The sequence below is a fragment of the Salinisphaera sp. PC39 genome, from assembly GCF_040361335.1.
GTDB lineage: Bacteria > Pseudomonadota > Gammaproteobacteria > Nevskiales > Salinisphaeraceae > APNM01.
Genome location: NZ_APNM01000010.1, coordinates 1 through 112268, shown reverse-complemented (window position 1 = coordinate 112268; position 112268 = coordinate 1). Strand labels below are relative to the sequence as shown.

Below are 112268 nucleotides of genomic sequence, written 5' to 3'. Positions count from 1 at the left end.
CTGGTCGAGAACGATCTGATGCTGATCGTGCGTACCGGCGACGCCGCCGGGCTGGTCGACGGGGACCGCGGCCACGGCAACCCCTGGCACCTGCGGCGGGCGCTGGCGCAGGGCGTGCGCGTGGTGCTGTCGGGCGCGGGCGGCGCCGCCCGCTACCCCGACCCGGAGGCGGATACCGACGGCGACGGCGGTACGCCGCGCATCTCCGGCATCGCCATGTTCCTGCGCCTGCTGCGCGCCAGCGGCGACAACGGCCGGCTGTACGCGGACCTGGGCGGCATCGTCCATCACGAGCGCGTGCCCGGGGGGCTGGCGGAACTGTTGCAGCATCCGGACGCCTTCGACCGGCTGGTCTACGCCAGCGGTTATCCGCTGCCCGCGGTCAACGCGGCCGCGGACCCGGCGACCCTGGCAGAGCACGGCTTCGTGACCGGCGACCAGGCGGCGGCACTGGCCGAGATCCGGGACGTCAATCCGCTGCTGTTCGACTTCGTCGCCAAGCGGTTGGCGCGGCTGCCGCACACCGACCTGGGCCTGCCCCCGTCCGCGTTCACGCGCGACATCGTCACGGAACCGTAACCCCGCCGCGCTAAAACGTGCCCTCGCGGGCGGCCACCGCGCCGCCCCGTCGTGACAACGCGAGGACACTCCCATGACCCGGAACACGAACCGCCGGCCGGTCGCCATCGACCCGGCGCGGCGTCGGCTTCTATTGCAGGGCCTCGGCGGCGCCGGGGTGCTGGCCACCAGCCTGATCGCGGGCTGCAACGGCAGCGGCGGCGGCATGCGCCAGTCCGGCGAGCCCGCCAGCCGCATCGCCGAGCTCGGCCCCCTGGGCGACCCGGACGACAACGGCCTGCGCCTGCCCGAGGGCTTCACCTCGCGGGTGGTGGCCCGCTCGGGTGAACGCCCCTACGGGGGTTCGCCCTATCCCTGGCATACCTTCCCGGACGGCGGCGCCGTGTACGCGCAACCGGACGGCGGCTGGATCTATGCCTGCAACAGCGAGTTCCTGCCGGGCGGCGTCGGCGCCCTGCGTTTCGATTCGAACGGGGAGATCGTCGACGCCTACTCGATCCTGTACGGCTCCCTGCTGAACTGCGCCGGCGGCCCCACGCCCTGGGGCACCTGGCTTTCCTGCGAGGAATACGAGGCCGGCAACGTGTTCGAGTGCGACCCGACGGGCGCCAACGCCCCGGTACGGCTGCGCGCGCTGGGCACCTTCAAGCACGAGGCCGCCGCCGTGGACCCGGTCCGCGAGCAGGTCTATCTGACCGAGGACACCGGCGACGGCGGCTTCTACCGGTTCCTCCCGGACGCCTACCCGTCGCTGGCGGCGGGCCGGCTGCAGATCGCCCAGGTGGTCGGCGACGATCCCGCCACCCGGCGGCCGGTCGTCTGGCACGACGTGCCCGAGCCCAATCCGCTGCTGGCGGTGACCAACGAATTCGACGCGATCCTGGAGGAGATTCCCGGCGTCGGCGACCTGCTGCAGCCGGTCTACTCGGTGATCGGCCGGGCGACCCGGCACCAGGTGGCGGAGAGCACGCCGTTCGACGGCGGCGAGGGCATCTGGTTCCACGAGGGCATCATCTACTTCACCACCAAGGGCGACAACCGCGTCTGGGCCTACGACACCGCGGCCGAGACCGTCGAGATCATCTACGACGACGACCTGTTCGACGAGCCGGTGCTCACGGGCGTCGACAACGTGGTGGTCAGCGCCGGCGGCGACGTGCTCGTGGCCGAGGACGGCGGCGACATGCAGATCGTGGCCATCACCCCGGACCGCCGGGTCGTGCCGGTGGTCCAGGTCGCGGGCCAGGACGGCTCCGAGATCACCGGCCCCGCCTTCTCGCCCGACGGCAGCCGGCTCTACTTCAACAGCCAGCGCGGGCCCGAGCCCGTCGATTCCGGGCTGCCGCTGCCGGGCCCGAACGGCGCCGGTATCACCTACGAGGTGCGCGGGCCCTTCGTGCGCGAGGGCTGACACCGCCCGGAACGCGGACGCGAGTGGATGCGTGGCCGCTGCGGCGGATGCAGCGGCGATCGCCGGCCGACGGGAAAGCCCGGCCGGGCGGGACCCCGGGGCCGTCGGCGCGGCCCCGGTCGCGGCGGCGTCCGACGCCGCCGGGAGAATGACCGGGGCGGCATGGCCGCCCCGACCGGGTCAGGGCCGGGTCGCGGGGACCCGGCGAGGCCCGCTCAGAAGCGGGCGCGGGGCCCGCGCGGCCGCTGCTCGCGCGGACGGGCCTCGTTGACCCGCAGGTTGCGGCCTTCGAAGTCCTTGTCGTTCAGGGCGTCGATGGCCGACTGCGCGGCGCCGTCGTCCGGCATCTCCACGAAGCCGAAGCCGCGGGAGCGGCCCGTTTCACGATCCGTGATCACCTTGGCGGAACTCACCTCGCCGTAGCTCTCGAAAAGCTCGCGCAGGGAATCCTCGGTCGTGCTCCAGGGCAGGTTGCCCACATAGATATTCATCACATCCAATCCCAGAAAAGCCGTGTCATTGCACTCGAACACCGCCGGGACTCATCAATGACACGAACTAAGGCCCACGGGCGGCGGCTCTCGACCGCCGTCCCGGCGAGTGTACCCGAGTTTTTCGATTTGCAATACGTCCGGCCGCGATCGGACGGGAACCGGCGCCGCATTGCAGATTACCGGCACGCCGGAGGCCGCCGCGGGCCCGGCCCCAGGCGCTTTGACCCACCCCGGACCGCGTGCTAAAAGAACCCGCTTTCACACCGCGACGGTTGCCCGCACGTGCAGATCATCGGCCTGGACATCGGCTTCGGCTTCACCAAGGTCACGGACGGCTCCCGGCGGACGCTGTTCAAGTCCCTGGTGGGCGAGGCCCCGGACATCGCCTTCCGCGAGCCGCTGGTGGCCGCCGACGGCGACGCCCCGAGCCTGCACCTGGCCCTGGAGGACGAGCCCTATTTCGTGGGCGACCTGGCCGAGCGCCAGTCCAGCGTCCGCCAGTACACCCTCGACCAGGACCAGTTGATCGCGGAATTCTCGCGGCGGCTGGGCGTGGCCGCCCTGGCCCAGCTCGCACGCGACAACGAGCCGCTGCACGTGGTGACCGGCCTGCCGGTGCGCTACTACCGGCGCCACCGCGACTCCCTGGCCCGCCAGCTCACCGGCAGCCACCGGGTGAGCCTGTACGGCCCCGACGGCAAGGAGACCGCGCTGACGGTCAAGGTCGAAAAGGTGCGGGTGGTGCCGCAGCCCTTCGGCTCCCTGTTCGGGGCCATGCTCAACGACATCGGCAAGGTCTCCGACACGGCCCTCGCCCGCGAGAAGGTGGGCGTCATCGACATCGGCTTCCGCACCGCCGACTACGCGGTCGCCGAGCGCACCCGCTACTCGGAGCGCGCCAGCGGCACGTCGGAACACGGCATCGCCCAGGCCTTCGAATTGGTCGCCGCCGCCCTCCAGGAAAAGAGCGGTGTCGCGGTCGAGCTCTACCGCCTCTACCAGGGTGTCCAGGACGGCGCGATCAAGGTACGCGGGCGCAACTACGACCTGTCCGGCATCCGCGAGCGCACCTTCGAGCGGCTGGCGCGGGCCGTGGCCGGCGAAGTGAACCGGCTCTGGGACCAGGATTGGGACATCGACACCATCCTGCTGACCGGCGGCGGCGGCTCGGTGCTGGCACCGCACCTGGCACCGCTGGTGGCCGGCGAGGTCCGGGCCGTGGAGAACGAGGACGCCCGCTTCAACAACGTCGACGGCTACTGGCGCTACGGCGTCCACCTCTGGGAACGCTGACGTCGCGTTCAGGGCCGATTCAGCGTCGCCGTCCTAGGCTGCATCCCAAGGTCCCCGGACCGTCATTCGCGAAGAGGAGCGTAGCCATGTTCAAGCGATTCCTGCCCCTGGCGCTCGGCGCCGCCCTGGTCGTGCCGGCCGCCACCGCCGCCGAGCGCGAGTTGGACCCGATCTTCGAGGTCACGCCCGTGGACGGCCCCCCGGCCCAGGACTGCTTCCGGCAGGCCGACAACCGCAACGTCTTCGTGCGCGGCGCGACCAGCACCGCCGGCCAGACCATCATCGGCGGCCTGCTCGGCGCCGCCATCGGCAACCAGATCGGCAGCGGCAGCGGCCGCGACATCGCCACCGGCGTGGGCGCCGCGGCGGGCGCGGCGATCGGTGCCGAGCGGGCCCGCCGCCAGCAGCAGGCCGAGGTCCGGTCCTGCCAGCAGTACCGGGGTTACGCCGGTTAGTACAATGGTCTCCATGAGGCACCTCCGGGGAGTCATGCTGGCGGCCGTCCTGGCGGGCGGCACCGCCGCGGCCGCGCCGCCGCTGAATCCGGGCGGCGGCAACGGCGGCGGTCTCGGCGACCGGCTGCCCCAGGGGCCGTTGATCGAGCAACCGGACCGCGAACGGCCCGAACTGCGCCGCGAGCCGCGCATCAGTCCCGCGCAGGCCGCCGCCGAGGCCCGCCGCGAGCACGGCGGCAAGGTGCTCGACGTGCACCTGGAACGCGGCGCGCGGCCGCATTACCGCGTGAAGCTGCTCAAGGACGGCAACGTCCGCAGCGTGCGGGTACCCGCGGACTGACAGAGGGCGGACCGATGCGTGCGCTGATCATCGAGGACGACGCCGACCTGCGCGAGCAGTTGCGCACGCAGTTGCGCGACGAGGGCTACGCGGTGGACGCCACCGGCGACGGCGAGGAGGGTTTGTTCTTCGCCGGCGAGTACCCGGCGGACGTGGCCATCATCGACCTCGGCCTGCCCGGCCGCACCGGCATGGAGATCATCCGCGAGGCGCGGGCCGCGGGCCGCTCCTTCCCGATCCTGATCCTGACCGCCCGCGGCCGCTGGCAGGACAAGGTCGAGGGCCTGGAAGCCGGCGCCGACGACTACGTGGTCAAGCCCTTCCATCCCGAGGAACTGCTGGCGCGGCTGCAGGCGCTGCTGCGACGCTCGCGCGGCTGGGCCCGCTCGCTGCTGGAATGCGGCGATATCGCCCTCGACACCGCGCGCCAGGAGGTCCGGGTCGCCGGCGAGCCGATCACGCTGACCGCCTACGAATACCGGGTGCTGGAGCACCTGATGCTGCATGCCGGCGAGGTGGTCTCCAAGACCGATCTCACCGAGCATATCTACGAGGAAGACGCCGACCGCGACAGCAACGTCCTGGAAGTGTTCGTGCGCCGGCTGCGCAAGAAGCTCGACCCGGACGGCACGCGCGCCCCGATCGAGACCCTGCGCGGCCGCGGCTACCGCCTGCGCGCCGAACCCGCCGGCGAATGAACTCGCTGACCGCGCGCCTGCTCGCGGTCACCGGCGTGGTCCTGGTGGCGTTCGTGGCGTTCACCGGCTTCGCCCTGGAACAGGCGGTGCGCGAGCGCGCCGAGCAGGCCGCGCGCGACAAGATGCAGGGCCTGGTCTACGCCCTGCTCGGCAACGCCGAGATCGCCGCCGACGGCGGCTTTGCCCTCGACGCCGGCGATCTCCCCCAGAACGCCCTCACCCGGCCCGGCGGCGGCCTCTACGCCATGGTCCTGGACGGCGACGGCGGCGTCGCCTGGCGCTCGCCCTCGCTGGTGGACCGGATTCCCCTGCCCGAGATACCGGCGGTGGGCGAATGGCGCTTCGACACCGAGGTCCGCGGCCGCGGCGCCGATGACCGCTGGCTGACCCTGGCCTTCGGCATCCGCTGGGTCGTGGACGGCGGCGAGAGCTATCGCTACACCCTGGTGGTGGCCGAGGACGCGGCGCCGTTCGCGGCGCAGATGCAGCGTTTCCGCGGCGCGCTGTGGATGTGGCTGGGCGCGGCGGCGGCGGTGCTGCTGGCCCTGCAGCTCGCGATCCTGCGTTGGGGGCTGGCGCCACTGCGGCGGCTGGCGCGGGGCGTGCGCGATATCGAGGCCGGCCGCGCCAGCCGCATCGAGGGCGGCTATCCCGCCGAGATCGCGCCCCTGGCGGACAACCTGAACCTGATGCTGGCCAACGACCAGGCGCGCCTGGAGCGCTACCGCAACGCCCTGGGCGACCTGGCCCACAGCCTCAAGACGCCGATCGCCGTCCTGCGCGGGCTGGCCTCGGACCGCGATCTGCCGGCCAGGCACCGGCGCCAGCTCGAAAGCCAGCTCGGCCGGGTCAACGAGATCGTCGACTACCAGCTCCAGCGGGCGGCCGCCGCCGGCGGGCGCAGCATGGCGCCGCCGGTGTCGCTGCGGGACGGCGCGGCCAAGGTGATCGGGGCGCTGCGCAAGGTCTACGCCGACCGCGAGATCGAGTTCGAGTTGGCGGTGCCGGCGGAGCTCAAGCTGGCGGTGGACGCCGGCGACCTGACCGAGATCCTGGGCAATCTCCTCGACAACGCCGCCAAGTACGGCCGTCGCCACGTGCGCCTGGGCGCGCGCGCCGCCGACGGCCGGGCCGAGATCACGGTGGACGACGACGGCGACGGATTCCCCGCCGATGCCGGCGAACGCCTGCTGGAACGCGGGGTACGCGCCGATACCCGGCGCGAGGGCCAGGGCATCGGACTGGCCGTCACCGCCGAGATCGTCCGGGCCTACGACGGCGCGATCGAGCTGGCCGCGGGCCCGGACGGCGGCGGCCGGGTCCGTCTGTGGCTGCCGCGCCCGGCCGCGTGAGGCCGCGGCGCGCGCTTGCCAGCCGCCGGAGCTTCCCGTCATGCTGGCTTTCCACCTCCCGCCCGTTGCGCCGATGAGCGAAAACCTGCGTCACGTCGAGGTCGAGGGCCACCGCATCGCCGTCCTGTCCCGGCACGAAGACCGCGACACGACCCCGCTGATCCTGTTGCACGGCGTCGCCCTGTCGCCGCGCATCTGGACCCATATCCTGCCGCCGGCCCTGGCGGGCCGTCGCTGGCACGCCGTCGGCCTGCCGGCGCATCACCCCAGCGAGGCGCCGCCGGACTTCGCCGACCGGCCGATGCCGCCCGAACTCTTCGGACAGGGCCTCGCCGGGGTGCTCGCCGAGATCGCGGGCGACCGGCCCTGCGACCTGCTGGGCCATTCCACCGGCGGCTACGCCGCCCTGGCGATCGCCGCGGCGGCGCCGGAGCGGGTACGCTCGATCTGCGCGGTCTCGGCCTTCGCCCAGGGCGAGTGGAACGGCGGCATCGGCCTGTTGCAGGCGGTGGCCCGGCTCGACCGCCTGGGCGGCCCGCTGTTCGGCGCCGGTCTCGGCCTGATGCGGTCGCATCCGGCGATCGCCCGTCTGGCGGCGCTGGCCGCCACCAACCGGCCGCGTGCCTGCAATGCCTGGCCGCCGCTGGCGCCGATGCTCGAAACCGTGGTGGCCGACCTCAAGCGCACGGACCGCACGGCGCTGCGCCATTTCATGGCCGCCATGCACGAGCACGACATCCGCGACCGGCTGGGCGCGGTCCGCGCGCCGACCCTGCTGGTGCACGGCACGGCCGACCCGGTGGTGCCGTTCGCCCAGGCACGGCTGATCAAGTACCGCGTGCCGCATGCGCAACTGGAACGCATGGCGGGCATCGGCCACCTGCCGTTCGGGGAGGCGGCGGACCGTTTCGAGGCGATTCTGCGACAATGGTACGAACGCTTCCCGGACGACCGTCATGAGCCATAGCACCAGCCTGGATCCCGAGTCCCTGGCCGAGGACAACCTCGACGCCCTGGACCCCGCGACCTATCACGCCGTCGTCGGCCCGCCCCTCAAGGTCTGCGCCGACGTCGCCGCCAAGCGCGGCGATCCCACCCTGCACGCCGACATGGCGGCGATGCTCGCCCTGATCGACCTGGTGGCCCGGCTCGCGGACCTCCATGCCGAGACCCACGGCAGCGGCGACGAGGAGCGCGACCTGCTGAACGCCGCCCCCGCCGCCGCCTGCGTGATGGTCCTGCAGGAGGCCAAGCTCGACGCCGACGCGGTGGGCCAGTGCCTGGCCGCGCTCGAGGCCGCCTACGCCCAGCTCGCCGAGCACGACGTCACCGAGGGCGCGCGCCCGTACGTGGCCATGGCCTGGGAACTGCTGCAGGACGGCGACCGCGAAGGCGCCCTGGACTCCCTGGAACAGGCCGCGCGGCATATCGTGACCGCCATCGAGGCCTGGCAGGCCAAGGTGCACTGAGCATGCGTGCGACGGGTCGTTTGTCGCGGTTGCTGGCCGTCGCCGCGCTGCTGCCGATCCTGGCCGGCTGCGTGGTGGTGGTGGCGCCGCCGCTGAGTTGGTTCGAGCGCGACCCCGGGCTGCGCGAGACCGTGCTGGAGGGCGAGGGCGACGCCAAGATCCTGGTGATCGCCGTCGACGGCTTCATCAGCGACCAGCCCACCGAACGCGCCTTCGGCCTGGTGCGCGAACAGAGCACCCTGGCGCGCGTGGCCGCCGAGCTCGACAAGGCCGAACAAGACCCCGCGATCGCGGCCGTGGTCCTGCGCATCGACAGTCCGGGGGGCGGGGTCACCGCCAGCGACGAGATCTACCATCGCCTGCGGGGCTTCGCGGCGGAACGCGACCTGCCCATGGTCGCCTCCCTGGGCGGCGTGGCCGCCTCGGGCGGCTACTACGTGGCCCTGGCCGCCGACGACATCCTGGCCCACCCGACCACGGTCACCGGCTCGATCGGCGTGATCCTGGTGGGGGTCAACGTCGCCGGCCTGATGGACAAGCTCGGCGTCGAGGACGAGACCTATACCTCCGGTCCGCACAAGGACCTGCTGTCGCCGCTGCGCGGCGCCACCGAGGAGGAGCGCGACATCGTCCAGGGGGTGCTGGACGACCTGTTCGCCCGCTTCGTCGAGGTGGTCGAGACCCGGCGCCCGGCGTTGTCCGAGTCGCAACGCGAGCGCATCGTGGACGGCCGTATCTTCGCCGCCCGGCCGGCCCGCGAGCTGGGCCTGGTCGACGGCCTCGGCCGGCTCGAGGACGCCATCGACCTGGCCCGCCGGCGGGCCGGCGTGAGCGAGGCCCGCGTGATCATGTACCACCGCGAGGGCGAATCCGCCGAGACCGTCTATTCCCGCTTCGCCGGCCGGCCGGAGAGCGGCGGCGGCCCGGCCGCGACCCTGTCGGGCCCGACCCTCTCGCTGGAGAGCCTGACCTCGCCGCAATTCCTCTATCTCTGGCGGCCGGGGCTCGGCGGCCGGCACTGACCCGCACCATGACGGTGCAACCCGCTCGGCACACCAAGGTCATATAACCGCACTAAGCTGAGGCCCATCGGCGCTTCCCGCCTCCGGCACGGCTGGTACACCCCTTGCAACACCAGGGACACCGTCCCCACCTAGTGCGGCATGACAACGGCGAGAGAACGACTCAACGCGGAGATGCAGAGCGCGCTGGAGCAGGCCGAGGACGCGGCCCAGAATCTGCTCGGCGCGAACCTGGTGCTGGGCGTGTCCCCGCGCGATTTCCTGGACGCCTTCCGGCGGTTCGCGCGGGTGCTCGCGGTCAATCCGCGGGTGGTGATGCGCAAGGAGCTCCAGCTCGCGGGCGAGCTCGGGCGCATCCTGCTCGGGCGCTCGCACATCAAGCCGCCGCCGCGGGATCTGCGCTTCCGGCACCGGATCTGGGAGCGGAGCCCGTACTACCGGCGGGTGCTGCAGGCCTGGCTGGTGTGGCGCAAGGCGATGTTCGACATCCTCGCCTCGGCCGATGCCGATCCGCGGGACAAGGAACGCGCCCGCTTCGTGCTGATGCAGATCACCGAGGCCGCCGCGCCCACCAACCACCCCCTGGGCAATCCCGGCTTCCTGGACCGGCTGGTCAAGACCCGCGGGCGTTCGGTGATCAAGGGCCTGCGCAACCTCGCGCACGACCTGCGCCACAACCACGGCATGCCGCGTCAGGTGGATAGGGACGCCTTCCGCGTGGGCAAGGACCTGGCCGCGAGTCCGGGCGCGGTAGTGTTCCGCAACGAGGTCTGCGAGGTGATCCAGTACCGGCCGGCCACCGGGCGCGTGCACGCCCGGCCGGTGCTGTTCGTGCCGCCGCAGATCAACAAGTACTACATCGTCGATTTGGCGCCGGACAAGAGTTTCGTGAAATACGCCGTGGACCACGGCGTACAGATGTTCACCATAAGCTGGCGCAATCCCGACCGGCGGCACGCGGACTGGAACATCGACACCTACGTCGGCGCCGTGCTGGAAGCGATCGAGGTGGTCCGCGAGGTCAGCGGCCAGTCCTCGATCGACCTGATCGGCGCCTGCGCCGGCGGCCTGACCACCATCGCCGCGCTCGGCTATCTCCAGGCCACCAAGCGCCTGGACCGGATCAACAGCCAGACCCTGCTGGTGACCGCGGTCGACATGAGCCAGCCGATGCTGCTGGGGTTGTTCGCCACCGACGCCACCATGCGCGCCGCGCGGCGCTACGTGCAGCGCCGCGGCGTGATCGACGGCGCCGAGATGGCGCGGGTGTTCGCCTGGATGCGGCCCGCCGACCTGGTCTGGCTGTTCGTGGCCAACAACTACCTGATGGGCAACGACCCGCCCGCCTTCGACTTCCTGTACTGGAACAACGACTCGACGCGGCTGCCGGCCGGTTTCCACGGCGACGCCATCGACGTGTTCGAGCGCAACCCCTTCATGACGCCGCGCGGGGTCAAGGTGAAGGGCCGCCGCATCGATCCGGGCGCCGTGGACGTGGACGAGTTCATCGTCGCCGGCATCAAGGACCACATCGTGCCGTGGCGGGCCTGCTACCCGGCCACCCGGATACTGGGCGGCCGCAAGCGCTTCGTGCTGGGCTCCTCCGGGCACATCCAGGCGGTGGTCACGCCGCCGGGCAAGCGCCACGCCCGCTACTACGTGAACGAGGACTACCCGCCGGACCCGGACGAGTGGCTGCACAACGCCGGCCTGCGTGAGGGCTCCTGGTGGCCGGAATGGCTGGAGTGGAAGACCGGCGGCAGCGAGCCGGACACCCCCGCCCCCGAGCGTCTGGGCAGCGACCGCCACCCGGCCGGCGATCTGGCGCCCGGCTACTACGTGTTCACCTGAGGGAAGCAGGCTATCCGCCGATGAACGCGGATTGACGCGGATTTTTCGATTGGTAACCGCATCCCGGCTCCATTGGCGGATTCGGGATAGGGCGGTTGGCGCCTTTCGTCCTGCTGTCGCTGACACGCCGAGCAGATAGATTCCCCGGACGCCGGGCATGCACTCTGCGCACCCAATCAGCGTTCATCTGCGTTTATCTGCGGATTACTTTTCTTCCGCCGGCGTCTGGCCGGTCGCGGCCAGGCGGCGGCTGGTCAGGTGCAGGATGGACTGGCGCAGGTCGGGACCGAGGAGTTGGAGGGCGTGCTCGGAGAGCCGGCGCAGGGCCGGGTCGATGTGCAGCTCGCCGCCGCTGATGCGGACCAGGCCGATGCGGCCGAGGGTGCGCAGGTGATTACCGAACAGGCGCAGGTCGAAGAACTCGGGGCTGTTGCGTCCGCTGAGGATGGCCATGCGCTCGGCCATGAGCTGGCACTGGCGCTCGAAGCCCTCGCGCCGGGCGCGGCCGGAGGGCAGGTTGTTGGCCAGCAGCACCAGGGTCATGGCGTAACGCTCCAGCGACTCGCGCATGATCCGGGCCAGGCTCATCAGGGCCGCGAACTCGTGGCTGCCGGCGGCCGGCCGGCGCAGGCGGCCGTTGCCGGCCCGCTGCAGCAATCCCACCTCGACCATGCCGGCCAGGGCGTCGGCGAAGGCAGCGCGACAGTCGTCCTCCGGCCAGCGCAGGTACAGCTCCGAGGCGAGCAGCGGATAAAGGTCGGCACACTCGTCGAGCAGCGTGTCCTCGGCCCGCTGCTGGGCGTGGCTGAAGAAGTTCGCGATCAGCGACGGCAGCGCGAACAGGTGCATCACGCTGTTGCGCGTGTAGGTCAGCAGCACCGCCTGGCGGGACTCCACCGTGAGCACGTCGCCCCAGGCATGCGGCACACGCACCAGGCGGGTCAGGGGCTCGGCCTCGGCCAGCATGGCCCGGCCCGGGATGTCGGGGACGGTGACGTCGTCGCCGTAGGGGCGGGTCCGCGCGAGCGCCGCGAGCAGGTCGAGACTGTGGATCATCTCGTCCTCGGCCACCGCCTTCTGCGGGCTGCCGAGCAGGATCAACGCCACCAGGCCCGCCGGATTCAGGGTCGCGGTGGCGTTGATCCGGACCATGACCGTCTCGGCCAGGCGCGAGACGAGGCCGCCCAGCCATTCCGGGCGGCCGCCGTCGGCACCCGGCAGGGTCGTGTGCCGCCAGTCCGGCTGCACCGAATCGGCGAACTCGTGCAACGGGATGGCCTCGCCGAAGGCGACGTAGGCGCGCCCGTACTTGCGCTTGAGCACCTTGCGGCCGCCGCGGAACAGATCGCCCATGGACTCGCCCTTCTTGGCGCGGGTACCGCGCAGCTCGTCGAAGTAGCTGTTGACCTCCATGACCCGGTCGTAGCCGATGTAGACCGGCACGATGGCCGCCGGGCGCTCGCTGTGCCGCAGGCAGCTCTGGACCACCATCGCCAGCATCCCGGTCTTGGGCGGCAGCAGGCGCCCGGTGCGGCTGCGGCCGCCCTCGGGGTAGAACTTCATCGGCTGGCCGCGGCCGATCAGGGCGTCGACATAGGCCCGGAAAACGGCGGTGTAGAGCTTGTCGCCGCGGAAGCTGCGGCGGATGTAGAAGGCGCCGCAGCGCCGCAGCAGCCCGCCCACCGGCCAGAAGTCCAGGTTCACGCCGGCCGCGATCTGCGGCAGGGCCAGACCCTCCTGGTAGAGGATGTAGGACACCAGCAGGTAATCCATGTGGCTGCGGTGCGAGGGCAGGTAGATCAGCGAGCGGTCGTGCGCGGTGCTGCGCAGGCGCTGCAGGTGGCGCACGTCGACGCCGTCGTAGATCCGGTTCCACAGCCAGGTCAGCACCCGCAGCATGAAGCCGATGGCGATGTTGGAGTAGTCGGCGGCGATCTCGTCGGCGCAGGACCGGGCCCGGGCGCGGGCCGCCTCGATGCTGATGTCCTCGGCGCGCGCGGTGCGCTCGATCGCCTTGCGTACCTCGGCATCCGCGAGCAGCGAGTTGATCACCTGGCTGCGGTGCGACAGCGGCGGCCCCAGGGTCGCCGCGCGCTGGCGGCGGAAATGCACGCGCAACACCCGCACCAGCTTGCGCACGACGGTGTTGGGCTGCAGGTCCTCGGCCAGGAAGCCGCGGTAATCCAGCGGCTGCCCGAAATGCACCAGCACGTTGCGGCCCTGGGCCAGGATGATCAGCAGCTTGCGCAGCCGTCCCGAACGCTCGCTGTCGGCGAACAGGATGCGCAACAGCGAGGTCTCCTTGACCGGGTCGCGGCCCCAGAAGATGGAAACCGGCACGAGCTGGACGTCGAAGCTGCGGTCGTGCAGGCCGCGCACCACGATCCGCTGGAGCTCGGAACGCGGCTTACCGCGGCCCACGGGCAGGGCCAGCACCACCGCGCGCCGGGCGTTGGGCAGGCGGTTGGTGGCGAGGTGCGGGCGCGGCAGGCCGTGCGCCGCGCACACCGCCTCCAGGGTCAGCCAGTCGGCGAGGCCGCCGCTCGGCAGCACGTAGCAGATGGGCGCGTCCGGATCGAGATTGAGTTCGGTCAGGTCCGAGGGTGTCACCCGCGCGCGCACCCAGGCGCGCAACGGCCAGCGCACCAGGCCCGTGAACAGCAGCAGTAGACGGGTCAGCCAGGCCATGCCGTCACCTCAGCGCGACGCGCGGCGCACGAACAGCCGGGTGAGGGCACGGATGCCGGCCCCCAGCCGCCGCGCCGCGCGGTCGAACGGACCGTGGCGGGCCTGGGCCCGCTCCGCCTCGGAGGCCAGCTCCGGCGCGTAGCGGACCTTGAGCTTGGCCAGGGCGTTGCGGTCGGCGCGGCAGAAGCCGGCGAACAGCGCGTTCCAGGGCAGGTTCCAGGCGGCTCCGCGCCGTATCCGGGCGACAAAGTCCACGAGATAGGGCCGGCCCGCGTCGTCCGCCAGGATGTTGCTGGGCGAGCGCAGGTCGCAATGCGCCACGCCGCGGTCGTGCATCGCGGCGACCAGCGCCTCCAGACGCTCGAAGGCATCCGCGCCGGGCCGCATCTTCGACCAGGGCCGGGCCGGCACGTATTCCATCAGCAGCGCGCGGGCGTCGACCCGGCGATAGAGAACGGGTATGCCGGACAGGCCGGCGAGACACTCCAGGGCCTGGACCTCCCGGCGGATCAGCAGCGGCCCGAGCCAGCGCCCGAACCAACCGGGCGCGGCGCCGTAATCCTTGAGCACCGCGCGCACACCTTCGTGCTCGATCACGGCGACGTTCGGCTCGGTGCCGCCGGCATGCCGGAAATAGGTCTCGGCGTGCGCGTAAAGCGCCTCGCGGGACAGACCGGCGAGGGCCGTTATGGCGTCGGGATCACTCGAGGTCAAGACGCTCTCGCGGCGGATCGCCGTCGTGGACCTTCTTGAGCCGATCCTCCAAGTAGGCGGTGCGCACGAACGTGTAGGGGTCGAAGGCATTGCGCACGGACCGGTCGAAACCGAGGAAGCTGGCCCGCAGATCGACCAGATAGACGGCCTGCACGGCCATGCGGGTGGCGAAGTCGTCGATCAGGTTCAGCGGATTGGCGAACTGGTCGACGCCGTCGCCGATCACGTCGCGGCCGGTCGAGGGGCCGAGGAAAGGCAGCATCAGATAGGCGCCCTGGCCCAGACCGTAGGCGCCCAGGGTCTGGCCGAAGTCCTCGTCGTTGGCCTCCAGCCCCAGCGAGGTGGCGACATCGAACACGCCCAGAAAACCGGCGGTGGTGTTGATCAGGAAGCGGCCGATGTCGGAGGTGCCGTCCCCGAACTTGCCCTGCGCGAAACTGTTGACCGCGGTGATCGGATAGCGCGCGTTATCGAAGAAGTTGCCCACGCCGCGCCGTACCGGCGACGGCGTGTAGTCGCGATACGCCTTGGCGACCGGGCGCGCCGCGTAGCGGTCGAACACGTCGTTGAACTGGTACACCTTGCGGTTGACCGGCTCCAGCGGATCCCAGGGGTCCGCGGGCGGCGAGTGGGCACAGCCCGAGCCCAGCACGACCAGGGTTCCGATGGCGAGAAAACGCTTGTACATGCAGATCCGCTCCTTCCGCGTCGTTCGGTACGGGCCGTGGCGGCGCCGGATTATAGACGCACTGTCCCCTTGTGCGAACGGTAGTAGGCGAAGATGTCGCCGTAGCTATAGCCGGGGTTGAAACCGAAGGTACGCGCGAACTTGCCGCCGTCCAGCACCACCGGATACTTGAAGAAGTCCACCAGATACGTCGGGAACGCGTAGCGACCGAGGGCGCCGGCCAGCAGCCGCGGGATCGCCGGCGGGATGGACGGCAGGAACAGGCGCCGGCAGCCGGCCTGCTCGAGGGCGTCCTGGAACGCGATCCAGTCGTCCGGGGCGACGTTGTAGACCCCGGGCACATTGCCCTTGTAGGCCGCGAGGATGGCCTCCGCCATGTCCTCGACGTGGATGAACTGCATCAGCGGCGAGAACCCGCCGAGGCAGGGCGCCACGGGCTGGGCCAGGACCTTGCCGATGGCGTTGCTGATGCCGGGACCCACGATGTTGCAGGGCCGCAGCACGGTGATGTGCAGCTCGGGATGCTTGTAGAGATAGATGTTGGCGAGGTTCTCCAGCTCCACCGCGTCCACCAGCTCCTCGTGCTGGCTGGCCGCCATCAGGGGATAGTCCTCGTCGATCAGCGACGGGTTGCTCGGGTGCGCGCCGTAGACGTGGAAGGTGGACAGCACCACCACCTGCTCGACGCCGTACTTGAGCGCCAAGCGGAGCATGCGCTCGGTGCCCACCACGTTGGACGAGTAGCGCCGGCCGCGGTCGAGCTGGGTGGCGCGGATGCGGCCCAGGTGGAGGATGGCCGCGAAATCGTTCTCGCGGAACACATCCTCGAAGGTGCGCTTGTTGAAGTCCACCTCGTAGTCGACGGTGTCGGGATGCGTGGCCTGGGTGCCGCGAAAATCGACCCCGACCACGTCGTAGTCCCCCTTGAGCAGGGCGATTACGTGCTGCGCCAGGGCGCCGGCGGCCCCCGTCACCAGCACCTTCTCGCGCTTGCGCCGCGGGGTCGGCGCCGCGGGTGCCGCGGTCTTGGTCCGGGACTCGGACGATGCCGCGGGCTTGCGCCGCGCGGGCGCCTTGCGCCGGGCCGGCACCTTGCGCTTGCCGCTCTTGTCCTCGCTGTTGTCCGCCATCAGAACTTGCCCCTGCGTTTGGCCAGACCCTGGTCGATGAGATCACGGATCGCGTCCTTGACCCGTTCCACGCGCCGCTCGACCTCGCCCTCGTCCCGCGCGTCGTCGGGGAAATGCATGGGTTCGCCGAAGCAGATGTGGACCTTGGCGGGCAACGGCACCAGCGGCGCCAGCGGGAAGTAGGGCACCCCCAGCATGCGCGCCAGGGGCTTGATGTTGGTGACCGAGGGCATGGTCTCCTCGCAGCCCACGATCCCCATGGGCACGATCGGCGTGCGGTGTTCCATGGCCAGATGCATGAAGCCGTGGCCGAAACGCTGGAGCTGGTAACGCAGCCGGTAGGGCTTGCCGGAGCCGCGGATGCCCTCCGGGAAGACGATGATCGCCTCCTCGCGCTCCAGCATCTTGCCGCAGTTCTTGGGATCGCCGACCACGCCGCCGACTTGGTTGATGAAATTGCCCAGGAACGGGACGGTCGGGAACCAACGCTCGACCATGGTGCGCGGCAGACGCGGCCCGTGCGGGTTGGTGGCGATGGCATAGGCCGCCATCACGCCGTCCATGGGCAATTGCCCGCTGTGGTTGCCGATGAGCAGCAACCGGCCGTCCGCGGGCACATTCTCCAGGCCGTGGGCCTCCACCCGGAAATAGTGCTCGTATAGCCAGCGCACCGCCGTGAAGCTGATCTTGGCGGTGTCCAGGTTCAGACCCCACGGGTCGTAGCCCTGGCTGCCCACGTTGTGGTGCGGCAGAGCGTCCACGATCTGCTCCACCTCCTGCGGCACCACACGCGGTTTCAGGTATCTTCGGAACGCCATGTCGGATTCCCCTTGGCCGCCGCGTCGCGGCGGATAGCTGCCTGTTATGATGCGGCTCTGCGGGAAATTAGCTTATCACGGGGGCCGATGACCACGGCGCAATCCAGGACCGGGCACCCCGGCGACCGCGATGTCCGCGACCTGCCGGTCGACCTGATCCGCCCGGGGCGGTTCCAGGCGCGGCGCCAGTTCCGCCAGGCGGCGCTGGAGGACCTCGCGCAGTCGGTGGCGGAATCGGGCGTGGTCCAGCCGGTGGTCGTGCGCACCCTCGCCGACGGCGGTTACGAATTGCTGGCCGGGGAACGGCGTTGGCGCGCGGCCCAGCTCGCCGGCGTGCACACCCTGCCGGCGGTGGTGCGCGACGATCTCTCGGACGCCGAGGCCGCGATCCTGGGCCTGATCGAGAACCTCCAGCGCGAGTCGCTGGGGCCGATGGAGACCGCGCGCGGCCTGGAGAGCCTGTGCCGGGAGCACGGTTTGACCCACGACGCCGCCGCCGACCGTATCGGCAAATCGCGCGCCTACGTCACCAACCACCTGCGCCTGCTGCGGCTCGCGCCGCCGGTGCAACAAGCGATCGACGACGGCGATCTGTCGCTGGGCCACGCCAAGATCCTCGCCGGCATCCCCGAGGCAGACCAGCCCGGTTTCGCCCGCCACGCCATGCGCCGCGGCCTGTCCGTGCGCGCCCTCGAGAACGCCTGGCGCCGGGCCCAGGCCCGCGAGACCCAGCAGGTCGCCGGCGACGCCGGCGCCAGCCGCGAGATGGCGGAGCTGGAACGGGCCCTGGCCGAGCACCTGGGCAACACCGTGCATATCCACTACGACCCGGACCGCCGCCGCGGCGAGGTGCGCGTGAGCTTCCACGATCTCGACGAATTCGAGGGGCTGCTCGCGAAGTGGGGCTTCCGCCAGCGGGACTGAGAGGGTGTCTACGAAACCAACCGGCATGAGTGGGCCGTCCGGCCAGTGGCCGAGCTTCCGCCGGCCGGGCCCGGGCTTTGAAATGCAACCACAGAGGCGCACGGAGGCGCGCGGAGGTTCTTGCTGGCCGCTTGCCGGAAGAAGGAATCCACAGATTACGCCGATGGACGCAGATTAAAGAGCAGTCCAACCGATCTGCGTTAATCGGCGTCCATCCGCGGATAAACAAATGCCTTGGCTTGGCACGGCACCGACCGCGCAGCGCCCCGGCGACTGAACTGCCGGGTTGGTAACGGACCTTGGCGGGTGGTTCCCGGAAGAAAGAATCCACAGATGACGCTGATGGACGCAGATTAAAGAACAGCCCTGACCAATCTGCGTTAATCGGTGTCAATCTGCGGATAAAACAAGCGCCTTGACTCGGCACGGCGCCGACCGCGTAGTGCCCCGGCGACCGAAACGCCGAGCTAGAACCGGACCTTGGCGTGTGGTTCCTGAAAGAAATAATCCGCAGATTACGCAGATATACGCAGATTAAAGAGTAGCCCAATCAATCTGCGTTAATCGGCGTCCATCCGCGGATAAACAAATGCCTTGGCTTGGCACGGCGCCGACCGCGCAGCGCCTAGGCGACCGAATTGCCGGGGCGGCAACGGAGCTTGGCGGGCGGTTCCCGGAAGAAACGATCCGCAGATGACGCCGATGGACGCAGATTAAAGAACAGCCCCAATTAATCTGCGTTAATCGGTGTCAATCTGTGGATAAACAAATACCCTGGCCCGGCACGGCACCGACCGCGAAGCGCCCCGGCGCTCGAGCTGCCGGGTTGGCAACGAACCTTAACGGGCTATCCGTCTCTTTCGCTTGAAAACCGTGATCGTGTCCGGGGCAGGCTTCTTTGCGGCTTCCGGGACAACAGTCAGTTTCCTCTGTGTCCCTCTGTGCGCCTCCGTGCGCCTCTGTGGTCCATGTTCTTGCCGGCCGCTTGCCGAGGCGCTTTCCGCCGTCGTGATCTTCGGCAGGCGTGGGCTGGAACAAGGGCCGTCTGGCCCGTTTTCGGCAGCTAGAAGATCAACCACAGAGACACAGAGAGCACAGGAGCAAAAGGGGCCAAGAAGACTCACCCCATTAAATCTCTGTGTCCTCTGTGCCTCTGTGGTTCAAGATCATTTCTTCCGCAATCGAGAATCATCGGCGGCATGCCGGGAACGCGTCGCTTATCCCGGCCTACGGTCCGAGAGGGTCGTTACGAGACTACGGCGTTCGGCATCCCGGCCGCCGGCGCCACGCCTTCATTCACAGCGGCCCTGGACAACGCTGTGGATAACCTTGTGATAAGCGGGACAAGTGGCGCTCGCGGCTGGCCGCCCGGCGGATTGGCGACGTTGTAACCAACCGGTCACGCCGGCGCGTCGGGCGGGCGGGTACCCAGTATGACGTCGCGGGCCGTCAGATCGGCGAGGATGTCACGTCCGCCCGCGATCACCGTGGCCGGGTCGGGGTGCCGCAACTCGGCGGCGATGGTCTCCAGGTGCTCGCGTCCCGGCGCCTCGGGCCTTTCCCGGATCAACGCCAGCAGGCGGGCCGTGACCGGATTGATCTTGAGAAAGCGCACGCGGTCGCCCCGGTCGCGGAAGACCACCAGGTGGGTGGGCTCGTCCGGAGGCGTGTCCGGATGGTTGTCCGGCCCCAGGGTGTGCACCGGATAGCGGTAGACCAGCGGCCAGGCCGTCGGCGAAAGCACCGGCGCCTGGGCGAGAAGGTCGCCGTCCGGGTCGGCCGCCACCGCGTCGGGATCGGCGTCCAGGATGGCGAGCCGCAGCTCCACCCACTCGTAGTGCGCCAGCTCGCGCAGGAACGGCGGGTCCTCGGGGCGCTCGCCGCGCTCGTCGTCGAGATAGGCCAGGAATTCCCCGGCGACCTGATAGAACTGCGGCCCGTGCGATTCGTGCCGGGCGAAAAAGTCCCGGACCATGGCATCCCAGTCGTCGTCGGCGTAGATGCGGCGCAGGACCGGGAAGGCTTTCGCGAGATAGTTGCCGACGTTGTTGAAGAACAGGTCGCGGTAGACCGCCAGCCGCCGGTCTTCGACGCCGGCGGGCGGCGGATGGCGCTCGGGATCGCGCAGGTGGGCGGCGAACTCGTACTGGAGCTGCTGGAAGCGCGGCCGCCCGCCGCCCTCAGACATGGGCGGCCTCGGCCCCTGCGCGGGCCTCGAAGTAGTCGCCCGGATGACCGGCCCAGCGGCGCTGGCGGGCGACGATCTCGTCGACCTCGGCCAGCAGTTCCGGCAGGGGCGGGAAATTGAAGTCCCGCTCCAGCAGGGTGGGGAAGGTGCCGAAGCGGCGGTAGGCGCTTTCCAGCAGATTCCAGACCGGGTCGCAGACATCGGCGCCGTGCGTGTCCACCTTCAGGTCCGGCGCCTCGTCATGGTGTCCCGCGATATGGCAATAGGCGATCCGTTCGCCCGGAATCGCGTCCAGGAACGCCTCGGGGTCGTAGCCGAAATTCACGCTGTTGACGTAGATGTTGTTGACGTCGAGCAACAGCTCGCAATCGGCGCGCTCCAGCACCGCGCGGACGAACTCGATCTCGCTCATCTCGGCGCCGGGCGTCGCGTAGCAGGAGACGTTCTCGACGGCGATGCGCCGCCCCAGGATGTCCTGGGCGCGGGCGATGCGTGCGGCGACGTAGTCCACGGCCTCCTCGGTGAAGGGGATCGGCATCAGGTCGTAGAGATGACCGTCGTCGCCGCAGTAGGACAGGTGCTCGGAGTAGTAGCGGATGCCGTGTTCGTCGAGGAAACGGCGCACCTCGCGCAGGAAGTCCTCGTCCAGCGGGGCGGGGCCGCCCAGCGACAGCGACAGACCGTGGGTGACGAAGGGGTAGCGCTCGGTGAACTCGCGGAAGGCACGCTTGCGCGCCCCGCCGATGCCGATCCAGTTCTCCGGCGCCACCTCCAGGAAATCCACCTGCGGCGGCGGGGCGTCCGCGAGCGGGCCCATGAGGGCCCGCCGCAGACCCAGACCGGCACCATGCACGGGATAACGGTTCACGGCTTCGGTCGTCATGGCGTCACGCAAGCTCGGCGCGGACTATTTGTCCCCGCCGCACTTGGCCTCGCCGCACTTGCCTTCGGCATCCTTGTCGGCGGGCTTGTCGCCCCCGCACTTGCCCTCGGCGTCCTTCTTGTCGGCCGCCTTGTCGCCGCCGCACTTGGCTTCGCCGCACTTGCCCTCGGCATCCTTGTCGGCGCCGTGGCTGCTGGCGACCTGGAGATAGCCGCCGTCCAGCTCGCTGGCCTGGAACGGATTGGCGTCCGCCGACGCGGCGCCGGCGAAGGTCATGGAGGCCGCGAAAGCGGTGCCGATGGCCGCGGCCAAGTGCTTGCGCTCGTCTTTCTTGCTCATCACGTCTTCCCTCTGGTTGCGGGGTTACCCCCTTGGAATCGTGCGCCGCCGCGGCGGCGCGCCCCCGACGGGGCTGTCACAGTGGACCCGGCCGGCGCCGGATCGCTTTCAGGGGCGACCGCGGCTATTCCTTGCCGTTGCCCTGGTCGCCGCCGTCGTCGCCGTTGACGCTGATGGAATCCCCCTCCTCGTTCTCGTAGCTGAAGGAGCCGTTCTCGGTATCGACCTTGAGTTCGGTGTCGTTGTCGCCGGCGCCGCCCTGCTGGCCGGACTGGTCGTCGGAGCAGGCGGCCAGGGCGAGACCCGAGCCGAGGATCGCGAGAAACAAAAGAATGCGATGCATGACGGTTTCCTCCCTTTGGTGGCACGTCATGCCTCGACCATATCAAAGGCCCGTCATCAGCGCGCCATGTCCCGGGCCTGCCCGCCGATGATGGCCGCCAGCCGGGACTCGAAGGCCTCGGCGTCGTACACCGGACGCGAACGGCCCAGCCGCAGGTCCTCGGCGAACTCGGCCGCCGGACGTTCCAGGGCCACCCGGCCGCGGCGGTCCCCGAACGACACCACGCCACGTTCGGTGTCGTGGTCGATCAGCCGCAGCCAGCGCGTGCCGGACTCGGCGCCGGTATGGAGCTGGAACCAGCGGCCCGGCCGGCAGGCCTCGGCGAGCACCGACCCGGCGGTGTCGGCCGGCAACGGCTCGGCGGCGGGTTCGGCACGGCGCTCGGGCAGGGCGTCGGCCGCCGCGTAGTCGCCGCTGTCGTCGAATACCGTGGCGTCGGCGTCCCAGGCCACCGGCTCGTCATACGATTCGACCTCGGGCACGGCCGCCGTGGCGTGAGCCCGGTTGGCCTCGGCGAACGCCGTCTCCAGGGCATTCAGGTAGTCGGTGATCCGGCGCCGACCGACGCCCCGGTCCAGCAACTGCCCGCGGATCTCGCGGGCGAGACCGCGCTGCGCCCGCACGCGGGCCTCCGGATCGGCGCCGTACTCGGGTGGCTGGACCAGGGCCAGCAGCCGAGACAGCCGGCTCACGGCGGTGCACCAGAGAGGGCCGTCGATCCCGCTCTCCAGGTAGGCCCGCACCAGCACCGGCGCCCAGCCCTTGAGCAGGAACGGCCTTATGCCGGGCGGCGGCGCGCGCCCCAGGGCCTGCTGGCGCAATTCCAGCACGGCCATCCGGCGCGCCTTGTCGACGACGGCGTCGCGGCTCGGTGCGCGCCGTCGGCCCAGGGCCCGCGCCGCGGCGGTGACCACGGCCGGACGTTGACGGAAATCCCGCCGGACGCGATCGACCACGGTCGCCGTCCGCCGCCAGACCTCGGTCTCGCCGGGCTCGGCCAGCGTCGCCAGCTCATTGACCATGCGTCGGGCGGGATTGTCGGGGTCGCGGAACAGGCCGTCGTCGAGCAACGCGATCTCGAGCAGGGTCGACCGCAGCCGCGCCAGCAGGGGCAGCGCGGGCGCCGGCACCGAACGGTCGGCGCACAGATCGCTCCACCAGGCCGCGACCAGACCGATCTGGCGGCGGGCGGGCGCCGGCAGGGAGCGGGGCGCGGTGTCCCGCTGGTGTCCGCGCAGTGTCTCCAACAAGGTCTCGACCAGGGCACGCGGGGAGCGCCACGCCTCCTCGCGGCCGGTGATCTCCGCCAGCGCCGACAGGATCTCGCCGGGACCGAACTCGTTCTCGGGCGCGACCGCCCGGCGCGATGCCTTGAGCTGGCGGGCCCAGTGGGCACTGCGCGGCGGGCGCTCGGCGACATCCCGCTCCGTGCCGCGGCGCTGCGGCGCCGGCTCGATACCGCGCCCGGCCAATGCCCGGTCGAGCTTCCGGTAGAGCCGTCCCAGGCGCGCCTCCAAGGTGCGCTCGAACAGCCGGTACAGCAGTTGCCGCGCGTCGGGGCCGCCGCCGATGGTCTGCATCGCCTGGCGGAAGGCTTGGCACAGCACGGTGGGCGAGATCGCGGTGGGCGGCGGTCCGCCCGACCCGGCCAGGCTGGCCAGCCGTGCCTCCAACGGCTCCAAGTCGGCGGCGCATTGCTCGATCAGGCGGCCCGCCATCTCGCCGGCCCGGACCGCCTCCCCGGCCTCGGCCGAGGGCAGCAGCGCCTCGTCGCCCGGCTCGCTGGCGCCGCCCTGCCCGGACAGGCCCTCGCCCAGCACCTGGATGAACACCATGGTCAGGCGGGCGCGCTCGTCCCTCGCCAGCAGGCGGGCCTCGGCGCAGGCGTCGACGACGTCGGGATCGTAATCGGCCTCCGCCTCGATGCGGAACAAGCCTTCCTCCGCGCCGTCCAGGGCGGCGTCCAGCAGGCGCCCGGCGGCGTTCAGGGCCGAGGACCGGAAGACCGCCGCCAGTCGGGCGGGGTCGACGGATTGTTCGCGGGCCGCGGGCCCGGGATCGGCGGCGCTCACGCTCTGCGTACCCCCTGCGGATGCCTGCGGTTCAGCATACGCCAAAGGCCGCCCCGAATCCGGCCCTCAGAGAGTGTCGTCGGGACCGCGCTCCGGTGCGAGGCCGGCGAAATCGAACAGCTCGGGATCGGCAAGCTGCGAGGGTGCGACGTTGGTCAGGGCCCGGAAGATGGTCTCGCCCCGGCCGGGGTGGATGCGCTCCCAGTCGGCGAGCATGGCCTTGACCGCCTGTCGCTGCAGGTTCTCCTGGGAGCCGCACAGGTTGCAGGGAATGATGGGGTAGTCCTGGAGGCCAGCCCAACGCTCGATGTCGCTTTCGCGGCAGTAGGCCAGCGGCCGGATCACGACATTGGTACCGTCGTCGCTCTTGAGCTTGGGCGGCATCGCCGCCAGCCGCCCGCCGTGGAACAGGTTGAGGAACAGGGTCTCGACGATGTCGTCGCGGTGATGTCCCAGGGCGATCTTGGTGAACCCGTTCTCGCGCGCGTAGCGATAGAGGATGCCGCGGCGCAGGCGCGAGCACAGGCCGCACATGGTGGCGCCCTCGGGGATCTTCTCGCGGACCACGCTGTAGGTGTCGCGCTCCAGGATGGTGAAGTCCACCCCGAGATCCCGCAGGTAATCGGGTAGCACGTGCTCGGGAAAGCCCGGCTGTTTCTGGTCGAGGTTGACCGCGGTCAGGGAGAACGACACCGGCGCCTTGGCCTGCAGGTAACGCAGCATGTCCAGCAGGGTGTAGCTGTCCTTGCCGCCGGACAGGCAGACCATGACGCGATCGCCGTCCTCGATCATGCGGTAGTCGGCGATGGCCTGGCCGGTGAGCCGGCGCAGGCGTTTGGCCAGCTTGTTGGCGTTGACCGAGCCGGGCTGCAATGTCTGGGCGACGGCGGACATGGTGCGCAAGGTTACAGGTTGCGCGGGATAGGTTACAGGGCCGCGCGCAGGCGTTCGATGCAGCGCCGGGCATCGTGGCCGTAGTGGCCGCCGAACAGGTTGAAGTGGTTGAGCAGGTGGTAGAGCTGATAGAGGTCGCGGCGGACCTCGCGGTAGCCGGTCTCCAGGGGCCAGGCGCCCTGGTAGGCCTCGAAGAACAGCGGCGAGAAGCCGCCGAACAGTTCGCTCATGGCGAGATCCGTCTCGCGGTCCCCGAAATACACCGCCGGGTCGAACAGCACCGGCCGACCGTCGGCGTCCACGGCGACGTTGCCGGCCCAGAGATCGCCGTGCAGCAGTGAAGCCTCGGGCCGGTGGCCGGCGAGCAGGCCGGCCAGCCCGGTCACCAGCGGCTCGCCCAGACGCGCCAGTGCCGGCTCGCGCCGGGCGGCCAGTTCGAGCTGATAGCCCAGGCGGTTCTCGCGCCAGAACTCGGTCCAGTCCCCGTGCGGGGCGTTGCGCTGCGGCGTGGCGCCGATGGCGTTGTCGCGGTCCCAGCCGTAGGTGTCGCGCACGATGCCGTGGAGATCGGCCAGGGCCTCGCCGAGCACGGCCATGGCCTCGCCGGTGAGCGGATACAGGTCGACGAACTCCAGTACCAGAAAGGCCTGCTCCCCCACCGTGCCGTGGGTGACCGGCGCGGGGATGCGCAGGGCCGGCCCGGTGCGCAGCTCGTCCAGGCCGGCGGCCTCGGCGGCGAAGAGATCGGCATGGTCGGCACGGTTGCGCTTGACGAAAAAGCGTTCGCCGCCGCCGGCGACGCTGGCCGCGTCGTGGATACAACCACCGGCCACCGGCCGCACGTCCCGGATTCGGAAATCACTGCCGGCGGCCGCGCGGATGGCGGCCTCGATCTGCGGCCAGGGCGCATCCGTCGGGTTCATGCCGCCTCCGCCAGCCGCAGGAGCTGGCCGCGCAACCGGCCGCCGAGTCCGAGATCGTCGCACCAGGTCTCGATCGCCGCGGTCGCGGGCGGCCGCCAACGCAGGTCCGCGACTTCCGGCGGCAACGGCGCGTCGCACACGATGGTGGCCAACTCGCGGGAGAGGAAGGCCCGCTCGCGCTCGTCCGCCAACCGCCGCGCGACACCGGCCGCGCCGCGCAGGCCCGGCAGGGCGGCGACACCGTCGAGGTCGGCGTACAGCGCATCCAGGTCGCCGTAGGCCGCCAGCAGCGCGACCGCGGTCTTGGGGCCGATGCCGGCGACCCCGGGGATGTTGTCGACGGCGTCCCCGACCAGACCCAGATAGTCGCGCATCCGCTCGCTGTCGACACCGAACTTGGCGCGGATGGCCTCGCGGTCGTACCGCAGGTCGCGGGCATAATCCCAGAGGATGTCGCCGGGCCGTAGGAGCTGCGCCAGATCCTTGTCCGAGGAAACGATGGTCACCGGCTCGGGCGCGCGCGCCGCGAGGCTGCCGATCAGGTCGTCCGCCTCGTAGCGCGGGCTGACCAGTACCGTCGCGCCCAGGGCGCCGGCCAGCGACTGGCAATGGGCGATCTGGGCCTTGAGCTCGGGTGGCGCGCTCTCGCGGTTGCCCTTGTAGTCGGCGTAGAGCTCGTTGCGGAACGAAGTCTCCAGGGATTCGTCGAATGCCACCGCCACGGCACGGGGCCGGGCGGTGGCGATCATGCGGGAGAGGCAGTCGCCGAAGCCGTAGACGGCGTTGACCGGCGCGCCGTCGGCGGCGGTCAGGCTATCCGGCAGCGAATGCCAGGCGCGGAAGATGTAGACGCTGGCATCGACCAGCAACAGCGACTGGGGTAGAGTCGGCTTCACGTTTCTGTCGCGTCCCATTCGGCCTCACGCATGCGAACCTTAACCCAGGCGGCGGCGGTCGCGCTCGCCTGTGCCGCGGTCACCGCCGGCGCCGACACCACGCTCGTGTACGGCGGCGGCGACGGCGATTTCACGGTCCGGTTGCGGCCGGGCGAACTGCGCATCGACGATCCCGGCCCCACCTGGCAGCTCTACCGCGCGGCCGAGGACAGCATCTACACCGTGGACCCCGAGGCCAAGCGCTATCGGCGCCTGGATGCCGATGCCGCGCGGGCGATCCGCCGGCGACTCGACAAGCTGCGCGCCCGGATAGAAGCGCGGCTGGCCGAGCTGCCCGAGGACAAGCGCGCGGCGGCCCGCGCGGCGCTGGCCGACCAGGTGCCGGGCTTCGACGCCACCGCCGGCGACACCCGCGCCGAAGCCACCGGCGCCGTATCCAAGGTGGCCGGCCACAAGTGCCGCGAGATCGAGATCCGGCGCGACGGCAAGCCGCAGGAGACCCTGTGCGTGGCCGATCCCGGGGCCCTGGGCATCCCGCCGGCGGAGTTCGCCACCGTGCGCGGTATGTTCGAACTCATGGAGACGCTGCTGGCCGGCACCGGCTTCGAGAATGTCGGCCTGCCCTACCTGGCGCTCGAGGGCATGCCGGTGCGCTATCGGCAGGACGGCACGGGCGCCCGGCGCACCCTGAGACGGGTCGGTCACGACCGCCTGTCGGACCTGGTGTTCGAGATTCCGCCCGGCTACGAGGCGGCGGCCCGCGAGTGACCCCGTCGGACGGGTTGTCCAAGCGCCGATTACGAAAAATCCCGCGCATCGGTTAGACTACTCGGCCCGTTAACGCTAATAGAATGACTCGATTGACGGCCGGGCCCGGGGAGACACGCGGCGTGACAACCACGCCGGTGCGGGCCTTGACCCATTCATCGGAACAGGAACTATGACGGTAACAATCGCAGTCCCGAAAGAGGCCGCGAGCGGCGAGAATCGCGTCGCCATGGTCCCCAAGGTCGCCGAGAAGCTCGCCAAGCTGGGCGTCGAGGTGCGGATCCAGAAGGGTGCCGGCGAAGGCTCGCGCATCCCGGACGAAGGCTACGCCGACCCGATCAAGGTGGTCGGACGCGCCGGCGATGTCTACAACGCCGACGTCGTGCTCGCCGTGAACGCGCCGGACCCCAAGAACCTGGCGAAGATGAAGAAGGGCTCGATCCTGGTCAGCTTCGTTCAGGCCCACCAGAATCCGGAGGCGGTCAAGGCCCTGAACGAGGCCGGCGTCACCTGCTTCGCCATGGAGCTGGTGCCGCGGATCACCCGCGCCCAGAGCATGGACGCGCTGTCCTCGCAGGCCTCGGCCGCCGGCTACAAGGCCGCGCTGATGGCCGCGAACTCGCTGGAGCGCTTCCTGCCGATGCTGACCACCGCGGCCGGCACCATCCGCCCGGCCAAGGTCCTGGTGATCGGCGCCGGCGTGGCGGGCCTGCAGGCGATCGCCACGGCCAAGCGCCTGGGCGCCAAGGTCGAGGCCTACGACGTGCGCACCGACACCAAGGAGCAGGTCGAGTCCCTGGGCGCCGACTTCCTGGTCGCCGAGGGCGTCAAGGCCGAGGCCGAGGGCGGCTACGCGCGCGAGCTCACCGACGAGGAGAAGGCCAAGCAGCAGGAAATGCTGGCGAAGCACGTCGGTCAGGCGGACGCGGTGATCACCACGGCCGCGGTCCCCGGCCGGCCCGCGCCCAAGATCATCAGCAAGGACATGGTCGCCAAGATGAAGTCCGGCTCGGTGATCGTGGACCTGGGCGCCGCCGGCGGCGGCAACTGCGAGCTGACCAAGCCCGGCGAGACCGTCAAGGAAGGCTCGGTCACCATCCTCGGCCCGACCAACGTCCCGGCCGAGCTCGCCGAGCACGCCAGCGAGATGTACGCCCAGAACCTGTTCAACTTCCTGAGCCTGATCCTGGTCGAGGAGGAGGCCCCCGAGGGCGAGGACAAGCCCAAGGGACCCCAGCCGCGCAAGCTCGCTATCGACTGGGACGACGAGGTCCTCGCCAAGTCGGTGCTGACGCACGACGGCGAGATCAAGAACGAGGCCGCCAAGGAAGCGCTTCAGGGCTAAACGTGACTGGTGATTCGTGATCGGTGATTGGCAAGAGCGAATCACGAATCACCAATCACGGATCACGAGACACAGGAGATCGAGATGATTACCGGATTCGTTGCGCTCTACATATTCATGCTCGCCGCCTTCACCGGCTACGAGATCATCGGCCGGGTGCCGGTGATCCTGCACACGCCGCTGATGTCCGGCTCCAACTTCGTGCACGGGATCGTGCTGGTCGGCGCGATGGTGGCCCTGGGCCACGCGCACGGATTCTGGGAGACCCTGATCGGCTTTGTCGGCGTCGTCCTGGCGGCCGGCAACGCGGTCGGCGGCTACGTGGTCACCGAACGCATGCTGGAGATGTTCAAGTCCTCCAAGGACTGACGGCGAACCGCAAGGTCCCGATCCGAGCGCTCCCGAGCAACGAATAAAGGTCAACCGATATGAGTTTCTGGCATTTCACCGTCGAGGCGAGCTACTTCATCGCCGCCGTCCTGTTCATCGTCGGCCTCAAGCGCATGGGGTCGCCCAAGACCGCGCGCGGCGGCATCATCTGGGCCGGCGCCGGCATGGTGCTGGCCACCGTGGTAACCCTCTGGCATCCGGCGATGGAGGCCGGGGTCGGCCGCTACTTCCTGATGCTGCTGGCGATCGCCATCGGCGGCATCGGCGCCTGGATCTCCGGCAAGCGCGTACAGATGACCGCGATGCCGCAGATGGTGGCGCTGTACAACGGCATGGGCGGCGGCGCGGCCGCGGCCATCGCCCTGGTCGAGATGTACTCCGGCGCCGCCTGGGCCCACGGCACGACCGTGCTGGGCCTGGCGGTCCTGGGCGCGATCATCGGCGGCGTGTCCTTCTCGGGCAGCCTGATCGCCTGGGCCAAGCTGGAGGGCGTGCAGAAGAAGACCATCCGCCTGCCGCAGCAGCACCTGATCAACGGCGGCCTGGCGCTGGCCACGATCGTGCTCGGCCTGTTCATCGTCACCGCCGACAGCAGCACGCCGGTGCTGGTCACCGTGCTGCTGCTGGCCACCCTGGTGTTGGGCGTGCTGATCACCAACCCGATCGGCGGCGCCGACATGCCGGTGGTGATCTCCCTGTACAACGCCCTGACCGGTCTGGCGGTGGCCTTCGAGGGCTTCGTGCTCTCGAACCCGGCCATGATCATCGCCGGCACCGTGGTCGGCGCGGCCGGCTCCCTGCTGACCATCCTCATGGCGAACGCCATGAACCGGTCGCTGGCCAACGTGCTGTTCGCCGGCTTCGGCGTGGACGACGGCGCCGAGGCCGAGGGCCCCGAGGGCGAGATGAAGTCGGTGGAGGCCTTCGACGCCGCGGCGTCCTTCGCCTACTCCGACACCCTGATCATCGTGCCCGGCTACGGCCTCGCCGTGGCCCAGGCCCAGCACAAGCTCTGGGAGTTCGTGCAGATGCTCCAGAAGGAGCACGACGTGGACGTGAAGTTCGCCATCCACCCGGTGGCGGGCCGCATGCCCGGGCACATGAACGTGCTGCTGGCCGAGGCCGGCGTGCCCTACGACATGATCTACGACCTCGAGGACATCAACGCCGAGTTCCCGACCGCGGACGCGGCGCTGGTGATCGGCGCGAACGACGTGGTCAACCCGGCCGCGCGCACCGACGAGTCGAGCCCGATCTACGGCATGCCGATCCTGGACGTGGACAAGGCACGCGAGTGCTACGTCATCAAGCGCGGCAAGGGCACCGGGTTCTCGGGCGTGCAGAACGCGCTGTTCTTCGGCGACAACACCCGCATGATCTTCGGCGACGCCAAGCAGGTCTGCACCGACCTGGCGGCGGGACTGAAGCAACTCTGACCATGCCCTTGCCATGGCACGGAAAAGGCCGCCCCCGGGCGGCCTTTTTCTTTCGGGGACTCGCGTGAGCGGCGCCGAGCCCGCGCTGGCGGACCTCGCCGACCGCCTGTCGCGGCACCGTCCCTGGCGACTGCCCGGCCGGCGCCGGATCGACCGCGCGGCGGTGGCCGTGGTTCTCGCGGAACGGCCCGAGGGCCTGAGCGTACTGCTGGTACGGCGCGCGGAGCGCGAGGGCGATCCCTGGTCGGGGGACATGGGCTTCCCCGGCGGCCGCCTGCAGTCGGACGACGACCGCACGGTGGCGGCGGCCTGCCGCGAATGCCGCGAGGAGACGGGGCTGGTGATATCCCCGGCGGACCGCATCGGCCGCCTGTCCGACCGGCTCACGCGCAGCCATGCCCGGCCCCGACCGATGGTGGTCACGCCCTACGTGTTCGCGGCACGCGACGCCGAGCCCGAGTGGGACCTGAACCACGAGGTCCGCGAGACCCTGTGGCTGCCGCTGGCCTTCCTCGCCGACCGGCGCAACCGCGGCCGCATGCTCTGGCGGATCGGACCGGTGCCCCTGCCGATGCCCCGCTACGACTACCGCGGCCGCCGCGTCTGGGGCCTCACGCTCCTGATGCTCGACGAACTCGTGCGCCTCTACCGGCGCGTTCCAAGCTAACCACAGGGACACAGGGGCACAGAGGAAGCCAAGAAATCCGGGCAGGCTCGGCTGGCACCGCTAAACCAACCGACCCTCTGTGGCTCTGTGCCTCTGTGGTTACATCAAGAATCAGAAATGCCGTTCCAGCAGGGAGCGGATCTTCTGGGTGGGCTGACGCGCCCAGTTCTTGTCCAGTTCCTGGACCACGCAATGTGCGGTCGCCGGATCCAGCTTGTCCCGGAGGCGGCCCAGGAAGGCCGGCGCGGCCACCAACACGAGCTTCTCGAACTCGCCGCCGCTGCGGCCCTTGTGCAGGGCATCCGCCACCTCGCGCGCGAAACGGGCCGCCTCGGTTTCCGCCGGGGTGTTCTCCCAGTCGGAGGCATGACTGCTCTGGCGCGTGCTCTCCTGCTGCTCGCCGCGGCCGCCGGTGCGAAGGTCGCCGTTGTGCAGCCGCGATTCGGGATGGGCCAGCCCGCGGAACTCGTCCAGTTCCTGCCAGCGGCCGTCGCGCTTGAATATCCGGGCACGGGCGGAATCCGCCACCACGATCCAGGTCTTGTGCATACCGCCTCCCAGTCAGGTTGGGTCGATCAGTCGGCCGGTGGCCGGCACCTCCAAGATACGCCTGACGTCCCCCCTTTAGCGAGATGCCCCCACCACCTTTTCCCGTAGACCGCGGCAAGCGCGATTCGTGCCCCGGCCAGAGAACCCGATCAGAGGACCTGCCGCACCAGCCCCATGCGCGCGGCGGCCAGTGCCGCCTCCGCCCGCGACGAGATCTGCAGCTTGCGATACACCCCCTTGATGTAGCCGGCGGCGGTGTTCCGGGTCACGCCCAGGCAATCCGCCACTTCGTTGAGGCGGTATCCCTTGGCGATCAGAACCAGGGTCTCGCGCTCACGCGGCGAGAGGCTCTCCGGCCGCTCGTGGACCGGCTCGGGCTCGAACACCTTGAGCAGTCGGCGCGCGATCACCGGCGACAGCGGCGGCTCGCCGGCCGCGATGCCGCACAGTTGCGTGACCAGCCGATCCTTCGGCTGATCCTTGAGCAGGTAGCCGGCGGCGCCGGCGCGCAGGGCCGGGAACAGGTGCGAGTCATCGTCGTAAATGGTGGTTACCACGCATTGGCAGCGCGGATGCAAGCGGCGCATCGCCAGGATCAGATCCACGCCGTCGCCGTCCGGCAGACCCAGATCGACCAGGGCCAGGTCGGGCGCCAGCGATTCCAGACAGTCGCGTGCCGCCGCCAGGTTGCCGGCGGTGCTGACGGCAATACCCGGAAACGCCGCCGCGAGGACCCGGCACAGCCAGTCCCGCGAGGCCGGCAAGTCCTCCACCACCAGGGCGGACCGGGGCGTATTCATGTTCCAAGCTCCAGTCGAAGGCGACACTCCAGCCGTATCCGGCCCGGTTCGGGCTGACTCCAGCGCAATTCGCCGCCGAGCTGCCGGGCGCGGGCCTGCATGTTGAGCAGACCGCGGCCGACTTCCCAGCGTGACGGAGCTTCCGCGTCGCTGTCGTATTCCATGGTCAGGCCAATATCGTCGCCGCCGGTCGCCACGGCCACCTCTATATGGGTGGGGCGCGAGTGCGCGAGCGCGTTCGCGAGTGCCTCCCTGAGAATCCGCAGCGGATTGGCCCGCGCCTGCGGCCCGAGATCGCGCGCGGGCATCTCGCCATACTGCCGCCAGGCAAGCGCGACCCCCCCCTGCTCGCAGAGATCGGCGATCTGGGCGCGCCAGTCGTCGATCGCTTCGGCCGCCGGCCGGCGGCCGGCGTCGAGCTGATCGATCAGCAACCGCACCTCGGCCAGGGCACCGCGGGCCGCGTCCGCGATCTCGTCGCTGCCGGCCCGCAGGATCTGCTCGTATAGCCGCGCGGCCAGATCGTCCTCGAGATCGGTCTTGATCCGGGCGCGCTCGGCGGCGGCGCCCGCCTCCCAGGCCCCCCGCAGGTCGCTGGCATAGGCGGTCAACGGCAACAGGGTCTCGACCAGACGCAGGTCGGCATCGTCGAACAGGCGGGCGCCGCGGTCCGGCCAGCGCAGGCTGTAGCCCGGCAAGCCATCCTCCGCCGGCGTCCACAGGGTGGAGCCGTCCGCGCTCACCCGGATGCGCGCGGACGAGTCCCGCTCGCGACGTATCTCCATGGGCGAAAACGCCCGTTCCAGCAGGCCCCGCCATAGGGCGTCGCGCCCGCTCTCGTGGCGGGGATTGAACAACACGTCGAGGGCGTCGCCCAGCAACGGCAGGTCGCGCGCGCGGCGACGCCGGGCGCGCCTGCGCCCGAGCCAAACCCGCAACGGGAAATAGATCCAACCGGCCGCGGCGATCACGGCGAGGAGCGCCCAGGACTGCGGCCAGCGGGTCACCTGCGCCACCAGCGGCGTCGCCAGCAACACCGCAAGCAGCGCCGCGAAACCCGCCAGTGTCGGGTACCACCAGCGCTCGAGCTGGAACAGGCGATAGCGGGCCACCCCGGCGGCCACGCCGGCATAGATCGGCAGCAGCAGACCGAAGGAGTAGCTCTGCGGGAAGATCGGCGAGCCGCCGAACAGCACCGGCAGGAACATCAGACTCACGAACAGGCTGCTGCCGGCGAACCAGGCGAAGGCGAACCAGCGCATGGCCGCCCGGTCGACCGGCGAATCGAGGCGTCGCCACTGCTCCACCGCCAGGACCATGGTGAACACGAGGCCGATCAGGAGCGGATAGCGGAAACCGGCATCCACGTTCGGCAGCCACCACACGCTGTCCAGGACCCAGACGATGCCGAAGACGACGAAGCTGAGACGGGCGGCGGGCAGGGCCGTCAACCGATTCGGGTAATGCCAGAGTGTCGCCACGAAAGCGCCGGAAAACAGCATGCCGCCGCCGTGATTGGCGACGGCCAGGGCACGGAACAAGTCGGCCGACAGGGCCAGTTCGCGGGTACTGTAGACGGCCGCGGAAAGGCCCACGACGAAGAGCCCCAGCCCGGTGATGCCGAACAGCGTGCCGGCGCGGTCGCGGCGGAACGCCCAGACGGCGGTGGCGATGCCGAGGCAGATCACCGCGAACGCGAGCTGGAACCAGAATGCGGCCGGCAGACTCGCCAGCGGCCGGTTGCGCGAGGGACGAACCTCGCGCGGCGGCCCGGTGGCGGGGTAGAGGACCAGCCGATCGCCGGACAGGATGGCATGCAGACGATCCTGGCGGGCGAGGAAGTCCGCATACTCGGCGTACGTGCGCAGGAAATCGGGCTCCTCCAGGAGATCCCGCGCCGCCAGGTCCATACGCTCGCCGCCGGGCGCCGCCAGGGCCAGCAGGCGCCAGTCGCCGGTGTCCTCCGCCACGATGAGTCCCGGGCCGTTGTCCGGCACATAGGGCGTCAGACCCAGCCAGGGCTGGCGCAACGACAGCCACAGGCAAACGGCGATGCCCGCGACCGCGAGGCCGAGGCCGGCCACCAGCAACGCCGCCGGCGACACGCGCGGCAAAACCGCCGATGGTTCAGCGTGTGGCATCGGCCGCTCCCCCCGGCTCGTCCGGCGTCAGCGCCACGGACCAGACCGTTTCCAAGTGCGGCGCCGTATACCGCCAACGGATATATCCGCCCTGTCGGGCCATGCGTTCCCGGAGGTTGTGAAGGCCCAGGGATTCGCGCCATGCCTGCGGCGGCGGTCCGTCGTAACGATGCCGCAGGACGCAGTCCATGCGATCGTCGTCGAAACGGATATCGAGGGTCAGGCGCTCGGGACGGGCATGGCGGATGGCATTGGTGACCGACTCCCGCAGCACGCGGGTCAGCGCCAGCAGAACCGTCCCCGAGAGGGTGATCTCGGGCGGCTCGTCATGGAGCCGCCATTGCAGTTGCACGGCGGCGGCCTCGCAGCGTTCGGCCACCTCGGCACGCCAGTCGCCCATGGCATCGGCCAGGACCACCCGCTCCGGACCCATGCTGTAGATCACCGACCGCAATTCCGACAGGGCCGTGCGAACCTGCTCGGCCTGGGGCGCGTCCAGACGGTTTACCAGGGTCAGGAGACGCGCGCCGACATCGTCGTGGAGATCGCGCGCCACGCGGTCGCGCTCGGCGACCACGGCCGCCCGGAGCCGCCCGCGGTAGCCGAGAATCTCGCCGAACAGGCCTCGCAGGTCGATCAGCAGCGCCAAATCCTCCCGCCGGAACAAGCGCGCACCGCGCTGACAATATCGCAGCCGCCGCGGGCGCCGGTCATCGTCGCCCGCCACGTCCAAGGCCAACCCCCCTTCGTGGACACGGTCCGCGGACACCCCCTCGCAAACCGACATGTCGCCCGGACGATAAACCTGACTGAGCAGATCCGCCCAGGCCCGGTCCGGCTCGCGGTCGAGCCGCGACAGCGCGTCCGTGACCATGCGTACCAGAACGGGACGACCCGAGCGGCCGAATCCGGACAGCCACTGGGCGAACCATTGCCGAACCGGAAAGTAGAGCCAACCGACCACGGCCAGCGAGAGCGGCAACGCGATCGATCCGGACAAACCGATGGCATGGATCAGAAGGAAATCCAGGCCGTAGACCATCAAGCCCGAGACCGCCAGCAACCAGGCGCGCCCCCACCAGCGGTCGAGCTCGAACAGACGATAGCGCAGGATACCCACGGCCAACGCCAGGTGGATCACCAGCAACAGCAGAAACGCCGGTGCCTGGGCCGACGACGCGTCGATCCCGAAAAGCGGCGGCACGAACACCAGCGCCAGGAACAGGGTGCTGCCGAAGAACCACGAAAACAGGAACCAGCGGAGTCCGGCGCGCGCCAGAGGCTCGCCGCGGCTGACCCGCCACTGCCGGACGCCCAGCAGGATCGCCCCCAGGAACCCCGCGAGTACCGGCATGCGCAGGGAAAGATTGAAGTCGGGAAGCCAATAGAATGCCGCGGCCAGCGCGACAACCGCATAGATCGCAAACAGTATCGGGCCGAGCGGCAGACTTCCCAGGCGCCTCGGGTAATGCCACAACACGGCCACGAAGGCGGCGGTATAGAGTAGCGTGCCGGTCTGGTTGACGATGTGTAGCGCCTCGAATGTCGCCAGGGGCAGCGCGAGTTCCCGACTGGAGTACACCGCCGCCGACAGGGCGGCGGCGGCCAATCCGAGACCGGTGATCGCGTAGTAGCGCGCCGCGGGATCCGACTGCCGGTACGCCCAGACGGTGGCGCCGGCGAGCAGCCCGCCCGCCCCGCACAGGAGCTGAACCCAGAAGGTCCATGGGAGTTCCCCCGGCGGGCGTCCGGCGCGCACCGGCACGGACACGACCGTGTCGTCCGCCAGGACCAGGGCGGCATGGTCCGCCGACAGGGCGTGCCACAGGGCGTCCTGTCGCGCCAGGAAGGCACGGTAGTCGGCGGCCCGGACATGGGTGGCATCCGGTTCGGGCGTGATATCCGCCGCGGTCAGCGGCAGATACCGGTCATCCGCTATCAGCGCCGCCACGATCATGCCCGGTTGCAGCGCCGGGACCGACACGGTCCCGGCGATCCCGGCAATGGCCACGTCATCGCCGGCGGCACGCCATTGCAGGCCCAGGCTCGGACCGCGCGTGGCGAGCCACAGGACGGCGGCAATCGCCGTCAACGTCGCCAGGCCGGCGACGGCGATAACCTGCTCGGGAGCGATGCGGAATACCGGACGCATGCGGACCTCTTGTTGTTCGTGTCGTACCGGGTCGCCATGCATGCCACGACTATGCGCCCGGTCACGGACCCGCTCGAACCCCCATATAGGGGTCGTCGCGCCCGGCTCGTCGGTCGTTCACAGCCGTATCTAAGCGCGTATCCCCAAGGACCGCAACGAACCCGTGGCTTCGCCGGCCGCAGCGCATGTCGTATGCTGGAGGCACCACACACGCGGTTGGTGCCATGATCGATCTCTATACCGCCGCCACGCCGAACGGCTGGAAGGCATCGATCCTCCTGGAGGAGTTGGGCGTCGACTACGCGGTGCACGCCCTCGACCTCGGAGCCGGGGAACAGAAGACGCCCGAATACCTGGCGCTGAACCCCAACGGGCGCATCCCCACCATCGTCGATCGCGAGGCCGACGACTTCGCGGTATTCGAGTCGGGCGCCATCCTGATCTATCTGGCCGAGAAGCACGGGCGTTTCCTGCCCATCGACGTGAAGGGCCGCTCCCGCGTGATCCAGTGGGTGATGTTCCAGATGGGGGGCATCGGCCCGATGCAGGGCCAGGCCAACGTTTTCCATCGCTATTTCGAGACACGGATCCCAGAGGCCATCGACCGCTACCAGCACGAGACGCGGCGGCTGTACGAGGTCCTGGACCGGCAACTCCGGGGTCGAAGCTACATCTGCGACGAGTACTCCATCGCCGACATCGCCGCCTGGCCCTGGATCAAATTGCACGACTGGGCCGGGGTCGACACCTCGGGCCTGGACGCCCTGGAGGCCTGGATCGAACGGGTCGGCAACCGCGACGCGGTACAGCAGGGCATGACGATACCGGCCCCCATCGACCCGGAGGCGACCCGGGAGACCGCCAGGAACATCCTGACGCGCTGACGCCGGCCTACAGGTTCTGGCGCACCAGCCCCATGCGCGCCGCGGCCAGCGCGGCCTCCGCGCGCGACGAGACCTGCAGCTTTCGGTACACGCTCTTGATGTAGCCCGCGGCGGTGTTGCGGGTCACGCCCAGGCAATCCGCCACTTCGTTGAGGCGGTACCCCTTGGCGATCAATACCAGCGTCTCGCGCTCGCGCGGCGACAGGGAATCGGCCTGCTCGTGCTCCGGCTCCGGCTCGAACACCTTCAGCAGCCGGCGGGCGATGATCGGCGAGAGCGGCGGCTCGCCGGCGGCGATACCGCGGAGCTGCATCGCCAGGCGCTCCTGCGGCTGGTCCTTGAGCAGATAACCCACGGCGCCGGCGCGCAGCGCCGGGAACAGGTGCGCATCGTCGGCGTAGATCGTGGTCACCACGCTCCGGCAGCCCGGATGCTCCCGGCGCAGCGCCAGTATCAGGTCCACGCCGCTGCCGTCCGGCAGGCCCAGATCGACCAGAGCCAGATCGGGCACGAATTCCGCCAACGCGGCCCGCGCACCCGCGAGATCGGGCGCGGTATCGATCAGGATGCCCGGGAAAGCGACACGCAGGACATCGCCAAGCCAATCGCAGGATGTCGGCAAGTCCTCGACGATCAAGGCCGATTCCGGCGCCATCGCGGTATTGCCCGTCCCTTCCGGCTTCATGCTGTTGTCGTTTCCCCGCATCGCGCCCCGTTCCGGCCGTATCCCGTCAGCCCGTAATCTGCGCGATACGTTCGACGAGCGCCACCCGCATCCGGGGGGTGCGCGCCCGGCGCAAACGCGTCAGGCTTGTGCCAGGACAATAACCGGAGTAAATGGGTTTCGAGGATGCGTGCCACGGCGGCCTTGCTGCTCTGGGCGGTCGTCATGGCGGCGGTCGCGGAAACCCCGTCGTCCGTGCCGGTGCTGCACCACGATGCGACGGTCACGATCGACTCGGCGGTGCGCGCCACACCGGGCGGCGACACCCGGCGGGTCAGCCTCCCGGACGACTGGCGCCGGACCCTGGCGCGCTATGGCGGCGCCGCCTGGTACCGCTTTGCGGTGGACGTGCCCGAGCCGGGCGAACGGCTCGGCATCTACATCCCCCGCGCCTGCAACTCACCCTGGGTCTACGTGAACGGCGACCTGGTCGGCAGCGGCGGCAGCCCCTGGTCGGGGCCGCGCGTCCACCGGCAATGCTATCTGCCCTTCCTGTTCTCGGTGCCGGCCGGCGTCCAGCGCGCGGGCCGCAACGATATCGCGGTGCGGGTGTTCGCGTACCCCTCGCACGAGGTCGCCAGCGAACAGCGCGGCGGCCGACTGAGCACCATCCGCGTCGGCGACTACGCACGGCTGCGCGAGGCCTACCTCGCCGAACGCACCTGGCACGTGTCGTCGGCGCGCTTCATCAGCGCGGTGCTGGCGTTCTTCGGTCTGGTCATGGCGGTGTTGTGGTCCAACATGCGCCGCGACCTATATGCCTACTTCGCCGCCGCGCTACTGATCGGCGCAATCCTGGTGGCCCGCATCTACGTCGTCGATCTGCCCCTCGACAACGTCACCCTGGAGCGGCTCACCCTGGTGCTGACCTACGGCATCGGCCTGACCCTGTGGTTGAGCCTGTTCCGCTTCGCCGACATGCGGTTGCCCCGCTTCGAGCGGCTCCTGTGGGGCGGATCGGCGCTCGGCGCGGTCGCGGCACTGACGATCCCGGCCGGTTATCTCCGGCTGCTGGGACTGGTCAGTTTCACGCTGGTCATGCTGTCCGGCCTCGTGGTGCTGTTCCTGCTCGGCCGCCACCTGCATCGCAAGCGCGGCCGGCACCTGCGGTTCTATTACGCCGGACTGGCGGTGATCCTGGCGACCACGGTGGTGGAGTACCTGTCGCAGGTCCACGCCATCCCGTCACTGCAGCGGCCGGTGCTGCACGTGACCGTGCCGCTGCTGTTCGTGCTGTTCAGCTTCCGCCTGATCGACAACTACGCCAAGGCGCTGCGCCGCGCCGAGCGTGTCAGCGAGGAACTCCGGGAACAGGTGGCGCTGATCAAGCGCGAGGTGGAGGTCGCCTACCAGAAGCAGGCACGCGCGGAGCAGGCAAGGGCGGCCCAGGAAGAGCGCGAACGCATCGCCCGCGACCTGCACGACGACCTGGGCGCGCGACTGCTCACCCTGGTGCACACGGCCCGGGAATCGGAGATCGCCTCCCAGGCCCGCGCGGCACTGGGCGATCTGCGTTCACTGATCGTCGGCATGGAGAGTGATGAACGTCTGCCGCTGGTGGAATGCCTGGTCGACTGGCGGGCCGAGGCCCGTCAACGCTGCGAAGCCGCGGAGGTGGCGCTGACCTGGGAGATGTCAGGACCGATGCACCGACATGACCTGAATCCCCGCCAACGCATCACCGTGGAACGGCTGATCCGCGAGGGCATCACCAATGCACTCAAACATGCCGCCCCCGCGAGGATCCGGATCGCCGCCGAGGTCGGCGACAAGGACCTGACCGTGCGCATCGCCGACGACGGCGCCGGGGCGCCGGTCACGGCATGGCGTCCGGGCGTGGGCATGCGCAGCCTGCAGATGCGCGCGCGCCAGCTCGGCGGCACCATCGCCTGGCGCGACATCGAGCACGACGGCCGGCGGACCGGCACCGAGCTCATCCTCACGCTACCACTGACCTGAAGCCTCCGAAGCCGACGTTTCCCCCTACCTGGGGGCAGCGGCGGACCGGTCGTCATCCCTAGTCTCGGCATGACGACTTCAGGAGGAACCCGGTCATGCGCTATATCATTCAACTCGCCGCCGCCCTGATCGCGGCTCTTGCGCTCGCCGCCTGCAACGACAGCAGCAGCGGCGACGACTCGTCCGGCAGCGCCGGCGCCAGCCCCTCCCTCGGGCTGATCACCAACGCCGCCGTCAACTTCTACGAGGCCGACGGCACCACGCTCATCGGCTCCGCCGAAACCGGCGACGACGGCAGCGTCGATATCCAGACCGGCTCCTACGACGGTCCCGTCGTGGTCGAGGTCCTCGGCGACGACACCGACGCCATGTACTACGACGAGGCCAGCGCCACCCTCGTGCCCTTCCCCGACGGCAGCGCCATCCACGCCATCGTCTCCGGACCCGGCACCGTCGGCGTCACCCCGCTGACCGAAATCGCCTATCTCGCCGCCCAGCGGCAGGGCCTGTTCCCCATCTCCGCCCAGGCCGTCGACGAGCTCAACGAGATCGTGCGCGCCGCCCTGGCGCCGGGACTGTCCAGCATCCTCTCGGTGCCCACCCTGGTCGGCGACCCCGGCGTCACCTCCCTGGGCGATGATGAGGCCGGCAACTACGCCCTGCTGCTCGCCGCCCTGGCCGAACTCGGCAGCGGCCAGGCCGCCCCGGCCCTGGCCGTGCTCGACGCCCTGGCCGCCGATCTCGCCGACGGCGATATCGACGGCGAGGACAACGGCACGGATATCGGCGCCCCCTACGCCGACTTCCTCGCCGAGATGCAGACCGCGCTCAACGACATCGCCGGCGATTACAGCTATCCCGGCACTCCCGACGACCAACGTCCCGTCAGCAGCGTGGTCGACACCTCCGGCGTCTCCAATCCCGACGACGGCGACGGGGACGGCAACAGCGGGAACCTGGTCTGCAACTCGACGTCCGCCACCCTCAACACCGACCTCGTGGGGACCTACGACCTGGTCTACACGGAAAGCGAAACCGGCGGTCCCTTCAACGACGGCGAGGGCGTCCAGGCCACGGTCAGCTCCAGCGGCCAACTGCATATCGGCGGCACGATCCTCGCCGATCCCCAGCACTGCATCTACGACGGCTCGACCCACACGCCGGAGATCATCTGGGCCGATCCCGACGAACAGATCGAGTACGCCCTGACCGACAACGACACCGGCACCTTCAACGAGATCAATGTCGGCGACGCCTCCCGGCCGCGCGACTTCGGCGACACCCAGTTGCCGACCTTCCTGGGGCAGCTCAAGCCGGGGACGAACGGCGGTCCGCCCCAGCAACTCCTCGACATCGCCGGAAACTACAACCCCTACGTGGTGATCAAGGGCGGCGATTTCCGCAGCGCCTACGCCCTGGAACAGCAGGTGCCGGTGTCCATCGACCCGCAGACGGGTGTGATCACGGTGGACAGCCAGTACACGCTGGACCCGGCCGACGAGGATTTCTACTTCGAGGACCGCTCCGGCGACGCCACACCCCGCTACAGCGTCCGTACCAAGGACGACCAGGACCGCACACTGGAACTCTGGCTCTACATCGAGGACGGCAGCGTCATCGCGCACCGTTTCATCCTGCGCGACGACAGCCCCGGCAGCGACGTGATCGAGGCCGAGGAGCGCCCGCTGCCGACCGAGATCACCGATCTGTTCGCGGCGTTCCACGCGGGCGACCAGCCCTTCGAGCTGGTCACGGTGCTCGACGACGAAAGCTACAACAGCGGCTTCGACAGCGAGTGCACGACCTTCGACGTGACCACCAGCGACGGCACCCAGAAGAGCACGGCCGACACGCTGACACCGTTCGTCGCCGAGATCAGCTCGGACACTTTCATCTACGAGCATGACTTCTATCGGGCGGACACCCGGTATTCGTCGGACAGCGGCGACCAGAGCCTGACCTTCACCGAACTGGGCAAGCGTTTCACCCTGCGGGCCGACGGCTACGTCGACGTGACGGCCTTCTTCACCGGCGATCTCAAGGACCGCGCCACCAACGACCCGAGCGAAATCTCCGCGGCGGGATGCGACACCCCGGCATCCGGCATCGACGGCAGCGGTGACGGCGACCCCACGGCCACCGCCGTGGGCTCGGGCGAAGGCGCGACCGGCGACGTCAACGGCGACACCCGGACCTTCACCAATACCTTGGCCAAGCCCGGCGCCGGCAACAACTACCTCGTGGGGGCTGAGGGCGACCTCAACGGGCAGACCTGGGAGGTCACGGTGCCGCCGCAGTCCGGCACCTATCGCTGTAACGAGACGGCGGACACCTATCTCGTTCATCGCTACAACGATCCGGAGAGGGGCATCAGCCAGCAGTGGTACGTCGCCCACGATCCGGGCGGCGCCTGCGAGATCGTCGCCGTGCGCGACGGCGACCTCTTCGAGGGCACCTTCAGCGCCACGCTGATCGACCGCAACGGCAGCGGCGACGGGACGGTGACCAACGGCGGCTTCCGCGTCACCCTGCCCGAGTCCGCGCCCCCGCCGGTCGACGGCGGCGGTTCGGGCGGCGTCCTGGGTGACGCTAACGGCGCCTCGGGCACCATCGACGGCACCACCGAGACGGTCACCGACGATGTCTTTACCACCGAAGGCAGCGGCCTGATCCAGATCACGGCCCGGGACAGCGACAGGGCCCGCATCTGGGACCTGCAACTGCCGGCCAGCCTGGGCCAGCACAATTGCCAGCCGGGCGCGGGCGGCACGTTCGTCAAGTACACTCGCGACACGGGCTTCAACGCCGCGGCGACCGGTTCGAACGCCACCAACACCTGCACGATCGAGGTGACCGCCATCGACGCCGACTCGATCCAGGGCACCTTCACCGGCACGCTGGTCGACCAGAACGACAATCCCTTCCCGGTCAACGACGGCGAGTTCGCGGCGGACCGTTAAGCGGACTCGGACCGGTATTCAGCGGGGGCCGCAAGGCCCCCGCTTTTTATTGCCTGCAACACACGGACCAGTCCCCCCACTTGGGGGGAGCGACCGGCGTGGGCCCTATCTAATCTCGGCATCACGCAACCCTGAGGATTCCGGTCATGCACTCATCCCTTCGCCTGCTCACCGCCCTGATCGCGGCTCTTGCGCTCGCCGCCTGCAACGACAGCAGCAGCGGCGACGACTCGTCCGGCAGCGCCGGCGCCAGCCCCTCCCTCGGGCTGATCACCAACGCCGCCGTCAACTTCTACGAGGCCGACGGCACCACGCTCATCGGCTCCGCCGAAACCGGCGACGACGGCAGCGTCGATATCCAGACCGGCTCCTACGACGGTCCCGTCGTGGTCGAGGTCCTCGGCGACGACACCGACGCCATGTACTACGACGAGGCCAGCGCCACCCTCGTGCCCTTCCCCGACGGCAGCGCCATCCACGCCATCGTCCCCGGGCCCGGCACCGTCGGCGTCACCCCGCTGACCGAAATCGCCTGGCTCGCCGCCCAGCGGCAGGGCCTGTTCCCCATCTCCGCCCAGGCCGTCGACGAGCTCAACGAGATCGTGCGCGCCGCCCTGGCGCCGGGACTGTCCAGCATCCTCTCGGTGCCCACCCTGGTCGGCGACCCCGGCGTCACCTCCCTGGGCGACGACGAGGCCGGCAACTACGCCCTGCTGCTCGCCGCCCTGGCCGAACTCGGCAGCGGTCAGGCCGCCCCGGCCCTGGCCGTGCTCGAGGCCCTGGCCGCCGATCTCGCCGACGGCGATATCGACGGCGAGGACAACGGCACGGATATCGGCGCGCCCTACGCCGACTTCCTCGCCGAGATGCAGACCGCACTCAACGACATCGCCGGCGATTACAGCTATCCCGGCACCCCCGACAACCAACGTCCCGTCAGCAGCGTGGTCGACACCTCCGGCGTCTCCAATCCCGGCGGCGGCGACGGCGGGGGTGACGGCAGCGACGTGCTGTGCGAATCCGAGCCCGCCACCCTGAATCCCGACCTGGCGGGCACCTACAACCTGAGCTACAACGAGGTCGAGGCCGGCGCACCCTTCACCGACGGCCAGGCGGTCACCGCCACGATCGGCGGCGACGGCAGCCTCCAGATCGACGGCAAGACCCTGACCGGCCCACGGTTCTGCGTCTTCAGCGGCTCGGCACACACGCCGGAGGTCATCTGGGCCGATCCCGACTCGTCGATCGAATACGCCCTGACCGACAACGACAGCGGCAACTTCAACGAGATCAACGTCGGCGACGCTTCGCGGCCGCGGGACTTCGGCGATACCCAGTTGCCGACTTTCCTGGGGCAGCTCCTGGAAGACGAGGGCGACGGCAACGATCCGGCGCTGGAGGCCTTCAAGGCCCTGGGCGGCGACTTCAATCCGTACGTCGTGTTCAAGGGCGGCACGGCGTTCAGTGATGCCTACGCGCTGGATCAGCAGGTGCCGTTCTCCATCGATCCCGACACCGGGGTGGTCACGGTGGACAGCCAGTACACGCTGGACCCGGAGGAGACCGGCTACAGCCTGGCGGACCGCATCGACAACGCCACGCCGCGCTACCAGATCGACCTGACCAAGCCGGACGGCCTGGAGATGAAGTTCGAACTGTTCGTGGAGGACGGCGCGGTGATCGCGCACAAGCTGACGCTGAGCGGGACCCAGAGCGGCACGCTGGAGGCCGAGGAGCGGCCGCTGCCGGCAGCGATCACCGACCTGTTCGCCGCCTTCAACGGGGATAGCCAGCCCTACACGCTGACCCTCGTGGAGGACGACACGACCTACAACAGCGGCTTCGACAACGGCGAGCTGTGCGCCACGTTCGAGATGACCACCACGGACGGCAGCGACCGCAGCGCCCCCAGCCGGACGATCCCCTTCGCCGTGTGGCTCCGGTCCGAGTCGCCGTTCTTCAATTATCCGTACGACTTCTTCCGCAGCTCGGCACGCTACGCGGCGGACGGCGACGACGAGAGTCTGACCTTCACCGCCCAGGGCATCCGCGTCATCCGCCGGGCGGACGGATACATCGATGTGGAGTCGGTGTTCATCGGCGAGGTCAAGGATCGCGCCACCACCGATCCCGCCGCAATCTCAGCGGCTGGTTGCGCCGATAGCGTTGCGTCCGACCCGGAAGAGGGCAACAACGGCAAGGCACGGGTTTCCGGCAACGGTTTCACGGGCGTGATCGACGGCACCGAATACACCTACAACGGCAACGTGGTGCAGTTCCCCAACAGCTCGGGCGACGGCACCGTCCGGTTCGATGCCGACGACCCGAACGATGTGACCACTCGTTGGCGCCTTTTCGTGCCCGACGAGATCGGCACCTATGCCTGCAACGAGACCGCCGAGGGCACGGTACTGCAACACATTCACGTGGGCGGCGCCGGACCGGCCAGCGGCAGCGGCACGGGAGACGGCAACTGTACGGTGAAGCTGGTCCAGGCCGGGCCGGTCTACGAGGGTTATTTCACCGGTTCGCTGGAACAGGGCGCGGGCGATCCGCTGCTGAGCGTCACCGACGGCTATTTCTTCTTCGATCCGAACCCCTCGGACGGTAGCGACACGCTGGGGCCGAACGAGAGCGGCATGCGTTATACCGTCGATGGCGAACAATTCGTGGTCAAGGATGCCTTCGTGCTCAGCAACACACCCAACCTCGACTATATGACGCTGGTTTCGCCGAGCAGCAACAAGACGGGATTCTGGGTGCTACCCAACGAGACCGGCACTTATACCTGCGGCCAACCCGCGGGGACGTTCCGGCAGTTCCACGTCGATTTCCGCCACAAGGGATGGCCCTACGAGGCCGGCGATCAGAGCGGTGCCGGCCCGGCGGGGGCCAGTTGCACCATGACCCTGACGCAGGTCGGGGACATGCCGGCCAGCGACACTGACTATACCGGCACCGTGGAAGGCACGTTCAGCGGCACGTTCGTGGACAGGGAGGGCAGCAGCATTACCGTCACCGACGGCTTCATCCGCGCCTTCGGCAACAATCTGGAATAACGGCGACCAAGGCTCGTCACGCATCGGGCGGCTCTCCGGAGCCGCCCTTTTTCGTCGCCGATGCGGCGCCGCTTCCCCCGAAACGGCCGGCGAACGCCATCCCCCCATTTGGGGCGAGAGGCCGCGCGCCATCCCCGCCTATGCTGACCGCAATCCGAGCGATCACTGCACGAGGGAACACCGCCATGGACAAGAGACTCGCCGTCGTCGCCCTGCTCACCGCCGGGCTGGCCCTGGCCGGCTGCTCGGCCACGGGCGGCCAGGGCGGCTCCGCCCCGGGCGCCAGCACGGGTTTCCTGGGCAAGAAACGCAGCGACATCGAGGTCGACAAGGGCAAGGCCTTCGCCGGCACGCAAAAGGTCGTCATCGGCGGCTTCAAGGTCGGCTTCGTCGAGTACAAAAAGATGAAGGCCAAGGCCGGCGGCGGCTTCCTCGGCAGCGGCTTCGGCGGCAAATCGCTGGCCAAGGTCACCCTGGCGGGCGTGGACGAAACCACCCGGCAGGTGATCGTCGACGCCGCCTACGCGGACTTCGTGTCCGGGCTGAGCGCGGCCGGCTACGAGGTGGTCGACCGCGGGGTGCTGCTGTCCAGCGACGCCTTCTCCGGCGCCAAGACCCACGCGGCCCCGTACGAGACCGACGACTCCACCCTCGCCGTGGGCGCCGACGTGACCTATTACGTGCCCACCGAGTTCGACGGCAAGATCCGCATCTTCATGTCGGACGCCATGGGCCTCGGCGGCGCCCTGGGCTGGAGCCATCCCTCGTCGGCGGCCACCAAGTTCGCGGACGAGCACGACGGGGCCCTCCGGGTACTGGTCGTCAACTATCTGATCGACTTCGCCAACTCCGAGAACTACGGCGGCATGCACACCTCGACGTCCTCGGTCAGCGTCTACCAGGGCCTGTCGATCAAGCCGGACAGCGGCGTGGAGATCATCGGCGGCCACGGCGGCACCTTCAGTTCCGCCGTCGGCAGCCTGCGCCTGGGACAGGCCAAGTACTCGACCGAGACCTTCGGCGAGGTCGTGGACGTGACCTCCAGCGCGAGCAAGACCACCGAGACCGTGGTGAACGTGGCCTCGGCCCTGCTCGGCGGCGGCACCAACGTGTCCCGCCGCTACGAGGTGCAGGCGGACCCCGGTCGCTTCGCCGCCCTCAGCGGCTCGCTGCTGGCCGAGGCCAACGCCGCGCTGCTTGAGCAGATGACGGCGTTGCGCTAGACACGACGCCGTCGATCCGGCCGCGGACACTCAGCGCAGCACGGCGACCAGCAGGCAGACCCAGCCGACGATCAGCAGCAGCCCCCCGAACGGCGTCACCGCCCCGAGCACGCGCACGCCACTGAAGGCCAGCAGGTAGAGGCTGCCCGAGAACAGCAGGATGCCGACGGCGAAGGCGGCGCCGGCGACGGTCAGCCAGGCGCCCGCCAGACGCGAAGCCAGCAGGCCCAGGGCGAGCAGGGCGAGAGCGTGCCAGAACTGGTAGTTCACCGCCGTTTCCCAGACCCGGAGCATGTCCTCGGACAGCCGCTCGCGCAGCGCATGGGCACCGAAGGCGCCGAGCACGACGCCGAGCAGGCCGTAGCCGGCCCCCATTGCCAACCAGAGCTTGGTCACGTTCGTCTCCTCGTGCTTGCGTTCGTGGTCAGCCGGACCAGGCCTTGCCGATGCGCGACGCGACATCGATCTCGCGCACCTTGCGGATGTGCGGTTTCTCGATCTCGCGTCCGATGTAGCGGGCCACGAAGCGGCGCAGCTCGCCGTCGACGTCGGCCGCCGCCCGCAGCACCGAGGCCCGCAGGCCGTGCGCCTTGACCGCGACCTCGATGTCCTCGGCGGTGGGCGGCGCCACGTCGATGATCACCTTGAGCGGCTCGGCCGCGCGCGCGGTCAGGCTCAACGCGGCCCGCAGGTCGGCGCGGAAGCGGTGGTTCTGGGCCGCCACCCGCACGCTGAGGTGCAAGTCCACCGGCACCAGGACCCGGAACGCCACGGCATTGCCGGGCCGCCGGGTCACGGTCGGGTCGCCGATGCGTCCCTGGGCGGCGATCCGCACCATGCGCCCCGGGCCCGCCGCCTTGGGGCCGAAGTCAATCTCACCGCCGACCATGCCGGACATGGCCTCGCGGATGCGCTCCGGCGTCACGGCGTGCTCGAAGAAGCGCACGCCGAAGGTCTCGTAGGTGCAGTACGGGCCGTCGCCTATCGTGTCGTCCATCACTAGGGCGTGACGATGGCGAACTCGCGTTCCGGGTCCTCCAGTAGCGAGAAGAACTTCAAAAGCTTCAGCCGGCTGCCGTCCACGTCCAGCTCGTCCGAAAAGATCATCTCCTTGAGGCCGGCCTGTTTGGTTACCAGCTTGAGCAGGAACCCGCGGGTCAGGTTCAGGGTGACATCCGCGTCCGGCGCGGGCGGTCGTTCCTTGTGGTGGAGAACGGCGTTCTCGATGGTCAGGACGTGGTTGGTGCCCAGATCGGTGAAGTTGAAGTTCACCGTCAGTTCGGTGCCGGCCGCGTCCGGGCCGTTCAAGCGCGCGGCCATGGCGTCGAAGAAACGGGCTACCGGGACGTGCCGAAGCAGACCCAGGGAGCGCTTCATGTCCAGGGCCGAACCGCGCGCGCCGTGCCGTAGTTCCTGCGCGCCGCTCAGGTAGATATCGCGCCAGGGGCCGGACTCCGCCCGGTAACCGAGCTGGTCGTAGGTACGCGCCAGCAGCTTGCGCGCCTCGCGATGGTCCGGCTGCGCGAACACGACATGATTGAGCACCTGGGCGGTCCAGCGGTATTCGCCGGCCTCGAACGACGCCCGCGCCTTTTCGACCACGGCGTCGGCGCCGCCCATGAACTCGACGTAGCGCGTGGCGGCCTCGGTCTCCGGCAGCGGTTCGAGGTGGGCCGGGTTGCCGTCGAACCAGCCGAAGTACCACTGGTACACGGCCTTGGCGTTGTGGCTGACGGTGCCGTAGTAGTCGCGGTTGTGGAAGGCCTCGCGCAGCGAAGGCGGCAATTCCAGCCGTTCGGCGATCTCTTTGGGCGTCAGGCCCGAGTTGGCCAGGCGCAGGGTCTGGTCGTGGATGTACTTGTAGGTGTCGCGCTGCACCTTCATGTACTCGACGATCTTCCCGTTGCCCCAGGTCGGCCAGTGGTGGGACGGCGCCAGCACCTCCACCTCGTCGCCGAACAGATCGATCGCCTCGTCGATGTAGTTGCTCCACTTGAGGGCGTCGCGGACCTTGGCGCCGCGCGGGGTATAGACGTTGTGCAGGTTGCGGCTGACGATCTCGGCCGCGCCGAAGGTCTTGTGCGCCGGCAGGTAGAAGGTGAACTCCGCCGGCGCCTCGGACTCGGGCACGTTCTGGAACACGAACTCGACGCCGTCCAGGGTGAGTGTCTGGCCGGTGGTGTCGACGATATCCGTGGGGGCCAGGATGCCGTAATGGCCGCCGGAGGGCGACTTGCCGAGCCCGGTACCGACGTGCCCGCGCGGGCTCCGGGCCAGGTTCCCGCCATACATATACATGGCACGCCGGCCCATGGCGGGTCCCGCCAGGATGTTCTCGCTGGTGGCCTCGTGCATGAAGCCCTCGGGCGCGACGATGCGCACCCCGTCCCGTCGGGCGGCCTCGGGATCGAGGATGCCGGCCACGCCGCCGAAGTGGTCGATGTGGCTGTGGGTGAACAGCACCGCGGTGATCGGCTCGTCGCCCACGACATGCTCGCGCGCCAGTGCCATCGCCGCCTCGGCGTTCTCGGCCGAGGTCAGCGGATCGACCACGATCCAGCCCTCGTCGCCCTCGATCAGGGTCATGTTGGCCAGGTCGTAGCCGCGCAACTGGTAGACGCCGTCCGTGACCTTGAACAAGCCGTGGATATTGTTGAGCTTGGCCTGTCGCCAGAGACTGGGGTTCACGCTCGCCGGGGCCTCGCCCTCCATGAAGTCGTAGGCCGGCATGTCCCAGACGACATTGCCCTGGGCGTCCTCGATGACCAGGTCGGGATCGCTGGCGATCAGGCCGCGCCGGGCGGCCTCGAAGTCGGACTCGTCATCCAGTGGCAGCGAGTCGCGCACCGCGGCGTTGGCCGCGGCCGTGGCCCGGGTCGCCGGCACGTGGCCGCGCTCGTCGGCACCCTCCTCCGGCGTGTAATCGATCCCGCCGTCGCCGCAGGCGGCCAGCAGGAAAAGGGCGCTGCACGCCGTCACTCGCCATGTATTCATTCGCTCGCTCCCCCGGCATGGATACCGAGGATTTAACCACAGAGGCGCACGGAGGCGCACAGAGGTAAATGCATGTTCGTCGAGGAAAGCGTGCGCGGCACCGATCCCTGGAGTGACAACGACATGCCTCTAATCAGCCGCCCTTTAATATTTCTTCACTCTGTGCGCCTCTGTGCGCCTCTGTGGTTAGCGGCCGAGGGTAGATGAATCTCGCCGGTCAGATAGAGCATCGCATGCCCGCCGACGCGCACGCGCTCGCCGTCCGGCTCGCACCAGAGCTCGCCGCCGCGTGCCGATATCTGCCGCGCCCGCAGGGCGGTCTTGCCCAGCTCGGCGGCCCAGTACGGGGCGAGCATGCAATGGGCGGAACCGGTCACCGGATCCTCGTCGACGCCGAAGTTGGGCGCGAAATAGCGCGAGACGAAATCGATGCCGTCGTCGTCGCCCGGCGCGGTGGCGATCACGCCGCGCTCGGGCAAGGCCGCCAACAGGCGCATCTCGGGCCGAAGGGCCCGGACGTCGGCCTCGCGCTCGAAGCGCAACAGCCAGTTGGGCCCGGCGCGCACGTCCGCCGGCCCGGCGCCCATGGCCTCCAGGAGCGACGCCGGCGCCGCCGCCGGCTCACAATCGTGGCGCGGCAGGTCCAGCCAGTAACGGCCGTCGCCGTCGCGGGTCACCGTCAGACGGCCGCTGAACCGGGTATCGAAACGCACGGCCCCGGCCTCGTGGCCCAGGCATGCCACGAGCACGTAGGCGGCGGCGAGAGTGGCGTGCCCGCACAGGCGGACCTCGACGGTGGGCGTGAACCAGCGCAGCTCGTGGGCGTCGCCGGCGGGCACGAGAAAGGCAGTCTCCGCCAGATTGTTCTCGGCGGCGATCGACTGCAGGAGGGGATCCGACGGCCAGGCCTCCAGCGGCACCACCGCGGCGGGGTTGCCGACGAACGGCCGGTCGGCGAAGCTGTCCACCTGGAACAGGGGCAGGGAATTGATCTCTGTCATCCGTTTGTCACAAACCGTCGCTTAGACTTGCCGCCACACTCTTCGCCCGACCATCATGCCGGAAGCCGCCGCCAACGAGGATCGTCCCGACACGCCGCCACTCGAGTCGCCGGAACTCTACATCAACCGCGAACTGTCGCTGCTGGAGTTTAACGCGCGTGTTCTGGAGCAGGCCAAGGACCCGGACGTGCCCCTGCTGGAGCGGCTCAAGTTCCTGTGCATCTCTTCCACCAACCTCGACGAGTTCTTCGAGGTACGCGTGGCCGGCGTGGTGCAGAAGGCGGAGATGGGCTCGGCGACGACCGAGGCCGACAACATCGCGCCGGGCGACCTGCTCCAATCGATCAGCCGGCGCGCGCACGCCCTGGTGGACGACCAGTACCGCACCCTCAACGAGGAATTGATACCGGAGCTGGAGCAGGCCGGCATCCGCTTCCTGCGGCGCTCCGAGTGGAACGAGAGCCAGCGGCGCTGGCTCGCGGAGTATTTCGAGGAGGAACTGCTGCCGGTGATCAGTCCCCTGGGCCTGGACCCGGCGCATCCCTTCCCGCGCATCCTCAACAAGTCACTCAACTTCATCGTTTCGCTGGAAGGCAAGGACGCGTTCGGCCGCAACAGCGGCTACGCCATCGTGCAGGCGCCGCGGGCCCTGCCGCGCCTGATCCGGCTGCCGCCCGACAAGACCGACAGCGGGCCGCACGACTTCGTGTTCCTGTCGTCCGTGATCCACGCCCACGTGGAGGACCTGTTCCCCAACATGCGCGCCACCGGCTGCTACCAGTTCCGGGTCACGCGCAATTCCGACCTGTTCGTGGACGAGGAGGAGGTGGACGATCTCCTGCGGGCGGTGGCCGGCGAGCTGCCGTCACGCCGCTACGGCGACGCCGTGCGCCTGGAGGTGGCCCACAACTGTCCGGCGCACATGACCGAGTACCTGCTGGAACGGTTCATGCTCGACGCCGACGCCCTCTACCAGGTGGACGGCCCGGTCAACGTCAACCGCCTGATGGCGATCCTGGACCTGGTGGACCGCCCCGATCTCAAGTACCCGCCGTTCACGCCGCGGCTGCCGGCGGCGCTGGGGCCGGGCGCCGACCTGTTCGGCGAGATCCGCCGCGGGGACGTGCTGCTGCACCACCCGTTCGACGCCTTCCTGCCGGTGATCGAGTTCGTGCGCCGGGCGGCGGCCGACCCCAAGGTCCTGGCGATCAAGCAGACCCTGTACCGCACGGGCCCCGACTCGGCGGTGGTCGACGCCCTGGTGGCGGCGGCCGAGGCCGGCAAGGAAGTCACCGTGGTGGTGGAGCTGCGGGCCCGCTTCGACGAGGCCGACAACATCGCCCTGGCCAACCGGCTGCAGGAGGCCGGCGCCCACGTGGTCTACGGCGTGGTCGGCTACAAGACCCACGCCAAGATGACCCTGATCGTGCGCCGCGAAAACGAGGGCCTGCGCCACTACGTGCATCTCGGCACCGGCAACTACCATCCGAAGACGGCGCGCCTGTACACCGATTACGGATTGTTCACGTGCGACGACGTCGTCGGCAACGACGTCCACGAGCTGTTCCTGCAACTCACCAGCCTTGGCAAGATCTCCGGGCTGGAGAAACTCATCGACGCGCCGTTCCAGCTCCACAAGACCATGCTGGCCAAGATCGGGCGCGAAGCCGAGCACGCCCGCGCCGGCCGGCCGGCGCGCCTGATCGCCAAGATGAACGCCCTGGTGGAGCCGCAGACCATCCGCGCGCTGTACGCCGCCTCGCAGGCGGGGGTGGAAATCGACCTGATCGTGCGCGGCATCTGCTGCCTGCGGCCGGGCGTGCCGGGCGTGTCCGACAACATCCGCGTGCGCTCCATCGTCGGCCGTTTCCTGGAGCACACCCGGGTGTTCTACTTCGCCAACGACGGCGACGCCGAGCTTTACCTGTCCAGCGCCGACTGGATGGACCGCAACTTCTTCCGCCGCGTCGAGACCTGCTTCCCGGTCGAGGACGAGAGCCTGCGCGCGCGTGTGCTGCGCGACCTCGACACCTACCTGGCGGACAACTGCCAGGCCTGGGAACTGCAATCCGACGGCACCTACCGCCACTGCCGGCCCGGCCCGGACGAGGCCCCGACAGCCGCCCAGGCGGCATTGCTGCGCGCCGCCGCCGAGTGACCCCCGGACGGCATGAGGGCCCGCCCCGCGGGCGCGGGACGGGCCCCCGACGGCCTGACTCGCGCGGTCAGCGCTTGCCGGCGTAGTAGTAGCGCACGCCCAGACCGTAGCTATCGGCCTCGATGGACGTGCCCCCGCCGGCACCTTCGACATCCAGCTCGGCACGTTCGATGTCGGCGACCAGGGCGACCGAGGGCGACAGGCTGTACAGCACCTCCAGTCGGTAGCGCTGGCCGTCGAGGTCGAGCCCGGCCGGGCCGTCGGTATCCAGGGTCATGACCCGCGGCGCGACCTCGAAGTCGCCCGCCAGCCAGCGCGCGCCGATGCTGGCACCGCCGCCCGTGAACACGCCCGCGAAGGGCAGGGACACGCGCTCGTAGGACACGCCCGCGTAGAGATCCAGCCAGGTCCCGCCGGCGATGGTGTCGCCGAAACGGATGGCCGGCCCCAGCGACTGGAAGTCGACCGCGCTCTCGCCGCCGCCCTCGGCATTCATCGCGGTGATCTCGCCGAGCATCACGAAGCGCTCGCTCAGGCGTGCCGCGCCGGAAAGCACCGTGCCGTCGTAGATATCGATCTCGCCGCCCAGGGCTTCGAGCTCGTCGCCGTCGCGGTAGACCGCCTGCATGTAGTTGTAGTTGGCGCGACCCGAGTGGGCGGGCTCGCCCTCGGCGGCAAAGGCACCGCCGGGGGTGGCGTCGAAATACCAGCGGGCACCGGCGTAGACCCGCTCGGTCTCGATGTCACCGAAGCCGAGCCCCGGATCGAAGTCGCCGCTCTCGAAACCGCCGAGCAGGCTCCAGCGCGGGGTCACGGCATAAAGCAGATCGGCCCGGACGACCTCGCGGTCCAAGTCCGGGCGCGGGCCGCCGCCAAGACGCGCCGGCTCGTAATCGCCCACCTCGCCGGTCAGGGCCAGCTCGACGCGATCGCCGAAGCCCAGGCGCAAGCCGGCGGCGCCGTGCCAACCCTCGACGACGCCGCTGGTGAACACGCTCATCCGCTCGTAGGCGATCCGGGCCCAGGGCCCGACACGCACGCCGCCCAGTTCGAAATCGGCGTACAGGCCCGGACCGATCCAGGTACGGTCCAGCGGAATCTGACCGAACCCCGGCAGGTCCACGTCGCCGTTGGCGTTGCCCATCTGCAGCAGCACGTTCGGCGCCACCGCCATGGAACCGGTGAGGCCGACGCCGTCGCCGTCCAGCTCGCCCCCGCCGGTCGTGCCCGGAATGTCCAACTCGATATCGTGGTAGTAGACACCCTCCAGATAGTTCCAGTTCAGGGGCTCGGCCTGAACCGCGGACGCGGCCAGCACGGCACTCGCCGCGACAACCCCCCAGCAAGATACGTTTCTGCTCATGGCTCTCTCCCGCTATTGCTTGTTATCGCAGAAACAACCGGTCGCCCCGCGGCAACCGACCCTGGTCGCCCGCCTCCGGCGGGCGCTTCCACGCACCGGCACCGTCCGCCCGGAAACCGGCAATCAGTCGGGTCCGGTGAACGGACTGTGGAAGTACAGGCGGATACCGGCGGAGAGCTGCTCGTACTCCTGGATGTCCTCGTAGGCGATCGACAGGGCGAAACGCTCGCTCAGGTCGATCTGGCCCTCCACCTGGTAACCGAAATCATTGTTGCCGAGGTCGTTGACATCGTAATACTTGGCGCTGGCGTCGAGCTGGAACCAGCGACCGTAGGCACGGCGGAAGCCGACCTCCGCGCCCCAGCCGGTCTCGTTCTCGTCGCTGCCGCCGTCCGGCTCCAGGGCCAGGTGCTCCACCGTGAACAGCGCGAACGGCGTGAACACATCGTTGCCGCCGGCAGCGCGATGGAATCCGATGCCGGCGCTGTAGGCGTTCAGGTCGGCGTCGCCGTTGCCGTCGCCACCGAGCGAGACGGTACGGCCCCGCAGGTAACCGTACATCGTGGGCGTGATATCCGCGGACAGCACCAGACCGCCGCCGTCGAAGTCGTCCCCGGCGTTCGGGAACTCGGCCTCGACGTAGTCGGCCTGGGCATAGTTGAAACTCAGACGATCGGCGGATGCCGTCGGCGAAAGGATGACCGCGAGTGCCCCCAGCACTACCGCGGCCGGCAAGGATCGGACCCTGGCCATGCTCTTCTCCCCTGTTTGTCCCGGTCTTGTCGACGGCGCCGGGTTTCGCCCGCCGGGATCCCGTTGCGCCGCTGGCGCGCTGCGCGCCGAAATCCCGGACGCTCTCAGTCTACCGCTGGAGCGAAGGCGTGTGCAGGGGCGATTCCTGGCGGGAGAAGTAGTCCGCCAGCGCCTGGATCTGGGCATCGCTCAGGCCCTGGGCCTGGCCGGCCATGATCGCGTTGTTGCGCTTGCCGTCGCGATAGCCCTCGAGGCTGTACACCAGGTAGCTCTTGTGCTGGCCCGCGATGATCGGATAGTTCGGCGCGATCGGCTGGGCGCCGTTGGGTCCGTGACAGCTCGCGCAGGTCTTGAGCTTCTGTTCCAGCCAGGCGCGGTCGGGCTTGGCCTCGGCGGCGTCGCCGCCGTGACCGCGGCCGCTATCGGCGGCCTGGGCGGCACCGGCCCCCAGGACGGCCGTCAGGAAAAGCGTGGTGGTGAGTCGGAGAATCGGCATGTCGGCGGCCCCTCGGCTAGTTGTCTTCCGGCGCCTGCGCCAGGAACGCGGCGATGTCGCGGATATCCTGATCGCTCAGGCTCGTGGCCTGACCCTGCATCGTCGGATGCGAGCGTTCGCCGGATTTGTATGCCTTGAGGGCGGACACGATATACCCGGCCGACTGCCCGCCCAGCTTGGGCACGTGGTACGTCGGGTACACATTGCTGTAGTTCGGCACGCCATGGCACCCCATGCAGGTGCTGGCCTTGACCCGGCCGGCCGCCGGATCGCCGTCGACCCCGCTCTGCGCCGCCGCGCCCGTCGCGTAGCAGCCCACCGCGGCGAAGGCGAGCAGCCCCGTTCGCCAGAAATGCTTCATCCAATCTCTCCGGTGCTGACCGACGCCGGGAATGCGGCGCGGAAATGCAAAATCTCGGCGCGCATATGCTCTTGGAAATCCCCCCGCGAGTCAATTCCGCGGCCCGCCGGCGGGCCGCTCCAGACCGTCCTCGACCACGGTGGCCACGCTCGCGTGCAAGGCATAGGGACGCGCGGCATCCCCGCCCGGCAAGGCATCGCCGTCGACCTGCAAGAGCGTCAGGCTCGCCACGCCGCGACGCGGCCCGTCCAGGGCCGCGGACCAGGTCCCGACCCGGGGCAGCCCGGCCGGCGCGCGCGCCAACTCCGCGCCGTAGAGTTCGCGCAGGCGCTCGGGCATGAGCGCACGCGCGCCCGCCGCCAGCGGCCGTTCCGAGGTACGCACATCCACCCAGGTGCGCACTCGCCGATCGAGCAACGGTGCCAGGGCGCGGCGCGGCAGCCCGTCGAAGCCGCGGCGCGCGAGACCCGAGGCCGCGGCGCGCGAGCGCGCCACCAGGCCGCCACCGCCGCCGGCGCGCGGCAGGGCCGGCGCATCGGCGGCGGGCACCCGCAGGCAGCCGTCGACGAACCCCTGCAGATGCAGGCTTTCGCCGTCGCCGCTTTCGGTGAGCGCCACTTCCATCCGGGCCCAGGGATCGCCGCCGAAGGGATTGGGCAGGGTCAAGCGCAGCGCCGCGCGCCGCGGCTCGCCGCCGGGGGCGGGGGAACGCCGGCCGGGAGCAAGGCGCCGGACACCGTTTTGGACACGCCGCAGAATGGACATAGGATTGGGCCGGAGGCATCTCGGAAAACCCGCATCGGATTATAACCGCCATGAGCGAATGCCGGCATTTCCTGGTCAGCGGCCGCGTGCAGGGTGTGTTCTTCCGCGCCAGCGCCCGGGCGCGCGCCGTCGAATTGGGGCTCACGGGCTGGGTCGCCAACCGTCCGGACGGCCGCGTCGAGGGTCTGGCCTGCGGCCCGCCGGCGGCCCTGGACGACTTCCAGGCCTGGCTCTGGGAAGGCCCGGAGGCCGCGCGCGTGACCGGTGTCGAGTGCGGGCCCGCCCCGGACGCCACGGCGCCACCCGAGTTCACGATCCGGTAACACGCGCCGTAGAATGGCGCGTTCGTCCCACGACAACGAGACGCCCATGAACGACGCCGTCCGCCGCGAGCCGACCGCCTGGCTCTGGCTCGCCCTGCCGCTGCTGCTGTACCTGATGCACTATCCGGCGGCGATGCTGCTGGACTACGCCGTGTACAACCGCTGGTTCGTCAGCGAGCTGGGCGTGACCGAGGAAGGCACCGTGGTCTTCGTGGCCATCGCCCTGGTGCTGGCGGCCCTGACCGCGCGCGGCTTCCTGCGGCTGGGCGACAAGCGGCTGGCGCTCTGGTTCGGGCTGCTGGCCCTGGGCTGCCTGTACTTCGGCGGCGAGGAGGCGAGCTGGGGCCAGCACTGGTTCGGCTGGGTCACGCCCGAGACCTGGCAGGGCTTCAACGAGCAGAGCGAGACCAACCTGCACAACACCAACAGCGGCATCGGCGGCCTGCTCGACCAGCTCCCGCGCAACCTGCTGACCCTGGGCGCGCTGATCGCCGGCGGCATCCTGCCGCTGTGGCGGCGTGCCCGCGGCCGCGCGCTGGATCCGGCGGGCCGCTGGTACTGGTTGCTGCCCACCCACGTGTGCGTGCCGGCCGGCCTGCTCGCCGGCTTGGCGACCGTTCCCGAGAAACTCCAGGAAGCGCTCTGGGGCGAGCCGATTCCGCTGGATCCGCAGCTCGGCGAGGTCAAGGAGCTGATGCTCGGGGTGTTCCTGTTCCTGTACGCCCTCTCGGCCTGGCGCCGCCTGCGCGCGACCGCACAGAAAACGGCCGGATAGGCGGGGGAGATCTATCCGGCCGAGGATCGGGGGCAAGAGGGAGTGAGGGGCAACGTCGGGCCGCCCCCGCGGGCCCGGGGGTCGCTGTCGTTCAGTCGCCGAGCATGCTGCGCAGCATCCAGGCGTTCTTCTCGTGGGTACGCATGCGCTCGGTGAGCAGGTCCACGGTCGGCTCGTCGGCGGCGTCGCTCGCCGGGCCGAGCACCTCGCGCGCGGTGCGCACGACGGTTTCCTGGCCGGTGACGAGCTGACGGATCATGTCGTCCGCCTCGGGGTGACCGGTCTCCTCCTCGATCGAAGTCAGGTCCGCGAACTGTCGGTAGGAGCCCGGCGCGTAGAAGCCCAGGGCGCGGATACGCTCGGCGATGTCGTCAACCGCCGTGGCGAGATCCCGGTACTGGGTCTCGAACAGGTCGTGCAGGGCCTTGAACTGCGGCCCCTTCACGTTCCAGTGGAAGTTGTGGGTCTTGAGGTACAGGGTGTACTCGTCCGCCAGCAGGCGGCTCAGGCCGCCGGCGATCTCGCGGCGGGTGTCCTCGGGGATACCGATGTCCACGAACACCTGCTGGTCGGTGGCGGCATGCATCTCGGCGGCCATGGCGGAACCTCCTGCGTCGTTTGAACCATTGCCCGGAAGATCAAGATGGGGCCGCCCGGGCGAATTCAAAATTGATTGTTTAAAACCATTCCATAGACCAAAGCTATGACGGCGCTATACAGAATCCGCCACAGGCCGTAAGATTGCGCGGCCCACGCGCGGGGCCCGGACGCTCGCGCCGCCGCCTCGCCGCACCACATCCGACCGAAACGCAGACCGATGTCCTCGCCAGCCCAGCAGGCCGCCAAGCGCCGCACCTTCGCCATCATCTCGCACCCCGACGCGGGCAAGACCACGCTCACCGAGAAGCTGTTGCTGTTCGGCGGCGCGATCCAGCTCGCGGGCACGGTCAAGGGCCGCAAGGCCGCGCGCCACGCCACCTCGGACTGGATGAAGATGGAGCAGAGCCGGGGCATCTCGGTGACCACTTCGGTGATGCAGTTCCCGTACCGGGATCGCATCGTCAACCTGCTGGACACGCCGGGCCACGAGGACTTCTCGGAAGACACCTACCGCACCCTCACCGCGGTGGACTCGGCGCTGATGGTGATCGATGCCGCCAAGGGCGTGGAGCCGCGCACCATCAAGCTGATGGAGGTCTGCCGCCTGCGCGACACGCCCATCTTCACCTTCGTGAACAAGCTGGATCGCGAGGGCCGGCCGCCGCTGGAGCTGCTGGACGAGGTGGAGGACGTGCTCGGCATCGCCTGCGCGCCGATCACCTGGCCGATCGGCATGGGCCAGCACTTCAAGGGCGTCTATCACCTGCCCGAGGACAAGGTCCATCTCTACGAGGGCGAGGACAACGAGGGCGGCGGCAAGACCGTCACCCTGGAAGGCCTGGACGATCCCAAGCTCGCCGAGATCGCCGGCCAGGACCTGCCGGCGCTGCGCGAGGAGATCGAACTGATCCGCGCGGCCGGCCACGGCTTCGATCCCGACGAATATCTCGCCGGACGCCAGACGCCGGTGTTCTTCGGCTCCGCGATCAATAACTTCGGCGTGCAGGCCCTGCTCGACGATTTCGTGGAATGGGCGCCGCCGCCGCTGCCGCGTGAGACCGAGTCGCGGACCGTGGAACCCGGCGAGGAGGCCACCACCGGCTTCGTGTTCAAGATCCAGGCGAACATGGACCCGCAGCACCGCGACCGGGTGGCCTTCATGCGCCTGTGCTCGGGCCGCTACACCAAGGGCATGAAGCTGCGTCACCTGCGCAGCGGCAAGGACATGCGCATCGGCGACGCCATCACCTTCATGGCCAACCGCCGCGAGGCCGCCGAGGATGCCTGGCCCGGCGACATCATCGGCATCCACAACCACGGCACCATCGCCATCGGCGACTGCTTCTCCGAGGGCGAGGAGCTACGCTTCACCGGCATCCCCAACTTCGCGCCGGAGCTGTTCCGGCGGGTGGTGCTGCGCGACCCGCTCAAGGCCAAGGCCCTGAACAAGGGCCTGAACCAACTGTGCGAGGAGGGCGCCACCCAGGTATTCCGGCCGGTTGCCAACAACGACGTGATCCTGGGCGCGGTGGGCGTGCTCCAGTTCGACGTGGTCGCCGAACGGCTGAAGAACGAGTACGGGGTGGACGCCGGCTTCGAGGCGGTGCAGGTGTACACGGCCCGCTGGGTCTACGCCGACGACCCGCGCGAGCTCAAGCGTTTCAGCGAACGCAACGAACCGGGCGTGGCCCGCGACCACGGCGATGCCCTGGTCTATCTGGCGCCCTCGCGCGCCAAGCTGGACCTGACCCAGGAGCGCTGGCCGGACATCGTATTCCGCAACGTGCGGGAGCAAATCTAGCGCCCGCCCGCGAATCACCAATCACGGATCACGGATCACCAACTCGTAGCCCGCCTGTCCCAGCGCCTCCGCCTCGCGCAACAGGTCGGCGTAGGTCAGCGGGTGCGCCGCCAGCCACCCCGGATCGAAGGACAGGCGCAGGCGGTCGCCGTCGGTCTCCAGGTGCACGGGGGGCGCCCCCTCGGGATCGCGTCCCCGGTGCAGCAGCACCGCCAGCCGCAGCAGGATCGCCAGCCGCAGCACCGGCACCCGCTGCGGCTTGGGCAGATCGCCGGCGATGTCGGTGCGGAACTTGCCCCGATGCAGCCGCAGCAGGATCGCCAGCACCAATTGCTCGGTCTGCGAGAACCCCTGCAGGTCGGCCTGGCGCACGATATATTCGCCGTGCTTGTGATAACCCTTGTGCGCGATCGCCAGGCCGATCTCGTGCAGCCGCGCCGCCCAGTCCAGCATCCGCGGCGCCGCCGTCGGCGCCCCGGCCCAACCCGGCACCTGCGCGAACAGGCGGCCCGCTGTGGCCGCGACCCGCTCTGCGTGGGCACGGTCGACACCGTAGCGGGCGGCCGCGGCCGCCACGCTGTCGGCGCGCACGTCGTGATCCTCCAGCCGGCCCAGCAGGTCCAGCAGCAAGCCTTCGCGCAGGGCCTTGTCCGAGACCTCCATGGCCTCGACGCCCAGGCTCTCGAAGATCGCGGCCAACACCGCCGTGCCGCCGGGAAAGATCGGCCGTCGATCGTCGGACAGGCCGGACAGCTTCACGCGATCGATATGCCCCGCCTTGACCAGGGCCTTGCCGATGCGTTCCAAGGCATCGCGCGTAACCGCCTGGGCCGCCCAGCCGGCCTCCTGGGCGACCTTCTGCACGGCCTTGATGCTGCCCGAGGCCCCGACCGCCACATCCCAGCCGGCGCGCCGGTACTCGCGCGCCAGCGGCTCCAGCCGCACGCGCGCGTCCAGGATCGCCGCCCGCCAGGATGACTTGTCGATATAGCCGCCGGCGAAATAGCGCTGGCTGTGGGTGACCGCCCCGAGCGAGACGCTCTCCATCAGCTCGGGGGTGGCCAGCTCGCCGACGATCAGCTCGGTGGAGCCGCCGCCGATGTCCGCCACCAGCCGCCGCGGCCGCTCCACGCCCAGATCCTGGGCCACGCCGCCGTAGATCAGCCGCGCCTCCTCGGCGCCGTAGATGATCTCGATCGGGTGCCCTAGCGCGGCCTCGGCGTCGCCCAGGAAATCGCCGACGCCGCGCGCCCGCCGCAGGGTATTGGTGCCCACCGCCCGCACCCGGCCCGGCGGCAGGTGGCGCAGGCGCTGGCCGAACCGGGCGAGGGTGTCGAGGGCGCGGTCGCGCGCTTCCGGCGTCAGCCGCCGGCGCTCGTCCAGGCCCGCGGCCAGGCGCACCGACTCCTTGAGGCGATCGACGATGTGCAGCTCGCGGCCGGCGCTGCGGGCGACGATCATGTGGAAGCTGTTGGAGCCGAGATCGACCGCCGCGACCATATGGGCGGTGTCGGCGGCGGCCCTGGGGTTGGCGCTCATCGCGGCGTGACCGGCGGCTCGTTCCATCGCATGGCCCCGAGTCTAACCAAAAGCGCGGCGGGGCACAGGCCCGGCGGCGGCTGCTATAGTCCGCCGATGCTGCTGCCGGAACGCGCGCGCACCCGACGGATCCTGGGCCTGTCGCTGCCGATCATCGGCGGCATGACCTCGCAGAACCTGCTCAACCTGATCGATACCGCCATGGTCGGCGCCCTAGGCGCACCGGCGCTGGCGGGCGTGGGTCTGGGCAGTTTCCTCAGCTTCATGTCGGTGGCGGTGGTGATCGGGCTGGCCACCGCGGTCCAGGCCACCGCCGCCCGGCGCCACGGCGAGGGCCGCCACGAGGAGACCGCCGCGCCCCTGAACGGCGGCCTCCTGCTGGCCCTGGTCCTGGGACTGCCGATCACGCTGCTGCTGTGGACGGCCGCGCCGGCGCTGTTCGCCCACCTGAGCCCCGATCCGGCCGTGGTCGCGGCGGGCACGCCCTACTTCCAGGCGCGGCTGGCGGCGGTCGCCGCCGTGGGCATGAACTTCGCCTTCCGCGGCTTCTGGAACGCCGTGGACAAGCCGCGCCTGTACCTCTACACCCTGCTGCTGATGCACACCGCCAACGTCGCCATCAGCTACGTCCTGATCTTCGGCGCCCTGGGCGCGCCCGCGCTGGGCACCCTCGGCGCCGGCATCGGCACCGCGGCCAGCACCGTGCTGGGCACCGCCATCTATATCGCCCTGGCGCGCCGCGAGGCGGCGGACGCCGGCTTCCTGCGGCGCTGGCCTGGACCCCGGCAGCTCCTGCGCCAGCTCCGCCTGGGCCTGCCCTCGTCGGCGCAGCAACTGCTGTTCGCCGCCGGGCTGACGGCCCTGTTCTGGATTCTGGCGCGCGTGGGCACCGACGAGACCGCGGCGGCCAACGTCCTGATCAACCTCACCCTGGTGGCGGTGCTGCCGGCCATCGGCCTGGGCCTGGCCGCGACCACGCTGGTGGGTCAGGCCCTCGGCCGCGGCGAGGCCGACGACGCCCACCGCTGGGGCTGGGACGTGGCGCGCGTGGGCGCGGCGATGCTGGTAATGCTGGGCCTGCCCATGCTGCTGCTGCCGGACCTGATCCTGGCCGGCTTCCTGCACGACCCGGCCCTGAGCGATCTCGCCCGCCTGCCGCTGCGGATCGTGGGCGCCGGCATCGCCCTCGACGGCGTCGGCCTGATCCTGATGCATGCCCTCCTGGGCGCGGGCGCCACCGGCGCGGTCATGGTCGTGGCCCTGGGGATGCAATGGGTCTTGTTCCTGCCCCTGGCCTGGCTCATGGGCACGCAGTGGGGGTTGGGCCTCCTGCCGATCTGGGTGGCCTTCATGGGCTATCGCCTGCTCCAGACCGTGGTCTTCGCGCTCCTGTGGGAACGGCGGGGCTGGCGCGCGATCAGCGTCTGAGCGGCTCCACGGCGGCCCGGAAAAACGGCATCATGGTGACCCGAACAACCGGGACGGAACGGCACCGGATGAAACACGGCAAGGAACCGGCACTGGGGCTGGCGCTGGGCAGCGGCTCGGCGCGGGGCTGGACCCACATCGGCGTGATCCAGGCACTGGAGGACATGGGCGTGCGTCCGAAGGTGATCGCCGGCACCTCGATCGGCGCCCTGGTCGGCGCGGTATACGTCTCCGGCCAGCTCGACGCGTTCGCGGACTGGGTCCGGCGCCTGACGGTGCGCGACGTGTTCAACCTGATGGACCTGGGCTTCTCCGGCGGCATGGTCAAGGGCGAGAAGCTGTTCGGCTTCTTCCAGGACGGCTACCGCAACCCCGACATCGAGTCGCTGGACCAACGCTACGTGAGCGTCGCCACCGATATGCACACCGGCCGCGAATCCTGGCTGACCCGGGGCCCGATACTGCCGGCGGCGCGCGCCTCCTGTGCGCTGCCGGGCCTGTTTTCCCCGGTGAAGTTCGGCGAACGCTGGATGCTGGACGGCGGTCTGGTGAACCCGGTGCCGGTCTCGGCCGCCCGCGCCCTGGGCGCGGACGTGGTGATCGCGGTGAATTTGAACGCCAAGCTGGTGGGCACGCGCATGTCGTCCTCCGGCCGGCGCCAGATCGCGCACGAGGCCAACGCCGAGGGGGAGGCCGGCTTCTGGCGGAAGATGCTGACCCACCTGTCCTCGAACGACGACGAGCCGGGCCTGTTCGACGTGATCACCGCCAGCGTCAACATCATGCAGGACCGCATCACCCGCAGCCGCATGGCCGGCGATCCGCCGGAGATCACCCTGGCGCCGCTACTGCCCGATTTGGCGTTCCTGGACTTCCACCGCGCGGACGAGGCCATCGCCGAGGGCCGCCGGCTGGTCGAGGAGCACGCGGATATCATCCACGCCTGGCTTGGCGATAGACCGGCGGATCAGCCCGCGGACTGACAGGCCGACCGCAATTGCCCGGCCAACTCGGCCAGGGCGGCGTCGGCCTCGGGCAGCAGGCCCGCGTGCAGGTGAAAGTCGTGCCAGAGATCCTCGAAGACGTGGAGTTCGGCCTCGCCGCCGGCCAGCCGCACCCGCTCGGCCAACCGCTCGGCATCGCTGTACAGGATCTCGTCGCTGCCGACCTGGATGAACAGCGGCGGCAGCCAGCCGAGATCCGCGAACAGGGGCGAGCAGAAACTGTCCTCGGTGCCGCGGGGCCCGGCGTACAGCCGCGCGGCCTGGGCCAGCCAGGCCCGCTGCAGCATGGGATCGGCATCGGCCCGCTCGCGCATGCTCTCGCCCGCCAAGGTCAGGTCGACCCAGGGCGAGATCAGGCCGAGCGCCGCCGGCATCGCCGCGCCCTCGTCGCGCAGGGCCACCATCGCCGCCAGGGCCAGGCCGCCGCCGGCGGAGTCGCCCGCCACCGCGATCCGCGCCGGCGGCCAACCCGTGTCCAGCAGCCAGCGATAGGCGGCCATGGCGTCCTCCACCGCGGCCGGGCAGGAATACTCGGGGGCCAGACGGTAGTCCGGGGCGAACACGGTGGCACCGGCCTCCCGTGCGAGGGTGCCGCTGATGCTGCGGTGGGTGCGCGGCGAGCCGAAGACATAGCCGCCGCCGTGCAGGAACAACAACGCCATGTCGCCACCGTCGCGGTAGTCGAGGCGCTCGGCCGGCACGCCGCCCATGCGCACGCTGTAACGCTGGATGCCGCGCGGCGGCGGCACGGTGCCGGTCAGCGCCGCGATCCAGCGCCGCTGGGCGGCGACCGAGAATCGCGGGTGCAGCGCGGGCCGGATCAGCCCGCGGGCCATCGAACGAAACAGTTGCCGGCGAACCGGCGAGCGGACTGCGCCTTCCGCCATGCTTGCTCCCCCTGCCGGCCGCCGCCCGCGGCGGCGCCGGTCAGTCGATCAAGTGATATTCCACGGTGGTCACCACGCGCACGCGCTTGATGTGCGGCGACAGCCGGTCCCGGTCCTCGATCGAGAAATAACCCTGGCGGGCCCGGCGGATGCCGCCGACCTCGCTGCCCGAGTCCTCGGCGAACTGCTGCGCCGCCTCGCGCGCGGAGCGCGTGGCTTCCGCGATCATTTCCGGCTTGATCTCGTTGAGCCGGGTGAACAGGTATTCGGTCGGGTATTCGTAGTTGCGGTTGAGAGTCACGCCCTCGGCGACCAGCGACTGGGTCTCCTGCTGGGCCGCCTTCACGCGGTCCACCTTGTCCGTGCGCACCAGGATCACGGCCTGCGCCTGGTAACGCTCGCCGCGGGGCTCGCCGTAGCCGGCGTGCCGGTCCGTGATATTGGGCTCGCCGCGGCTGATCTCGGCGTCCTCGAAGCCGCGCTCGCGGAGAAAGTCGCGCACCGATTCGGTATCCGCGGCGAGACGCTGGTTGAGCACCGAGAGGTCGTCGGCGGTCGCGCCGTAGCTCAACGACCACAGCACCAGGTCGGCCGGCACCTCGCGCTCGGCCAGTCCCTTGACCTCGACCACGCGCTCGCTGGCCCGGATCGCCTGCGCGGCGTCGGCCACGAAATAGCCCGCCGCCGCCAGGCCCACGGCGATCAGTCCGCCCAGGAGCGTCGCGGATAGATTGCTGTTCGGCATGTGCGTCGTCCCGTGACCCGCAATGCGCACAGCATAACCGACCGACGCGGCGCGGGGGACACCGCGGACATTCACATGTGATCGCGGGGCAGCGAACGCTCGATGTTGTGCGAGTGGACCCGCCGGTCGCCCTCGTAACCGTCCATCTCCGCGCGTAAATGGAAGTGGGTGGCGTCGGATGTCAGCACGGTGCGTGTGCGCACGGTCACCGACCAGTCATCCCGCGACAGGCCGCGCACGGACTCGGTCTCGCCGCGCACGCTGTCGTAGTCGTTGCCGGTATGGCTGTACCACTCGCTGGTGGCGATCCGCATCGCCAGGTCGATGTCGTCGATGGTGAAGGCGCCCTCGTCCTTCTTGACCTCCAGGGTGGCGCGGTCTGCGGCCAGGTCCCGGTGGACGTTCCAGGCGTAGTCGCGTGGTTGCAGCAGCGTGGTCTCGGAGACCGGCGCCGCCCGCGGCGGGCCGGGCTGGCGCAGGGCCTCATCCGCCTCGCGGCCGCGGCGCACGGGCAGCACCAGATCGCTGCCGGCGGCGTCCACGGTCAGCCGCGGCGGCGCCGGCGCCGGCCACACCACCGGCCAGTAGGAGGTCGACACCGAGACCCGGATGCGATGCCCGGCCGGAAACTGCTGGGCGATGTCGTTGAGTTGCACACGCACATCGTGGAAACGACCGGGCGCCAGCGACTCGGGCTCGGCGTGACCGTCGCGGTGGGTCAGGTTGAGCAGGCCGTAGGTGACTCGCGTCGCCTCCTCGTTCTCGGCGATGTCCGACAGACGAACCGCCACCATGGCCACCGGGCGGTCCGATGCGATCCGCAGCCGCACCTCCGGCGCGCCCAGGATCTCGACCGGCCCGGTCAGCGGCTCGCTGTCGAACACCAGCGAGCCGCCGTCCTCCTCGCGCTGGTCGTGCGGCAGGTCCGGGGTCGCCGTGAACGAGCACCAGCGTCCCGCGAACAGCCCCACCGACAACGGCGACTGGATCGGCAGTTCGCCGCTGCCCTCCGGGCTGCCGGGACCGCCGACCCGGCCCCGGCGCAGGGGATGGACGCGGTGCTCGACATTGGCGGACGGCCAGCCGGGCTCGCCGACCCAACGTCCGGCGCGCACCCGCAGGTTGGTGTCCGGGGGCGCCGACTCCTGCATCCAGGCGCGCAGCATGGGCTCGGCCTCGACGCCGGTCTCGATGTCCTTCAGCCAGCGGTCCCACCAGCGCAGGGCCTCGCCCAGGAAATCGATGGCCGGGCCGGGGCGACCCTCGTGCGGGTACTTGTGACCCCAGGGCCCGATCAGGCCCATACGCGGCACCCGCAGGTTCTCCAGCAGGCGGAACACGGCGTTGGAATAGCCGTCGGCCCAGCCCGAGACGGCCATGACCGGCACCTGGACGGCATCGTAATCCTCGTTGACGGACCCGTGCCGCCAGTAGTCGTCGCGGCGCTGATGGCCCAGCCATTGCTCCAGCCAGAAGCCGCTGCGCGCCATCCGCTCGTGCCAATCGCGGCGCCAGCGCTGGCCGGCGAGCGCCGGGTCCGGCGGCAGGGCAGTGTGGCTGTACATGGTCGAGGCCCAGGACAGGTTGTCGGCCAGCAGGCAACCGCCCATGTAATGGACATCGTCGGTGTAGCGGTCGTCCGTGGAGCAGGCCGTGATCACGGCCTTGAGCGGCGCCGGGCGCCGGGCTGCGAGCTGCAGACCGTTGAAACCGCCCCAGGAGATGCCGATCATGCCCACGCGGCCGTCGCACCAATCCTGGGCCGCGATCCAATCCAGCACCGCCTCGCCGTCGTCCAGCTCCTGCGGCAGGTACTCGTCGGTAAGCAGGCCCTCGGAATCCCCGCTGCCGCGCAGGTCCACCCGCAGGCAGGCGTAGCCATGCCCGGCGAAATAGGCGTGCATGGCATCGTCGCGCAGCCGCGTGAAATCCCGCTTGCGGTAGGGGATGTACTCGAGGATCGCGGGCACCGGGGCGTCCCCGGCCCCCTCCGGCAGCCAAGCGCGCGCCGCCAGCCGCGTCCCGTCCGGCATCGGGATCCAGAGGTTCTCGACCCGACGCACGCGGTACGGGAACTCCCGCACGATCTCGGTACCTGTCCGCCGGTCCGCGCTCATGCCGCCTCCCGGACCGTGTCCAGACCGAACGACAGCATCTCCGAGGCGCGGCGGTACTTCGCCAGGATGTCGCGCTGGCTGTCGCCGCCGATGAACACCTGGGCCAGGCAGAAGGTGTAGCTGTCCTGGTCCATCATGTCGGACAGGTCGGCGTCCTCGCGCGCCAGGATCTGGATCTTGGTGCCCGGGATGGCGCGTTCGACGCGGCGCACCTCCTCGGCCGACGGCACGCGGGTCACGCGGGCGTCGCCGTAGGTGCGGAGGAAAAACTTGCCGGCCACCCGGAACTCGCCCGCGTCGTGCCGGAACCGCGGCTCGCGGCCGAGCGCGAGATCCACCGCGACCTCTTGGTTGGAGGTACCGTCCACCTTCTCGAACAGGTCGCAGTGGGACTCCGAGATGCGCGTGTTGATCTCCAGCAGCCAGACCTTGTCGCGCCGCCGGTCCCAGAAGAACTCCATGTTGAACGGCGCGTTGTCGTAGCCGACATGTCGCATGAAGCGGGTCGCGACCGCCTTCATCTCGTCGGTCACCCGCCGCGGCAGGCTGGACGGGTACTGGTAGCGACCGAACGACGAGCGGTTGGCGTGCCGGATGGAATCGATCACGCCGTAGACGTGGACCGCGCCGTCGTGGACGTAACCCTCCAGCGTGCACTGCCGGCCGCCGATGATGCCCTCGGCGATGCAGTGGCCGCCGCCGATATCCGCGACCTCCGGCGGCCGGTCGATCCGCTCCAGGAGGTTGTCGAAGGGCGCCGCGAAGCGCGAGATCTCGGCGCGCATCCGGGTCATGGCCTCGTGGAAATCCGCCGGCGACCCGATACGGAAGCCGAGATAGGAAGAGAACGACTTGATCGGCTTGACCCAGAAGGGGTAGCCGACCTCGTCCTCCAGGCGCCGCAGGGCATCGTCGTCGAACGGATCGAAAGCCGCGAACGGCGGCGCGTACTCGGGGACCACCTTGGCCTGCTCGACCCGCGCCCAGTACTTGTGCTCACAGCGCAGCACCGCGGACAACGGGGCCGAGGGCAACCCGAACTCGCGGGCCAGGATCGGCACCATGGTGCTCACCGGGAAGTCGATGTAATGGATGATGCCGTCGACACTCCCCGGGAAGGCGCGCAACCGCTCGCGCGCGTGCTCCAGGATCTGCTCGATCGGGTACTGCTTGCGCTCGACCAGCTCGGACTCGTCGAGCAACCGATGGAACTCGATATCCTCGGCCCCACGCACCTGCTCCAACATCCGCAGGTTGAAGTCGTTGAGGCCGAAGACGAAGACGTTCCTCTTCGCCATTTGGCTTCTCCGCTTCGTCGAAACTTCGATAGCCATCATTGATCGTGACGAACAAGAGATTATTCAAGAGCTATCGATGAAGCGGGACGCGAACCATAAAAAAGGCCCTCCGGAGAGGGCCTTCGCGACAGCGGGGGTTGGGCGCCCGTCAGACGCCGGCGGTCTGCTGCTGTCGCTGCATGTCCTCCAGCAGACGCCGCGAGACGGCCCGCGAGAGCATCTCGTGCGCCCGCTCGATGGCATGATCCAGCGCCTCGTGGCGGACCTTGAAGTTGCGGTGGGCCCGCTGTTTGAGCTCGTCCAGGGTCGGCAGCTCGGGCATCGCGATCTCGGCCAGGTAGGCCTCGGCCTCGTCCCACTTGTGCCGGGCCATGCCGCGCAGGTCCTCCATCACATGGCTGCCTTCCCAGCGCTGCCGGATGTTGGCGGCGATCTTGTCCACCGGGAAGCCGTCGGCGATGTACACCGCGCACTTGTCGATGATCTTCTGGGTGGGCGCCTTCTCGTTGGCCAGGATGCTCTTGGGCGGCTGCCGCAGGTCCCGCACCAGGCCGACCGCGGACAGGGCCTTGAGCAGGTAGTAGGTCACGTCGACCTCCCACCAGAAGAAGCCGTTGCGCGCGGTCGAGGGGTAGTAGTGATGGTTGTTGTGCCAACCCTCGCCCAGAGTGATGATCGCCAGCAACCAATTGTTCCGGGAATCGTCGCCAGTCAGGTAACGCTGACGCCCGACCATGTGGTTGAGCGAGTTGACGGTGAAGGTGGCGTGATACACCAGCACCGTGGACAGGAAAAAGCCCACGAACAGGCCCGACCAGCCGGCCACCAGCCAGCAGATCACGGCCAGGATCAGGCCCGGCGCGTACTGGTTCCGCTCCAGCCAGCGCAGTTCCGGGTACTTGCTGAAGTCCTGGATCAGGTCCATGTCGGGATGGGTGCGCGCCTCGCGGTAGACCCAGCCGACGTGGGCGTCGAAGGTGCCGTATTGGCGCGGCGAATGCGCGTCCTCGGGCATGTCCGAGTCGCGATGGTGCTCGCGGTGCTTGGCGGCCCACCACAGCGGCCCCTTCTGCATCGCGGTGGCGCCGAGCAGCGCCATGACGAACTGGAACGCGCGGCTGGTCTTGTAGCCGCGGTGGGAAAAGTAGCGATGATATCCCCCGGTGATGCCGAACACGCGGGCCACGTACAGACCCACGCACAGCGCCACCGACTCGACCGTGAACCCGGTCCACCAGATGCCGATCAGCGCGACGTGCATCAGCGCGAACGGGATGAACTGCGGCCAGTTGAAGTCGTCCGACAGATCCGGGTTGAGGGGGAATTTCCTAGCGTCGCTCATGGCGGCAACAAACCTCGATTTCATGCACCTTGCCCGCTTCCGCCCGGGCCTCTGCCCCGGCGGTCGCAAACTGGATCAGTATCGCATATTACGCGGGCCGACGACACGAGGGATGCGCCCCTGTTGTATGCTTCGCGCGCGATACGCGAGCACACTGAGACCATGCACGAGATCATCGGGTTCCCCATCGACCGCGATCAAGCCGCGCGGCTGCGCGACGTGGCCCAGCGCCTGCGGACCGTCGACGCCGCCGACCTGCCGCGGCGCGAGACCGCCGAGCTGGTGATCCAGATCATGACCACGGGCCTGGATTTCCATTTCCGGCGGCCGGTGCGCGCCCTCGGCGCCGGTTCCACCCTGCGCCGGGTCGTGGACATGGCGGTAAACGCCGGCAGCCGGGCCGCGGGCGGCGCGATCCGCCGGGTGATGCGCGGTCTCTCGCCCGAGCAGATGCGCCACGTGGCGGACTACCTGGAGGAGGCCGCCCATCGGGTTCCCGCGGGAGCGTCGCGATGACCGCCGATGCCTTCTTCCGGCCGGCCGGCGACACCTTCGCCGCCACCGAGCTCACGCGCGGTCCCTGGAGCCCCGACCACCAGCACGCCGGCCCGCCGGCCGCGCTGATCGCGCGCGCCGTGGAGCGGGCACTGCCGGCGGACATCCCCATGCAGGTGGCACGGATGACCCTGGAGATCCTGCGGCCGGTACCGATCGCCGAGCTGACCGTGGCCACCGAAGAGTCGCATGGCGGACGCCGGATGCGGCTCATAGAGGCCGAGCTGCGGGCCGGCGACACAGCCCTGATCCGGGCCCGGGCGCTGGCCCTGCGCACCGCCGATCTTCCGGTGCCGCCGGCGACGGACCCGGCGGAACCGCCGCGACCGCCGGCCGAGTCGGAGGCCTTCGAGTTCCCCTTCTTCACCGCCGATGTCGGCTATCACACGGCCATGGAGATCCGCGTGGCCCGCGGCGAATTCGGGCGCGGCGCGATGGCCGGTTGGATGCGCATGCGGGTGCCGCTGGTGGCGGGCGAGGAACCGACGCCGCTGCAGCGGGTGATGACCGCGGCCGACTCCGGCAACGGGCTCAGCCTGGTGCTCGACCTGCGCCGCTTCACCTTCGTGAACCCGGACCTGACCGTGCACCTGCACCGGCTGCCCGCGGGCGAATGGGTCTGTCTGGACGCCGTGACGACGCCGCAGTCCAACGGCGTCGCCCTGGCCGATTCGCGGCTCTACGATGAACGCGGCCCCATCGGACGCGCCGCCCAGTCGTTGATCGTGCAGTCGCGCTGAGCCGGCGCTCCTTGGAGGTTTTTTACGAAACGCGGCGAGCAAAGGCAGACGGTGGGCCGGGACAAGCAAAGCGTTCCCGACATTCGCCGGAAACGGGCCAGACGGCCCTTGTGCCAGCCTACCCCTGCTGAAGTGAACCACAGAGACACAGAGGCACGGAGATAAAAGGGCATGAAGCCTTTTGAAGCTCTCCTGTCCCTGAATCTCTTGTCTCTTTTCGTTGTTGTTGTTCTTTAACTCTGCGCCTCTGAGTCTCTGTGGTTAAAAACTCTTCGCCTCCGTGCGCCTCTGTGGTTTCATGTCCCGTCAACCAAGGCCTGGGTCCGATCGGCGGGAGCCTGGCTACTGGCCGGACGGCTCACTCATACCGGTTGATTTTGTAGACACCCTCTTAGCAACCCATCGACGCGGCCTTACAATTGGCAGCATGACACGCCTCGCGACCGTCCTGCTCACATTCGCCGCCCTGATCGCGGGCGGCTACGGCGTGCTGCGTCTCGGCGACGGACCGGACACGGGCGCCGGGGAGGCCACGCCGCCGGCATCCGAGTCCGGCGGGGAACCGGCGCCAGTCATCCTCTGGCCCGAGACGGACGACGAAACCGCGGCCGAGCCGAAGCGGCCGCTGACCACGGAACTGGCGCCGGACTCGCTGCCGGCGACCGGCGGCGACGCCCGCGCGGCACTGGCCGAACGCCCCTACCTCGAGCTCGACCTCACGCCCCGCGAGATCGCCCGGCCGGAGCTGGAGACGCTCAACCTGTTCGATCCGCGTTACAACACGCGCGGCGTGATCCAGCGCCGCTGGCTGACCGAGAACTTCGGGCTCCAGGGCGGCTTCGGCTACAGCGAGAACGAGGAGAGCAAGGAGCGTGACGTGGCGGTGGGCGTCGGCTTCGTCTTCACCTACTGACCGCCGCCGGCCGGCGATACCAGTCAGCGACGCTGACCAGCGCGAGGCCGGCGACGATGCAGCCCAGTCCGAGACCGTTGGTCGCGGTGATCGGCTCGCCCAATGACACCGCCGCGGCGATGCTGCCCACGACCGGCACCGCCAGGGTCGCCAGGGACGTGGTGATGGCGGGCAGGCTCTGGGTCACCGTGATCATCCCCCAGAAGCAGAAGGCGGTCGCCGCCGGACCGTTGTAGAACAGGATCACCGCCAGGGTCGTGCCCGGCACGATATCGGCGCTGTCCTCCAGCAACAGGGCCAACGGCAGCAGCACCGCCGTCGCCAGCGTAAATTGCCAGAAGCCCAGGGTCAGCGGCGAACTGTCGCCGTGGTATCCCCGCACGAGCACGATCAGGGCCGCCCACAGAAAGGCGGCGCACAGCAGCAGGCCGTTGCCCAGCAGCACCTGCGGGTCGCTCCAGTCGAAGCCCAGCGGATTGAACAGCACCGCCACGCCGGTCATGCCCAGGAGCATGCCCAGCGCCTTGAGCGGCGCCAGCCGCTCGCGCAGGAACAGCGCCGCCATGGGCAGCACCCAAAGCGACGTGGTGTAGGCCAGGATCGCGGAACGCCCGGCGGGCACGTACTGCAGCGCCGTGTTGACCAGGGCCAGGAAGCCGGCCATCTGCAGCAGCCCGACGCCCAGCACCAGCGGCATGTCGGCCCGGGTGGGCAGACGGAAGGAACCGACGGCGGCGGCCACGATCCCCAGGGTGACGGCGCCCAGGCACATGCGCGCGGCGGCGAAATGCAGCGGCGGGATGAAATCGAGCCCGACCTTCATCACCGGCCAGTTGCATCCCCAGAGCACCACCACCAGGAAAAGCAGGGGCCAGGCCTTGCGCTGAGCTACCGCCATGATCGGCGCATCCTATTACCATTCGGCCGAGACCGGAAATCCAACCGGACATACGCTGCGTAACCAAGGCACGGGCAAAGCGCCTGTTACACTCTTACCCATACGACTTCAACCCGCCGACCGACCATGAGTCAGACGTTCAAAGGCATCCCGGTGATCTCGGGCAGCAAGATCGAGAAACCCAATGGCGTGCGCGCGATCAAGAACGGCATCAAGTCGCGGCGCGATTCCGCCGCCGTCCCGATAGGCCGCAAGCCCGACTGGCTGCGGGCGCGCCTGCCCTCCGGCCCCGGCTACGAGGCGGTCAAGCGCAATGTGCGCGAGCACAAGCTCGCCACCGTCTGCGAGGAATCCATGTGCCCCAACATCGGCGAGTGCTGGAGCCACGGCACCGCCACGCTGATGCTGATGGGCGATGTCTGTACCCGCGCCTGCAAGTTCTGCGCGGTGGACACCGGCAACCCGCGCGGCTGGCTCGACGAGAACGAGCCCGCGGCCTGCGCCGACTCGGTGCAGATCATGGGGCTGAAGTACGTGGTCCTGACCTCGGTCGACCGCGATGACCTGCCCGACGGCGGCGCCGCCCACTACGCCGCCTGCGTGCGCGAGGTGAAGCGGCTCAACCCCGAGACCCGGGTCGAGGCCCTGACCCCGGACTTCGGCGGGCATTTCGAGCACGTGGAGACGGTGGTCGACTCCGGCCTCGACGTGTTCGCCCAGAACGTCGAGACCGTGCGCCGTCTCACGCACAAGGTGCGCGACCCGCGCGCGGGCTACGACAAGACCCTGTCGGTGCTCGAGCATTCCAAGCGCCACCGGCCCGACGTGCTCACCAAGACCAGCCTGATGCTGGGCCTGGGCGAGACCGAGGACGAGATCGTCGAGACCCTGGACGACCTCAAGGCCATCGGCGTGGACATCGTCACCTTCGGCCAGTACCTGCGCCCGACCGTGAACCATCTCCCGGTGGAGCGCTACGTGCCGCCCAAGGACTTCGAGAAGTACCGTCAGTGGGGCCTCGCCCGCGGTTTCCTGGAGGTCGTCTCCGGGCCGCTGGTGCGCTCGTCCTACCGCGCCGACCGCGTCTTCGACAAGAACAACTGCGGCCTCGCCGAGTCGGCCTGATCCGGCGGCGCCGGATGCGCCGGGCGACGGGCGATCCGGAAACGACCATCACGCACGGGGGAGAACCATGACGCGGAACGTCATCGTGACCGGCGGCAGCGGCGGTATCGGCCTGGAGACGGCGAAGGCCCTGGCCGCGGCCGGGGATGCCGTGATCCTTACCGGCCGCGACCCAAACAAGCTGCAAGACGCCGTGGCGACGGTGAATGCCGGCGCCACCGGACCCCGGTCCGAGGGCCTGCCCCTGGACATGGGCGATTTCGAGGCCGTGCGCGCCTTCGCCGACGACATCGGCAACCGCCTGCCGGCGATCGACGTGCTGGTGCTCAACGCCGGGCTCTACACCCGCAAGCTGCATACCCTGCCCAACGGCTACGAGGCCATGATCGGGGTGATGCACCTGGGCCACTTCCTGCTCGCCAATCGCCTGCTGGAGCGGCTGCTGGCGGCGCCGGCACCGCGCGTGATTCTCACCAGCTCGGTCGCGCACAAGACCGGCCGCATCGACTTCGAGAGCTTCACCGATCCGCGCCGCCATCGCATTGGCTTCTCGGGCTACGCCCAGGCCAAGCTCGCGAACCTGATCTTCGCCCGCGAGCTGGCCCGCCGTTACGGCGATCGCGGCCTGACCGCCAACGCCTTCCACCCCGGTGCGGTGGCCACCGGCATCTGGCGCGAGCTGCCGCAGCCGATCCCCTGGCTCGCCGACAAGCTCATGATCACCCCGGCCCAGGGCGCCGACACCGCGATCTGGCTGGCCACAGCCGACGAGGCGCGCGGCATCAACGGCGAATACCTGGTCAACCGCCGCATCGCCAAGAGCTCGGCCCGCAGCCGCGATCCCGAGCTGGCGCGGCGGCTGTGGACGGAGAGCGAGCACATGTCCGGACTGACCTGAGGGCCCGGATACGAACAACCGACGGTTGTCGATTGACAACCAAAAATTCCGACTTACACTAGGGCCTGTTAACCCTTCCCCCGCGGGCCGCGTTGCAGTCCAAAATCGTGTCAGCCAAGGCGCGTGGCGCCGCGCCTTGGCCGGGTGCCAAGACCAAGCCACGCAACGCCGGATGGCACGATTTTGGGCGCAACCCTGCGGGACGGCGGCCATTTTCCCGCAATCCTGCGTTGCCGCTCGCTCGCGTAAGCCCGCTACGCCACGCTCCCGGCGTCTTGTCTTGCGACAAAATGGCCACCGGCGCGGCCCGCGCGGGAAGGGTTAACAGGCCCAAAGGCATGGAACGCCGCAAGCGCCACAAAGACAAGGACGTACAGGCCGCGACCGACTACGCCCTGGCCGCGGGCCGGCGGCTGGTTCCGGTGGACAAGAGCGCGCACGCCTTCGGCAAGTTGCGCTGCCCCCCACAACGACGCCGCCTGCCGGAACGGCCAGTTCTGCTCAAACGCCATCTGGGGCACGCCGCGGGATCCGGCAGGCCATGCCAGGGCGATCCGCCGCTGGGTCGACAACTGTTCGCACCGGGACACACCACCGAAGCACCGATGAGCGCCGAGTACGAATTCACATTGAAATTCGCGTTGCCGGCCCCGGCCGGCGACCCGGAAACCCATCTCGACGCGCTGTTCGAGGCGGGGTGCGACGACGCCATGGTGGGTCTGGGTCAGCATGGCTCGATCGGTCTCGACTTCTGCCGGCACGCCGACAGCGCCCCGGCGGCACTTGCTTCGGCAATCCGGGATGTGCGGCGCGCGATCCCGCGGGCCAGACTGATCGAGGCCGCCCCGGACCTGATCGGCCTGTCCGAGATCGCCGAGCTTCTCGGCTGTTCGCGTCAAAATACCCGCAAGATCGTGACCGGCCGGCGCGGCGGCTTCCCGCCGCCAGCGCATACCGGCGGACATGCGTCACTGTGGCATCTGGTCGATGTGCTCGACTGGGCGGAAGGCGAGGGTGCCCGCCCCGTCACCGCGGAGAACCCGCGCCGGCTGTACGAACTCGCCACGGCGTCGGCATCGGCCAACGCTTCGATCCAGTACGCCCGTTATGGCAGACGCCGGGGTAACGCGGAGATTCCGCCCGAAGCCTCCTGATCCTGACGGCAGCCGCGGGTCAGACCCGCCTGAGCGCCTCCTCCACCAGCCACAGCCGGTCCTGGCCCCAGGTCGCCAGATTGCCCGCGCGGAAGCTGGGCACGCCCCACAATCCCAGTTCCGTCAGGGCCTCGCGGTTGGCCTCGGCGTAGCGGGGAGCGGCATCGGGCGGGTAGCGGTCGACCACGTCCGCGTCGAGCCCGGCCGCGGCCAGGACACGGCGCATGACCCGCGCTTTGCGCACCGGCCGGCCCTCGGCCCAGACGGCCCGGCCGACCGCCCGCAGGAAGGGCACTTCCTCGCCCCGCTCCGCGAAATGCGGGAACAGGGCCAGGCAACGCTCCACGCCCCCGCCCAGCGGATCGGCCAGCCGGCCGAAGGGCACGCCCAGACGATCGGCCTCGCGCTTGGTGTCGCGCACGATGTACAGCCGCTTGGCGCGCGGCACCTTGAGGCCACGCATCACCATGGGCAGCACCGGCCGCACGTTCAGGCGCACGCCGTGGCGTTCCGCGACCGCGGCGACGGCGTCCACGGCGATGTAGGAATACGGGCTGCGGAAGCTGAAGAAGAAATCGAGCTCGTCGGCACGGCCGGTCGCCGCCGGCAGGGCGGCGCGGGACGGATCGAGCCGCGTCAGCGGCTGGTCACCGTGTACCCGCCCGAGGCCACGCAGGCGTGCCTCCAGGTAGGGCAACCGGTCCAGGGCCCAATACCACTCGCCGCGGAAATGCCACATGCCGCCCTGGTAATGGCCCCGCGCCTGCAGTTCGGCCAAGTTCTTCGCCAAGACGGCGTCGGGGTCCGGCGCGGGGGTGAGTTCCGCGAGGGCGTCGCGGTGGCCGGCCCACAGGGCGGCCGTGACCACCCGCTCCCACGCCAGGAACTGGTCGAGATCGGCGGCCCCCAGCAGGGCGCGCTCGCCGGCCTCGCGCAAGTCCGGCTCGGGCAGACGCGCGGCCGGCGGTATCGCCAGCCCCCAGGCCGGCGCCACCCGTTGCGCATCGAGTAGAGCGTAGGGCGGCCCCAACTCGGGCGCGGCGTTGCTGCCGTCCGCGGCCGGAGGCACCACCACGACCCGGAAGTCGGCATCCACGCGCTCGCGCAGCCCCGGCAGCAACTGCGCGCACAGATGCGACCAGGCGTCGCCCGCCTGGTAGTAGAGCGTGATCTCCGGCCGGGCGAGGCGCAGGGCGGCGCCGGCGTCGGCCGCGAGCCGGCGTGCCGCCGCCAGCCGCGGCGATACGATCAGGCCCGCGACACGGGCGCCGGTCGTGGCCATCAGGCGCCCATCGCCTCGACCGCGAGGGCGGTGGCCTCGCCCCCGCCGATGCATAGCGAGGCGACGCCGCGCCGGCCGCCGCGCGCGGCCATGGCGGCCAGCAGGGTCACGACGATGCGGGCGCCGGAGGCACCGATCGGGTGGCCCAGGGCGCAGGCACCGCCGTTGACGTTGACGATGTCGTGCGGCAGGTCCAGTTCGCGCATCGCCGCCATGGCGACCACGGCGAAGGCCTCGTTGATCTCGTACAGGTCGACGTCGCCGGCGGACCAGCCCAGCGTCTCGTTGAGACGCCGCATGGCCGCCACCGGCGCGGTGGTGAACCAGCCGGGCTCCTGCGCGTGCGAGGCGTGGCCGAGGATTCGCGCGATGGGCGTCACGCCGCGGCGCTCGGCCTCGCTCTCGGGCATCAGCACCACGGCCGCGGCGCCGTCCGAGATCGAGCTGGCGTTGGCGGCGGTGATGGTGCCGTCCGGCTTGAACGCCGGCTTCAGGCCCGGAATCTTGTCCTTGTTGGTGGCGAAGGGCTGTTCGTCGCGGTCCACGGTCACGCGGCCCTTGCGCCCCGCGATCTCCACCGGCGTCATCTCGGCGGCGAAGGCGCCGTTCTCGCTGGCCGCCCGCGCCCGTTCCAGGGAGGCGACGGCGAAGGCGTCCTGGTCCTCGCGCGAGAATGCGTACTTGGCCGCGCAATCCTCGGCGAAGCTGCCCATCAGCCGGCCCTTGTCGTAGGCATCCTCCAGGCCGTCCAGGAACAGATGGTCCTTGAATTCGCCGTGCCCCAGGCGTAGGCCGCCGCGGGCACGCGGCACCAGGTAGGGCGCGTTGCTCATGCTCTCCATGCCGCCGGCCACCACGATCCGCGCGCTGCCGGCGCGGATCAGGTCGTGACCCAGCATGATCGCCTTCATGCCGGAACCGCACATCTTGTTGACGGTGGTGCAGCCGGCCGCCAGCGGCAGCCCGGCGCCCAGCGACGCCTGGCGGGCGGGGGCCTGGCCCTGACCGGCGCCGAGGACATTGCCCATGATCACTTCCTGGACATCCTCGGGCGCGACACCGGCCCGGGACACGGCCTCGCGCACGGCCACCGCGCCCAGGCCGGCGGCGGTCTCGGCACCCAGGCTGCCCAGCAGGCCGCCCATGGGGGTGCGGGCCATGCCCGCGATCACGATCGGTTCGTTGCTCATCGCTGGAATACTCGGTCTGCTCGGTCCTCGGGCCCGCCCCTTCCCCCGGCCGGGGAAAGGGGCGGCGTCAGGTCACTTGGGCTGCATGCGGATGGCGCCGTCCAGGCGGATGGTGGTGCCGTTGAGCATGGGGTTCTCGACGATGTCGCGCGCCATGCGCGCGTACTCCTCCGGCAGACCCAGGCGCGAGGGGAACGGCACCATCTGGCCCAGCGACTCGCGGACGTTCTCCGGCAGTTCGGCCATCATCGGGGTGTCGAACAGCCCCGGCGCGATGGTGACCACGCGGATGCCGTGACGCGCCAGTTCGCGCGCGATCGGCAGGGTCATGCCCACGACCCCGCCCTTGGACGCGGAGTAGGAAGCCTGGCCGATCTGGCCCTCGAACGCCGCCACCGAGGCGGTGTTGACGATCACGCCGCGCTCGCCGCCGGCGTCCGGCTCGTTCTCGGCCATGGCGGCCGCCGCCAGCCGGATCATGTTGAAGGTGCCGATGAGGTTGATCTGGACCACCTTGCTGAAGCCGGCCAGGGGCTGCGGCCCCTCCTTGCCCAAAACCTTGGCCGGGATGCCGATGCCCGCGCAGTTGATCAGGCCGTGGACGCCGCCGAAGGATTCGCGGCAGGCGTCGATCGCCGCCTGGGCCTGATCCTCGTCGGTCACGTCGCAGCGCACGAAGCGGCCGGCATCGCCCAGTTCCTTCGCCATCGCCTCGCCGGCGTCGGCGTTGACGTCGGCGATCAGCACGCGGGCGCCCTGCGCCGCGAGCGTGCGGGCCGTGGCCGCGCCCAGGCCGGAGCCGCCGCCGGTGATCACGAAAGCGCGTTTGTCGATATCCATGCTCTCCTCCTGTTCACTCTCTGGAATCGGCTCGCCGGTTCACGACGAACCCGCGTTTGTACCCTAACCGGCCGCCACCGCCAACGCTTGACAGGACGCCCGGCTTGCCATGCTATGGGCCGATCGTTTCCGCAACACCGCCCGACGGGCCAGCGCCCCGGCATGTCCAACGTCACAGCCAAACTCAAGAACGTCGTCGCCACCCCACTCCAATGGGCTGGTCTGGTCTGGGATTTCGCGATCATGGCGCTGGTCGCGGCGAACCTGACGCTGATCGTGTTCGACTCGTTGTTCGCCGTGGGCCCGATCGCGGACGCCATCGGCTCGCTGTCACCCGGCTTCCGCGACTGGTACGCGGGCACGGTGCACGAGAACTTCCGCATGATCGATCTGTACTTCGTGGCGATCTTCGCCACGGACGTGCTGATCGGCTGGGCCGTGGCCGCCTGGGAGCGCTACTACCACCGCTGGTTCTTCTACCCGTTCGTGCACTGGTACGACGTGCTCGGCTGCATCCCGCTGGCCGGCTTCCGCTGGCTGCGCGTATTGCGCGTGTTCGCCCTGATCGTGCGCCTGCAGCGCATGGGCCTGATCGATGTCCGCCGCTGGCGCGTCTACGCCTTCTTCAAGAAGTACTACGACATCCTCATGGAGGAATTGTCGGACCGCGTGGTCGTCAACATCCTCGACGGTCTGCAGATCGAGGTGCGCCGCGGCGGCGACCTGCCGCAACGAATCGTGCGCGACGTATTCCAGCCACGCAAGCGCCACCTGGCCGCCGCCGCGGGCGAGCGCATCGACCGCGCCGTGTCCCGCACCTACGACGCCAACCGCGACGAGATCCAGGCCTACGTGGGCGGGCTCGTGCGTCAAGCCGTCGAGGACAACGCCGCCATCCGGCGGTTGGAGCGGGTACCGATGCTGGGCGGCTACGTCGGCCGCACCTTGGAGGAGGCGATCCGCGACGCGGTCAACAGCGTCCTGGACGGGGCCGTCGCCAGCCTCGGCGAACCCGAGTTCCAGGACATGCTGGAACACATCGCCGACAGCGTGCTGGACATGCTGGCGGACGAGGAGGCGGAGGCCGATCCGCAACTGCGCGAGGCGGTGATCGAGGTGATCGATCTGCTCAAGGAACAGGCGCGCGTGCAGCACTGGAAGGATATCTACGCCTAGGGCCGTTGACCCCTGCCGCGTGGGCCGCGTTGCAGGCCCGCTAGTTCTCCTCGCCCTGCACCGCCTCGATCCGCACCAGCGGCTGGATGCGGCGCAGGCGCTCGACCGGGTCGCGGGTCGCCAGCAGGTCGTGCTTGGTGGCCGGATCGAAGGGCAGCAGCTCGGTGAGCCGCGCCGACAGCCAGCCGGCGGACTCGAAATCCTGACCGCGGCTGGCATAGGGCTCGCCGATGCGGGCGTACAGGGCGGCCGCCACCTGCTTTAGCGGCGCGAATTCCTCCGGGCAGGGCACGTCGCGATCCTCGGTCAGGAAGCGCACGGTGCCCCACCACAGGCCGTTGTCCGCCTGTCGCCGGTCCTGGAGCTCGAAGCGGCGCCGGCCTTCGACCGTGATCCCGAGCATGCCGTCGTCGAGCTGGTCGAAATCCACGATCTCGACCAGGGTGCCCACCGTACGCGGCGCGGCGGTGTGGGCGGTCTCGGAGCCACCCTCCAGCGGACACACGCCGAACCCGGTGTTGCCGCGCATGCAGATCCGTACCAGGTCGACATAGCGCGGCTCGAAGATGCGCAACGGCATGACGCCGCCCGGAAAGACCACGCTCGACAGCGGGAACAGCGGGTAGTCCGGCAGGTCCATCAGGCTCTCCGCGCGCGCCCGGCTCAACCCGCCCCCGATTCGGGATCCCGGAAGTTGCCCGGCCGCTTGGCCAGGGCCGCCTGCACGGCCTCCATCTGATTGGGCGAGCCGATCAGGGCCTGCTGCATGCGCGCCTCCTCGGCCAGGGCGGCGTCTTCGTCGATGGCCCAGGCGGTCTGGAACAAGCGCTTGGCACCGCGCACCGAATCCGGCGACTTGGTGGCGATCTCCGCGGCCAGGGCGCGGGCGGCGCCCAGCGGATCGTCCTCGGTCCGGGTCACCAGCCGCAGATCGGCGGCGGTCGCGCCGTCGACCACGCGGCCGGTGAAGGTCAGCTCCTTGGCCACGTCCAGGCCGACCACGTCCTTCAGGGTCACGGTCGCGGCCATGTCCGGGATCAGGCCCCACTTGACCTCCATGATCGACAGCCGCGCGTCCGGCGCCGCCAGGCGGATATCGCCGCCCAGGGCGAGCTGCAGCCCGCCGCCGAAGGCCGCGCCGTGGATCGCCACGATCACCGGCATCGGCAGCCGACGCCACACCATGGCGGTGTACTGGGCGGCGTTGGCGGGCTCGTCGGGCAGCTTCTGGAAAGCCGATTCCAGCCCCTGACCGGACTGCATGAAGCTGGGATAGTCGAGCCCCGAGCAGAAGCTGGGGCCGTCGCCGTGCAGCACCACGGCCCGCACGTCGCCCCGGTCGAGCAGGGCACGCCCGGCCTCCACGATGCCGTCGAACATCGCCTGGTCGAGGGCGTTGTGCTTGTCGGGCCGGTTGAGCCGCACCTCGGCGACCCCGTCGGCGATATCGGTGATCACGCGATCGGTCATGCTTCCTCCTGGACGGACGACACGGCATGCGCGGAGCATGCCCGGCACCCGCCAGCCTAGCCCCGCGACGCCGCAGTCACAACGGACAGCCCCCATTACCCGGGTGGACTTCGCGTCCCGCCACGGCTAAGTTGGCGCGCGGAAACCGCCGCAGGCACAGCAACGGGAGCCCCCGTGACCACGACCGTCACCGACGAAGACCGGGCCAGGATGCGCGAGCGCATCGCGTCGGTCTTCGCGCGCGCGATTCCGCACAACCAGGCCCTCGGCGCCGAGATCGCCGACTACGGCGAGGGCTGGGCCGAGGCGCGCCTGCCGTTCCGCGAAGACTTCGTCGGCGACCCCGACGCGGGTCTGCTCCAGACCAGCGTCGGCATCTCCCTGATCGACGCCACCTGCGGCCTGGCCGTGTTTCTGCGGCTGCCGGAGTACGCCTCCATCGCCACCCTCGACCTGCGCATGGAATACCTGCGGCCGGCGGTCGCCGGCGAAGCACTGCACGCCCGCGCCGAGTGCCACCGCCTCACCCGCAGCGTCGCCTTCGTGCGCGGGCAACTCCACCAGGGCGATCCCGAGCGCCCCACGGCCTTGTGCACCGCCACCTTCATCCGCACCGACGAACGCCGCGGCAAGAACCGATCGTGAGCACCTACGAACGCATCGCCGACGCCCTCGCGCGCCAGGACTACGCCGGCATGATCGACGCCGTGCCCTATGCCCGCTACCTGGACATGCGGGTCGAGCCGGCGGCGGACGGCCGCCACTACCGCATGCCCTACCGCGACGACCTGATCGGCAACATGCGCATCCCCGCCCTGCACGGCGGCGCCGTCGGCGGCTTCATGGAACAGGCCGCCCTGTTCGAGGCCCTGATCTCGCAATCCCAGCGCCGCATCCCGCGCGTGATCGACTTCGGCATCGACTACCTGCGCTCCGCCCGCGCCGAGGACCTGCTCGCCGCCTGCATCGTGGTCCGCCAGGGCCGCCGCGTCGCCCAGGTCCGCGCCGAGGCCTGGCAAAGCGACCCCGACAAGCCCGTCGCCGCCGTGCGGGCGGTGTTCCTGCTTCAGGATATCGACTGAGCGATACCATCCGGCCGCGCGATGCGCCCGGCCGCCCGCCCCGATCCCGGCGGCGACTTGCCCGTCCGGCGCCGAGCCCCGAAGATAGCGGGCATACGGAATCAACCGGATACATCGATGACCCGCGTGCGCAACGCCATTCTCGACGACCTGATCAATCTCCTGGACCTGGAGCCGCTGGAGGTGAACCTGTTCCGCGGCGGCTCCCGCGATCTCGGCGGCAAGAGCGTGTTCGGCGGGCAGGTGCTGGGGCAGGCCATGGTCGCGGCGGCGCGTACCGTGGAGGAAGAGACGCCGCATTCGCTGCACGCCTATTTCCTGCGCCCTGGCGACATGGAGGCCCCGATCGTCTACGAGGTGGACCGCATCCGCGACGGGCGCAGCTTCGTCGCGCGCCGGGTGCAGGCGATCCAGCACGGCCGTCCGATCTTTTCCATGCTGGCCTCCTTCCACAAGGACGAGGAGGGCCTGTCGCACCAGGCGCCGATGCCGGACGTGCCGCCGCCCGAGGAGCTGACGCCGGAGCACGAGCTGCGCCGCCGCTGGCTGGAGGAAGCCGGCGACCTGCCGGACCGGGCGCGCAAGGCGCTGACCCGCGAGCTGGCGATCGAATTCCGGCCGGTGGAGCCCTGGAACCCGCTGGCGCCGGACAAACGCGCGCCGTTCCAGAACATCTGGTTCCGCGCCGGCGGACCGCTGCCGGACAAGCCGATGCTGCACCGCTGCGTGCTGGCCTACGCCTCCGACTTCAACCTGCTGATGACGGCCATGCTCCCGCACGGCGTCTCATTCATGCAAAAGAACATGATCGTGGCCAGCCTGGACCACGCCCTCTGGTTCCACCGCCCGGTGGTCGCCGACGAGTGGCTGCTGTACGCCATGGACAGCCCCTGGTCGCAGTCCTCGCGCGGCCTGTCGCGGGGCCTGATCTACAACCGCGACGGCGAGCTGGTCGCCTCGGTGGCCCAGGAAGGGCTGATGCGGCAGATCCAGGGTGAGCGTCGAAGCGACGACTGACGGGGCCTACCGGCGCTGGCGCCGGATCCTGGCCGACCACCGCCTGCCCGCCGCGGTGGTCGACCTGGAGGTCTTCGACGCCAACGCCCGCGCCATCCTGGAGCGGGCCGGCGGCCTGCCGGTGCGCATCGCCTCCAAGTCGGTGCGCTGCACGGCGCTGCTGCGGCGGCTGTTGGACAGCGACTCCCGCTTCCGCGGACTTATGTGCTTCACCGCCGGCGAGGCGGCCTGGCTGGCGGATCGCGGCTTCGACGACCTGCTGGTGGCGTACCCGAGTACCACCCACCACGACATCGCCGCCGCCTGCCGCGCCACCGCCGCCGGCGCGCGGATCGTTTTGACCGCGGACAGCGAGGCGCATTTGCGCCTATTGTCGGCCATCGCCGCCGATCATGGCGTCAAATTGCCGGTTTCCGTCGAGATCGACCTGTCACTGCGCCTGCCCGGCCTGACCTTCGGCGCCCTGCGCTCGCCGCTGCGCGAGCCGGCCACGGTCGCGGCCGTGGCGCGGGCGGCGGCCGCGGATCCGCACCTGGAACCGGCCGCGATCATGGGTTACGAGGCCCAGCTCGCGGGCGTACCCGACGCCGCGCCCGGGCAATGGCTGCAGAACCGGCTGGTGCGTCTGCTCAAGCGCATCTCTCGACACCGCATTCGCCAGCGCCGCGAAGCGATCCTGGGGGCGCTGGACGCCGCCAACCTGCGGCCGGCCATCGTCAACGCCGGCGGCACCGGCAGCCTTGAGTTCTCGCGCGGACTCGCGGGGGTCACCGAGGTCACCGCCGGCTCCGGCTTCTACAATCCGCTGCTGTTCGACGCCTACACGGGCTTCCGGCACCGGCCGGCGGCCGGCTTCGCCCTGCCGGTGTCGCGGCGCCCGGGTCCGGGCATGGTCACCTGCCTGGGCGGCGGCTATCCGGCCTCGGGCGCGGCCGGCGAGGACCGGCTGCCCCGGCCCTGGCTGCCGGCGGGGGCGCGGCTGTCGCCGCTGGAGGGGGCGGGGGAAGTGCAGACGCCGGTGTTCTACGACGGACCGGAGACGCTCGAACTGGGCGATCCGGTGCTGTTCCGGCACGCCAAGGCGGGGGAATTGTGCGAGCGCTTCGACCAGCTGCTGCTGGTGGAAGGCGAAGAGATCGTGGACGAGGTGCCGACCTACCGCGGGGAGGGGCAGTGCTTTCTCTGAGCCACGCCTCGCCGGCGCCCGAGGAGGGAGAAACGCATGAGCACGTGGCGTAACTGGTCCGGCGCCGTCACCTGCCGCCCGCACGGCATCGAGCGGCCGGCCGACGAGGACGGCGTGCGCGCGGCGATCGCGGCCGCGCACGAGCGGGGCGGCGTGGTGCGGCCGGTGGGGGCCGGCCATTCGTTCACGCCGTTGTGCGCCACCGGCGACACCCTGTTGTCGCTGGATCGCCTGGCCGGGGTGCACGACATCGACGGCACCCGCGTGCGCGTCGGTGCCGGCACCCGCCTCGGGACACTCAACGAGGCGCTGGCGGAACGGGGCCTGGCCATGGCCAACCTCGGCGATATCGACGTGCAGGCGATCGCCGGGGCCGTCGCCACCGGCACCCACGGCACCGGGGCCGGCTTCGGCAACCTCGCCACGCAGGTCGCCGGCATGCGGCTGGTCACGGCCGACGGCGAATCGCTGTGGTGCGATCGCGACGAGAACCCCGAGATATTCCACACCGGGCGCATCCACCTCGGCGCCCTGGGCGTGGTCACCGAGCTGGCCCTGGACTGCGTGCCCGCCTACCGGCTGCGCTACCGCGGGGAGCGCGCGAGACTGGACGAGACCCTGGCACGCCTGGACGAATTCAACGCCAACCACCGCAACTTCGAGTTCTACTGGTTCCCGCACACGGCCACCGTGCAGCGCAAGTTCCTGGACGCCACCGACGAGCCGGCCACGGGCGGCCAGTGGCGCCGGCGGCTGCAGGACCTGGTGGTGGAGAACGGTGCCTTCTGGCTGCTATCCGAGGCCGTGCGGCGCCTGCCCGGGGCCGATCGGCCGGTGGCACGGCTGGCGGCGGCGACGGTACCCACCCACCGCCAGATCCGGCCGGCCCACGAGATCTATGCCACCAAACGCCTGGTGCGCTTCAACGAGTGCGAGTACAACCTGCCGGCGGCGGCCCTGCCGGAGGCCCTGAAGGCGCTGGCGGCCATGATCGAGCGCAAGCGCATCCGGGTGCACTTTCCCGTGGAGTGCCGCTTCGCGGCGGCGGACGACATCCCCCTGTCGCCGGCCCACGGCCGGGCCTCGGCCTACATCGCCGTGCACATGTACAAGGGCATGGATCATGCCGCCTATTTCCGCGAAGCGGAAGCGATCTTCGACGATTTCGACGGCCGGCCGCACTGGGGGAAGATGCATGCCAAGACCGCCCACGACTTCGCCCGCCTATACCCCGAGTGGCCGCGCTTCCTGGACCTGCGGCAGCGGCTGGATCCGGACGGCCTGTTCCTGAACGAACATCTGCGGACCCTGTTCTGAGACCGGCCGCGGATTGACCGCGAAAACGACAAAGGTTACTTTTCGGATACAGAATCGAGCGGCCCCGAGGCCGCCTCATGCCGCCGCCCGGGTGGCGGCACCATCCTCATGGGAGGAGGGGGAAGTCTCCGATGCGTTACCCATTCCCGCGGCGCGCGGGTATCGCGCTGTGCACGACGGCGGCCGTCCTGCTGGCCGGCTGCAATTCCGGCGGCAGTGGCGGCGGCCTGTCCGGCGATGCCGCCGATCTCGGCGTCGAACCGGTCAATCTCGAATGGACGGATTACGGACGCGAGGCGTCCCATCCCGGCACCGCCGCGCTGGACGAGCAGTTCGTGACCATGAGCGACGGCGAGCGCATCGCCGTCAACGTCACCCTGCCGGCCGACGCGCAAGGCGAGCCGGTCGCCGGCCCGGTGCCCACCATCCTCACGCTCACCGGCTACAACAAGAACATCCCGGCAATCCCGGCCAGCAACGAGTTCCTGATCCGCCGCGGTTACGCCCATGTCTCGGTGGACGTGCGCGGCACCGGCAACTCCACCGGCAACTGGGAGGCGTTCAGCGAGCGCGAGCAGCAGGACTACCTGGAGATCATGGAGTGGGTGGCGGCACAGCCCTGGTGCGACGGCAACGTCGGCACCTGGGGCGCCTCCTTCATGGGCATCACCCAGCTCTTCACCGCGGCCCACCAGCATCCGGCGCACAAGGCAGTGTTCGCGATCGTGCCCATGGGCGACGCCTACCGCGACATCGTGTTCACCGGCGGCCAGACCAACGTCGGCTTCATCCCGCTGTGGATGGGCCTGGTCACGGCCCTCGGCGCGATCCCGCCACAGGCGCTGGCCACCGACCCGGCCCTGGGCACCGAGATTCTCCTGGACCACGTGCTCAACGCCCTGACCAACTTCACCGTGCCCACCATCGCCAACGCCGTGATCGGCGGCGGCCGCAACTACGACAGCGAGTTCTGGCGCACCCGCAGCCCCCTGGAGGTGACCGACCGCATCGACATCCCCACCTTCATCGTCGGCGGGTTGAACGACATCTTCCAGCGCGGCGAGCCCCTGCTCTACGAGGCGCTCCGCGACCGGGTCGACAGCAAGCTGCTGATCGGCCCCTGGCAGCACCTGGGCGGCTCCTCCGGCGAGGGCCTGCCGGCCGACGGCGTCCCCGATCTGGATCACCTGGCCCTGCGCTGGTTCGACCGCTACCTGCGCGGCATGGACACCGGCGCCGAGACGGCGCCGCCGGTCACCCAGTACTACTATGGCGCGGAGCGCTACGTCACCGCCGCCGACTGGCCGCATCCCGAGGCCCGCGCCACGCGCCTGTACCTGCAGCCCGACGGCGGCCTGGACTCCGCGGCGCCCACGATCGACGAGGGCAGCCGGCTGGTGCTGCAGCAACCCGTCAACGGCCTGTGCTCGGCCAGCACCAGCCAGTGGACCGCCGGCATCCTGGGCCTGACGATGCTGCCCTGCTTCGAGGACAACCGGCTGACCGAGACCCTGGAGCTGACCTACACCACGGCGCCGATGACCGAGGACTTCGCGATCAACGGACCGATCCAGGCCGACATCTGGCTATCGACCACGGCCCTGGACGCCGGCGTCGTGGTACGCGTGACCGACGTCGCCCCGGACGGCGGCTCGCGCGAGCTGACCAACGGCATCCTCACCGCCTCGCTGCGGGCCGTGGACGAGGACGAGTCGCGCTACCTGGACGGCGAGATGATCCAGCCGTGGCATCCGTACACCGCCGAATCCCGGCAGACGATGACACCGGGCGAGGTGGTGCACCTGCCGATCGAGGTCTTCCCCACCAGCGCGGTAATCCGGGAAGGCCACCGTCTGCGGGTGACGGTGGGGGCGAGCGACTTCCCGCACGGCCTGCCGCCGCTCACCGACCTGGTGGACCAGCTCGCCGGCGTGATGACCGTCTACAGCGACGCCGAACGACCCTCCAGCGTGGTGTTCCCGACGGTGCCGTTGTCGGCGCTGGGGAGTGAATAATCCACTGATTTCACGGATTGCGCGGATTTCGAAGCGGCAAACAATCCGCCGATGACGCCGATGAACGCAGAGGGTCATGTCGTGAAAACGCAGGGCATTTTATCCGGCATTCAGGGGCATAGGTTGGGCTAGAGAATGCTTCGCTGGATCCCGGATGAGATGCGTCGCGTCTCTCCGGGATGACGGGTAACGAGCAGGCTCTCTTGCTCTGCGTCCATCGGCGTCCTCTGCGGATTACTCTCGATCCTGCCTCGGGCAAAGAAATAATCCACCGATTTCACGGATTGCGCGGATTTCCAATCGGTTTGTTCTTCTAATCGGTGTCCATCTGCGTAATCTGTGGATTGCCTTCGACCCCGCCTCAAGCAAGGAATAATCCACGGATGTCACGGATTACGCCGATCTCGAATGGGCCTATTCTTTAAATCAGTGCCATCTGTGTCATCTGTGGATCGCTTTCAATTCCGAAGCAGCCACTCCAGCCGGCTGGCGAAGCGCTGACGCCAGACCGGGGCGAGTTCGGGCAGGGCGGCCAACTCGGCCAGGGTCTCGCGGGCCTCGGCGTCCGGCCGGTGGCGGCCCTGGACCGCCCACAGCCGGGCCAGGGTGATGCCGTGCGGCGCCGGGGTCTCCAGCGTCAGCGCGTCGCCCGGGGCGATGTCGCCCGGCGCCAGCACCCGGTAGAGCCAGCCGGAGCGACCCGTCTCCACGACCGCTCGCGGCAGCTCGCGCAGTCCCAGGCGGCGGCCGATCTTCCAGCAGGGATTACGCGGCTGGCTGACCTGGATCACGGCGCCGCCCAGGCGGAAGACATCGCCCACGCGCACGTCCGTCTCGGTGAGCCCGTGCGTGCTCAGGTTCTCGCCCAGAACGCCGGGCCCGAAGGCGCCGGCCCGGTCGGGGAAACGCTCGCGCCAGCCGGGATAATGATCCGCGGGGTAGTGGTTGAGGGCGCGTTCCGGGCCGCCGTGGTGGCGGCGGTCGGCCTGGACGTCGCCCGCCAGGCCCTCCCGGCCGAGGTGCACCGGGCCCGCCACCGGCGTCTTGTAGATGCCGGTGGGCGCGCCGTCGTCCTCCAGCTCGCGCAGGGCGCCGGCGTACACGGCGTCCGCCGTCCAACTCGCCGTCATCGCGACTCTCCGTGGGCGACCGGGGTGCCGAGGATAGCCCAGCGCGCCGGACACTGCATGCGGCGGCTCAGCGCCGGCGCCGCCGGGCCCGTGGCACGAAACCCGGCGGCTTGTCCGCGATCCAGGCCACGAAGCGGGCCATCTCCGGGTCCGCCAGCAGGGCCTCGCGGCTGCGGTAGTCGCGGGCCAGGCTCTTCTCGTCGAACAGCACGTGGATCTGCTTGTGACAAGGCCGGCAGACAAGCAGGATCGCGCCCTCGCGCTCGGCCCGGTCGAAGGCCCGGCGGATGCGCTTGAGGCGGTGCGTGCGGCGCGGGATCAGGTGGTGGCGGGTCAGGACCACACCCTCGCGCCCGCACAACTCGCAGACGGACCCGTTCGTTTCCGGCATCGTCCCCACAGTATCCTGACGCGCATGAGTACCGCCAAGCCCGACACTGGGATCGATATCGCCCGGCGCATCTTCACCACCAATCCCGGCCTGGAGACGGTGGTGCGCGCGGAGTTCCGCAAGCGCTGCTTCGACGCCGGCGCCGACCCCGACCACTGCGACGCCGAGCCGGACACGATCCGCGGCCGCGTGACGGCCTCGGCCCCGGCGCCGGTGATGGACGCGGTGGCCCCGGCCATGCGCAGTATCCACCACATCCGCCGGCCCGTGACCCGGTTCCGGCTGGACGCGGCCGACCCGCTCGGCGGCATCGAACGTGTCCTGACAGAGGCCGAGATCCCGGAGATGGCGGACGCCGCCAGCTTCCGCGTGAGCTGCAACCGCCGCGGCGAACATCCCTTCTCCAGCCAGGACGTGATGCGGGTCGCCGGCGCGGCCCTGAACGCGCGCCACGGCACGCCGGTGGACCTGACCGGCTACGCGGTGGACGTGAACGTGGACGTGGTCGAGGACCTGTGCACCGTGGACGTGGCGGTGACCCACGCGGCGCTTTCCAACCGTCACCCGCGCGCCCAGGTCCACCCGGCGGCGCTGCGGGCGAACATCGCCTTCGCCGCCGTGCGCTTCGCCAACCTGGACGTGGATGCCGAAGGCGTCCTGCTCGACCCCTACTGCGGCTCCGGCACCATCCTGCTGGAAGCCGGGGCCGCGCACCCGCGGCTGCGCCTGGAAGGCTGGGACTGGGACGAACGCGCCGCGGCCGGCGCCCGCGCCAACCTGGCGGAGGCGGGCCTGGCCGGACGCGCCGCGATCCACGGCGAGGACAGCAGCGACTTCGCCGACCGTTACCGGCCGGGGGAGGTCACCGCGCTGGTCACCAATCCCCCGTTCGGCCGCAAGCTGGGGCGCTCCATCAACTTCCCGGCCTTCTACCGGCGGCTGTTCGAGAACGCCGCGGCGGTACTGCCCCCGCGCGGCCGCATGGTGGTGCTGGCCGACCGCACCGGCGCCCTGCGCCGCGGCCTGGCCAAGGCCGGCGGCTTCCGCACCCGGCGGGCCAAGCTTATCCAGATGAGCGGGGTGTGGCCGACGATCTACGTGCTGGAACGAAAACCCTGATGGCGATTCATGAGGGAAACCCACGGATTGCACAGATGGCACTGATTTAAAGAATAGGCCCATCCCAAATCGGCGTAATCCGTGAAATCGGTGGATTATTTCTTTGCCCGAGGCGGGGTCAGGAGTGATCCGCAGAGGACGCCGATGGACGCAGAGCAAGAGAGCCTGCTCGTTACCCGTCATCCCGGAGAGACGCGACGCATCTCATCCGGGATCCAACGAAGCATTCTCTAGCCCAACCTATGCCCCTGAATGCCGGATAAAACGTCCTGCGTTTCCCGGCATGACCCTCTGCGTTCATCGGCGTCATCGGCGGATTGTTTGCCGCTTCGAAATCCGCGCAATCCGTGAAATCCGTGGATTATTCCTTGCACGAATCACATGACGCGACCGCCGCCGGTCGTCGGCAGGTGGCCCATCCCCATGCCCATGCCGAAGCCCAGGCCCATCGCTAGCAGGGTGACCACCAGGCCGATCAGGGTAAGCACGCCCATGATCACGAAATAGGTGCGCAGCTTGCCCATGGCCCGCGCCAGGGCGTCCTCGTCGCCGGCGTGTACCGCCGCCTCCAGGGCCCCGGCGGTCTGGTAGAGCAGCACGCCCATCCAGATCGGCAGCCAGGCGATCAGCAGGCCCACGATCGAGAGCGCGGTCATCACGCCGTAGACGATGAACAGGATGCCCAGGAACTTGAGCCAGCCCTTGGCGCCGTATAGCGGCAGGGCGATGCGTTCGATGTGCGGCGCGCTCTCGGTCATGGGGGACTCCCTTTCCGTCGTGTCCGTGCCCGTATCCATGGCCGGAGCATAACGTCCGCGGCGCGGTCGTGCAGGGTCAGCCGGCCGGCACCAGGACCTCGCCGCGCATCAGGGCGCGGGCGCTGCGGATCAGGCGCACGGCCGGCGCCGTCCAGATGCCGCCGTCACGGCGCACCTCGGCGGCCACCTCGAGCGTGCCGGCGGCATGACCGATGCGCAGCCGCCGACCGTCACCGGCGACCGCGGCGTTGACCACCGAACCCGGCAGGGCGGCGGCCACCGCGGTGGCGACGGCACTGGTGCCGGGATAGGCGTGGTGCGGGCGGCCCATGGACAGGGCCCGGGCGCACAGGTCGATGTCGCCGGCGGCCAGGTCGCGACCGGTGCGCAGCGCGTGGTCGCGCGGCGGGCCGACCCAGTGGATCTTGGGCGTGGCGGGGCGCTCGCGGCGGGCGGCCTCCGGCGAATCCGCCAGGCCCATGGCCACGGCGGCGTGCTCGCGCACGGCGTTCAGCCGCGCCAGGCGGTCGGTGTCCGCGGCCATCGCCGCCGGCGTCTCGGTGCCGGTCAGGCCCAGATCGGCCGCGGCCACGAACACGGCCGGGTTGCCGGCGTGCACCAGGGTGACCTCGACATCGCCCAGGCCGGGCACCGCCAGCGTGTCGCGCACGCGGTCCGTGGGCAGCACGCCGCCGTGGGCCAGGCCGCCGGCATCCTCGAAGGTCAGGGCCACCGGCGCGCCGGGGAAGGCCACGCCGTCCATGATGAAATCGCCCGCCACCGCGGCGCGGCCGTCGACGATCGGCACCTCGGCGACGATACGCTTGCCGATGTTGACCTGCCGGATGCGCACGACCGCGGTCGGCGCCGTGGCGGGCACCAGGCCCGCGTCCACCGCGAACGGCCCCACGGCGGCGGTAAGATTGCCGCAGTTGCCGGAGGTGTCGATCACCGGGGCATCGATGGCCACGTGCCCGAACCAGTAATCGACATCGCAATCGTCGCGCGCGCTCGGCGCGACCGTCACCACCTTGCTGGTCGAGGAGGTGGCACCGCCGAGACCATCGATCTGGGTGCCGTAGGGATCCGGGCTGCCCATGGCCCGCAGCAACAGGGCCTCACGCTCGGCCGCGTCGGCCGGCAGGTCGCGCTCCAGGAAGAACAGGCCCTTGCTGGTACCGCCGCGCATCCAGACGGCCGGCAACGCCCGCTGGGTCATGACCGGCACGCGGCAGGGCACCCGCCGGGCATCGGTTCCTGCCATACTGGGACTTCGAGGGCCACCACGGACAATCCGTTGCAGTATGAAACCGCCGATTGTACGCTCCCGATGCGGGGGGATGGATAGAATCATTATCCTGGTGGGCAAGGTGCACGCATGTGAGGTCGCGGCCGCTTTCCCGGGCGGCATGGGCGTCGACCGCGCTGCCCGGCATGCCGGGATCGGGATACCGGCCCGCACCGATCCACTCCTGCCCCGAGCATCCGGCATTGCATCCTGAACCAGACCACTCTCCGGCGACGGCGCGTCCGCGTATCCACGCGGTCGGTGCCATGCTCTGCGCGCTGTGGCTGGGCGGGTGCGCGACCACCGACGAGACCGCGCCGGCATGCGACATCACCGCACGCACCGCCGCCGAGAGCCCGGCGGACGGAATACCGGCCGTGCCGCCCCCCGCCCGCCCCGGTCTCTTGCTGGGCGAGGGCGACCGGATCCGCATGACCGTCCACGGACAGCCGGACATGGAGACGACGGCCCTGATCTCCGCCGGCGGCGCCGTGACGCTGCCGCTGATCGGCGAGATATGGATCGGCGGCATGACCCCGGCCGAGGCGGGCCGGGCCGTGGCGGCGGCCTACCGCACCGGCGACTATTTCGACGCGCCGCAGGTGAATATCACGGTCGACTCGTACCGCAGCCATCAGGTCGCCGTGCTGGGCGAGGTCCAGAAACCCGGGCGCTATCCCCTGGAAACACGCACGACCGTGCTGGACGCGATCGCCCTGGCCGGCGGCATCACCGAGACCGGCGCCCGGCGGATCATCGTCAAACATGCCGGAGAAGGCCGGGTGAGCTTCGATCTCGACGCGCTGGTATCGGGTGAAGGCGGCCGCGGCGCCGCCCGGCCGCTCGGCGGGGGCGATATCGTCTTCGTGCCCCAGGCGGAACTGTTCTACATCTACGGCGAGGTCCGGCGCCCCGACGCTTACCCCCTGCGCCCGGGGATGACCGTGATGCAGGCCCTGTCGGTGGGCGGCGGCGTCAACGAGCGGGGCTCGCGGGAACGCCTGGAGATCCGCCGGCGCGACGACCAGGGACAACTACGCACCTTCGAACCGGCGCTCACGGACTGCGTCCGGCCGGAAGACGTGATCTTCGTCAAGGAGCGGATTTTCTGATGGACGCCGAGCAACGTCTCGACCGTCCCCTGGTGCCGGGCCTGAACAGCGCCCTGACCCCGGCCCAGATCGGGCGCATCCTGCGCGCGCGCTGGCGCCTGATCGCCGCGGTCACGGGTACCTTCCTCCTGCTCGCCGTGCTGGCGGCCCTGCTCAAGCCCGACAGCTACACGGCGAGCGCCTCGATCCTGCTGGATTTCCAGACCAACGACCCCGTCACCGGCCAGTCCCTGCCGTCGAACCTGGCCGCCAGCCAGGTGGCCACGCGCATCGACCTGCTGCGAAGCAAGAAGGTCCGGCTGGGCGTGGTCGAGCGCCTCGGCATGACCGAGAACCCCGAGGCCCGGAAAGCGTTCGAGGCGAGCGACGAGGATTCGTTCAAGGATTGGCTCGCGGGCCGGCTCGGGGAATCGTTCAATCTGCGGACCGACGAGCTGAGCCGGATCGTGCATGTCCGCTACACGGCGGAGGATCCGCGCCGTGCCGCCGAGATCGCGAACGCCTTCGTCGAGGCCTATCGCGACATCGACGCGCGCATGGCGGCCGAGGCCGCCCGGGCCCGGCAGGAGCGGTTCCGGGAGTACCTGGCCGGCCTGCGCGAGGACGTCGAGCAGGCGCAGCGGCGGCTCACCGAGGCGCAGCAGGAAAGCGACGTGATCGACATCCGCGAGGACGGCCAGCCCGACACGGAGCGGCTGCAGGACCTGAACCTCAAGCTGAACGAGCTGCAGGCCAGGCGTGACGCGGCGCTCGCGCGACTGCGGCGCCTGCGGGAACTGCGCGACGACGGCGGGGGACTGGCCGCCCAGGCCGAGATCCCGGACGACCGGCACATCCAGGAACTCCGGAGCCGCCTGGCACAACTCGAGGCCCAGCGCGCGGACCGCCAGGAGACCCTCGGTCCGCGTCATCCCGGCATGACGTCGATGGACGCCCAGATCGACAGCGTGCGCCGGCAGTTGCGCGAGGCGCTCGACGCCTATGTCCGGGCCGTGCGCGGCGAGACGCGATCCGCGGCCGAGAAGATCGCGGCGCTGGAGGAAACCATCGCCGCGGAGCGCCGCGATCTCATGGACATCCAGGCGAAACGCGACCGGGTCGCCCACTACGTGCGCGAGCTGAAGGTCGCCGAGCAGCTCTACCAGACGGCCCTGGATCGCTACGACAACATCCAGGGCATCAGCGAACTGCGGGAATCCGGCCTGTCCGTCATCAGCGCCGCGACCCCGCCGATCCACTCCGAGGGTCTGCCCGGCAAGCTGCTGGTCTTGATCGGCCTGGTGGCGGGACTGATCGTCGCCTCGGCGACCGCGCTCCTGGTGGAGTTCGCCGATCGCCGCGTGCGCGGCGGCGAGGACGTCACGGGCGAGCTCGGCCTGCCCCTGCTGGGGGAGTTGCCCAAATCATGAGCCGCGACGAGGCACGACAGCCGGCGACGCACGGCGGCGCATCGATCGCCGAGACAATCGTCGTCCTGCACGAGCCGGCGGGCCGGCTCACGGAACGCCTGCGCGCCCTCGCCACGCGGCTCACGCTCGGCGCCGAGGGCCGGACCGCGCGCACGCTGGCCGTGGTCAGCCCCGAGGCCGGCGACGGCCGCAGCTTCCTGGCCGCCAACCTGGCCACCCTGTTCGCGCTGTCGGGCCGCGGCACGCTCCTGATCGACGCCGACTTCCGCACCCCCTGCCAGCACCGGCTGTTCGGCACCGATCCGGCACCCGGACTCTCCGAATTCCTGCGGCAAGAGACCGATCGCGACGTGATACACCCCGTCGCGAACATCCCCGGTCTGCACTTGCTCCCCGCGGGCCGGGACCCGGCCGCCGGCATCGGATGCCTGACCGGCCAGCATGCGGCCGGGCTGTTCGCCCGTCTGTTCGAGACCTGCGACCAGGTGGTCATCGACACCCCGCCGGCCCTGGCGTACTCGGATGCGCAGGCCGTGTGCGCCCATGCCGACGCGGCGCTGCTGCTGGCCCGGCGCGGACGCACCCGGCTGGCCGACCTGCGCCGGATCGCGGACGACCTGCGGGCCATGGACACCCGCGCCCTGGGCGCCGTGATCAACGACCTCTAGGCCATGGCGGGCAGACCGACATTCCTGGTACTGGGCGCGCAGAAGGCCGGCACCACCTGGCTGGCGCACATGGCGACCCAGCATCCGGAGATCGGCGCCCCGGGCGAGAAGGAACTGCACTTCTTCGACAAGCGCGACCGCTATCGGCTGGGCTTCGAATGGTACGAGGCCCAGTTCCCGCCGCGCGCGCCGGGCATCCGCGCCATGGGCGAATTCACGCCCAACTATCTCTGGGTGGACACTACCCCGGAGGAGCGACGCGAAAGCGGACACAACGAGGACATCCCGCGGCTGGTGGGCACGGCCTATCCCGACCTGCGCCTGATCGTGAGCCTGCGCGACCCGGTCACGCGCGCGATCTCCGCCTATTACCACCTGCTCGCGGCCGGCTACCTGCCGGGCCGGCCCGGCATCCTGGAGGCGGCCACCCATCGCGGCATCCTGTCGATGGGCCAGTACGCCCGGCACCTGCAGGCCTGGTTCGAGCACATCCCGCGCGAACGTTTCCTGATCCTCGTGTACGAGGAAGACATCGTCGCGGCCCATGCCCCGGCAACGCTGCAGAAGGTGTTCCGGCACATCGGGGTACGCGACGATTTCCGGCCCGCCGGAACCGACAAGCGCCACAACGCCCGCCGCAGCAACCTGGAGATTCGCTACGGCCTGGCCAACCATCCCGCGCGCCATCTGATCCGGCGTTTCGTGCCCGACGCGATCAAGAATCACCGGCGCCTGGCGGTGCCCGTGAGCCAGTCCGAGAAGGACGAGCTGGCGCGTCTTTACCGGCCGTACAACGAGGAGCTGGCCGCGTTGCTGGGACGCCGCCTGCCATGGTGAACGGCCCCCGGACACTCCCCCACCGACGCGCCGCGCGGGCATGAGCCGCGAAGAATCCCGGCCGTCGCCGGCCACCAAGGGCCTGAGCGCCGGCCTCGCGTGGACCACGGTCGCCACCGTCTGCGACTACGGCCTGAACCTGTTGCGCGTGATGATCGTGGCGCGCATTCTCACGCCGGCCGAGTTCGGCCTGTTCAGCATGTGCATGACCGTGCTGCTCGGGATCGGCGCGCTCGGCGATTTCGGCCTCAAGGAGGCCTTCATCGCGCACGACTACCGGGACGAGGCCGAGCGGCGACGCTGGCTGCACAGCCTCTGGTCCGGCAACCTCCTGATCAAGACCGGCCTGGGCCTGCTGATCGCCGCGCTCGCCTGGCCGGCCTCGTGGATCTACGGCGAGCCGGATCTGGTGCCGATGATCCTGGCGCTGGGCTCGGTGCCGATGCTGACCGCCCTGAACAACCCCACCCTGATGCTGCTGGAGAAGCGGCTGTCGTTCCGATGGGTCGCCACGTTCGAGGTCGGCGTCGCCACGGTCGCGCTGGCGGCCACCGTGGCGCTGGCGCTGCTGCTGGAGTCCGCCTGGGCCCTGGTGCTGGGGCAGATCGCCGCCGCCGCCGTGGGGGCGCTGTTCTCCTATGCGCTGGACCGGACCCGGCCGCGCCTGCGCCTGGACCGCGAGCCGCTGGTCAAGAGCCTGGGCTTCGGCAAATACCTCATGTTCGTGGCGGTGATGAACGCCATCACCAGCCAGTTCGACAAGATGTTCATCGGCGCCAAGACCGGCGCGGTGCCGCTCGGCATCTATACGGTCGCGCACCGGATCTCGACGATCCCGAAGCTCATGCTGGCCGCCTCCGTCGCGCGCACGCTGTTCCCCTTCTATTCCGCGACCATCGTTCGCGACCGCAGCCGGCTGGGGACCGTGTGGGCGGACTCCTTCGGCCTGATCGCCTGGCTGCTGCTCGCCGCCTATCTGCCGCTGTACTTCTGCGCCGAGTTCTACATCGTGCTGCTGTTCGGCGAGCAATGGCGCGCCGCGGCGCCGATCCTGGAGGTACTCGCCCTCGTCGGCCTGCTGAGCGGCCTCTCCAGAGGGGTGAATCCGCTGCTCAAGGCGGTGCTGCGCACCGACCTGGAGGCCGCGGCCAAGACCGTGGAAAGCCTCGTGTTCGTGCCGGCGGTGATCTATGGCGTGACCGTCACGCAGTCGCCGGTGGGCGCCGCCTGGGGAGCCCTGGGGGCGTACGCCGTCGGCATCCTGGCGCGACTCAGCGCCAGCCTGACCATGGCCAAGGTATCGCCGAGCCGCCTGCTGCGGCGCCTGTTGCGGCCGGCGATCGGTGCCGCCGTCATGGCCGCGGCGGCCTGGACGGCCTGGCTGGTCGGCTGGCATCCCTTGGCAATCACCGCCGGGATGTGGCTGATCTGGGGCACGCTGCTGTTGACCCTGGAGCCGACCGCGCGGCGGTTCACGGTCGCGCGCCTGGTCTCGCCGGAGCGGACCGATGCCGCCTGATAGCCGAATCCGGGCGTCATGGACGCCGTCGCGCCTGGCGCTGCTGGCCACCGGGGTGATCTTCGTCGCCCTGTGCTTCTCGATCCTGCCCGACGGTCTCGTCTGGAACAACGACAGCACCGATATCGACGCCGTGGGCGGCAGCACGCTGCGGCGCCTGCAATGGATGCCCCTGTTCCTGCTGGCCGCCTACATCGTCTGGCGCCGCCGGGTGGTCACGCTGGCCCTGCTGCCGGGGATCAACCCGTTCCTGCTGGTCTTCATCGCGTACGCGACACTGTCCGTGCTCTGGTCGCCCTACCCGGGCGTGACCGTCCGCAAGCTGGTGCTGCTCTACGGCCTGGTGCTGATCGGACTGACCCCGTTGGTGGCGGGCTGGTATCCGGGCCGTTTCGCCGACCTCCTGCGCAACGCCTTCACCCTGATGCTGGTGGTCTCCGTCTTCCTGGCCCTGTTCCTGCCGCAGATCGGCAAGGAGCCGGACGGGGAGTTCGCCGGGTACTGGCGCGGCGCGCGCTCCACCAAGAACCTGCTGGCGGCGCTGGCGGCCGCGGGCGGCCTGCTCTGGGTGCACGCGCTCGCCACCGGCCGGACCACGCTCGCGCGCGGCCTGGCGGGGCTGGCCGTGGCGACGCTCTGCCTGCTGATGTCGCGCGGCAAGACCGGCCTGCTCACCTTCGTGGTCAGCGCGCCCCTGCTATGGCTGGTCGCGCGGCCGCCGATCCGCGCCCGCTATCTGCTCCCGACGGCCCTGCTCGCCGGGCTGGTGCTGCTCGTCGTGCCGCTGTTCGCGTTCATCCTCGCCATGGAACGCCTGCCCACCCTGACCGATATCACGACCCCGATCGCGCTGGCGGTGGGCAAGGATCCCACCCTCACCAGCCGCGACCAGCTCTGGCTGATGATGTGGGAGCACATCCAATCGCACTGGCTGCTGGGCTTCGGTTACGACAGCTTCTGGCTCGGCACCACCGGACCCTCCGGCGAGATCGCCGAGAAGCTCTACTGGCTGCCCTGGCAGGCCCACAACGGCTACGTCGACCTGCTCAACGAGACCGGCGTCGTCGGCGTGGCCCTGTTCCTGGGCTTCGCGCTCGTCCATCTCCGGCAGATTCTCCGGCTCGCCGCGGTCGACCGCGGCAACGCCGCGCTGCATCTCGCCCTGTTCGTCACGATCCTGATGTCCAATGTCTCGGAATCCAGCCTGTTCCGCGGCCTGACGATCTATTGGCTGATGCTGCTGTTCTCGTCGCTATCGCTGACGCGGGCGCTGTCCGCGCGGGTCCCGCGCCTGCTCGCCGACGCGGGCGGCCGGACACAGGCGGGCGATCCGGAAGGGGACCGGCCATGCGCGTGATCTCCCGCCACGACGCCAACATCCGCCGGGACAACCCCGTGTTCCACCTGTTGTTCCGCGCCATCGAGGCGGCCGGGGTGACGGTCGACCGGTTCTCCCCCTGGAAGCTGCTGACGCGGCGCTACGACATCTACCATATCCACTGGCCGGAAAAGCACATGGCCCGGCGCAGTCGGTTGCGGGCCTTGCTGTACACGCTGGCGGAGCTGGTTCTCATGGATGTGGCGCGCTGGCGCGGGGCGCGGGTGGTGTGGACGGCCCACAACGCGAAATCCCACGAGGGCTGGCATCCGCGCCTGGAGGCCTGGTGCTGGCGGACCTCCCTGCGCCGGGTCGACGGCTGCCTGCATTTCTCGCGCGCCGGCCGCGACCTGATTCGCGCGCGCTTCCCGCAACTCCGCGACCGACCCCATTTCGTGGTGCCGCACGGCCATTACCGCGACATCTATCCCAACCGGGTGTCGCGTGCCGAGGCGCGCGCCCGGCTGGATCTGCCGGAAGACACGGGGGTGTGCCTGTTCCTGGGGGCGATTCGCGGCTACAAGAACGTGCCCGGCCTGATCGCCGCCTTCCACGATCTGCCCGGCAGCGACCGCCGGCTGGTGATCGCCGGGCGGGCGACGCCGCCCGGGCTGGCGGCGGCGGTGGCGGCGGGCGCCGAACGCGACGGGCGCATCCGGTTCCACCCGGACTTCGTCGACGAGGCCGACATCCAGCACTACATGAACGCGGCGGATGTCGTGGTGCTGCCCTACAGCGACATCCTCAACTCCGGCTCGGCGATGCTGGCGCTGTCCTTCGACCGGCCGGTGCTGGTCTCCGACCGGGGTGCCATGCGGGAGCTGCGGGAGCGTACCGGCCCGGACTGGGTGCGGCTGTTCGAGCCGCCGCTCGACGCGCGGGACCTGGAGGCGGCCCTGGCCTGGTCGCGGCGGCCACAACGGCCGGCGCGGTGCGACTGCGCCTGGGGCGACCCGGCACGGGTCGCGGCCGGGACCATCGACGCGTATCGCGCGATCCTCGCGCGGGGCTAGGCGCGCTCGCGCCGGAACACCCCGGCCAGGTTCGGCAGGAAGTAGTGGCTGGCGCCGCCCAGGGGCGCGAGCAGGCGGTAATACAACAGCTTCTTGCCGCCGGGGCCGTGCTCCCAGTACCCGTGGTCGTAGGGCATGTAGTAGGGGAAGGTCTCCAGGTACCGGTCCAGCGACGCGTAGTGCAGGAAACCGGACACGCGCCGGAAGCCGGCCAGCCGGCGGTCCAGCGCCGGCGGCGACCAGAACAGGTTGCCCTGCTCGCGGTCCAGACGCCCGGCCAGGCGGGCGTACAGACGCCGCAGCGGCCGCGGCAGCATGTGGCAGAAGGGTAGCCGGGTGTCATGGGCGACGACCGGGAACCACCGGTTCGGCGTGGTCGCCACCAGCAGGTCGTCGCAGACCCGGCAGAGCTCGCGCGGTCCGCGCGGGTCGCGCCGGATATGCTCCAGCACCTCGATGCAGTAGACGACATCCGCCTCGCGGTCGCGCAGCGGCAGGTCGTCGATGCCGCCGATGCGCCAGTCGATGCGGTCGGCGACCCCGAGCAGCTCGGCCACGCGCCGGCCGGTGCGCACACGCTCGGCGTCCGGCTCCACGGCGATCACGCGCGCCGGCGTGGCGAGCGCGAACGCCAGGGCCAGCCAGCCGTAGCCGCAGCCGATGTCGGCGACGACGGTGTCGGCGGTGAGCTCGCGGAAATCCGCCAGCGGCCGCACGTAGCGACGCTGATAGAACGCCAGCGTGGGGCCGACGTCATGGTCCGCGTTGTGAGGGTCCTGGGCGGCACACAACGCGCGGACGGCATCCGTGCGCTCGCGCGGCAGGGTGGCGTCCAGGTCCTGTGTCTGTGCCGCTGTCTGCATGCCGGTTCCGGCCGTTCGTGTTGCCAAGATACGGAGTTTACATGGAAACGCCGCGTGTCCCCGGCATGCCGCCGGGTCGTGCGTGCTAGACTCCGGAGCATTGGGTCAAGGGGGAATAAGGGCGGATGAGCCTTCCCGAGCCACGCGGGCGCGTGGCGCTCTGCGGTTTCCCGTTGGATGCCGTCACCCGCGCGGAAACCGTCGACCGCGCCATGGCGCTCGCCGAGGGCGGGCGCGGCGGTGTCCTGATGACCGTCAACCTGGACATCCTGCGGCAGATGACGCGGGACACCGAGCTGGCGCGCTTCGCCCGCGACGCCGACTGCTGCGTGGCCGACGGCATGCCGCTGGTCTGGGCCGCCCGGCTCCGGGGCCGGCCGCTGCCGGAACGGGTCTGCGGCTCGGACCTCGTCTGGGACCTGCCCGCCGCGGCCGCCGATCGCGGCGTTCCCATGCTGCTGCTGGGCGGCAATCCCGGCATCGCGGCACGCGCGGCGGCGATCCTGCGCGACCGTCACCCCGACCTCACCGTCGCCTCCCACTGCCCGCCGTTCGGCTTCGAGGACGACCCCGCCGCGTACGAGCGTATCCGCGATGCGTTGCGCAAGGCCGATCCGGGTCTGGTCCTGGTGGCGCTCGGCTGTCCCCGCCAGGAGCGACTGATCGCGCGCCTGGCGCCGGAGTTTCCGCGGGTGTGCTGGCTCGGCTGCGGCTACGCCTTCAGCTTCGTCGCGGGCGAGCAGGCCCGCGCCCCGCGGATCTGGCAACGGCTGGGACTGGAATGGTTGCACCGCCTGGCCTCGGAGCCCGGCCGCCTGTGGCGCCGTTACCTGGTGCACGACATTCCCTTCGCCCTGCGCCTGTTCGCCGACGCCCTCCGGCAACGCCTCAAGCACGGGGCCGCGGCATGACGGCGCCATCGCACCGCACGGTGCCGCTGGCCGTCGTCTCGCCGGTGCGCGACGAGGCGGCACACATCCGCCGGACCCTGGACGCGATGGTCGCGCAGCGCTGCCGCCCGCAGGAATGGCTGATCGTGGACGACGGCTCGTCCGACGACACCCCCGCGATCGTGGAAGACTACGCCCGGCGACACGATTTCATCCGGTTGATCGACAAACCCGATCGCGGCGCGCGCGTGCTGGGCGGCGGCGTGATCGAGGCCTTCGACTACGGCCGGGAGCGGCTGGCCGACGACAACTATCGCTACATCGCCAAGCTCGACGGCGACATGTCCTTCGATCCGCGCTACATCGAGATCATGCTCGACGCCTTCGCCGCGGACGACCGCCTGGCCGCGGTCTCGGGCAAGGTGTTCCGGCCCGAGGGCGACCGTCTGGTCCTCGAATACATGACCGACGAACACGTCGCCGGCCAGTTCAAGCTGTACCGGCGCGAGGCGTTCGAGGACATCGGCGGCTTCGAGCGGACCATCCTCTGGGACGGCATCGACATCCACCGCTGCCGGATGCACGGCTGGCGGACCCGCAGCTTCCACCACCCGGAGGCCCGGCTGTACCACCACCGGCAGATGGGCTCGTCGGATCGCAGCGTGTATCACGGCCGCATCCGGCTGGGGCGCGGCCTGTACTTCATGGGGTACTCGCCGTGGTACATCCTGGCCTCGGGCCTGTTCCGGATGCACGAAAAGCCCTACGTGATCGGCGGGCTGCTGATGATTCTCAGCTATGGCTACGCCATGCTGCGACGCGAACCGCGCTATCCCGACCCGGCATTCCGCCGCGACCTGCGTGCCTGGCAACACCGCCGACTGCGCGAATTGCTTGCATCGCGGCTGCGGGGACTTGTCGCCCGGTTCAGGAGGCACCCCGATGACAAACGATAAGCGACCGCCGGCATGAGCGTCTTTTCCAGCAACCTGTGGATGCGACAGTTCGTCAACGGCTGCCTCTACGCCGCCATCGTCGTGGGCAACCTGTTGCTGTGGGCCACCCTGTACGACATCGCGCCGCAGGAACGCTACCGGGAACTGGCGATCTTCGCGTTCATCCTGTCGTTCATCACGCTGCGCAGCCACGACCTGATCCTGCCCAACAACGATCTGCGGCGGCCTTCCCGTCTGCGGTCCTCCCTGATCATCGAGTGGCTGATCCTGTTCGGGGCGCTGATGACGATCAGCACCTTGATCGGCCAGAGCGAGGGCTTCTCGCGCCGCGTGCTGATCACCTGGCTGCTGACGACCCCCCTGTGGTTCTATCTGATCCGCAAGCTGCTGCTGTCCGGGCTGCCGTACCTGTTCCCCGGCCTGGACCCGACCCGCAAGGCGGTCATCGTCTTCATGAACGACGCCGCCCGCCAGCTCGCGGACAGCCTCAAGTCCGGCAACGCGCGACACGTGCAGCTCGCGGGCGTCTTCGACGACCGCGAACCGGGCCGCCTCGGCCGGATCACGGCGGATCTGCCCCTGCTGGGGAGCACCGACGCGCTGAACGATTACATCCAAGAACACGACATCGATATCGTGTTCGTGATGCTGCCCCACCACGCCCTCGACCGGGCCAAGGACGTCCTGGAGCAGCTCGGCAACACCACGGCCTCGGTCTACTACGTACCGGCCTTCGATGCGCTGGGGCTGCAAAACGCGCCCATGGTGCATTTCAACAACATCCCGCTGATCGCGGTCAGCGAGACGCCCTTCCTGGGCGTCGACGGCTGGTTCAAGCGCCTCTTCGATATCGTCGTCGCGGCCCTGGCGCTGGTGTTGCTGTCGCCCCTGATGCTGGGGATCGCGATCGCCCTGCGGGTGACGCAGGGCTCGCCGGTGCTCTACCGGCAGAACCGTTACGGTCTCGACGGCCGGCGTATCCGGGTCAACAAGTTCCGCACCATGTACGTGCAGGAATCCGACAGCGAAGTCAGCCAGGCATTGGCCGACGATCCGCGGGTCACCCGCGTCGGCCGCTTTCTGCGCGCCAAGTCGCTGGACGAGCTGCCGCAGTTCTGGAACGTGCTCAAGGGCCAGATGAGCGTCGTCGGCCCGCGTCCGCACGCGGTCACCCAGAACGAGGCCTACCGGGCGGAGATCAAGCAATACATGACACGCCACAAGGTCCGGCCGGGCATGACCGGCTGGGCGCAGGTCCACGGCCACCGGGGTACCATCGAGTCGATCGAGGACATGGAGAAGCGGGTCCAATACGATCTCGAATACATCCGCAACTGGACCCCGCTCCTGGACATTTGGATCATCCTGCGCACCATATGGATCGTGTGGAACGATCGCGAGGCGGTGTAATGCCCGCGCGCGGGCGACGCCCGCCGTTCCCGCTACACCCGGTCCTCGCCGCACTGATCCTGGCCGCCGCCCCGACGGCCGCCGCGGCCGGGATCGGCTTCGCCCCCTACCTGGAGCTCGGCGCCCGTTACGACAGCAACCTGCTGCGCGTCGCGGACGCGGCACGCGGCGAGACCATGCGCGAGGCCAGCGTCGGCGGGGCGTTCGAGTGGCTTCGGGGCCGGCAGGCGTTCGAGTTGTCCGGGCGGCTCAGCGACGTCGACTACCACCGGCTCCGGCGGTTCGACCACACGGCCCACGAGCTGAGCGCGCGCCTGGACTACGGCATCGGCGAGGCGGTCTCCGGCATCGCGGGCTACGACCGCAGCCGCGAGCTGGACGATTTCGGCGACCGCGACGCCGACCTGCGCGACCTGGTCACCACGCAGCAACCGTTCCTGCAGACGGATATCGCGATCACGCCCGCCTGGATCGTGCGCGCGCGCCTGGGCGAGCTGCGCGTCGAACACAGCGAGGCCGAGCGGCAGCGTTTCGACCGGCGCCACGACGACTGGGAGATCCAGCTCCGGCACCGCGCGGGCTCCACCTTCGAGGCGGGGCTGGGACTGTCCCGCGACGACATCGAGTTCCCGGGGCGCGACGCGGACGACCCCCTGGGGCGCGCGGCCACGCAGGAGACCCGCTTCGTGGACGGCGTCTGGGAATACAGCGCGATCTCGCGCCTGCGGGCGCGCGTCGGCCACACCCGGCGCGAGATCGACGGCCTGTCCGGACGCGACTTCTCCGCGCCCACCTGGCGCCTGGCCTACGAGCGGACGGTCTCGGTCAAGACGCGGCTGACCCTGGACGTGTTCCGCCGCATCTACTCATCCGGCTCCGTGGACGCCAGCTTCATCGAGGCCACCGGCGCGCAGCTACGGCTGGACTGGCGCTACAGCCCCAAGATCGCGCTGGACGCACGGCTTTACCACGAAGAGGAAAACTACGAGGGCGGCGTCACAACGGCGTCCGGGAACCGCGAGGACCGCATCCGGGGCGCCGAGCTGGAGGCGCGCTACGCCCTGACCCGGACCCTGCACTGGATCGCGACCCTGGCCGCGGAGGAACAGTCGAGCAACCGCCCGGCATCCGAGTACGACTACTGGCGGGGCGGACTCGCGCTGCGCCTGACCCTGGACGACGACTGAGAGGGTGGTTACAAAACATGGCGCGGCAAGCGCCTCGGCACACGGCCGGCCAGCAAATTAACCACAGAGGCGCACAGAGGGACACAGAGGGACATGACTGTCGCCCCGGAAGCCGCAAAGAAGCCTGCGCCGGACAACATCCAGCCCCATCAAAAACCTCTGCGCGCCTCCGTGCGCCTCTGTGGTTTGCAGACACCCTCTGAGGGGGAAGCGAAACGCTCAAGACAAATCCAGGGCGTGCGCCTTGAGGTCCTCGAGCCGCACGACCTTCAGGGCCGCCTCGTGGGTGGCGGCCAGCACCACCCGCGGCGCGGCGCCCGCGGCCCGGGCCTCCTCCCAGCGGGCCGCGCACAGGCACCAGCGGTCGCCCGGCCTGAGACCGGGGAAGCCGGCCTCCGGCCGCGGCGTCTCCAGGTCGTTGCCGCGGCTGCGGCTGAAGGCCAGGAACCCGGCATCCACCCGTGCGCAGACCACATGCCGGCCGATATCCTCGGGCCCGGTCTCACAGCAGCCTTCGCGGTAGAAGCCGGTGAGCGGCCGGATACCGCACATCGCCAGCGGCTCGCCGAAGACGTTGCGCTGCCGGGTCTGTCCCGGGTCCGCGCTCACGCCGGCTCGCCCGTGGCCACGTCGATGGCCGGTTGGCACGCGGAGCGGCTGCCGGGCTCGGGGCGGTTGCCCGCGTCGTGGTAGGTGAACACCGCCGAGAGCTTGGGGATGTCGGTCGCGTTGCGGCCGGCGGCGTGGAAGACCGCGGCGTGGAAGAACAGCACGTCGCCCGGCTCCAGCGGCGCCGACCGCGCGGTGGCGATGAGTTCGCGGTTGGCGGGCAGGTCGTCGCGCAGGAACTGGGCCTCGTCCAACCGTTCCGGCGCCACGTCCAGCCGGTGGCTGCCGGGCAGCAGCCACATGCAGCCGTTGTCCGGGGTCTCGTCGCCCAGGGCCAGCCAGGCATTGACCAGGTTGTCCGACGAGAAGCGCCAGTAGCGCACGTCGCGGTGCCAGAGCGTGGCGCTGGAGTAGCCGGGGTGCTTGGTCATCACGCAGTTGTGATGGCAGCGGGTCAGGCGCAGGTCGGTGCTGTCCAGCAGTTGCGCGACGATCGCGGTCACGCGTGGATCGCGGGCCCACTCGGCGAAGGCGGGATCGCGGTCGTAGGCCTGGCGCAGCCGGCGCGGCGTGTCGCCACCCTCGGCGTCGCGCCCGGCGGGGGCGCCGGGATAGGCCACGTCCGCCTCGTACTCGATCGGCGCCACCGCCCGCGCCAGATGGTCCGCGACGATCCGGCGCAGGTTCTGGACGCGCTCGGCCGAGGCGATGCGGCGCATCACCAGGTAGCCGTCGCGCGCGAAGGCCTCGCGTTGCACCGGGGTCAATCGCGGCTCCAGGACGGGTTCGCCGACCACATTCATGGGGTTATTGTAACGTGCGGGCCCGGCGCGCGGATGCGCGTCCGGCCTCACGAAACTCGAAACTTGAAACCCGAAACGGCGACGCTATGCCGCGTCCGCGTCGCCCGAACGCGCCGCCCCCTCGATGCCCTCCAGGAACAGCCGCGTCGCCAGGGCCGCGGCGGGGCGCGGGTCGCGGTCGGCGCGGCGGGACAGGCAGCGGCCCATCTCGAAGCCGACGCCGAAGAACGCGGCGGCCAGGTACTCCACGTCCACCTCGGGCAGCAGGCCGCGCTCGATAGCGTCGCGGATGTCGGCCTCCAGCGCCGCCACCGAGATGCCCATGATGCTGTCCTCGTACAGTTCCCGGACCTGCGGCGCGTTGCGCAGGATCACCTCGTAGAACAGCGGGTCCTCGGCGGCGGCCTCGAAGGCCGCCAGGTAGGCCTCGTAGATGAAGGCGCGCAGGGTGCGGGCACCGCGCCGGATGCGGGTCAGGTTGACGGTGAGCGAGCCGATGCGTTCCTCCAGCAGGGCGCGGAACACCGCCTCCTTGTCGGGGAAGTAGTTGTAGAAGGTACCGGCGGCGAGCGAGGTGCGGCGCACGATATCGCGCACCGCCACGGCGTCGAAGCCGCGCTCGATGAAGCAGGCGCGGGCGGCGGCCAGGATCTCCGCCCGGTTGGCCTGCTTGTTGCGCTCGCGCTTGCCGGCCATGGTGGCCCTAGGCCGCCTTGCGGCCGTCGCCGCGGCCCGCCCGCGGCGCGATCGGCAGGCGCCGGCCGTTGGCGGCGGCCCGCTTTTCGCCCTTCTTGCGCATCACGTCCAACCGGTGGTGGTAGTCCTCGTTGTCGACCTGCATGGTGTGGCGCGCGCCGCGACCGTAACGCTTGACCATGGCCTGGCGCTCCTTGTCCATCTCCCGGCGCATGGTATCCGGGTCGGGGAAGTGGATGCGACCCAGCAGGTGGTCGCCCACGATCTTCGCCTGCTTCTCGGCGAAGGGCATGATCGCGCCCAGCGGCTGGAACAGGCCCAGGAAGAACAGGTTGTCGTACTCCGGCAGCATCAGGTGCTCCCAGCGCGGCAGGTCGTTGTTGGGGGCGCTGATGAAATCAGGGTCGAAGAACGGGAAGCTCACCTCGTAGCCGGTGGCCCAGATGACGATGTCCACCGGGTCCTCGTGGCCGTCGGTGAAGCGCACGGTGTCGCCGTTGAAGCGCTCGATGCCCGGGCGCGGCACGATGTCGCCGCTGCCCACCCGGTGCAGGAAGTCCGAGCTCAGCGTGGGGTGCGCCTCCAACGGCTTGTGGTCCGGCTTCTGGAGACCGTACTTGTCGGGACTGCCGACCGTCAGCTCCACCAGCAGCCGGGTCGCGATGCTACCCACCCACCAGGGCATCCAGTGCGGCAGCCGCGACAGTTCGGAGGTGGGCTTGCCCAGCATGTACTTGGGCACCACCCAGTGGCCGTGGCGGGCGGAGTGGTAGAGGTTCTTCGCCAGGCCCGGCCGCGACAGCTCGCTGGCGATGTCCATGGCCGAGTTGCCCATGCCCACGACCAGCACGTTCTTGTCCTGGAAGTCGTAGGGGTCCTGGGGATTCATATAGCTATGCGAGTGCATCTGGATGCCGTCGAACTCGCCGGGATAGGGCGGGTCCGGCCAGCGCGGCTTCCAGTGGTGGCCGTTGGCCACGATCAGCACATCGTAATGGTCGGTCTTGGCGTGCCGGCCCTCGGTGGTGACCTCCCAGGTGCCGTCGTCCAGGCGTTCGGCGCGCGTGACCTTGGTCTCGAAGCAGACCCGATCACGCAGGCCGAAGTGGTCCATGTAGTCGTCGAAGTAGCGCTTGATGGTGCCGTGGCTGGGATAGTCCGGCGTGCCCTCCGGCATCGGGTAATCCTCGTACTGCATCAGCCCGGCGTGGGTGTTGATGTGCAGGGACTCGTAGGCGGCCGACATGCCGTTGGGATTTCGGTAGCACCAGTTGCCGCCGACCTCGGTCGAGGCCTCGAAACAATCGAAGGGTATCCCCCGGTCCGCGAGCGCCTTGACCGCCGGCATCCCGGAGGAGCCGCATCCGATCAGGCACACGCGGGGTAGTTCTGTATTGTCCATGGTCCGTTTTTCCTCCTTTTTGGCTCGCTCGGGCCCTCGCAACGGCCTCGACGCTATTGAAAGGTGACGGGTGTGTCAACTTTTTGCTGCGAGCGAAACCGGGAGGACGCGGTCCAATAGTCATGACAGGGCAAACAACCGGAGAGCCGACATGAAACGACGCCAGCTCCTGTGGGGCCTGCTCGGATTGACCGCCGCGCCGGTCGCCCTCAAGCTGACCGCGAACGATGCCGAGCCGTCCGAGGAAGCCGCCATGAGCGATATCGAGACCGTCGAGAAGAGCGAGGCCGAATGGCGCGAGCGACTCTCGCCCGAGGCGTTCGACGTGCTGCGCAAGGAGGGCACGGAGCCGCCGGGCAGCAGCGCGCTGCTGAACGAGAAGCGCGAGGGCACCTTCGTGTGCGCCGGCTGCGCCCTGCCGCTGTTCGAATCCAAGTGGAAGTACGAGTCCGGCACCGGCTGGCCCAGCTTCTACGACTATATCGACGGCCATCTGGGCTTCAAGAAGGACTTCAAGCTGGTCTGGCCGCGCACCGAATACCACTGTGCCCGCTGCGGCGGCCACCAGGGCCACGTCTTCAACGACGGCCCGGAGCCCACCGGCAAGCGCTACTGCAACAACGGCGTGGCGCTGGACTTCGAGCCGGCATGACCGCTTATCCCCTCTCCCCCGAGGGGAGAGGGCCAGGGTGAGGGGGTGA

At 69.9% G+C, this 112268-nt stretch carries 104 protein-coding genes (1 of these 104 running past the window's edge); 54 read left to right on the top strand and 50 right to left on the bottom strand.

Annotated elements, in window-relative coordinates; translation table 11 throughout:
• Both PC39_RS11315 and PC39_RS11310 read left to right on the top strand, forming a co-directional pair.
• A protein-coding gene (locus PC39_RS11315) for an amidohydrolase family protein (protein ID WP_353253500.1) crosses the window boundary here: on the top strand, window positions 1-579 show its 3' portion. 705 nt of this gene lie to the left of the window's left edge; only the last 579 of its 1284 coding nucleotides appear in the window; its start codon lies beyond the left edge, outside the window; it ends in the stop codon at window positions 577-579.
• Between the two features lie 73 nt (window positions 580-652).
• Window positions 653-1990, top strand: coding sequence for an alkaline phosphatase PhoX (locus PC39_RS11310; protein WP_353253499.1), 1338 nt, complete (start codon window positions 653-655; stop codon window positions 1988-1990).
• 215 nt (window positions 1991-2205) lie between these two features.
• Here PC39_RS11310 and rbp read toward each other — a convergent pair whose 3' ends face one another.
• The gene (gene rbp / locus PC39_RS11305; protein ID WP_353253498.1) at window positions 2206-2481 is read right to left on the bottom strand and encodes an RNA-binding regulator; all 276 of its coding nucleotides are present in this window, start codon (window positions 2479-2481) and stop codon (window positions 2206-2208) included.
• Between the two features lie 285 nt (window positions 2482-2766).
• Here rbp and PC39_RS11300 point away from each other — a divergent pair, with 285 nt between their 5' ends.
• From PC39_RS11300 to PC39_RS11260, 9 genes are all read left to right on the top strand, one after another.
• Entirely contained in the window at window positions 2767-3777 is a 1011-nt protein-coding gene (locus PC39_RS11300; protein WP_353253497.1) for a ParM/StbA family protein, read from the top strand.
• Window positions 3778-3863: 86 nt separating this feature from the next.
• Window positions 3864-4232 carry a glycine zipper 2TM domain-containing protein gene (locus tag PC39_RS11295; protein ID WP_353253496.1) on the top strand — a complete coding sequence of 123 codons (369 nt, stop codon included), beginning with the start codon at window positions 3864-3866 and terminating at the stop codon, window positions 4230-4232.
• A gap of 34 nt (window positions 4233-4266) precedes the next feature.
• A complete protein-coding gene (locus tag PC39_RS11290) occupies window positions 4267-4572 on the top strand; it encodes a PepSY domain-containing protein (RefSeq protein ID WP_353253495.1) in 306 nt (101 codons plus the stop codon).
• 14 nt (window positions 4573-4586) lie between these two features.
• Complete coding sequence (locus PC39_RS11285; protein WP_353253494.1) at window positions 4587-5270, top strand: response regulator transcription factor; 684 nt, start codon at window positions 4587-4589, stop codon at window positions 5268-5270.
• Window positions 5267-6622, top strand: coding sequence for an ATP-binding protein (locus PC39_RS11280; RefSeq protein ID WP_353253493.1), 1356 nt, complete (start codon window positions 5267-5269; stop codon window positions 6620-6622). The genes PC39_RS11285 and PC39_RS11280 overlap by 4 nt, the downstream gene beginning before the upstream one ends.
• 73 nt (window positions 6623-6695) lie before the next feature.
• Window positions 6696-7589, top strand: coding sequence for an alpha/beta fold hydrolase (locus PC39_RS11275; protein WP_353253492.1), 894 nt, complete (start codon window positions 6696-6698; stop codon window positions 7587-7589).
• Window positions 7579-8091, top strand: coding sequence for a hypothetical protein (locus PC39_RS11270; RefSeq protein WP_353253491.1), 513 nt, complete (start codon window positions 7579-7581; stop codon window positions 8089-8091). The genes PC39_RS11275 and PC39_RS11270 overlap by 11 nt, the downstream gene beginning before the upstream one ends.
• 2 nt (window positions 8092-8093) lie before the next feature.
• Window positions 8094-9113, top strand: a complete 1020-nt coding sequence (gene sppA, locus PC39_RS11265; RefSeq protein ID WP_353253490.1) for a signal peptide peptidase SppA — start codon at window positions 8094-8096, stop codon at window positions 9111-9113.
• 141 nt (window positions 9114-9254) lie between these two features.
• A complete protein-coding gene (locus PC39_RS11260; protein WP_353253489.1) occupies window positions 9255-10964 on the top strand; it encodes an alpha/beta fold hydrolase in 1710 nt (569 codons plus the stop codon).
• A gap of 204 nt (window positions 10965-11168) precedes the next feature.
• Here the strand turns inward: PC39_RS11260 and plsB are convergent, their stop codons facing one another.
• From plsB to PC39_RS11235, 5 genes are read right to left on the bottom strand one after another with little or no spacing between them, the layout of a single operon-like run.
• Window positions 11169-13652, bottom strand: coding sequence for a glycerol-3-phosphate 1-O-acyltransferase PlsB (gene plsB, locus PC39_RS11255; protein WP_353253488.1), 2484 nt, complete (start codon window positions 13650-13652; stop codon window positions 11169-11171).
• Window positions 13653-13661: 9 nt separating this feature from the next.
• On the bottom strand, window positions 13662-14366 hold the full coding sequence (locus PC39_RS11250) for a BUD32 family EKC/KEOPS complex subunit (RefSeq protein ID WP_353253487.1): 705 nt from the start codon (window positions 14364-14366) through the stop codon (window positions 13662-13664).
• A complete protein-coding gene (locus PC39_RS11245; RefSeq protein ID WP_353253486.1) occupies window positions 14353-15054 on the bottom strand; it encodes an MlaA family lipoprotein in 702 nt (233 codons plus the stop codon). Before PC39_RS11245 ends, PC39_RS11250 begins: the two co-directional genes overlap by 14 nt.
• 50 nt (window positions 15055-15104) lie before the next feature.
• Complete coding sequence (locus PC39_RS11240; RefSeq protein ID WP_353253485.1) at window positions 15105-16184, bottom strand: NAD-dependent epimerase/dehydratase family protein; 1080 nt, start codon at window positions 16182-16184, stop codon at window positions 15105-15107.
• Entirely contained in the window at window positions 16184-17002 is an 819-nt protein-coding gene (locus tag PC39_RS11235) for a lysophospholipid acyltransferase family protein (RefSeq protein WP_353253484.1), read from the bottom strand. Before PC39_RS11235 ends, PC39_RS11240 begins: the two co-directional genes overlap by 1 nt.
• An 87-nt stretch (window positions 17003-17089) precedes the next feature.
• On the opposite strand from PC39_RS11235, the gene PC39_RS11230 reads away from it, so the two are divergent.
• Window positions 17090-17926, top strand: coding sequence for a ParB/RepB/Spo0J family partition protein (locus PC39_RS11230; protein WP_353253483.1), 837 nt, complete (start codon window positions 17090-17092; stop codon window positions 17924-17926).
• Between the two features lie 1399 nt (window positions 17927-19325).
• On the opposite strand, the gene PC39_RS11225 is transcribed toward PC39_RS11230, so the two are convergent.
• From PC39_RS11225 to PC39_RS11190, 8 genes are all read right to left on the bottom strand, one after another.
• Complete coding sequence (locus PC39_RS11225) at window positions 19326-20114, bottom strand: HvfC family RiPP maturation protein (RefSeq protein ID WP_353253482.1); 789 nt, start codon at window positions 20112-20114, stop codon at window positions 19326-19328.
• The gene (locus tag PC39_RS11220) at window positions 20107-20997 is read right to left on the bottom strand and encodes an HvfB family MNIO-type RiPP peptide maturase (RefSeq protein WP_353253481.1); all 891 of its coding nucleotides are present in this window, start codon (window positions 20995-20997) and stop codon (window positions 20107-20109) included. The genes PC39_RS11225 and PC39_RS11220 overlap by 8 nt, the downstream gene beginning before the upstream one ends.
• Before the next feature lie 24 nt (window positions 20998-21021).
• Window positions 21022-21336, bottom strand: a complete 315-nt coding sequence (locus PC39_RS11215) for an HvfA family oxazolone/thioamide-modified RiPP metallophore (protein ID WP_353253480.1) — start codon at window positions 21334-21336, stop codon at window positions 21022-21024.
• 124 nt (window positions 21337-21460) lie between these two features.
• Window positions 21461-21679, bottom strand: coding sequence for a hypothetical protein (locus PC39_RS11210; protein WP_353253479.1), 219 nt, complete (start codon window positions 21677-21679; stop codon window positions 21461-21463).
• 56 nt (window positions 21680-21735) lie between these two features.
• Window positions 21736-23751, bottom strand: a complete 2016-nt coding sequence (locus PC39_RS11205; RefSeq protein WP_353253478.1) for a DUF1631 family protein — start codon at window positions 23749-23751, stop codon at window positions 21736-21738.
• A 66-nt stretch (window positions 23752-23817) separates the two neighbouring features.
• Window positions 23818-24645, bottom strand: a complete 828-nt coding sequence (ttcA, locus tag PC39_RS11200; protein WP_502950876.1) for a tRNA 2-thiocytidine(32) synthetase TtcA — start codon at window positions 24643-24645, stop codon at window positions 23818-23820.
• 32 nt (window positions 24646-24677) lie between these two features.
• The gene (locus tag PC39_RS11195; protein ID WP_353253477.1) at window positions 24678-25568 is read right to left on the bottom strand and encodes a fructosamine kinase family protein; all 891 of its coding nucleotides are present in this window, start codon (window positions 25566-25568) and stop codon (window positions 24678-24680) included.
• Window positions 25565-26464, bottom strand: coding sequence for a 5'-3' exonuclease (locus PC39_RS11190; protein ID WP_353253476.1), 900 nt, complete (start codon window positions 26462-26464; stop codon window positions 25565-25567). Before PC39_RS11190 ends, PC39_RS11195 begins: the two co-directional genes overlap by 4 nt.
• A 30-nt stretch (window positions 26465-26494) precedes the next feature.
• Between PC39_RS11190 and PC39_RS11185 the strand changes: the two genes are divergently transcribed.
• From PC39_RS11185 to PC39_RS11165, 5 genes are all read left to right on the top strand, one after another.
• Window positions 26495-27232, top strand: coding sequence for a hypothetical protein (locus PC39_RS11185; RefSeq protein ID WP_353253475.1), 738 nt, complete (start codon window positions 26495-26497; stop codon window positions 27230-27232).
• A gap of 172 nt (window positions 27233-27404) precedes the next feature.
• Entirely contained in the window at window positions 27405-28577 is a 1173-nt protein-coding gene (locus tag PC39_RS11180; protein WP_353253474.1) for a Re/Si-specific NAD(P)(+) transhydrogenase subunit alpha, read from the top strand.
• An 84-nt stretch (window positions 28578-28661) separates the two neighbouring features.
• On the top strand, window positions 28662-28946 hold the full coding sequence (locus PC39_RS11175; RefSeq protein ID WP_311651191.1) for an NAD(P) transhydrogenase subunit alpha part 2: 285 nt from the start codon (window positions 28662-28664) through the stop codon (window positions 28944-28946).
• 59 nt (window positions 28947-29005) lie between these two features.
• Window positions 29006-30403, top strand: a complete 1398-nt coding sequence (locus tag PC39_RS11170; RefSeq protein WP_353253473.1) for an NAD(P)(+) transhydrogenase (Re/Si-specific) subunit beta — start codon at window positions 29006-29008, stop codon at window positions 30401-30403.
• Between the two features lie 64 nt (window positions 30404-30467).
• On the top strand, window positions 30468-31070 hold the full coding sequence (locus tag PC39_RS11165; RefSeq protein ID WP_353253472.1) for an NUDIX hydrolase: 603 nt from the start codon (window positions 30468-30470) through the stop codon (window positions 31068-31070).
• A 111-nt stretch (window positions 31071-31181) separates the two neighbouring features.
• On the opposite strand, the gene PC39_RS11160 is transcribed toward PC39_RS11165, so the two are convergent.
• The 4 genes from PC39_RS11160 to PC39_RS11145 form a co-directional block, all read right to left on the bottom strand.
• Window positions 31182-31619, bottom strand: a complete 438-nt coding sequence (locus PC39_RS11160) for a host attachment protein (protein WP_353253471.1) — start codon at window positions 31617-31619, stop codon at window positions 31182-31184.
• A gap of 149 nt (window positions 31620-31768) precedes the next feature.
• Complete coding sequence (locus PC39_RS11155; RefSeq protein WP_353253470.1) at window positions 31769-32419, bottom strand: response regulator; 651 nt, start codon at window positions 32417-32419, stop codon at window positions 31769-31771.
• Window positions 32416-34560: a sensor histidine kinase gene (locus PC39_RS11150; protein WP_353253469.1), complete on the bottom strand. Its 2145-nt coding sequence runs from the start codon at window positions 34558-34560 to the stop codon at window positions 32416-32418. The genes PC39_RS11155 and PC39_RS11150 overlap by 4 nt, the downstream gene beginning before the upstream one ends.
• On the bottom strand, window positions 34547-36712 hold the full coding sequence (locus PC39_RS11145; RefSeq protein ID WP_353253468.1) for a sensor histidine kinase: 2166 nt from the start codon (window positions 36710-36712) through the stop codon (window positions 34547-34549). Before PC39_RS11145 ends, PC39_RS11150 begins: the two co-directional genes overlap by 14 nt.
• Before the next feature lie 224 nt (window positions 36713-36936).
• On the opposite strand from PC39_RS11145, the gene PC39_RS11140 reads away from it, so the two are divergent.
• Window positions 36937-37596, top strand: a complete 660-nt coding sequence (locus PC39_RS11140; RefSeq protein ID WP_353253467.1) for a glutathione S-transferase family protein — start codon at window positions 36937-36939, stop codon at window positions 37594-37596.
• Between the two features lie 7 nt (window positions 37597-37603).
• Here the strand turns inward: PC39_RS11140 and PC39_RS11135 are convergent, their stop codons facing one another.
• Entirely contained in the window at window positions 37604-38302 is a 699-nt protein-coding gene (locus PC39_RS11135) for a response regulator (protein ID WP_353253466.1), read from the bottom strand.
• Between the two features lie 144 nt (window positions 38303-38446).
• Here PC39_RS11135 and PC39_RS11130 point away from each other — a divergent pair, with 144 nt between their 5' ends.
• The 4 genes from PC39_RS11130 to PC39_RS11115 all read left to right on the top strand — a co-directional run bounded on the left by PC39_RS11130 (window position 38447) and on the right by PC39_RS11115 (window position 47521).
• Entirely contained in the window at window positions 38447-40279 is a 1833-nt protein-coding gene (locus tag PC39_RS11130; protein ID WP_353253465.1) for an ATP-binding protein, read from the top strand.
• A gap of 95 nt (window positions 40280-40374) precedes the next feature.
• Complete coding sequence (locus PC39_RS11125) at window positions 40375-43239, top strand: hypothetical protein (RefSeq protein ID WP_353253464.1); 2865 nt, start codon at window positions 40375-40377, stop codon at window positions 43237-43239.
• A 146-nt stretch (window positions 43240-43385) separates the two neighbouring features.
• Window positions 43386-46298, top strand: coding sequence for a hypothetical protein (locus PC39_RS11120; RefSeq protein ID WP_353253463.1), 2913 nt, complete (start codon window positions 43386-43388; stop codon window positions 46296-46298).
• A gap of 185 nt (window positions 46299-46483) precedes the next feature.
• Complete coding sequence (locus PC39_RS11115; RefSeq protein WP_353253462.1) at window positions 46484-47521, top strand: hypothetical protein; 1038 nt, start codon at window positions 46484-46486, stop codon at window positions 47519-47521.
• A 30-nt stretch (window positions 47522-47551) separates the two neighbouring features.
• On the opposite strand, the gene PC39_RS11110 is transcribed toward PC39_RS11115, so the two are convergent.
• From PC39_RS11110 to PC39_RS11095, 4 genes are all read right to left on the bottom strand, one after another.
• Entirely contained in the window at window positions 47552-47917 is a 366-nt protein-coding gene (locus PC39_RS11110; protein ID WP_353253461.1) for a DUF423 domain-containing protein, read from the bottom strand.
• A 28-nt stretch (window positions 47918-47945) separates the two neighbouring features.
• A complete protein-coding gene (locus PC39_RS11105) occupies window positions 47946-48518 on the bottom strand; it encodes a hypothetical protein (RefSeq protein WP_353253460.1) in 573 nt (190 codons plus the stop codon).
• A 2-nt stretch (window positions 48519-48520) separates the two neighbouring features.
• Window positions 48521-50515, bottom strand: coding sequence for an alkyl/aryl-sulfatase (locus PC39_RS11100; RefSeq protein WP_353253459.1), 1995 nt, complete (start codon window positions 50513-50515; stop codon window positions 48521-48523).
• A gap of 155 nt (window positions 50516-50670) precedes the next feature.
• Window positions 50671-51516, bottom strand: a complete 846-nt coding sequence (locus tag PC39_RS11095) for a PhzF family phenazine biosynthesis protein (RefSeq protein ID WP_353253458.1) — start codon at window positions 51514-51516, stop codon at window positions 50671-50673.
• A gap of 55 nt (window positions 51517-51571) precedes the next feature.
• Between PC39_RS11095 and ppk1 the strand changes: the two genes are divergently transcribed.
• A complete protein-coding gene (gene ppk1 / locus PC39_RS11090; RefSeq protein ID WP_353253457.1) occupies window positions 51572-53674 on the top strand; it encodes a polyphosphate kinase 1 in 2103 nt (700 codons plus the stop codon).
• 67 nt (window positions 53675-53741) lie between these two features.
• Here the strand turns inward: ppk1 and PC39_RS11085 are convergent, their stop codons facing one another.
• The 5 genes from PC39_RS11085 to PC39_RS11065 form a co-directional block, all read right to left on the bottom strand.
• Entirely contained in the window at window positions 53742-55037 is a 1296-nt protein-coding gene (locus PC39_RS11085) for a hypothetical protein (protein ID WP_353253456.1), read from the bottom strand.
• Between the two features lie 123 nt (window positions 55038-55160).
• Window positions 55161-55790 carry a putative outer membrane beta-barrel protein gene (locus PC39_RS11080; RefSeq protein ID WP_353253455.1) on the bottom strand — a complete coding sequence of 210 codons (630 nt, stop codon included), beginning with the start codon at window positions 55788-55790 and terminating at the stop codon, window positions 55161-55163.
• Between the two features lie 109 nt (window positions 55791-55899).
• Window positions 55900-56286 (bottom strand): c-type cytochrome, encoded by a 387-nt coding sequence (locus tag PC39_RS11075; RefSeq protein ID WP_353253454.1) that lies wholly within the window; start codon window positions 56284-56286, stop codon window positions 55900-55902.
• A gap of 16 nt (window positions 56287-56302) precedes the next feature.
• On the bottom strand, window positions 56303-56647 hold the full coding sequence (locus tag PC39_RS11070) for a c-type cytochrome (RefSeq protein ID WP_353253453.1): 345 nt from the start codon (window positions 56645-56647) through the stop codon (window positions 56303-56305).
• 90 nt (window positions 56648-56737) lie between these two features.
• Window positions 56738-57313 carry a hypothetical protein gene (locus PC39_RS11065; protein WP_353253452.1) on the bottom strand — a complete coding sequence of 192 codons (576 nt, stop codon included), beginning with the start codon at window positions 57311-57313 and terminating at the stop codon, window positions 56738-56740.
• A 149-nt stretch (window positions 57314-57462) separates the two neighbouring features.
• Between PC39_RS11065 and PC39_RS11060 the strand changes: the two genes are divergently transcribed.
• Entirely contained in the window at window positions 57463-57735 is a 273-nt protein-coding gene (locus tag PC39_RS11060; RefSeq protein WP_353253451.1) for an acylphosphatase, read from the top strand.
• A gap of 46 nt (window positions 57736-57781) precedes the next feature.
• The gene (locus PC39_RS11055; protein ID WP_353253450.1) at window positions 57782-58510 is read left to right on the top strand and encodes a hypothetical protein; all 729 of its coding nucleotides are present in this window, start codon (window positions 57782-57784) and stop codon (window positions 58508-58510) included.
• A gap of 91 nt (window positions 58511-58601) precedes the next feature.
• Here the strand turns inward: PC39_RS11055 and PC39_RS11050 are convergent, their stop codons facing one another.
• On the bottom strand, window positions 58602-59108 hold the full coding sequence (locus tag PC39_RS11050) for a Dps family protein (protein WP_353253449.1): 507 nt from the start codon (window positions 59106-59108) through the stop codon (window positions 58602-58604).
• Between the two features lie 219 nt (window positions 59109-59327).
• Between PC39_RS11050 and PC39_RS11045 the strand changes: the two genes are divergently transcribed.
• Window positions 59328-60911, top strand: a complete 1584-nt coding sequence (locus PC39_RS11045) for a peptide chain release factor 3 (RefSeq protein ID WP_353253448.1) — start codon at window positions 59328-59330, stop codon at window positions 60909-60911.
• A 21-nt stretch (window positions 60912-60932) separates the two neighbouring features.
• Here PC39_RS11045 and PC39_RS11040 read toward each other — a convergent pair whose 3' ends face one another.
• Complete coding sequence (locus PC39_RS11040) at window positions 60933-62477, bottom strand: Ppx/GppA phosphatase family protein (RefSeq protein WP_353253447.1); 1545 nt, start codon at window positions 62475-62477, stop codon at window positions 60933-60935.
• Window positions 62478-62546: 69 nt separating this feature from the next.
• Here PC39_RS11040 and PC39_RS11035 point away from each other — a divergent pair, with 69 nt between their 5' ends.
• The gene (locus tag PC39_RS11035) at window positions 62547-63878 is read left to right on the top strand and encodes an MATE family efflux transporter (protein ID WP_353253446.1); all 1332 of its coding nucleotides are present in this window, start codon (window positions 62547-62549) and stop codon (window positions 63876-63878) included.
• 68 nt (window positions 63879-63946) lie between these two features.
• Complete coding sequence (gene rssA, locus PC39_RS11030; RefSeq protein WP_353253445.1) at window positions 63947-64861, top strand: patatin-like phospholipase RssA; 915 nt, start codon at window positions 63947-63949, stop codon at window positions 64859-64861.
• On the opposite strand, the gene PC39_RS11025 is transcribed toward rssA, so the two are convergent.
• From PC39_RS11025 to PC39_RS11005, 5 genes are all read right to left on the bottom strand, one after another.
• Complete coding sequence (locus PC39_RS11025; protein ID WP_353253444.1) at window positions 64846-65769, bottom strand: alpha/beta hydrolase; 924 nt, start codon at window positions 65767-65769, stop codon at window positions 64846-64848. The two genes, rssA and PC39_RS11025, sit on opposite strands and share 16 nt — an antisense overlap.
• Before the next feature lie 40 nt (window positions 65770-65809).
• Window positions 65810-66514, bottom strand: coding sequence for an SIMPL domain-containing protein (locus PC39_RS11020; RefSeq protein WP_353253443.1), 705 nt, complete (start codon window positions 66512-66514; stop codon window positions 65810-65812).
• A 71-nt stretch (window positions 66515-66585) separates the two neighbouring features.
• Entirely contained in the window at window positions 66586-68547 is a 1962-nt protein-coding gene (locus PC39_RS11015) for a CocE/NonD family hydrolase (protein ID WP_502950877.1), read from the bottom strand.
• Between the two features lie 80 nt (window positions 68548-68627).
• Window positions 68628-69929, bottom strand: coding sequence for an ATP-grasp domain-containing protein (locus tag PC39_RS11010; protein WP_353253441.1), 1302 nt, complete (start codon window positions 69927-69929; stop codon window positions 68628-68630).
• Window positions 69930-70077: 148 nt separating this feature from the next.
• Window positions 70078-71271: an acyl-CoA desaturase gene (locus PC39_RS11005; RefSeq protein WP_353253440.1), complete on the bottom strand. Its 1194-nt coding sequence runs from the start codon at window positions 71269-71271 to the stop codon at window positions 70078-70080.
• 162 nt (window positions 71272-71433) lie between these two features.
• Here PC39_RS11005 and PC39_RS11000 point away from each other — a divergent pair, with 162 nt between their 5' ends.
• The 3 genes from PC39_RS11000 to PC39_RS10990 all read left to right on the top strand — a co-directional run bounded on the left by PC39_RS11000 (window position 71434) and on the right by PC39_RS10990 (window position 73479).
• Complete coding sequence (locus PC39_RS11000; RefSeq protein ID WP_353253439.1) at window positions 71434-71787, top strand: hypothetical protein; 354 nt, start codon at window positions 71434-71436, stop codon at window positions 71785-71787.
• On the top strand, window positions 71784-72566 hold the full coding sequence (locus tag PC39_RS10995) for a thioesterase family protein (protein ID WP_353253438.1): 783 nt from the start codon (window positions 71784-71786) through the stop codon (window positions 72564-72566). The genes PC39_RS11000 and PC39_RS10995 overlap by 4 nt, the downstream gene beginning before the upstream one ends.
• 427 nt (window positions 72567-72993) lie before the next feature.
• Window positions 72994-73479, top strand: a complete 486-nt coding sequence (locus PC39_RS10990) for a hypothetical protein (protein WP_353253437.1) — start codon at window positions 72994-72996, stop codon at window positions 73477-73479.
• Here the strand turns inward: PC39_RS10990 and PC39_RS10985 are convergent.
• Window positions 73469-74377 carry a DMT family transporter gene (locus PC39_RS10985; protein ID WP_353253436.1) on the bottom strand — a complete coding sequence of 303 codons (909 nt, stop codon included), beginning with the start codon at window positions 74375-74377 and terminating at the stop codon, window positions 73469-73471. The two genes, PC39_RS10990 and PC39_RS10985, sit on opposite strands and share 11 nt — an antisense overlap.
• A 126-nt stretch (window positions 74378-74503) precedes the next feature.
• Between PC39_RS10985 and lipA the strand changes: the two genes are divergently transcribed.
• The 3 genes from lipA (at window position 74504) to PC39_RS10970 (ending at window position 77554) form a co-directional block, all read left to right on the top strand.
• Window positions 74504-75502 (top strand): lipoyl synthase, encoded by a 999-nt coding sequence (gene lipA / locus PC39_RS10980; RefSeq protein ID WP_353253435.1) that lies wholly within the window; start codon window positions 74504-74506, stop codon window positions 75500-75502.
• Between the two features lie 67 nt (window positions 75503-75569).
• On the top strand, window positions 75570-76400 hold the full coding sequence (locus tag PC39_RS10975; protein WP_353253434.1) for an SDR family NAD(P)-dependent oxidoreductase: 831 nt from the start codon (window positions 75570-75572) through the stop codon (window positions 76398-76400).
• A gap of 338 nt (window positions 76401-76738) precedes the next feature.
• Window positions 76739-77554, top strand: coding sequence for a helix-turn-helix transcriptional regulator (locus tag PC39_RS10970; RefSeq protein ID WP_353253433.1), 816 nt, complete (start codon window positions 76739-76741; stop codon window positions 77552-77554).
• Window positions 77555-77573: 19 nt separating this feature from the next.
• On the opposite strand, the gene PC39_RS10965 is transcribed toward PC39_RS10970, so the two are convergent.
• The 3 genes from PC39_RS10965 to PC39_RS10955 all read right to left on the bottom strand — a co-directional run bounded on the left by PC39_RS10965 (window position 77574) and on the right by PC39_RS10955 (window position 80866).
• The gene (locus PC39_RS10965) at window positions 77574-78836 is read right to left on the bottom strand and encodes a DsbA family protein (RefSeq protein ID WP_353253432.1); all 1263 of its coding nucleotides are present in this window, start codon (window positions 78834-78836) and stop codon (window positions 77574-77576) included.
• Window positions 78836-80026 carry an acetyl-CoA C-acyltransferase gene (locus tag PC39_RS10960; RefSeq protein WP_353253431.1) on the bottom strand — a complete coding sequence of 397 codons (1191 nt, stop codon included), beginning with the start codon at window positions 80024-80026 and terminating at the stop codon, window positions 78836-78838. Before PC39_RS10960 ends, PC39_RS10965 begins: the two co-directional genes overlap by 1 nt.
• A 72-nt stretch (window positions 80027-80098) precedes the next feature.
• A complete protein-coding gene (locus PC39_RS10955; RefSeq protein ID WP_353253430.1) occupies window positions 80099-80866 on the bottom strand; it encodes a 3-hydroxyacyl-CoA dehydrogenase in 768 nt (255 codons plus the stop codon).
• Window positions 80867-81028: 162 nt separating this feature from the next.
• Here PC39_RS10955 and PC39_RS10950 point away from each other — a divergent pair, with 162 nt between their 5' ends.
• Window positions 81029-82042, top strand: a complete 1014-nt coding sequence (locus PC39_RS10950) for an ion transporter (RefSeq protein WP_353253429.1) — start codon at window positions 81029-81031, stop codon at window positions 82040-82042.
• Window positions 82043-82082: 40 nt separating this feature from the next.
• Here PC39_RS10950 and PC39_RS10945 read toward each other — a convergent pair whose 3' ends face one another.
• On the bottom strand, window positions 82083-82682 hold the full coding sequence (locus PC39_RS10945; protein ID WP_353253428.1) for an LON peptidase substrate-binding domain-containing protein: 600 nt from the start codon (window positions 82680-82682) through the stop codon (window positions 82083-82085).
• Between the two features lie 23 nt (window positions 82683-82705).
• Entirely contained in the window at window positions 82706-83512 is an 807-nt protein-coding gene (locus PC39_RS10940) for a crotonase/enoyl-CoA hydratase family protein (RefSeq protein ID WP_353253427.1), read from the bottom strand.
• 174 nt (window positions 83513-83686) lie between these two features.
• Here PC39_RS10940 and PC39_RS10935 point away from each other — a divergent pair, with 174 nt between their 5' ends.
• The 6 genes from PC39_RS10935 (at window position 83687) to PC39_RS10910 (ending at window position 90129) form a co-directional block, all read left to right on the top strand.
• Complete coding sequence (locus PC39_RS10935) at window positions 83687-84157, top strand: PaaI family thioesterase (protein WP_353253426.1); 471 nt, start codon at window positions 83687-83689, stop codon at window positions 84155-84157.
• Complete coding sequence (locus PC39_RS10930) at window positions 84154-84594, top strand: PaaI family thioesterase (protein WP_353253425.1); 441 nt, start codon at window positions 84154-84156, stop codon at window positions 84592-84594. Before PC39_RS10935 ends, PC39_RS10930 begins: the two co-directional genes overlap by 4 nt.
• Before the next feature lie 117 nt (window positions 84595-84711).
• Window positions 84712-85611 carry an acyl-CoA thioesterase II gene (gene tesB / locus PC39_RS10925; RefSeq protein WP_353253424.1) on the top strand — a complete coding sequence of 300 codons (900 nt, stop codon included), beginning with the start codon at window positions 84712-84714 and terminating at the stop codon, window positions 85609-85611.
• Window positions 85589-86797 (top strand): amino acid deaminase/aldolase, encoded by a 1209-nt coding sequence (locus PC39_RS10920; RefSeq protein ID WP_353253423.1) that lies wholly within the window; start codon window positions 85589-85591, stop codon window positions 86795-86797. The genes tesB and PC39_RS10920 overlap by 23 nt, the downstream gene beginning before the upstream one ends.
• 36 nt (window positions 86798-86833) lie before the next feature.
• Window positions 86834-88114 (top strand): D-arabinono-1,4-lactone oxidase, encoded by a 1281-nt coding sequence (locus tag PC39_RS10915; protein WP_353253422.1) that lies wholly within the window; start codon window positions 86834-86836, stop codon window positions 88112-88114.
• 131 nt (window positions 88115-88245) lie between these two features.
• Window positions 88246-90129 carry a CocE/NonD family hydrolase gene (locus PC39_RS10910; protein ID WP_353253421.1) on the top strand — a complete coding sequence of 628 codons (1884 nt, stop codon included), beginning with the start codon at window positions 88246-88248 and terminating at the stop codon, window positions 90127-90129.
• A 458-nt stretch (window positions 90130-90587) separates the two neighbouring features.
• Here the strand turns inward: PC39_RS10910 and PC39_RS10905 are convergent, their stop codons facing one another.
• Both PC39_RS10905 and PC39_RS10900 read right to left on the bottom strand, forming a co-directional pair.
• Window positions 90588-91259 carry an MOSC domain-containing protein gene (locus tag PC39_RS10905; RefSeq protein WP_353253420.1) on the bottom strand — a complete coding sequence of 224 codons (672 nt, stop codon included), beginning with the start codon at window positions 91257-91259 and terminating at the stop codon, window positions 90588-90590.
• Window positions 91260-91326: 67 nt separating this feature from the next.
• A complete protein-coding gene (locus tag PC39_RS10900) occupies window positions 91327-91650 on the bottom strand; it encodes a hypothetical protein (RefSeq protein WP_353253419.1) in 324 nt (107 codons plus the stop codon).
• 24 nt (window positions 91651-91674) lie between these two features.
• Between PC39_RS10900 and PC39_RS10895 the strand changes: the two genes are divergently transcribed.
• Window positions 91675-92769 carry a methyltransferase gene (locus PC39_RS10895; protein ID WP_353253418.1) on the top strand — a complete coding sequence of 365 codons (1095 nt, stop codon included), beginning with the start codon at window positions 91675-91677 and terminating at the stop codon, window positions 92767-92769.
• A gap of 377 nt (window positions 92770-93146) precedes the next feature.
• Here PC39_RS10895 and PC39_RS10890 read toward each other — a convergent pair whose 3' ends face one another.
• Window positions 93147-93527, bottom strand: a complete 381-nt coding sequence (locus PC39_RS10890) for a DUF5362 domain-containing protein (protein WP_353253417.1) — start codon at window positions 93525-93527, stop codon at window positions 93147-93149.
• Between the two features lie 76 nt (window positions 93528-93603).
• Window positions 93604-94791, bottom strand: coding sequence for a 2-methylaconitate cis-trans isomerase PrpF family protein (locus PC39_RS10885; RefSeq protein WP_353253416.1), 1188 nt, complete (start codon window positions 94789-94791; stop codon window positions 93604-93606).
• Between the two features lie 290 nt (window positions 94792-95081).
• On the opposite strand from PC39_RS10885, the gene PC39_RS10880 reads away from it, so the two are divergent.
• From PC39_RS10880 to PC39_RS10850, 7 genes are read left to right on the top strand one after another with little or no spacing between them, the layout of a single operon-like run.
• Entirely contained in the window at window positions 95082-95927 is an 846-nt protein-coding gene (locus tag PC39_RS10880) for an SLBB domain-containing protein (protein ID WP_353253415.1), read from the top strand.
• A complete protein-coding gene (locus PC39_RS10875; RefSeq protein WP_353253414.1) occupies window positions 95927-97336 on the top strand; it encodes a GumC family protein in 1410 nt (469 codons plus the stop codon). The genes PC39_RS10880 and PC39_RS10875 overlap by 1 nt, the downstream gene beginning before the upstream one ends.
• Window positions 97333-98004 (top strand): CpsD/CapB family tyrosine-protein kinase, encoded by a 672-nt coding sequence (locus tag PC39_RS10870; RefSeq protein ID WP_353253413.1) that lies wholly within the window; start codon window positions 97333-97335, stop codon window positions 98002-98004. The genes PC39_RS10875 and PC39_RS10870 overlap by 4 nt, the downstream gene beginning before the upstream one ends.
• 3 nt (window positions 98005-98007) lie before the next feature.
• On the top strand, window positions 98008-98841 hold the full coding sequence (locus tag PC39_RS10865) for a sulfotransferase domain-containing protein (protein ID WP_353253412.1): 834 nt from the start codon (window positions 98008-98010) through the stop codon (window positions 98839-98841).
• Window positions 98842-98881: 40 nt separating this feature from the next.
• Window positions 98882-100360 carry an oligosaccharide flippase family protein gene (locus PC39_RS10860; protein WP_353253411.1) on the top strand — a complete coding sequence of 493 codons (1479 nt, stop codon included), beginning with the start codon at window positions 98882-98884 and terminating at the stop codon, window positions 100358-100360.
• Complete coding sequence (locus tag PC39_RS10855) at window positions 100350-101717, top strand: O-antigen ligase family protein (RefSeq protein ID WP_353253410.1); 1368 nt, start codon at window positions 100350-100352, stop codon at window positions 101715-101717. The genes PC39_RS10860 and PC39_RS10855 overlap by 11 nt, the downstream gene beginning before the upstream one ends.
• Window positions 101708-102751 (top strand): glycosyltransferase, encoded by a 1044-nt coding sequence (locus PC39_RS10850; protein WP_353253409.1) that lies wholly within the window; start codon window positions 101708-101710, stop codon window positions 102749-102751. The genes PC39_RS10855 and PC39_RS10850 overlap by 10 nt, the downstream gene beginning before the upstream one ends.
• On the opposite strand, the gene PC39_RS10845 is transcribed toward PC39_RS10850, so the two are convergent.
• Window positions 102748-103614 (bottom strand): class I SAM-dependent methyltransferase, encoded by an 867-nt coding sequence (locus tag PC39_RS10845; RefSeq protein ID WP_353253408.1) that lies wholly within the window; start codon window positions 103612-103614, stop codon window positions 102748-102750. The two genes, PC39_RS10850 and PC39_RS10845, sit on opposite strands and share 4 nt — an antisense overlap.
• A 125-nt stretch (window positions 103615-103739) precedes the next feature.
• Between PC39_RS10845 and PC39_RS10840 the strand changes: the two genes are divergently transcribed.
• From PC39_RS10840 to PC39_RS10825, 4 genes are read left to right on the top strand one after another with little or no spacing between them, the layout of a single operon-like run.
• Window positions 103740-104525 (top strand): WecB/TagA/CpsF family glycosyltransferase, encoded by a 786-nt coding sequence (locus PC39_RS10840; RefSeq protein ID WP_353253407.1) that lies wholly within the window; start codon window positions 103740-103742, stop codon window positions 104523-104525.
• Window positions 104522-105460: a glycosyltransferase family 2 protein gene (locus PC39_RS10835; protein ID WP_353253406.1), complete on the top strand. Its 939-nt coding sequence runs from the start codon at window positions 104522-104524 to the stop codon at window positions 105458-105460. The genes PC39_RS10840 and PC39_RS10835 overlap by 4 nt, the downstream gene beginning before the upstream one ends.
• A gap of 12 nt (window positions 105461-105472) precedes the next feature.
• Window positions 105473-106870: an undecaprenyl-phosphate glucose phosphotransferase gene (locus tag PC39_RS10830; protein WP_353253405.1), complete on the top strand. Its 1398-nt coding sequence runs from the start codon at window positions 105473-105475 to the stop codon at window positions 106868-106870.
• Window positions 106870-108057 (top strand): outer membrane beta-barrel protein, encoded by a 1188-nt coding sequence (locus PC39_RS10825; protein WP_353253404.1) that lies wholly within the window; start codon window positions 106870-106872, stop codon window positions 108055-108057. The genes PC39_RS10830 and PC39_RS10825 overlap by 1 nt, the downstream gene beginning before the upstream one ends.
• Window positions 108058-108276: 219 nt before the next feature.
• Here PC39_RS10825 and PC39_RS10820 read toward each other — a convergent pair whose 3' ends face one another.
• The 4 genes from PC39_RS10820 to PC39_RS10805 all read right to left on the bottom strand — a co-directional run bounded on the left by PC39_RS10820 (window position 108277) and on the right by PC39_RS10805 (window position 111567).
• Complete coding sequence (locus PC39_RS10820; protein WP_353253403.1) at window positions 108277-108666, bottom strand: DUF2237 family protein; 390 nt, start codon at window positions 108664-108666, stop codon at window positions 108277-108279.
• Window positions 108663-109469, bottom strand: a complete 807-nt coding sequence (locus tag PC39_RS10815) for a phytanoyl-CoA dioxygenase family protein (RefSeq protein ID WP_353253402.1) — start codon at window positions 109467-109469, stop codon at window positions 108663-108665. Before PC39_RS10815 ends, PC39_RS10820 begins: the two co-directional genes overlap by 4 nt.
• A gap of 84 nt (window positions 109470-109553) precedes the next feature.
• A complete protein-coding gene (locus tag PC39_RS10810) occupies window positions 109554-110165 on the bottom strand; it encodes a TetR/AcrR family transcriptional regulator (protein ID WP_353253401.1) in 612 nt (203 codons plus the stop codon).
• Window positions 110166-110172: 7 nt separating this feature from the next.
• Window positions 110173-111567 carry a flavin-containing monooxygenase gene (locus PC39_RS10805; protein WP_353253400.1) on the bottom strand — a complete coding sequence of 465 codons (1395 nt, stop codon included), beginning with the start codon at window positions 111565-111567 and terminating at the stop codon, window positions 110173-110175.
• Window positions 111568-111718: 151 nt separating this feature from the next.
• Between PC39_RS10805 and msrB the strand changes: the two genes are divergently transcribed.
• Window positions 111719-112219 (top strand): peptide-methionine (R)-S-oxide reductase MsrB, encoded by a 501-nt coding sequence (msrB, locus tag PC39_RS10800; protein ID WP_353253399.1) that lies wholly within the window; start codon window positions 111719-111721, stop codon window positions 112217-112219.
• Window positions 112220-112268: the final 49 nt, after the last annotated feature.

What these genes read in the sequence shown, in the direction of transcription:
- PC39_RS11310 (WP_353253499.1), top strand. Translation starts at nt 653, where the DNA reads ATGACCCGGAACACGAACCGCCGGCCGGTCGCCATCGACCCGGCGCGG.
- rbp (WP_353253498.1), bottom strand. Translation starts at nt 2,481, where the DNA reads ATGAATATCTATGTGGGCAACCTGCCCTGGAGCACGACCGAGGATTCC.
- PC39_RS11295 (WP_353253496.1), top strand. Translation starts at nt 3,864, where the DNA reads ATGTTCAAGCGATTCCTGCCCCTGGCGCTCGGCGCCGCCCTGGTCGTG.
- PC39_RS11290 (WP_353253495.1), top strand. Translation starts at nt 4,267, where the DNA reads ATGCTGGCGGCCGTCCTGGCGGGCGGCACCGCCGCGGCCGCGCCGCCG.
- PC39_RS11285 (WP_353253494.1), top strand. Translation starts at nt 4,587, where the DNA reads ATGCGTGCGCTGATCATCGAGGACGACGCCGACCTGCGCGAGCAGTTG.
- PC39_RS11280 (WP_353253493.1), top strand. Translation starts at nt 5,267, where the DNA reads ATGAACTCGCTGACCGCGCGCCTGCTCGCGGTCACCGGCGTGGTCCTG.
- PC39_RS11275 (WP_353253492.1), top strand. Translation starts at nt 6,696, where the DNA reads ATGAGCGAAAACCTGCGTCACGTCGAGGTCGAGGGCCACCGCATCGCC.
- PC39_RS11270 (WP_353253491.1), top strand. Translation starts at nt 7,579, where the DNA reads ATGAGCCATAGCACCAGCCTGGATCCCGAGTCCCTGGCCGAGGACAAC.
- sppA (WP_353253490.1), top strand. Translation starts at nt 8,094, where the DNA reads ATGCGTGCGACGGGTCGTTTGTCGCGGTTGCTGGCCGTCGCCGCGCTG.
- PC39_RS11260 (WP_353253489.1), top strand. Translation starts at nt 9,255, where the DNA reads ATGACAACGGCGAGAGAACGACTCAACGCGGAGATGCAGAGCGCGCTG.
- plsB (WP_353253488.1), bottom strand. Translation starts at nt 13,652, where the DNA reads ATGGCCTGGCTGACCCGTCTACTGCTGCTGTTCACGGGCCTGGTGCGC.
- PC39_RS11245 (WP_353253486.1), bottom strand. Translation starts at nt 15,054, where the DNA reads ATGTACAAGCGTTTTCTCGCCATCGGAACCCTGGTCGTGCTGGGCTCG.
- PC39_RS11240 (WP_353253485.1), bottom strand. Translation starts at nt 16,184, where the DNA reads ATGGCGGACAACAGCGAGGACAAGAGCGGCAAGCGCAAGGTGCCGGCC.
- PC39_RS11235 (WP_353253484.1), bottom strand. Translation starts at nt 17,002, where the DNA reads ATGGCGTTCCGAAGATACCTGAAACCGCGTGTGGTGCCGCAGGAGGTG.
- PC39_RS11230 (WP_353253483.1), top strand. Translation starts at nt 17,090, where the DNA reads ATGACCACGGCGCAATCCAGGACCGGGCACCCCGGCGACCGCGATGTC.
- PC39_RS11225 (WP_353253482.1), bottom strand. Translation starts at nt 20,114, where the DNA reads ATGTCTGAGGGCGGCGGGCGGCCGCGCTTCCAGCAGCTCCAGTACGAG.
- PC39_RS11220 (WP_353253481.1), bottom strand. Translation starts at nt 20,997, where the DNA reads ATGACGACCGAAGCCGTGAACCGTTATCCCGTGCATGGTGCCGGTCTG.
- PC39_RS11215 (WP_353253480.1), bottom strand. Translation starts at nt 21,336, where the DNA reads ATGAGCAAGAAAGACGAGCGCAAGCACTTGGCCGCGGCCATCGGCACC.
- PC39_RS11210 (WP_353253479.1), bottom strand. Translation starts at nt 21,679, where the DNA reads ATGCATCGCATTCTTTTGTTTCTCGCGATCCTCGGCTCGGGTCTCGCC.
- ttcA (WP_502950876.1), bottom strand. Translation starts at nt 24,645, where the DNA reads ATGTCCGCCGTCGCCCAGACATTGCAGCCCGGCTCGGTCAACGCCAAC.
- PC39_RS11195 (WP_353253477.1), bottom strand. Translation starts at nt 25,568, where the DNA reads ATGAACCCGACGGATGCGCCCTGGCCGCAGATCGAGGCCGCCATCCGC.
- PC39_RS11185 (WP_353253475.1), top strand. Translation starts at nt 26,495, where the DNA reads ATGCGAACCTTAACCCAGGCGGCGGCGGTCGCGCTCGCCTGTGCCGCG.
- PC39_RS11180 (WP_353253474.1), top strand. Translation starts at nt 27,405, where the DNA reads ATGACGGTAACAATCGCAGTCCCGAAAGAGGCCGCGAGCGGCGAGAAT.
- PC39_RS11175 (WP_311651191.1), top strand. Translation starts at nt 28,662, where the DNA reads ATGATTACCGGATTCGTTGCGCTCTACATATTCATGCTCGCCGCCTTC.
- PC39_RS11170 (WP_353253473.1), top strand. Translation starts at nt 29,006, where the DNA reads ATGAGTTTCTGGCATTTCACCGTCGAGGCGAGCTACTTCATCGCCGCC.
- PC39_RS11160 (WP_353253471.1), bottom strand. Translation starts at nt 31,619, where the DNA reads ATGCACAAGACCTGGATCGTGGTGGCGGATTCCGCCCGTGCCCGGATA.
- PC39_RS11155 (WP_353253470.1), bottom strand. Translation starts at nt 32,419, where the DNA reads ATGAATACGCCCCGGTCCGCCCTGGTGGTGGAGGACTTGCCGGCCTCG.
- PC39_RS11150 (WP_353253469.1), bottom strand. Translation starts at nt 34,560, where the DNA reads ATGCCACACGCTGAACCATCGGCGGTTTTGCCGCGCGTGTCGCCGGCG.
- PC39_RS11145 (WP_353253468.1), bottom strand. Translation starts at nt 36,712, where the DNA reads ATGCGTCCGGTATTCCGCATCGCTCCCGAGCAGGTTATCGCCGTCGCC.
- PC39_RS11140 (WP_353253467.1), top strand. Translation starts at nt 36,937, where the DNA reads ATGATCGATCTCTATACCGCCGCCACGCCGAACGGCTGGAAGGCATCG.
- PC39_RS11135 (WP_353253466.1), bottom strand. Translation starts at nt 38,302, where the DNA reads ATGCGGGGAAACGACAACAGCATGAAGCCGGAAGGGACGGGCAATACC.
- PC39_RS11130 (WP_353253465.1), top strand. Translation starts at nt 38,447, where the DNA reads ATGCGTGCCACGGCGGCCTTGCTGCTCTGGGCGGTCGTCATGGCGGCG.
- PC39_RS11125 (WP_353253464.1), top strand. Translation starts at nt 40,375, where the DNA reads ATGCGCTATATCATTCAACTCGCCGCCGCCCTGATCGCGGCTCTTGCG.
- PC39_RS11120 (WP_353253463.1), top strand. Translation starts at nt 43,386, where the DNA reads ATGCACTCATCCCTTCGCCTGCTCACCGCCCTGATCGCGGCTCTTGCG.
- PC39_RS11115 (WP_353253462.1), top strand. Translation starts at nt 46,484, where the DNA reads ATGGACAAGAGACTCGCCGTCGTCGCCCTGCTCACCGCCGGGCTGGCC.
- PC39_RS11105 (WP_353253460.1), bottom strand. Translation starts at nt 48,518, where the DNA reads ATGGACGACACGATAGGCGACGGCCCGTACTGCACCTACGAGACCTTC.
- PC39_RS11100 (WP_353253459.1), bottom strand. Translation starts at nt 50,515, where the DNA reads ATGAATACATGGCGAGTGACGGCGTGCAGCGCCCTTTTCCTGCTGGCC.
- PC39_RS11095 (WP_353253458.1), bottom strand. Translation starts at nt 51,516, where the DNA reads ATGACAGAGATCAATTCCCTGCCCCTGTTCCAGGTGGACAGCTTCGCC.
- ppk1 (WP_353253457.1), top strand. Translation starts at nt 51,572, where the DNA reads ATGCCGGAAGCCGCCGCCAACGAGGATCGTCCCGACACGCCGCCACTC.
- PC39_RS11085 (WP_353253456.1), bottom strand. Translation starts at nt 55,037, where the DNA reads ATGAGCAGAAACGTATCTTGCTGGGGGGTTGTCGCGGCGAGTGCCGTG.
- PC39_RS11080 (WP_353253455.1), bottom strand. Translation starts at nt 55,790, where the DNA reads ATGGCCAGGGTCCGATCCTTGCCGGCCGCGGTAGTGCTGGGGGCACTC.
- PC39_RS11075 (WP_353253454.1), bottom strand. Translation starts at nt 56,286, where the DNA reads ATGCCGATTCTCCGACTCACCACCACGCTTTTCCTGACGGCCGTCCTG.
- PC39_RS11070 (WP_353253453.1), bottom strand. Translation starts at nt 56,647, where the DNA reads ATGAAGCATTTCTGGCGAACGGGGCTGCTCGCCTTCGCCGCGGTGGGC.
- PC39_RS11060 (WP_353253451.1), top strand. Translation starts at nt 57,463, where the DNA reads ATGAGCGAATGCCGGCATTTCCTGGTCAGCGGCCGCGTGCAGGGTGTG.
- PC39_RS11055 (WP_353253450.1), top strand. Translation starts at nt 57,782, where the DNA reads ATGAACGACGCCGTCCGCCGCGAGCCGACCGCCTGGCTCTGGCTCGCC.
- PC39_RS11050 (WP_353253449.1), bottom strand. Translation starts at nt 59,108, where the DNA reads ATGGCCGCCGAGATGCATGCCGCCACCGACCAGCAGGTGTTCGTGGAC.
- PC39_RS11045 (WP_353253448.1), top strand. Translation starts at nt 59,328, where the DNA reads ATGTCCTCGCCAGCCCAGCAGGCCGCCAAGCGCCGCACCTTCGCCATC.
- PC39_RS11040 (WP_353253447.1), bottom strand. Translation starts at nt 62,477, where the DNA reads ATGGAACGAGCCGCCGGTCACGCCGCGATGAGCGCCAACCCCAGGGCC.
- PC39_RS11035 (WP_353253446.1), top strand. Translation starts at nt 62,547, where the DNA reads ATGCTGCTGCCGGAACGCGCGCGCACCCGACGGATCCTGGGCCTGTCG.
- rssA (WP_353253445.1), top strand. Translation starts at nt 63,947, where the DNA reads ATGAAACACGGCAAGGAACCGGCACTGGGGCTGGCGCTGGGCAGCGGC.
- PC39_RS11025 (WP_353253444.1), bottom strand. Translation starts at nt 65,769, where the DNA reads ATGGCGGAAGGCGCAGTCCGCTCGCCGGTTCGCCGGCAACTGTTTCGT.
- PC39_RS11020 (WP_353253443.1), bottom strand. Translation starts at nt 66,514, where the DNA reads ATGCCGAACAGCAATCTATCCGCGACGCTCCTGGGCGGACTGATCGCC.
- PC39_RS11015 (WP_502950877.1), bottom strand. Translation starts at nt 68,547, where the DNA reads ATGCCGGACGGGACGCGGCTGGCGGCGCGCGCTTGGCTGCCGGAGGGG.
- PC39_RS11010 (WP_353253441.1), bottom strand. Translation starts at nt 69,929, where the DNA reads ATGGCGAAGAGGAACGTCTTCGTCTTCGGCCTCAACGACTTCAACCTG.
- PC39_RS11005 (WP_353253440.1), bottom strand. Translation starts at nt 71,271, where the DNA reads ATGAGCGACGCTAGGAAATTCCCCCTCAACCCGGATCTGTCGGACGAC.
- PC39_RS11000 (WP_353253439.1), top strand. Translation starts at nt 71,434, where the DNA reads ATGCACGAGATCATCGGGTTCCCCATCGACCGCGATCAAGCCGCGCGG.
- PC39_RS10995 (WP_353253438.1), top strand. Translation starts at nt 71,784, where the DNA reads ATGACCGCCGATGCCTTCTTCCGGCCGGCCGGCGACACCTTCGCCGCC.
- PC39_RS10990 (WP_353253437.1), top strand. Translation starts at nt 72,994, where the DNA reads ATGACACGCCTCGCGACCGTCCTGCTCACATTCGCCGCCCTGATCGCG.
- PC39_RS10985 (WP_353253436.1), bottom strand. Translation starts at nt 74,377, where the DNA reads ATGGCGGTAGCTCAGCGCAAGGCCTGGCCCCTGCTTTTCCTGGTGGTG.
- lipA (WP_353253435.1), top strand. Translation starts at nt 74,504, where the DNA reads ATGAGTCAGACGTTCAAAGGCATCCCGGTGATCTCGGGCAGCAAGATC.
- PC39_RS10975 (WP_353253434.1), top strand. Translation starts at nt 75,570, where the DNA reads ATGACGCGGAACGTCATCGTGACCGGCGGCAGCGGCGGTATCGGCCTG.
- PC39_RS10970 (WP_353253433.1), top strand. Translation starts at nt 76,739, where the DNA reads ATGGAACGCCGCAAGCGCCACAAAGACAAGGACGTACAGGCCGCGACC.
- PC39_RS10965 (WP_353253432.1), bottom strand. Translation starts at nt 78,836, where the DNA reads ATGGCCACGACCGGCGCCCGTGTCGCGGGCCTGATCGTATCGCCGCGG.
- PC39_RS10960 (WP_353253431.1), bottom strand. Translation starts at nt 80,026, where the DNA reads ATGAGCAACGAACCGATCGTGATCGCGGGCATGGCCCGCACCCCCATG.
- PC39_RS10955 (WP_353253430.1), bottom strand. Translation starts at nt 80,866, where the DNA reads ATGGATATCGACAAACGCGCTTTCGTGATCACCGGCGGCGGCTCCGGC.
- PC39_RS10950 (WP_353253429.1), top strand. Translation starts at nt 81,029, where the DNA reads ATGTCCAACGTCACAGCCAAACTCAAGAACGTCGTCGCCACCCCACTC.
- PC39_RS10945 (WP_353253428.1), bottom strand. Translation starts at nt 82,682, where the DNA reads ATGGACCTGCCGGACTACCCGCTGTTCCCGCTGTCGAGCGTGGTCTTT.
- PC39_RS10940 (WP_353253427.1), bottom strand. Translation starts at nt 83,512, where the DNA reads ATGACCGATCGCGTGATCACCGATATCGCCGACGGGGTCGCCGAGGTG.
- tesB (WP_353253424.1), top strand. Translation starts at nt 84,712, where the DNA reads ATGACCCGCGTGCGCAACGCCATTCTCGACGACCTGATCAATCTCCTG.
- PC39_RS10915 (WP_353253422.1), top strand. Translation starts at nt 86,834, where the DNA reads ATGAGCACGTGGCGTAACTGGTCCGGCGCCGTCACCTGCCGCCCGCAC.
- PC39_RS10910 (WP_353253421.1), top strand. Translation starts at nt 88,246, where the DNA reads ATGCGTTACCCATTCCCGCGGCGCGCGGGTATCGCGCTGTGCACGACG.
- PC39_RS10905 (WP_353253420.1), bottom strand. Translation starts at nt 91,259, where the DNA reads ATGACGGCGAGTTGGACGGCGGACGCCGTGTACGCCGGCGCCCTGCGC.
- PC39_RS10900 (WP_353253419.1), bottom strand. Translation starts at nt 91,650, where the DNA reads ATGCCGGAAACGAACGGGTCCGTCTGCGAGTTGTGCGGGCGCGAGGGT.
- PC39_RS10895 (WP_353253418.1), top strand. Translation starts at nt 91,675, where the DNA reads ATGAGTACCGCCAAGCCCGACACTGGGATCGATATCGCCCGGCGCATC.
- PC39_RS10890 (WP_353253417.1), bottom strand. Translation starts at nt 93,527, where the DNA reads ATGACCGAGAGCGCGCCGCACATCGAACGCATCGCCCTGCCGCTATAC.
- PC39_RS10885 (WP_353253416.1), bottom strand. Translation starts at nt 94,791, where the DNA reads ATGGCAGGAACCGATGCCCGGCGGGTGCCCTGCCGCGTGCCGGTCATG.
- PC39_RS10880 (WP_353253415.1), top strand. Translation starts at nt 95,082, where the DNA reads ATGCTCTGCGCGCTGTGGCTGGGCGGGTGCGCGACCACCGACGAGACC.
- PC39_RS10875 (WP_353253414.1), top strand. Translation starts at nt 95,927, where the DNA reads ATGGACGCCGAGCAACGTCTCGACCGTCCCCTGGTGCCGGGCCTGAAC.
- PC39_RS10870 (WP_353253413.1), top strand. Translation starts at nt 97,333, where the DNA reads ATGAGCCGCGACGAGGCACGACAGCCGGCGACGCACGGCGGCGCATCG.
- PC39_RS10865 (WP_353253412.1), top strand. Translation starts at nt 98,008, where the DNA reads ATGGCGGGCAGACCGACATTCCTGGTACTGGGCGCGCAGAAGGCCGGC.
- PC39_RS10860 (WP_353253411.1), top strand. Translation starts at nt 98,882, where the DNA reads ATGAGCCGCGAAGAATCCCGGCCGTCGCCGGCCACCAAGGGCCTGAGC.
- PC39_RS10855 (WP_353253410.1), top strand. Translation starts at nt 100,350, where the DNA reads ATGCCGCCTGATAGCCGAATCCGGGCGTCATGGACGCCGTCGCGCCTG.
- PC39_RS10850 (WP_353253409.1), top strand. Translation starts at nt 101,708, where the DNA reads ATGCGCGTGATCTCCCGCCACGACGCCAACATCCGCCGGGACAACCCC.
- PC39_RS10845 (WP_353253408.1), bottom strand. Translation starts at nt 103,614, where the DNA reads ATGCAGACAGCGGCACAGACACAGGACCTGGACGCCACCCTGCCGCGC.
- PC39_RS10840 (WP_353253407.1), top strand. Translation starts at nt 103,740, where the DNA reads ATGAGCCTTCCCGAGCCACGCGGGCGCGTGGCGCTCTGCGGTTTCCCG.
- PC39_RS10835 (WP_353253406.1), top strand. Translation starts at nt 104,522, where the DNA reads ATGACGGCGCCATCGCACCGCACGGTGCCGCTGGCCGTCGTCTCGCCG.
- PC39_RS10830 (WP_353253405.1), top strand. Translation starts at nt 105,473, where the DNA reads ATGAGCGTCTTTTCCAGCAACCTGTGGATGCGACAGTTCGTCAACGGC.
- PC39_RS10825 (WP_353253404.1), top strand. Translation starts at nt 106,870, where the DNA reads ATGCCCGCGCGCGGGCGACGCCCGCCGTTCCCGCTACACCCGGTCCTC.
- PC39_RS10815 (WP_353253402.1), bottom strand. Translation starts at nt 109,469, where the DNA reads ATGAATGTGGTCGGCGAACCCGTCCTGGAGCCGCGATTGACCCCGGTG.
- PC39_RS10810 (WP_353253401.1), bottom strand. Translation starts at nt 110,165, where the DNA reads ATGGCCGGCAAGCGCGAGCGCAACAAGCAGGCCAACCGGGCGGAGATC.
- PC39_RS10805 (WP_353253400.1), bottom strand. Translation starts at nt 111,567, where the DNA reads ATGGACAATACAGAACTACCCCGCGTGTGCCTGATCGGATGCGGCTCC.
- msrB (WP_353253399.1), top strand. Translation starts at nt 111,719, where the DNA reads ATGAAACGACGCCAGCTCCTGTGGGGCCTGCTCGGATTGACCGCCGCG.